Source organism: Burkholderia sp. MSMB1072, from assembly GCF_001524725.1.
Lineage (GTDB): Bacteria > Pseudomonadota > Gammaproteobacteria > Burkholderiales > Burkholderiaceae > Burkholderia.
The window spans coordinates 1-107895 of record NZ_LOYC01000018.1; the positions used below are offsets into that span (position 1 = coordinate 1).

Below are 107895 nucleotides of genomic sequence, written 5' to 3' on the forward strand. Positions count from 1 at the left end.
TTGTTCGTCGAACACGGCTCTCGGCAGGCCGATCTGGTCGGTCAGGATCGAATATAGACCATCCTCGGTCTCCAGATCCGCAACCGCCGTAAGTTGGTTACGATTCGCACCGTTCTGAAAATGACCTCAGGGCAATTTCCGCGCCGGCTTATTCGCAGGTGCTTTTTGCCAAGCGAGCAATATCCCTGCTTCTCCACAAGCGTTGTTTACTGCGGTCAAATCTGCCTCCTCGACGGCCCAGAGCCACATATTGTCTGGAATACTTCTCAAGGAACCTCGAGACGAATCAGACATAATCCATTCCCTCAATGAAATATCATCGATGCGAATCTCCAAGTGATTCTCGTTGAGTACGTTCAAAGGATAAATCATCCTGAGTTTTTCTCAAAAAATTCCGGGACATTGCAACCAAACGAAATAGTCGGAACGCCAACCTCATTAAATACCTGAAATGCGGAAACTTCCCCATTCGATATTGTTGACCTCAGATCAGGGAGAGATGTTTCTTGATCGTCAACAGTTCTCTCCCCACCTCGAACGACGAATTTAAAAAATATCGCCCTGGTTGCCTCCGAGCCCAATTGACGAAATAGATCTTCAGCCGCCTCTAGAGTGGAGACGGCCTGAGTCGGATCTATCCCGTAAATTGCAATTCCAGTACTCATACCCTCTCGATTGGACAACCACGCACTTCACGCCAAACAATGCAATAGCAATTCGTTGCAGTAAGCAGTCGTAGCGGCAACGACGCCTAATTACTGTCTTGCATATCCAGCACCACAGGCACATGACTGCCCTTGGTCACCACGCCTTTTTTCCGACGGGTCATATGGAATTTAATTTAAATAACTCTATTCCATGATCCATTTTCCGCCCTCTCAGGTTCCACGAATACCCAAATCGAATGACACTGAGAGCAACGATAGTACATTGCAGAACCTGCCGAGCCTGGGCCCTCGGAATCAAAAAGCGGCGGAACGATTTCCGTAAGAATTCCGCTTGCAACAGCAGCATCACGGCGTTGTGAATATTGCTGATACTCCATGCGCGACACGAACTGCTTGGGCAACCCGATACCACGGCAGTGCGTGCACGCGGGCAGCAACTGAGCGATCGCTCCGTTGCTCTGGGCTTCGCTTCCCCGCCGAAGCTTCAGCAACTGACCTCGTGGAATTTGTGCTTCGACGCGTGCTCCTTGGTTATCTAACCATGCGCGTAGCTGTTGCAAATCAACACCTCGATCGCGGTAGCGCCGAAACATATCTTGAATATCTTGATCCATGACGTTCACATTGATTTGTCGACTGGAATAATCCAGTCGTCAGACCACGATTTCGTTGTTCCCATGAACTGATTCTGTCCACCAGATCCTGCTGCCGGATAGAACGACGTTTCTGGTTCCCATCCAACCGAAAGTTTTCCTCCGAGCGGTCTTGGTACGGTTGCCGAAGAGAGCTCCGATGTCGGGATTTTCAACAATACGTCGGGCGGCCCCCAGTGTTGGAAAACCTGACCGCGATCCATCAGCACGCCTTGATTTGTCCCGACGTAGTCTGTCGACATGTACGTTCCTGCACCCTTATAGCCACTGATGCTGCCTTGCTTGCGGTAATTTTCAATAGCTTTCCACGTAGTTGCGCGATAGACGTAGTCCTGAGACGCAATCTTCTGATCCAAAGCGGCCTGTAGTGCATCGCCCTGATTTCGATTACGCATCAATTCGCGATATTGCTCCCGCGTCAGCGAACGCTCACCTGGCCCCGGGCGAACCCCCCGGCCGCTCAAACCCTTATCAATTTGAGAGTCGCTAGTCTCGCACGTAGCGAGGCCGAGGGGATCGAACTCGACGAAAGGATCGGCGACGTAACCTTGCGTCCGCAGCCCGCCCTCCAGTCCGATCGGATCGAAGCTGAGATACTGCCCGGAATCGGGATCGTAGTAGCGATTCAGGTTGTAGCTGAGCCCGGTCTCATCGTCTGCCCATTGACCAGGGAAGCGTAGCGTCGTGTCGATCGGCGTGTTCTGTATGTCATTAGCTGCTCGCCTAACCGGCAGCAATTTTCCCCACAACGAATACGCGGCCCTCCACACCGGCTGGCCTTGTTCGTCGAACACGGCTCTCGGCAGGCCGATCTGGTCGGTCAGGATCGGATATAGACCATCCTCGGTCTCCTGCGCGAGCGGGGAGAAACTGCCCGGCTCGATATGCCAGGTCACGACCTGACCAGTCGTACCGTCTCGCTGCTCGATCCAGCGCTCGGCCAGCGTCGGACCGTCCCATAGGAACTTCACGGTTTCGCGGCTGCCGAGTCGCTGCTTCTCGACTCGGCGGTTGAAAGCATCGTAGCGGTACAGCCACACCCCGCGTTCGGGCGTCGCAACCTTCACTAGCCGATTGAGCCCATCCCACGTGTATTGCCACGTCTTTGGCCGGAACCCGGGCTGTTCGACGGTCTTCTCGATCGTGCGGCCACGTGAGTCGTACCGATAGCGCGCATGGCCGATCCGTTCCGGCAGGCCGCCTCGGTGGTAATGGTGAGTATCCACGGGAGCCTGGCGCCCGTGCGCGGCAATGTTCATTGCCGCGTCGTAACGAAAGTGCTCCGCCGGCTGCAGCAAACTTTCTGCAGAAACGATCTGGCCGCGCGCGTCACGCCGGTACGTAAGCGTGTCGGCGTCGCTGTCGACGCGCTCTAGTTGTCCAGCGGCGTCGTAATGATAGACCTGTCGTGTCAATTGCTCGAGCGCATGGGCCGGGTCGGCTTGCAAGGCCTCGAATGCTACGGCAGGGCCCGCGATCTGTCGGCGGAGGCGGCCGAGCGCGTCGTATTGATGCTGAGTAACGAACGTCCCCGCTTGCCGACCGATTTCACGTCCCAGGCCGTCGCGATGGATCGTGAGCCCTCCGACCTGCGTCAGCGCACCCAGTGCATCGTATGCATAGGCCGTCTCCCGCCGCGGCGTCATCCGCAGACGCCGCTGCCCCTCAGCGTCGTAGACGTGCCGCAGCAGTTCGCCGTGCTGATCCTCGCCGATCAGTCGTCCGTTCCTGTCGTAAGCAAAGCGCGTCACATGAGCGTGCTCACCTTGCACTTCGGCTGACGCCAATCGTCCACTCAAGTCATAGCGATACGCAAGCTTCACATCCCCAGCATCGACCTCGACGAGACGGTCGAAACCATCGTACGTGTAACGCCACTGTCCACCATCAGGCAGTGTTTTCGTGAGGAGGCGCCCGGCAGCGTCCCGCTCGTATTGGGTCGTGCGGCCGCCCCAGTCGATTTCCGTTGCGAGCCGCCCAGCTGCATCGTAGCGGTAGGTGTAGGCTTCGCCCAGTGCGTTGACGACCTTGGTCAATCGCGTCGCGTGGTCGTACTCGAAACGCGTGGCATGGCCGGCAGCATCAATCGATGCCGTGAGCAGATCGAACGGACCATAGGTTCGCTGAGTCGTGCGACCGAGCGGATCGATCCACTCAACCGGCAAGCCCTCGCTGTTGTATTGCGCTTTCGAAACCGTACCATCGGGGCGCGTAATCGCTCTCAGATGGCCACGCGGATTGTCCGGGCCGTCGGTGTAGTCGAAGCGAGTCACATGCCCATCGGGCGACGTTTCCTCCAGTATCCGACCCAACAAGTCGACCTTGCGCCGAAAACGAGCGCCCGTCGGCAATACGATGTCGGTCAGTCGAAACCGGTCGTCGTAGTCGAGGCGAGTTTCGCGATCGCCAGCGACGATGCGCAGCAGTTCGCCGTTCGGGCCGTAGCGATAGGTCGTCTTGGTGCCATCCGGCTCGGTGCGTGCAATCAATCGGCGCAGATGATCGTACTCGAGCTTGATCCGGCCGCCGTTCGGCAAACTCGCTCCAGTGAGCAGCTGCGCGTCATCGTATTCGAAGCCAAGCGTGCGCCCCGAGCTGTCCGTAACCGAAATCAGTTGACCTTGCTCATCGTATCGATAGTCCGTCCGTCGCCCAAGCTGATCAATCCGGGCCATCATGCGGCCGAATTCCCATTCCGAGCGGATGCTATGGCCTAGCGGATCGATTTCGGCGGTGACGAAACCCTCGTCGTTATAGTCGAAAATTCGTTCACCGTCGGCGTCGAAAACGCGCGTGCGGCCAGCTTCGTAGACAAACCGCCCGGTGTGATAGCCCTGACGAGTGCCCGTCTCGATCACTCGACCAGCGGTGTCGTACCGATATCGAACATCGGTCTGATCTGTGTCCCGCCATTGGGTCATCCAGCCGTGTTCGTCGTAGGCATAGTGAAACTCCCCGAACTGGAGGCTCGCCACGCGGCTGAGCATGCCGCCCTGGAAGCCATAGTCGACAAGCGTTCGCACATACCCTTCGGCATCGTGCAAAACGATCCGCTCGGGTTCACGTTCACGTCCGTGATAGGCCACTTCCACTCGATAGCCATCGCTATGGGCCAGGTTGCTCAAGCGACCCGTGGAATCGTAGGAGAAGGCAACCGTATTGCCGTCGAGGTCCTCGATCCGTTCGAGGCGAGACGAGCGCCCGTCGACGAGCGGCGCGAAAATACGCAGTTGCCGAGTGTCACGATCGAAGATGCGCGGCTCAAGGCGACTTCCAACCAGCCGATAACGCGGCTCACGCAGGTTAATGCCGTTGAGCGCCATATCCGGCGCGTCAAAGCCGATCACCAGACCTGCGCCATCGTGGAATCGCACGAAGCGGCCACCATCGAACGCCAATCGCTGCGACCAGTTGTCCGACCAGCGGTGACCGAGCAATCCATGATCGTCCGATCGAGTCCGATAGCGTCGTTTAAACTCAAGAGGCAGGATTCCAGGAATGGCCAGATCCGTGCGGATCTCCAGCATTTCTCCGGATACCGGATCAACCGGGTCCTTGCACTTCGGTCGATTCTCGTCCTTGGTACCCCTCTGCTCTGCCGATCGGGTGGGCTCGGGCCGGAATTTTTCGCGCACCGCCCGCAGCCCCTTGCCGCCAACTTTTCCAACTCCGCCGCCTACAATCCCGCCGATCAAACCCGCCAGGAATTCCTGCGTCGCGGACAGCTCCGGGTTCTTCGGGCCATAATTTCCAGTCGTCTTGTCGATCCAGATACTGTTGCGCCCCGAATTGACTTTGCCGCTGCAGTGGGTCTCGTGGCCGATCCGCACCAGCGGCAGCCCGTTGACGAACACGGTTTTGCTGCCGTCGACGAGCGCCTGCGGTGCGCTCGAATGGTGATCACACTTCACCAGATCCGTGACACGCGCGACCTTTTTGCCCTCGAAGTACACATTGTCCGATCCAGTCTTGATCTCCCCACAGTTGCTGCCCATGCTCTGACTGGCCGACGCAAGCGCACCGCCGAGCGTCAGGCCGCCCGCCAGGCACGCCCCGACGATCAACCCGCCGACGAGTCCGCCAGTCGCCACAGTAGCCGCCACCGCAACACCGATCGCCACCCCGACGGCAATGCCGGTGAGGATTCCCATAAACCCCGACGAATGCGCGATGCGATCGCCTACACAGGCGGGATGCGGATCGCCGTGGCCGATCGTCAGGCCCAGTGCATCGCCGACCCGCGTGAATTGCCCGGAGAGCCATCCAGTGAAACCAACCTTGTCGAGTGCCCAGGCGCCACCGACTGCAATCGCGAGTGGAAGCATGACAGTGCCCGCCGCAACTGCGCCCGCACCCAGTGCCGCCCCGCCGGTCGCGCCACCAGCCAGCGCTGTACCGGCCGCACTCAGCCCGGCGGCCGTCCCCTCAACGGCGGTCAGGCCCGCATCGGCGCCAAGCATCCCGTAGTTGAGGTGCTCGTAAAACGGCTGCTCGGCCGCTTTCGCGGCTTCACCGTCCTCCAGCCCGGCGATCTGATCGAGACGTTCCTGCGCGCTGCCGCTCGGCTCGTCGTAATTCGGCGTGTCCGACATTGCAACCTCAGATCGGATCGCGCAATTGAAGACTCTGAATCACCGCCCGGATTTGTTCGCGCTGTGTGTCACTCAGCGTACCGGGCGCAGTAAAGGTGAGCATCAGGACAACCTGCCCGTATTCCACCATCGTCAGCCGCTGGTGAATGGGCGCCTGGTTGTTCGTCCAAGTAAACTCGTGCACATGCGCGGCGCGCCCGGATACGGTGGCGTCTTCATTTGCCACCTCGGCATAATCTGGAACCTGCTTCGCCACCTTCCGGATTTCGCTTGACACATATTCGGCGAACTTCATGCCCCACGGCAGTCGCTCGCGCGTGATCACGAAACTCACGCCCTCCGTGCCAGTCGCTGCCGACACAAATACGTTCATCGTTTTGTCCTGCCACTCCACGGGCAGCGCCAATGTGCCTTCCTGCATCTGGTACATGCTTTGTTATCCTTATTGGTATCAGCCGTTCTTCGGATTGATGTCGGTTCTAGCAGCCTGGATATTGATGTTGCTGTCATCCAGGTGGATCACCGACTCGCCCTTATAGATGTCGATCGAGTCAGCAGTCATGTGGATACGCGTGCCGCCGTCGCCGCCGATCTTGATCCAGAGCTCCTTGGCTTCCAGTGTGTGCACACCCTGCGGAGTCTGATGCAGCGTATTGCCCTGCATGACAACGTCCGACAGGTTGCCAACCGTGACAGCCGTCGTATGGTTGCCCTTGCCGACCTCGACGGTCCGGTCGCCTTTGAGAACTTGAGTCCATTGCGCGTCCTCGACAACGGTATGCATGTCTTTCTGCGCATGCATGTAGAACATCTGTGCGCCATTGACGTCGCTCATCAGCAACTCGTTCGACCCCTGCCCCTTGTGCGTCTGGCTCTTGATCCCCATCGTCTGGCCGGCCGCGCCATGATACGGGTTGCCCTGCTCGCCGTTGAACACGCGGCCGACGATCACCGGGTTATCCGGATCGCCCTGATTGAACGCCACCAGCACTTCCTGCTTGATCCGCGGAATCGCGGCCGCGCCCCAGCCGTCGCCCGCCCACGGTTGTGACACGCGCACCCACATCGAATCGGAGCCATCCTTCTTGCCGCGCCGGTCCCACGGGAAATGCACCTTCACCGCGCTGCCGTTCGTATAGATTTCCTCGCCCTTCGGCCCGACGACGATCGCCGACTGCGTGCCGTGAATCACCGGCTTCGGCGTCGCGCGCGGCGCGCGGTACGGGATCTTCTTCGGCAGCAGCGAGAAGCTGTTGCGGTACGGCAGCTTCGCACTGTGCTGCGTATAGTCGTTCACGGCCTCGTGACGCACGTGCAGGATCACGTACTCCTGGTTGTTTTCGAGGACGGGGTGGTTCGCGACGGTCACGGCGCCCGCCGTCGTCATGCGCCACGCATAGCCGCCGCCGGTATAACGATGGGCTTGCGCCTCCTCGGCCTCCATCGCGTAACGCGCGTAGCGGTGGCCGTCGTCGCCGTGGTCGTACAGCGACTGGTGCTCGAACCGCTCGGTCGCATCGAGCCGCGCATGCTTGAGGTTTTGCGGCCCGGCCTCCACCAGCATCAGCGGGGACGACGGATTCTGGTGATTGAAGTCGCGGAACGTGACCTTGCCGACGCCGAAGCGCCGGCCTTCGTGCAACTGGTCGATGCCGCTGCCCTCGCTGGCCTCGGTCGCGGCGAACGGCACGGTGGCGAGCCCTTCGATCGGGCGGAACAGCAGGTTCGTGTCGCCGATCACGAGAAAGTGCTTGTCCTTCTCGTAGCGGTGCGTCCACACGAGCCCCTCCTGCTCCATCAGCCGCGCGCAGAAATTGTAGTAGCTCTCCTGGTACATCACGACGTACTCGAGCGGCTTCTGGCTCGTCCGGATGTCGAACGTGAAATCGGAAAAACCGTGTTCCTGGAAGATCTCGGTGAGGATGTCCTGCGCGGTCTTGTTCTGGAAGATCCGGCAGTCGGTCGAGCGCGTCAGGAACCAGAACCACGGCACGGCCGTCAGGTGGTATTGCGTGACGTTCCCGGGGTTGCCGGCGCGGTCGAACGACGCGACGTAGCCGTCGAAATAGCGGTCGTTGTCGCCGGTGCCCGACGCCACGACGCGTTCGAGCGTGGACAGGCGCGCCTGCTGGTCGAAGCGGATCTTGACCTGCTGGCCGATCAGGTCCTCGGGCCGCAGGTCGTGGCGATGCGACAGCAGGTCGAGGTGGATTTCCGGCAAGCGGTTCACGTGCTCGTCGACGACGGCCGCGCTGACCAGCAGCACATCCGGGCCGAGCGGCGTGTCGAGCGTCACATAGCGGTTGAGCTGGGTCAGGCGTGCCGGGTTAGCTGCGCCGTTGATCGCCTCTGCAATCGCGCCGGGCGTCTTGTCCATCAGCGAGAAGCCGGTCTGCGCGAGCTGCATCGCGCGCTGGACGGTGTCGACGTGCCCGGCCAGGCCGGCGAGCGGCCCCAGGCTGCCGGCCACACTCGACGCCACCGGGCCGGCGAGGCCCCCGAGCGCGCTCAACGAGCCGAGCGCACTACCGCCCAATCCACTGGGAATACCCCCGTTCGGAGCGAAACTCATTCTTGTTCCTTGCGTGTGATCTCAGGTTCCATGAGCCGGCTCGCCGGCCCGCAGCCCCGATAATGTAGGGTAAAACCCGACCGCTTGAAAGATGTCCTGCAAACGTTTTCGTTCGGGCCCTGAAAATCCGAAAAAGAGACCACCGGCCGGGTGCCCGGAGGCGGCACGCCGCGCCGAAGCAGCGCGACGGCCTGCAATGAAAACCGTGACACTGCATCCTCAGGCGTCTGCGTGACAATGGCAGGAAACAGTTAAAACGAACTGACCGCACCAAGGCATTCCGGGCGCAGTGTTTGAGCAACCATACTAGACAGCCTACTGGTCGGCAGGCGTGCAATCGATATCGCGGCGCACCTCCCTCACCGCGGCGAAACCACGATCGCCGCCCGCCGATTCTGCGCCCGCCCTGCCGGCGTCTTGTTGTCTCCTACCGGATCGCGCTTCCCTTTCCCGACGATCGCGATCCGCTTCGCATCGAGTCCGACGTCGACCAGTTCGACAGCAACGACCTCGGCCCGCCGTCTCGACAACTCCAAATCGTAAGCAGCCTCCCCCTCGTCGTCCGAGTACCCATAAACCCGCACCCCGTTGATTCCCGCCGACTGCAACGTCCGCCCGATCCGCTCGACGATCCGCCTGACATCCGGCTTGAGGTTGTACCGATCGAAATCGAACAGAATCGGCCCGGTCGAACCGAACTCGAATCCCTGCCCGGTCTCCTGGAACCCGGCCGACTTCAGCGCCGTGACCTGCGTCTGCGTCAGCCCGCGATGAAGCGGCGGCGTCTTGCAGCCCCCCAGCAGCATGCCCAGCAGCAGCGCACTCCCGACGCACATCCGCCCCATGCTCACAGGAAACGAGTGGTTCATTTCGCATCCCCTTCTATCGCGCCCGCTCTGCAAGCGCTTCTTTTAACCGCCGCTGCGGCCTCGCCCGCAGCGCGAGTCGATCAACGTCACACCGGCCCTGCAACGCTCTCCGCCAACCGCCACGATCCCGGCCGCGCGCGCTTGGCGCGGTACATCGCGATATCCGCCGCGCGCAGCAAGCCGCTCGCGTCCGACGCGTGATCGGGATACAGCGCAATGCCGGCACTCATCATGGTGGCCACCACGCGGCCGTCGGACAGCTCGATCGACAGCGCCATGCCGGACAAAATCTCGTCGGCGATCCGGCACACGCTGCCCGCTTCGGGCACCGTCGCCAGCATCACCGCAAACTCGTCGCCGCCCAGGCGCGCGACGAGATCGGCCTCGCGCACCCGCGTGCGCAGCCGCGACGCGATGCCGATCAGCACCGCGTCCCCGGCGTCGTGGCCGAGACAATCGTTGATCTCCTTGAAGCGGTCGCAGTCGAGATAAAGAACGGCGACGCGCTGCCCCGTCAACGTCGCATCGCAAAGCGCAAGCGCGAGGCGCGACTCGAACTGCACGCGGTTGGGCAACCCGGTGAGCGCATCGTGCGTCGCCTTGTGTTCGAGCGACGCGTTCTCGTCGCGCAGCGTGTTCTGCCAGTCTTCGAATTCGTCGAGCAGCGCGTTGAAGTCGTCGCCGAGCTGGTTGAGTTCATCGATCGCCGCGGGCTCGACGCGGCGCCCGAACGCACGCTCGCGCCGCACCGCGTGCGCGACGCCCGCCAGCGCGCGCAGCGGCGAAACGATGTCGTGCAGCAGACGCTTGGAGCTGACATACGCACCGAACACGCTGAAGGCGAGACAGCCGAGAATGCCGCCGACGCCCCCGAGCAGGAAGCCGAAGAACTGATGCCCTCGGCCGCGTACGACGACGTGGCCGACGATGATGCCGTCATGCATCACCGGGGCGGTAACCGGCCCGGGTAGCGCCACGGCGGCGACGGCGCGCTCGAGCCGCGCGATCCCGTTTCCGGCCGGCAACTGCCACGTCGCGAAGAGTTGTCCCTTGCTGTCGGTGACGACTACCTGCGTGACGTCCTCGTCGCCGGCGATCATCCCGATCGCCTCGTTCGCCGCGATGCGATCGCCGAACACGAGCGCCGCCTCGACGGTATAACCGAGCGAGCGCGCCAGCAGGTTCAGGTTGTTGCCGGCATAGGCTCGCAACGCGATCACGGCGACGACGATCAACGACACGGCGGCCATCGCGACGGCGACGAACGCGAGGCGCAGGTGCGCACGACGCAACACGCTTTGCAGCGTCGGGCGCGGCAGGCGCGAAGCGGAAACGGGGGGTGCGGACCGTGTCATGGCGTCACCGGCCGTCGTGCGAGATTGAGGACGTTCGGGTGCACGCGCACGCCGCTGCGCGCCACGGCGTCGAGATTGATGTCGAACGACACGTGTTCGCCGTCGACGTTGAGACAGAACATGCCGCCTGCGGTGCAGGACGGGTCGTGCTCCGAGATCGTCAGGACCGGATGGCCGGCCACTGCTGCCCTCACCTGCGTTCTCTCGCCTTCGCTCAAGGTGCCGAGATAGACGACGTCGCACGCCATGCCGAGCGCGGGATCGTCGAAGCGCACGCGCTGCACGTCGAGCAGCGTCGAGCCGGCCTGCAGCGTGTCGGTCAGGCCGCGTGCATAGTCGGGCCGGCCCGTCACGCACAGATGCAGGCGAACGGGCGTCGTCGGCCAGCGCGTGAAGCTGATGATGCCGAGCACGACCTGACGCACGGCCGTGTCGTGTGATGAAAAGGCGGGATCGCGGGAATCGGCGGGGCTCGCGGCGGCGGCGATGCGCACGGTGTCGAGCGTATCGTCAACATCGGCGGGAACCCCGGCGAGCACGGTAGGTGCCGCACTCAGAACGCAAACGATTGCGAGAAACGCGTGGCGCAGCGAAGCGGTTCGGCCAAGACGGCCGGGGCCCGCCCGCGCGGCCATTGCCGCCGCGCCCGTTGGCGTCGCTGCAGTCGCAAAACTGGCAGCGGACGCGCGCACTTTCGCATCCATGATGGGAACATCCGCCGGCGTCGGTCCCGACGCTGCCTACTGCCTCCCTCCATGCGCGTGCAGGTACCGAATTAACGCGCACGATTCCTTCATCTTAGGTAGAAAGTCGCGTGCGCAACCAGTGGGATACACCCGGGAGAAATCGTGGGAAGTATGGGAAATTGGGGCTGTTTTTGATGCTTTGGGTGAGTGTGGCATCCATCGTTGGTTCAGTGCCAACGCCTGCGAATTAATCGGCGGATTGGATGCGCGGCTGTCTCAAACTTCATATGGTCTTACTTGGTGAGTCAGAACGTTTTCCAGTGCATGGGGCCGCCGTCTGCAACTACCTCCACGGTCGGCTCGACAAACTGCACAGTCGATTGACGAATCACGGCATCGCAATGCTGACGCTCGACTGCAGATAACCGTTGTCACACGATCTACCCACGCACCGGACGCGAATGCCTTCTCGCGTTCGGTTGCGCGAACAACCGCGATACCTCTGAGCCACCCACCGCCGACAAATCAAACGACGTCTCCCCCAACCGCTTCCCCGCCAACTTGAACACCCGCATTCGCGATCACCGGCGTCGCGACAGACCGAGCCGATCTCGTTCGCGGGGCTGCCGGTCGTCAGCGCGCCGTGCTTCGCACCGGGCGAGCTGCCGGTCGGCGTGCAGTTGATCGGTGCGCCCGGCGGCGACGCGGTGTGCTTCGACGCCGCGCGCCGGTTCTCGGCCGCGTGGCGCGACCTGCCCCGTTAGCGACGCGCCCCTTGGTGCCGCGCGCCGCCGCGAGTATGCTTGCAGCTCGAACACTGTCCAACCCGGGCGCGCGCACCGTACCGCGGGCAGGCGCCCCGCCAACCGTCATTCACCATCGATGGATTTCGACGTCATCGTTCTCGGCGCCGGCATCGTCGGCGTCTCCGCCGCGCTGCACCTGCAGGATCGCGGCCGCAAGGTTGCCCTCGTCGATCGCGGCGCGCCCGGCGAAGGCACGAGCTTCGGCAATGCGGGGCTGATCGAGCGCTCGTCGGTCGAACCGTATCCGTTCCCGCGCAGCCCGTTCACGCTGATGCGCTATGCGCTGAACCGCTCGACCGATCTCTACTGGCACAGTGCGTCGCTGCCCGCGTTCGCGCCGTGGCTCGCACGGTTCTGGTGGGAATCGGCGCCGCTGCGCCACGCGGCGGCTTCGCGCGACATGCTGCCGCTGATCGAACGCTGCATCGTCGAACACGACGCACTGATCGCGCGGGCCGGCGCCGGCGAACTGATCCGCGCGAGCGGCTGGCTGGAGGCGTTCCGCACGCCTGCTGCGTTCGAACGCGGCGTGGCCGAGGCCGGCCTCACCGCGCGCCGCCACGGGCTCGGCATCACGCCGCTCGACGCGGCGGCGCTGCTCGCGCACGAACCGAGCCTCGCGCCGGGCTTTTGCGGCGCGCTGCACTGGCTCGACCCGAAAAGCGTCATCGATCCGGCCGCGCTCGTCAAAGCGTATGCGCAACTGTTCGTGCAAGGCGGCGGCACGCTGCTGACGGGCGACGCCGCGAGCCTCGACGCGTTGTCGCCCGGCTGGCAGGTCCGGACCGACGACGGCCCGGCGGCCGCGCCGGCCGTCGTCGTCGCGCTCGGCCCGTGGTCCGATACCGTGTTCGGCAAGTTCGGCTACAAGATCCCGCTGCGCGAGAAGCGCGGCTATCACATGCACTACGCGCCGTCCGAACGTGGCGTGCCGTCGGCGCCGATCGTCGATCGCGAATACGGTTACGTGATCGCGCCGATGCGGCGCGGGCTGCGGCTGACGACGGGCGTCGAGATCGCGCGGCGCGGGCTTCCGCCGACGGGCGTGCAGCTCGAGCGCGCGGAACGCGTCGCGCGGCCGGTGTTCGGGTTCGGCGAGCGGCTCGACCCGCAGCCGTGGCTCGGCTTCCGGCCGTGCACGCCAGACATGCGCCCGGTGATCGGCCCCGCGCCCGCGCATCGCGGGCTGTGGTTCGCGTTCGGGCACAACCATCACGGGTTGACGCTCGGCCCCGTCACCGGCCGGCTGCTGGCCGAGATGATGACCGGCGAGGCGCCGTTCACCGATCCGGCGCCGTATCGCGCGGATCGCTTCTGAGCGCGATACCGGCCGGCGCGCGCGCCCGAACGGCGTCGCACCCGCCGTCAGCGAAAGCGAAGCTGATCCCGCCCGAGCTGCGAAACGGCGGCGCAGCCCATCAGCCGCATATCCCGTTCGATCTCCGCCCGCATCAGCTGCAACGCGCGCTCGACGCCGGGCTGCCCTGCGGCGGCGAGCGGGAACAGGTAGTAACGCCCCAGGCCGACCGCCTTCGCACCCAGCGCCAGCGCTTTCAGTACGTGCGAACCCCGCTGCACGCCGCCGTCCATCATCACGTCGATCCGGTCGCCCACCGCGTCGACGATCTCGGCAAGCTGATCGAACGCGGCGCGCGAACCGTCCAGTTGCCGGCCGCCGTGGTTCGACAACACGATGCCGGTGCAGCCGATGTCCACCGCCCTGCGGGCGTCGTCGACCGACATCACGCCTTTCAGGCAAAACTGCCCGTTCCACTCCCGCACCATCGCGGCGACGTCGTCCCATGACATCGACGGATCGAGCATGTCCGTGAAGTAGCGGCTGATCGACATCGCGCCGCCGCCCATATCGACGTGCCGGTCGAGTTGCGGCAAACGGAACCGCTCGTGGGTCAGATAGTTGAACGCCCAGGCCGGCTTCAACGCGAACTCGGTCAGCCCCGCGAGCGTCAGCCGGAACGGAATCGAGAAGCCGGTGCGCTTGTCGCGCTCGCGATTGCCGCCGGTGATGCTGTCCACCGTCAGCATCATCACGTTCACGCCGGCCTGCCTCGAGCGGTTCATCATCTCGCGGTTGAGGCCGCGATCCTTGTGAAAGTAGAACTGGTACACCTGCGGGCCCTGGCTGATCGCACGGGCTTCCTCCAGGCTCACGGTGCCGAGCGACGACACCCCGAACATCGTGTCGAACTTCGCGGCCGCGGCAGCGACCGCGCGCTCGCCGTCATGATGAAACAGGCGTTGCAGCGCCGTCGGCGAACAATAAACCGGCATGCCGAGCTTCTGCCCCATGACCGTCACCGACAGGTCGACATCGCGCACGCCGCGCAATACGTTCGGCACCAGATCGCAGTGCTCGAACGCGCTCGTGTTGCGTCGATACGTGGCTTCATCGTCGGCCGCGCCGTCGATGTAATTGAAGATCGGTCCCGGCAACCGCCGTCTGGCCAGCTCACGGAAGTCGTGGAAATTGTGGCAATCGTTCACGCGCATTCGTCACACTCCATTCGGCGCGCGAGCGGCGTGCCGGTGGGCCGGCGCGTGGCGCTCGCATCGCAGCGTTCGTTCGGTCCGGGCGGCCGGCGTCCTCGTGCGGAACGGAGGCCGCGTCGCCAGCCGGAAGGGGGCGCATCGCGCCCGCCGCTTCCGAATCTGCAGGGAATCGACGCGCGCACTCAATCGAGCGCGCGGCCGAAGATGCGGATCACTTCGTCGAGATGCTCGGCCATCGCGCGGCGCGCGGCGTCGGGGTCGCGCGCGCGGATCGCGTCGAGGATCGCGCGATGCTCGCGCTCCGACCGGTGCGGCATGTCGTTCGGCATGTACAGCGACTGCAGCCGCTGGAACATCGGGTCGTACTTGTGCGCGAGCAACTGCTTGATCATCAGCGCATACGCCGGATTGTCGCTCGCTTCCGCTATGCGGATATGGAACAGCCGGTCGCCCGGGTGCGTGAGCGAGCCGCTGCGGTTGTCGTCCTGATTGCGCAGGAACGCTTCGTGAATGCCTTCGATCTGCGCGTCCGAGCCGTGCTGCGCGGCCAGCGACGCCGCTTCCGGCTCGATCAGCCGGCGTGCCTGCAGCAGCGCGAACGGCGGGATTTCCGTGTCGAGATCGAGCGCGATGCCGAGCTCCGGATCGATCTCGACGATCGAGAACGGCGCAACCGTTACCGTCGCATCGGGCGCCGGCGCGGGTTCGGGCGCGGCGGCCGTTTCGGGATGGCGCACCTTCACGCCGTCGCCGACGCGCACGCTGACGAGCCCGTTCACTTCGAGCGCGATCAGCGCCTCGCGCACCGACGTGCGCGACACGCCGAACCGTTCGGCGAGTTCGCGCTCGGGCGGCAGATAGCTGCCCGGCGGGAAATCGCCGGACTCGATCATCGCACTGAGCTTGTCGGCGATCTGCTGGTAGAGGCGGCGGTTCTGAATCGGCTGGATGGACATACGTTGACGCTGGTAATCGGTTTCGTTCCGGACGGCCCGACGGATCGGCAGACCGTTCGCGCCTATTTTATATGCCGCGCTTCACGTCGCCCGGCACCGCGTAGCAACGCGCGGCCGTGCCGCCCCACAGCGCGCCGCGTTCGGCCGCCGACAGCCGCGATTCGGCCCAGCGCTCGACCAGCGACGCCACTTCGTCGTACGACGCCGCGAGCAGGCACACGGGCCAGTCCGATCCGAACATCAGCCGCTGCGGGCCGAACGCGTCGAGCGCCGCGTCGAGGCACTGCTCGATGTGCCGGATGTCCGGCCCGCGCAGGCCGCGCCGCCAGTCGGCTTCGGTCACGAGCCCCGACAGCTTGCACGCGACGTGCGGCAGCGCGCCGAGTTCGCGCAGCGACGCGCGCCAGCGTGCGAGCGCCGTGTCGTCGCGTTCGAACTCGGCAAGCGCCGGCTTGCCGACGTGGTCGAGCACGAGCCAGTGCGCGTCGTGCCGCGCGCAAAACGTACGCACGTCAGGCAACTGGCGCTCGAATACGAGCACGTCGTACACGTAGCCGTTCGCCTGCAGCCACGCGACGCCGCGATTGAAGCCGGGATCGGCGACGAACGCGCCGACGTCGGCTTCGTCCTGCACCTGATGACGAAAACCGCGCAGCTTCGGGCTGCGCCACTCGGCGACACGGTCGGCCAGCGCCGGCGCACCGAGATCCTCCCAGCCGACCACCGCCGCGATGCGCGCATCGTCGCGCGCCAGATCGAGCAGGAACGCCGTCTCGTCGCGGCCGGCGCGCGCCTGCACCGCGATCGATGCGCCGAGCGCCTGCGCATGCATCTGCGGCCACAGCGCATCGGGCAGGTAGTCGCGTGCGAGCACGCCCATGTCCGGTCCGATCCATGGATAGTCGGCCGCGCGATAACGCCAGAAGTGCTGATGCGAATCGATACGCACTGCGCCCATGATGCCCTCGTGTTCGATCGTCGCGGCGGCGGCCCGCATCGCCGCCCCGCCATTCCGCCACGTTCAGTCGTACAACACCGCCGCGATCTTCGGATCGTCGATATTGGTCTTGTCGTACCAGTAGAAGCCGGTATCGATGACCTTCGGCAGCTTCTCGCCCTTGATCGCCTTCACGGCCGCCTCGACCGTCTTGTAGCCGATCCCGATCGGGTTCTGCGTGATCGCGCCGGCCATCAGCCCGCTGCGGATCGCATCCTTCTGCTGCTTGCCGGAATCGTAGCCGACGATCACGACCTTGCGCTTCATCTCGCGCACGCCGTTGACCACGCCGATCGCCGAGCCTTCGTTGGTGCCGAACAGCCCCTTGAGCTTGGGATACGCCTGCAGGATCGACTTCGTCACTTCGGTCGATTTCAGTTGATCGCCTTCGCCGTACTGCACGGTCACGACCTGCACCTTCGGGTGCGCCGACTTCATTCGTTCGAGGAAGCCGTCGCGGCGGTCGATGCCGGTGCGGCTCGTCTGGTCGTGCGCGACCACGGCCACCTGCCCTTCGTCGCCGATCAGCGCGGCAAGCTTGTCGGCGGCGAGCGCAGCGGCCGCCTTGTTGTTGGTCGCGGCCGTCGTCACCGGAATGTCGCTGTCCACCCCCGAGTCGAACGCGATCACCGGAATCTTCTCGGCCTGCGCCTTCTTCAGCAGCGGCAGCGCGGCCTTGCTGTCGAGCGCCGCGAAGCCGAGCGCGGCCGGCTTCTTCGCGATCGCGGCGGACAGCATGTCGATCTGCTTGTCGACCATCGCCTCGGTTTCGGGCCCTTCGAACGTCACCTTCACCTTGTAGTCCTTCGCGGCCTGCGTCGCGCCCGATTTCACGGCCTGCCAGAACTGATGCTGGAAGCCCTTCGAGATCAGCGGGATATAGGTTTCCTGCGCCTGCGCGCCGGCCGTGACGCCGACGGCGAACGTCAGCCCGACGATCGCGTTCAACACCTTGCTCCTGATCACTTCGCGTCTCCTTGGTTGGTATCGACTGAAATGCCGGCCCGGCCGGCGGTGAAGCCCATGCGTGTCGGCGCGTCAGCGGCGGCGCCGGCGCAGGATGTCCACATAGACGGCGAGGATGATGATCACGCCCGTCACGACCGTCTGCCATTCCTGCGCGACCGACATGATGCGCAGGCCGTTGGTCAGCACGCTCATGATGAACGCGCCGATGATGGTGCCGACGATGCTGCCCGCGCCGCCGGACAGCGACGTGCCGCCGATCACGACGGCCGCGATCGCATCGAGCTCGTAGCCCTGCCCGAGCGCCGGCTGCGCGGAGTTCAGCCGCGACGCGATCAGCAGGCCGGCGATCCCGCACACCGCGCCGCTGAACGTGTAGACGGCGATCTTCCACGCGTCGACGTTCACGCCGGATAGCCGCAGCGCCTCCTCGTTGCTGCCGAGCGCGAACGTGTAGCGGCCGAAGATGGTGCGGTTCAGCACGATCGACGCGCCGATCGCGACGAGGAACAGGATCAGCACCGCGTTCGGGATCGGCAGCGCGGGGATCAGGTTGCCGATCAGCGAATCCTGCGCGATCGACGTGAAGCCCGGCGTGTCGTTGAAGTAGATCGGCCGCGTGCCCGAGATCACGAGCGACAGCCCCTTGAGCAGCATCATCATGCCGAGCGTCGCGATGAACGGCGGCACCTTCATCTTCGCGATCACGAAGCCCGATACGCAGCCCGACAGCGCGCCGAAGCACAATGCGGCCAGGATCCCGAGCGGCAGCGGCATCCCCCATTTCGTCAGCACGACGCCGGCCATCACCGCGCAGAACGTCATCAGCGTGCCGACCGACAGGTCGATGCCGGACGTGATGATCACGTACGTACAGGCGACGGCCAGCACGCCGTTTACGGCGGTCGCCTGCAGGATCGACACGAGATTGTCGACTTCGAGGAAGTTCGACGACGCGAAGCTGAAGAACACGATCAGCAGCACGAGGCTCGCGAACGCGAGCAGCTTCTGCCGCGCGGCCGGATTGAAGAAGCGCGATTTCAGGCGCGATGCGGCGGCCGGCGTGTCGCCGGTGGCAAGGGGCGGAACGGGGTGCGTATCGTTGGACATGATCGGGTAGGCGTCTGAATCGGGACAATCGAGGCAATCAGGGCAACACGGTCGACTCGCGCTGCGTCGCGAGCTGCATGATCCTTTCCTGCGTGGCGTCGGCCGCGCGCAATTCGCCGGTCACGCGGCCTTCGCACATCACGAGAATCCGGTGGCTCATGCGCAGCACCTCGGGCAGCTCCGACGAGATCATCACGATCGCCTTGCCGTCGGCGGCGAGCGCATCGAGCAGCTTGTAGATCTCGCTTTTCGCGCCGACGTCGATGCCGCGCGTCGGCTCGTCGAAGAACAGGATGTCGCAGTCGCGCAGCAGCCACTTCGCGATCACGATCTTCTGCTGGTTGCCGCCCGACAGCAGCCGCGCGGGCTGCGCGACCGACGGCGTGCGGATCGCGAGCTGCCGCACGTACGACTGCGCGGCCTCGCGCATCCCGCGCGCATCGAGGAACATGCCGCGGCGCACGAAGCGGCGCATGCTCGACAGCGCGATGTTGTTCTGCACGTCCATCCCGACCGCGAGCCCGAAGTGCTTGCGATCCTCGGACAGATAGCCGATGCCGGCCTTCACCGCGTCGGCGGGCGTGCGGATCGTCACGGTCCTGCCGTGCACGCGGATCTCGCCGGCATCGACCGGGTCCGCGCCGAACACCGCGCGCGCGACCTCGGTGCGGCCCGCGCCCATCAGCCCGGCGAAGCCGAGGATCTCGCCGCGCCGCAGCGTGAAGCCGACGTCGCGGATCGCGCGGCCGCGCGACAGCCCGCGCACTTCGAGCGCGATATCGTTCGCGGACGTATCGGGCGGCGTGCGGGTGTCCGTATCGAGCTGGCGGCCGACCATCATCGAAATGATCGACTCCATCGACGTCTGCGCCATCGGCACGGTCGCGACGTACTTGCCGTCGCGCATCACGGTCACGCGATCGGCGATCTGGCGCAGCTCGTCCATCTTGTGCGAGATGTAGACGATGCCGACCCCGTTCGCGCGCAGGTCGCGAATGATGCGGAACAGTTCGGCGATCTCCGCGTTGTTCAGCGCGGCGGTCGGCTCGTCCATGATCAGCGCGCGCGAGTCGAACGACAGCGCCTTCGCGATCTCGACCATCTGCTGCTTCGCGACCGTCAGCCTGCCCACGGGCGTGCGCGGATCGAGATCGAGCCGCATCCGCTGGAAAATCGCGGCCGCGTCGCGGTTCAGCCGGTCTTCGTCGACGAACACGCCGAAGCGCCCGCGCGGCTCGCGGCCGATGAAGATGTTCTGCGCGACGCTCAGGTGGTTCATCAGGTTCAGTTCCTGATGGATGATGCCGATGCCGAGCGCCTGCGCGGCACGCGGATCGGCGATCTCCACCGGGCGGCCGTCCATCCGGATTTCGCCGGCATCGCGCTGATACACGCCCGCGAGAATCTTCATCAGCGTCGACTTGCCGGCGCCGTTCTCGCCCATCAGCGCATGCACTTCGCCCGCGCGCAGGTCGAAACGGCAATCGTCGAGCGCCTGCACGCCCGGAAAGCGCTTGCCGATGCCGGTCAGCGCGATCAGCGGCGGCGCGGCGTTCGGGTTCGAGTCGGGTTGCATGAATCGCGGCCCTCAGCTGATCGCGCGATCGAGATGCGTATAGCCGCCGTCGACGAACAGCCACTGGCCCGTCGTGTGCGACGCGCGATCCGACAGCAGGAATACGACCGTGTCGGCGATCTCGTCGGCCGTCGTGAAGCGCCGGCCGAGCGGCACCTTGCCCGCGATGCCGGCGAGCTTCGCGTCCGGATCGTCGAAACCCGCCAGCCAGTTCCGGTACAGCGGCGTCATCACTTCGGCGGGGATCACCGCGTTCACGCGCACGCCGTCGTCACGCAACGCGACGGCCCATTCGCGCGTCAGCGCGAGCTGCCCACCTTTCGACGCGCAATAGCCGCTCGTGTTGCCCTGCCCGGTCACGGCCGTCTTCGACGAGATGTTGACGATCGCGCCGCGCGCCGCCCTCAGGTGCGGCACGCAGTAGTGCGCCATCACGTAGTAGTGGATCAGGTTGCGCTCGAGCGACGCGACGAACGCGTCGCGCCCGGCGTCGAGCCCGATGCTGTCGTTGATGCCCGCGTTGTTGACGAGGCCGTCGATGCGGCCGAAACGCGCGATGGTCTGCGCAACGGCGTCGCGGCACTGCGCGTCGTCCTGCAGCTCGACGCTCACGCACGCGGCGCGCGGCTGTTTCTGCTCGAGTGCGCGCCAGAACGCATCGTCGGGCGCGTGCCGCGCGAATACCACCGGGATCGCACCTTCGTCGGCCAGCCGCATCGAGATCGCGGCGCCGATGCCCGACGCGCCGCCGGTCACGATCACGACCTTGTCTTGCAGATTCAAATCCACTTCGCGTCTCCGTCGTTCATGTTGTCGCCGCGCACGACGCGCGCGGTGCGCCGTCGTGCGTTGCCATGCGTCAGCCGCGGAACCGGTACTGCTCCAGCGATTCGGGCTTCATCTCGATCGAGAAGCCGGGCGCCGTCGGCGGCATGTACGCCGCGCCGCGCACCACGCACGGTTCGACGAAATGCTCGTGCAGGTGATCGACGTACTCGGTCACGCGCCCTTCCTTCGTACCGGAAATACACACATAGTCGATCATCGACAGGTGCTGCACGTATTCGCACAGCCCGACGCCGCCCGCGTGCGGGCACACCGGCAGCCCGTACTTCGCGGCCATCAGCATCACCGCGAGAATCTCGTTCACGCCGCCGAGCCGGCACGCGTCGATCTGCACGACGTCGATCGCGCCGCGCGCGATGAACTGCTTGAACAGCACGCGGTTCTGGCACATCTCGCCGGTCGCGACCTGCACCGGCGCAATCGCCTTGCGGATCTTGCGATGCCCTTCGACGTCGTCGGGGCTCGTCGGCTCCTCGATGAACCACGGCCGCGCGAATGCGAGCTCGCGCACCCAGTCGATCGCCTCGTCGACTTCCCACACCTGGTTCGCGTCGATCATCAGCTTGCGGTCGGGGCCGATCACCTCGCGCGCGATCGTCACGCGGCGGATGTCGTCCTCGAGGTTCGCGCCGACTTTCAGTTTCACGTACTCGAACCCTTCTTCCACCGCCTCGCGGCACAGCCGGCGCAGCTTGTCGTCGCTGTAGCCGAGCCAGCCCGCCGACGTCGTGTAGCACGGGTAGCCGTCGCGCTCCAGCGCGGCGATCCGCGCGGGCTTGCCGGGCGCCTGCCGGCGCAGCAGGTCGAGCGCTTCGTCCGGGCTCAGGCAGTCGGTCAGGTAGCGGAAGTCGATCGCCCGCACCAGTTCCTCCGGGCTCATGTCGGCGACAAGCCGCCATAGCGGCTTGCCGACGGCCTTCGCCCACAAATCCCACACCGCATTGACGACGGCGCCCGTCGCCAGGTGGATCGCCCCCTTGTCGGGGCCGATCCAGCGCAACTGGCTGTCCGACGTGACGTGCCGCCAGAACCGGCCCATGTCCTCGCGGATCCAGTCGAGGTCGAGGCCGACGACGAGGTGGCGCATCGCATCGATCGCCGCGCAGCAGATTTCGTTGCCGCGCCCGATGGTGAACGTGAGCCCGTGACCTTCGAGGCCGTCGCGGTCGGTTTCGAGCACGACGTAGGCCGCCGAATAATCGGGGTCCGGATTCATCGCGTCGGAGCCGTCGAGCTGGCGCGAGGTCGGAAAGCGCACGTCGAGGACGCGCATCGATCGAATGATAGGCATGACGAACCGTCCGTTGAAGGAAATCAGGCCTGCACGGTGCGCTGGCGTTGCTCGCCGAGGCCGTCGATGCCGAGCGTGATCACCTGTCCGGCGCGCAGATAGACGGGCGGCTTCTGCCCGAGGCCGACGCCCGGCGGCGTGCCGGTCGAGATCACGTCGCCCGGCTGCAGGCTCATGAAGCGGCTCAGGTAGCTGATCAGGTGCGGCACGCGGAACACCATCGTCGCGGTCGTGCCGTTCTGGTAGCGGTGGCCGTCCACCTCCAGCCACAGCCGCAGCGCGTGCGGATCGGGCACTTCGTCGGCCGTCACGAGCCACGGGCCCAGCGGGCCGAACGTGTCGTTGCCCTTGCCCTTGTCCCACGTGCCGCCGCGCTCGAGCTGGTATTCGCGCTCCGACACGTCGTTCACGACGCAATAACCCGCGACGTGCGACAGCGCATCGGCTTCGTCGATATAGCGGCCGCCCTGGCCGATCACCACGCCGAGCTCGACTTCCCAGTCGGTCTTCTCCGAGCCGCGCGGGATCTCGACGTCGTCGTTCGGGCCCGAGATCGCGCTCGTCCACTTGCCGAACACGACGGGCTCCTTCGGTACCTCCATCCCCGATTCGGCCGCGTGATCCGAGTAGTTGAGCCCGATGCAGATGAACTTGCCGACGCGGCCGACGCACGCGCCGAGCCGCGGCGTGCCCTCGACGAGCGGCAGCGATGACGGCGGGATGTCGCGCAGCCGCGCGAGCGACGCAGGGGTCAGCACGTCGCCGGCGATGTCGTCGATCACGCCGGACAGGTCGCGAATGTGGCCCTGCGCATCCAGCAGGCCCGGCTTTTCATGGTGTTTGTCGCCAAATCTCAGCAGTTTCATAGCGTCGTATGAACAGAAACGGAAAGTGAATGGAAGGTGCGGCCGGTTCGATACGGTCGGTCAGATACGGTCAGTTCGACACGGTCAGTTCGACACGGTCAGTTCGACACGGTCAGTTCGACCAGCCGCCGTCGATCAGGTGAATCGTGCCGGTGGTGAACGACGCTTCGTCGGACGCCAAGTACAGCGCGAGCGCGGCGACCTCGTCCGCGGTGCCGATGCGGCCGATCGGCTGGCGCGCGACGAACGCCTGGCGCACCTCGTCGGTGGACACGTGGCGCGTGCGCGCCTGATCCTCGATCCGCTGCGCCAGCGACGGCGATTCGATCGTGCCCGGGCAGATCGCGTTGCAGCGGATGCCGCGCTCGACGAAATCGGCCGCCACCGCCTTGGTCAGCCCGATCACGGCCGCCTTGGTGGTGCCGTACACGAAGCGGTTCGGCACGCCCTTCACGCTCGACGCCGCCGACGCCATGTTGACGATCGACGCGCCGCCCGCTTCGAGCATCGCGGGCAACAGCGCGCGGATCAGCCGGTACATCGACGTGACGTTCAGGTTCAGCGAAAACGCCCACGCGTCTTCGTCGCACTCGAGGATCGAGCCGTGGTGCACGTAGCCCGCGCAGTTGAACAGCACGTCGAACGCGCGCTCGCCCGCGGCGAGCGCGGCGATGTCGTGCACGTCGGTGACGTCGAGCCGCCGCGTGGCCAGCCGGCCGCCCGCGCGCTCGGCGTCGGCTTCGAGCCGCACCAGCGCGGCTTCGTTGATGTCGGTCGCCAGCACGTCGGCGCCCTCGCTCGCGAAGCGCAGCGCGGTCGCGCGGCCGATGCCCTGCCCGGCCGCCGTCACCAGCGCGCGTTTGCCCTGCAATCTCATGAGCATCTCTCCGAAAAAGCCGGCCGCCCATCGGCCGATTGGCACAAAGGACTAAAGGTCCAACCAATCATAGGAACGGATCGCGCGTTTGTCACGAAATTGGGATTCAGTATTTACCCGGGGCCGAAGAATCCGTCCGGCGCACGAAATTCGGCGCGAAAGTAGCGTCGAGGCGTCGCCTCGCGATCCGCTCGAACCCAATACCGGCGGGCATTCCAGCCGCTTCTTCCGCAACGTTCGGCGCGGTGGACAGGCAAACTGACAAAAAAGTCATGTTCGCGTCAGGGTGTCAACGGGTTGTGCGCGCCATCATGGCGTTGCCGGACCGCGCTTCCGGTACATCGCCTCCCCGCCCGCGCCGGATCTCTGCGGGCACCTCCGTCCCCGGCGATGTACCCCGTGACTGGGCGAGCAGACACGGCGCGCGGGCCGATTTTCGCCCCGGACTTCCCGTCCGGGGCCTTTTGTCGTCGGTTTTTCAAGAAAATAAGCGTGGATTGTTTCTAAATCGGCAAAAGGTAATTTGAGCCAGACAGGATGTTTTTTCCGGTCACAGACGCTTACATTTAGCGCACCACTCATGGAAACCGCTACGGATTCGCCATCGGGTAGTGACATCCACTGCCACGGCCGAACCCGCACGAGCTTTAGGAAACGGCAAAATGAAGGCCTCCAAATCCCTGCCTGCGCTCGATCCCGCCGACGTCCACGTCGAAATCCTCGAACGTTCCGATACGCTGCTCGTCGTCCGCTGGGTCGAACCCGGCCGCTGCCACTACGGTGAACAGCGCTGGCGACGCCGCTTCGCGCAGCGCACCGGTACCTGTGCGCTGTCGCGCCAGGTCATCCACCGCGGCGACGAAGTATTCCGCCCGGCCGAACGCCCCGCTCCCGCGAACGCCGCCGCCATGATCTCCGCCGCCGAAGTGCTCGCGCTGGCCGGCAGCAGGTAAAACCCGCCGGCCGTGCGCCGGGCCGGCGGCGCCACGCCGTACGCCAGCCCTAGAAGCGCCGGTCTAATTCCTCCGCTTGTCTGCTACGTCCGCCCGCACTATCGTTACACCACTCAATGTAACGATTACGCGCCGCGGCCGATCGGCCGCGCCGATGGAGGCAGACATGCATGCATGGAGTGCGCGCCACGTCCCGGCGCAAGGCGGGAAGGTCGCGGTCGTGACCGGCGCCAACAGCGGTATCGGCTGGCAGCTCGCGGAAACGCTGGCCGCGAAAGGCGCGACGGTCGTGATGGGCTGCCGCGACGCCGCCCGCGGCGCGCAGGCCGCCGACGCGATCCGCCGGCTTCATCCTCATGCACGCGTCGAAGTCGATCCGCTCGACCTCGCCGATCTCGCGTCGATCGCGCGCTTCGCGGCCGACGTCGGCGAACGCCACGGCCGCGTCGACATCCTCTGCAACAACGCCGGCGTGATGTTCCTGCCGCTGCGACACACGCGCGATGGCTTCGAGATGCAGTTCGGCACCAACCATCTCGGCCATTTCGCGCTGACGGGCCATCTGCTGCCGGCGCTGCGCGCCGCACGCCGGGCGCGCGTCGTCACGATGTCGAGCGGCTTCAACCGCGGCGGCCGGATTCGTGTCGACGATCTGCGCGCCGCGCATCGCTACAACCGTTATCTCGCCTATTGCGACAGCAAGCTCGCGAACCTCGTGTTCGCACTCGAGTTGCAGCGCCGCTTCGAACGCGCGGCGTTCGCCGGCATCAGCGTCGCCGCACACCCCGGCTACGCGGCGACCAACCTGCAGTTCGCCGGCCCCGCGATGGACCGCTCGCCGGCCCGCGCCGCGCTGATGCGTGCCGCGAACCGCTATCTCGCGCAACCGGCCGACCAGGGCGCACTGCCTGCGATTCATGCGGCGACGTCGCCCGATCTGGCCGGCGGCGCATACATCGGTCCGTCCGACTGGTTCGAATCGCGCGGGCTGCCGGCACCGGCAAGCGTGCCGCGCGCGGCGCGCAGCGTGGCGTCGGCGGCATTGCTGTGGGAGGCATCGGAAGCCGCCACGGGCGTGCGCTTCCTCAGCTCCGGCGCGCCCGCCGGACGCGCGCCGGGCCGGCCGCTCGACACGACAGCCGAAGCGCGCTGAACCGCGTGCCGGCGTGCGCGATATTCTTCATACTTATTACACCAACCGAAAAGAAAGCCCGTTGAAAGACTGAAACGGCGCCGCACTGTTACCAGTCAGGAAACAATTTATCGTCAAAATCAGCGTTTACCCTGAACACGCCGGTGACTAAGATTTGATCAATCGCTCAAGACATGGTGTCGAGAGCGAACTCAATAAAACACCGGAGGTCACCATGAAATCGCTCGTTTCCGCAGTCGTTGCCGCTGCCGCCCTGTCCGCTTCGTTCGGCGCATTCGCGCAAAGCACCGTGACGCGCGCTCAAGTGCGCAACGAACTGGTCCAGCTCGAACAAGCCGGCTACAAGCCGGGCGTGTCGAGCCCGTACTACCCGAACGATATCCAGAGCGCCGAAGCGCGTGTTCATGGTGCCGACACCAGCGGCTACGGCGCACAACCGGCGCCGCTCGTCCATTCGGGCGCGCCGGCCGCATCGTCGAACGCACGCGATTCGATCTTCTTCGGCCAGTAAGCCGACGCGCCCTCGGCGGGCGCCGCGCATCGCGCGATGAAGTGACGCAGTCCGGACGAGCCCCCTTCGCGGGGCTCGTCTTTTTTGTGAAACGCATACCTCCGCCGCCCGGCAGCGGGTGGCTTTGCCCGGACGCGTGGCGTCCGGGTGCTTTTTCCCGGCAAGGTGTGCGTGAATGCGTCGTGTGCGCCGGTCAGCGCGCCACGGCCCCTGCCGGCGCCGACCGCGACAGCACGCGCCACCGCGACAGCAGTTCGTCGCGATCGACGTAACAGCCCTGCAAGTGCCGGCGGCCCGTCGACGGGTCGAACTCGGTGCGCGCATGCAGCACGCGCCGGTTGTCGAACGCCCACATGTCGCCCGCCCGCAGCCGGCGCTGCACGCGAAAACGCGGCTCGCGCGCAAGCGCGAGGAATCGCCGGTACGCGCGATAGACCGCTGCAACCGAGCCGGCCGGCGCATCGAGCGGCCCGCGCAGGAAGTTCGCGACGCGCACTTCCGTGACGTTGCCGCGCGCATCGAGCCCGATCACCGGCGCCGAACAGCGGTAGTCGCTGTTCGCGCTCTTGTTCCAGAACTCGAACGGCGTCGACGCGAGTCGTTCGAAATCGTCCGGATGTTCGCGCCGCAGTGCGTCCGCTAGCGCGAAGCCGTCGAGGAAGATGCTGTCGCCGCCCGTCGCGTCGTTCGCGAGGCAGTGCAGGAACTGCACGCCGGGCTGCAATTCGCGTGTCGGCAGGTCGGTGTGCGGCGGAAGATTCAGCGACGTATACGCATTGCTGTCCGGGCGCGGCTTCGATTCGACGTCGAACAGCACACCGAAATTGCTTTCGCGGATCAGGCCGATGCGGCGCGCGATCCCGTCGACGCGGCCGCGCTCGGCCGGCACGCCCTCGACGAGCGTCAGCCCCGTGCGCTGCAAAGCGCCGAGCCATGCCAGCAGCGCGCGGTCGTCCTCCATCACGTCGCGCCACGCGAACACGCCGATCGCCGTCGCATCGTCGCCGGTCCATACGTGGCGCCCGTGCGCGGCCAGGCGCTCCGCGCGCGACGCATCGTCGTATGCATGCGCACGCAACCAGCCGGGCGACCACGCACTGCGATGCCCGTCGTTCCATTCCACATGCAGCGCACCGTCGGTTTCGACATGCACGGTGAGCGCAGACAAATCCTCGCGCGCATCGGCGATCTCGAACACCTGTTCGCGCGTGATCGCATGCACGCACGCGGCACACGCGCAGTTGTCGCGCAGCCAGTCGAAATGGAACGGCGATCGTCGTGCGTCGCTCCACTCGATATCCACCGCGTCATCGCCGATCGTCGCCGCCGCGATGGCCGCGTCGGCCGAAAACGTCCGCCAGTCCTCGATACGGTGTTGCGCCGCTGCCTGCATCGTTGCCTCCCGGAAAACGCCCGCTACGCGTGTGGTGCGAGCAAGAACCCGCCGACCATCCGGTGCATCCGTGCGGCCTGCGGGCTCGTCCCGAGCGCGCGCCAGCAGCCGTGCACCAGCCCTTCTCCCATCCAGTGGCGCGCGACCCCGCCGGCCGCACGAATCCGTTCGACGTACACGCGCGCATCGTCGCGCAGCGGATCGTGCTCCGCGCCGATCGCGAGCACCGGCGGCAGGCCGTCGAAACGCACTGCCTCGAGCGGCACCGACGCGCGCAGCAGCGGGTTGCCGCTCCGCAGCGCGTCGGACAAGTCACTGCCCCAGTACAGCGCGCGATAACGATGCACGTCGTCGAGCGTCAGCATCGGCGCGTGCGCTTCCGTTTCGCGCGCGGGCGATTGCGGCTCGAAACCGAGCATCGGATAAACGAGCGCGATGCCGTCCACGTTACGTTCGCCCGCATCGCGCAGCGCGGTCGCCACCGCCGCCGCGAGCATCCCGCCCGCGCTGTCGCCCGCGAGGGTCAACGGGTGCGCGCACGGCCCGAACGGCCAGCGTGCATCGCGCGCGGCGCGCGTCACCGCCACGCAATCTTCGAGTGCGGCCGGCGCGCGGTGTTCGGGCGCCAGCCGGTAGTCGACTGCGATCACGTCGAGGCCCGTATCGGCGGCCAGTTGCGCGGTGATCAGCGCATGACTGTCGAGCGAGCCGACGACGAAACCGCCGCCGTGAAAAAACAGCACCGTGCCGCGCGGCGCGCCGTGCGCCGACATATAGCGCCGCAGCGCGATCGTGCGGCCGTCCGGCGCACGCCACGCGGCGTCGTGCTGCACGATGCCGGCCGGCAGCGCGGCCGGCGTCCATTCGGCCGCGAAGCGGTCGTAGAGGCGGCGCTGTTCGTCGGGCGGGCGCGCCGCCGCATCGGCCGGATACCACGCGTCGACGGCCGCGACGAACGCCGCGATTTCCGGTTCGAGCATCGTGTGCGCTCCGCGGTCGAGAGTGAGGATCGGAAGGCGAAGCGCGCCGCTAGCGGCGCGGCGGCAGCCCGATCACGCGGCCCGCATACGCAGGCGCCGCGCAATCGCGCTGCAATGCGTGCAGTTCGGCCACGCGCGCGGCCACGTCGTCGTCGAACGGCGCCGATTTCGCGCCGTCGCGCGTATCGACGTGCAGCAGCATCTGCTCGCTCGCCGATACCGCGTCGTCATGCCCGTCGGCGAACAGTTCGAGATACAGGTGCAGCCGCTTCGCGTCGTGCGCGAGCACGCGCGCATCGACGCGCACGGCCGTGCCTTCCTTGATCTCGCGCAGGTAGTTCACGTGCGCTTCGAGCGTGTAGACCGAGCGCCCCCGCTCGCGACGCGCGGCGTCGTCGAGGCCGATGCGATCCAGCAACGCATCGGTCGCGAAGCTGAAGATCAGCAGGTAGAACGCATCGCGCAGGTGGCCGTTGTAGTCGACCCATTCGGGCCGCACCACGTCGCGGTGAATCGTCAGCGGGGTATCGCCCGTCATCGCCTGTCCTTTATTCCTCGAATCGCATCCCGTGCCGCGCCTTCACCGCGGCGATCGATTTCAGCACCTCGGTGATGCACTCGTCGCGATAGCGCTCGAGTTCCTTGATGCTGCGCGTGCCCTGCTGTTCGGTCGTGCCTTCGACGACGCTGTCGATCAGCGCATCGGTCAACGTCGGCGCGACCAGTTTCGTCCACGGCAGTTCGAGCGCGGGGCCGAATTGCTGCATGAAGTGTCGCATGCCCGCATCGCCGCCGGCCAACGTGTAGGTCAGGAACGTGCCCATGAACGACCAGCGGATACCCGCGCCGAAGCGGATCGCGTCGTCGATCTCGCCGGTCGTCGCGACGCCTTCGTTGACGAGATGCAGCGCCTCCCGCCACAACGCTTCCAGCAGACGATCCGCGATGAAGCCCGGCACTTCCTTGCGCACGTGCAGCGGCCGCATGCCGAGCTTGCGATAGACCTCCATCGCGCCTTCGACCGCTTCCGGCGACGTGCGCGCACCGCCGAGCACCTCGACGAGCGGCAGCAGGTAGACGGGGTTGAACGGATGGCCGACCACGCAGCGCTCCGGATGCGTCGCCCGCGCGTAGAAATCGGTCGGCAGCAGCCCCGACGTCGACGACGCGATGATCGCATCGGGCTTCGCCGCACGGCTGATCTGCTCGTGCAGCTCGAGCTTCAGCGCCTCGCGCTCGGGCGCGCTTTCCTGGATGAAATCGGCATCGGCGACGCATTCCTCGATCGTCGACACGAACCGCAGCCGCGCGGGATCGGCGCCCGGTGCGAGGCCGACGCGTTCGAGCGCGGGCCACGCATTCGCGACGTTCGCGCGCAGCCGCGCTTCGGCGCCCGGCGCCGGGTCCCACACGACCACGTCGAGACCGTGCGCGAGCGCGCGGGAAATCCATCCGCTGCCGATCACGCCGGTGCCGATGGCGGCAAACGTCTTGATGTCGGTCTTCACTGCCATGTCGATACATCCTTCAATTCAGGGGAAATCGGTGGGCGGCCGCGCGTCGACGCATACCGCCATGCAATGTCAGTCAGTGAAAAAGCTCACGCGAATTCGGCGATCGCGCGACGCTCCAGCGCACGTTCGCCGCGCGCCGGCAGGCCGAGCTTGCGGCGGCCTTCGGCCGGCGTCAGCACGCGGCCGCCGAGGCGCTCGACGATCTCGCGAGCGCGCTCGACGAGCGTGCCGTTGGTCGCATGCACACCGCGATCGAGCCAGATGTTGTCTTCGAGGCCCACGCGTACGTGACCGCCGAGCAGCATCGCCTGCGCGACCATCGGCATCTGCATGCGGCCGATCCCGAAGCCGGCCCAGTGCGCACCCGGCGGCAGGTTGTCGACCATTGCCTTCATCGTGCCCGTATCGGCCGGTGCGCCCCACGGAATGCCCAGGCACAGCTGGAACAGCGGCGGATCGTCGAGCAGCCCTTCCTTCAGCAACTGCTTCGCGAACCACAGATGGCCTGTATCGAAGATCTCCAGTTCCGGCTTCACGCCGAGTTCCTGGATGCGCTTCGCGCCGGCGCGCAACTGCGCGGGTGTCGACACGTAGATGTAATCGCCGTCGCCGAAATTCAGCGTGCCGCAGTCGAGCGTGCAGATTTCCGGCAGCAGCTCCTCGACGTGTACGAGGCGCGTGAGACCGCCGACCAGGTCGGTCCCCTTGCCGAAGCGCATCGGATCCTCGCCGGGGCCGATCTCGAGATCGCCACCCATGCCGGCCGTCAGGTTGATGATCACGTCGACGTCGGCCGAGCGGATGCGGTCGACCACTTCGCGATACAGGTTCGGGTCGCGGCTGCCGCGCCCCGTCTGCGGATCGCGCACGTGGCAGTGGGCGACCGTCGCGCCGGCCTTCGCGGCTTCGATCGCGGCGGCCGCGATCTCCTTCGGCGTGACCGGAATCGCCGGATGCTTGCCGACCGTATCGCCCGCGCCCGTGACGGCGCAGGTGATGATGACTTCGTGGTTCATGCTGGATGCCTCGCTTGATTCGGGTTGTGTCGCATTGCGGGGAGCGCGTGGGCGCAGGCCGTTACAGGCCGAGATACGCCTTCACGGCAGGCAGGCCGTCCTTGCCGTCGAACGTCTTGACGCCTGCGAGCCAGGGATCGAGCACCTGCGGATTCTTCTTCAGGTACGCCTTCGCGGCCTCGGCCGGCTTGGTCTTGTTCATCACCGACTGCATCAGCTGGTTCTCGAGCTGGGTCGAGAAGCGCAGGTTCGTCACGAGCTTGCCCGCGTTCGGGCAGCGCGCGATGAAGTCGGGCGCGGTCAGCGTGTACACGCGCGCTTCGCCGTAGTTCGGCCCGAACGCCGCGTCGCCGCCGGACAGGTAGTTCATGCTGAGCTGGATGTTCATCGGATGCGGCTCCCAGCCGAGGAACACGACCCACTTCTTCTCGCGGATCGCGCGCTCGACCGTCACCAGCATCCCGGCCTCGCTCGATTCGACGAGCTTGAAGCCACCGAGCCCGTACTGGTTCGTGTCGATCATCTTCTGGATCGTCGCGTTCGCGCTGCTGCCCGGCTCGATCCCGTAGATCTTGCCGTCGAGTTCCGCGCGGTGTTTCGCGATGTCGTCGAAGGTCTTCAGGCCGGCCTGGTATTCGTAGCTCGGCACCGCGAGCGTCGCCTTCGCGCCGGACAGGTTCGGCGGCTCGACGACGTTGATCGACTTGCTGTCGAGGAACGGCTGCAACTGCTTCTGCTGCACGGGCCACCAGTAGCCGAGCGACACGTCGAGCTGTTTGCTCTTGAGACCGGCGAACGAGATCGGCACCGACGCGATCGTCGTGGTCGGCTTGTAGCCGAGCGCCTCGAACACGGTCGACGCGAGCGCCGTGGTCGACGTGATGTCGGTCCAGCCGATATCCGCGAAACGCACGGTGCGGCAGGTCGCGGCCTCCGTCTCGGCAAGCGCCGCGTGCGTGAACGCGCCGGTCGCCAGCACGGCCGCGGCTAGCGCGGCGATCTTCGTCGACTTCATGGTTCGATTCCTCCCGGTTGATCTCGCGGCAGCCGGTGCGCGGAGTGTGCGCCGGCCTGCATCGTGGGAGTAAAAGTAACGAGCCATATTCGCACCGAGAAGACCGGCGGCGACCTGTTCTTGCCTGTTTGCGACTATGAGTGGAAACCACTAGGTTCGGCGAGAGGCTTGACGGATGGGGGTTTGGGGTTTTTCTGGCGCGCCACGGGATTGCCCGGATGCGGCGCGCGCCTTTCGATTCCGCCACGGCCTTGCTGACGGATTTCCGACACGTCGCCGAATACCGCGGGGCGGCCCTATGCTGGGAATCGCCGGGCGATTGCGCGCCGCCGCCGGATACCGTGCCGCTCCGGGCCTGGATGTTGCGCGTCATTGGAACGGATGCCGACGGACGCGGCCGGCCGTCGCGGTGTCTGCCTCCGATCTATTCAGCCAGGAGCCATACGATGCTCGTCGCTTGCTTCGTCGTCGCCCTTTTCGTCGTCCTTTTCGCCGTCATCGCGGCCATGCACCGCGCCGTGACGCGCGACGCGGACGCGAACCTTCGCGCGCGATTCGATGCGGAAGGCCCGCGCGGCGACGCGGCGCGCCGGTTGATGCGCGACGCGGGATACGGCGTCTGAGTCTCGACGTCGGTCCGGCCGAACACGCTGGCCGTCAGGGTGGCGACGCGGCGCGTTCAGCCCGCCGTCACCGCCCGCACGAACGCCTGCGCCAGCACCGTCGGCTCCACCGGCAGCACCAGCGCGCACACCGATCGCGCGTCCTCGTCGGAAATCGGCACGAACGCGACGCCGTCGATCCCGACGCTCGCCATCCGCGCCGGCACGATCGCCACACCCCACCCGGCCGCGACGAGATTCAGCATCGACGTCTTCGGCGACACGATCCGCGCGGCCGCCGGCACGAAGCCTCGCTTCAGGCACAGATCGATCACGACGCGCGCGAGGCCGCCCCGCTCCCGAGACACGGCCGATACGAACGGCTCATGCCGCAGCCGCGCTATCGCGATGCGCTTGCGGCCCGCGAGCGGATGATCGGCCGGCACCGCCGCGCACAAGCGCTCGGCGGCCAGTTCAACGAAACGCACGCGTGCATCGCGCCGCAGCACCGGCAGCCGAACGATCCCGATATCGGCATGGCCGTTCGCAATTTCGGTTACCTGATCCTCGGACGACGCGCGGTCGAGATCGACCCGCGCGCCCGGACAATCGCGCATGAAGCGGTCCAGATCCGGCATCAGGCTGCCGACGGGAACGGTACTGGAATGCAGAAGCCGCAGCACGCCGGCTTCCCCGCGCGACAACCGTGCACCTTCGTCGGCAGCCGCCGTCAGCGCGGCCGGGATCGACGCCACGCGTTCGCGGTAGATCGCACCGGCCGGCGTGAGCCGCACGCCCCTCGGCTCGCGGTCGAACAGCGGGAACCCGAGTTCGTCCTCGAGCTGACCGATCTGCCGGCTGAGCGCCGACTGCGCGACATGGAGCGCACCCGCGGCCGGCGTGAAGCCGCCGATGTCCGCCACGGTCAGGAAATACTGGATTTGCCGGAGTGATGGCATGCCGAAACGAGATGGATGAGCGCCGGATTCGATATTTGCGTTATACCGGCGCGCTCCGCAGAATGAAAGCCTTCCGTGCCGGCATCGCCGGCGCGGCCATCCTTTCGGAGCGTTCGTCCTCGTGGCTACCTTCCTGTCGTATCTGCTGGTCGTGGCGGCCGGCATCAGCGTTGCATTGCAGCAGGTGCTCAACGCGAACCTGCGCTCGCAGCTCGGTTCGCCGTGGTGGGCCGGGTCGGTCAGCTACGTCGTCGGCCTGGCCGCGATGCTGGCGGTCGCGCTCTTGTCGCCTCACCCGCGCGTGAGCGGCACGTTCTCCGGCGCGGGGTCGTGGTTCAGCTGGACGGGTGGATTCTTCGGCGCGGTATTCGTCGGCATCGCGATCCTGATGGTGCCGCGATTGGGCGCTGCGACGACGCTCGCGCTGATCGTCGTCGGGCAGATGACCGGCGCGCTCGTATTCGACCACTTCGGCGTGCTCGGCATCCAGCAGCATTCGGCGAGCGCGATCCGCATTGCCGGCGCGGCGTGCCTCATCGTCGGGGTGGTGCTGATCCGCGCGTGACGGCAAGCGCGTGCGTTTCCGGTACGCCGGCAACGCACGCACTCGCCGCGACGCTCACGCGTAGTTCATCATCACCGACTTGCTTTCCATGTACTGGTCGATCACCGCGCGGCCGAGTTCGCGGCCGAAGCCCGACTGCTTCATTCCGCCGAACGGCAATGCGTTGTCGAGCAGCGAGTGGCAGTTGACCCACACGGTGCCCGCCGCAATCCGCTGCACCAGCTTGTGAATCGCCGCAAGATCGTTCGACCAGATGCTCGCGCCGAGGCCATACGGCGTATCGTTCGCGAGCCGCACGGCCGTATCGAGATCGTCGAACGGCATCGCGACGAGCACCGGCCCGAAGATCTCCTCGCGCACCACGCGCATCGCCTGCGTCGTATCGACCAGCACCGTCGGTTCGACGAAGAAGCCGGGGCCCTCGATCGCGCGGCCGCCGGCGGCGGCGCGCGCGCCCTCGCCGAACCCCGAGTCGATGTACCCGCACACGCGCTCGCGCTGCTTCGCCGACACGAGCGGCCCGATCTGCGTCGACGGATCCATCCCCGGGCCGATCTTCAGGCTCGCCGCGATCTTCGCGACGCGCTCGATCACGCCGTCGAACACTTTCGAATGGATATACGCGCGCGAACCGGCCGTGCACACCTGCCCCTGGTTGAAGAAGATCGCGTTCGCGACGCCCAGCGCGGCCTTGTCGAGATCGACGTCGGGCAGCACGATCACCGGCGACTTGCCGCCGAGTTCCAGCGACATCCGCGTCATGTTGTCGAGCGCCGCGTGGCCGATCGTCTTGCCCGTTAGCGTCGACCCGGTAAATGCGATCTTGTCGATGCGCGGATCGCGCGACAGCGCCGCGCCGGCCGTATGACCGTAGCCGGTGACGATATTGACGACGCCGTCCGGGAACCCGGCCGCCTGGATCAGCTCGCCGAGCCGCAACGCGCTCAGCGGCGTGTCTTCGGCAGGCTTCAGCACGACGGTGCAGCCGGTCGCGAGCGCCGGTGCGATTTTCCATGCGGCCATCAGCAGCGGGAAATTCCACGGAATGATCGCGCCGACCACGCCGACGGGTTCCTTGCGCGTATAGGCGAAGATCTCGCTGTCCGGCAGGTACGGCACGCCGGCGTCGATCACGCTGCCTTCGATCTTCGTCGCCCAGCCGGCCATGTAGCGAAAGCACTGCGCGGCCATCGCGACGTCGAGCCCTTGCGCGACCGTCACCGGCTTGCCGTTGTCGAGCGATTCGATTTCGGCGAGCTCGCGCGCGTTGGCTTCGATCAGCTCGGCGAGCACCAGCATCAGGCGCTCGCGATCGGTGGTCTTCGCGCTGCGCCACGGGCCCGCATCGAATGCACGGCGCGCGGCGGCGACGGCCTGCTGCACGTCGCGTTCGTCCGCTTCGGGCACGCGAGCGAGCACGGTACCGTCGGCCGGGTTCACGACCTCGATCCGGCGGTCCGACGCGGCGTCGCTCCACTCGGCGCCGATCAGCATCTTCTTCGGCTTCGCGAGAAACGCGCGGGTTGCGTCGAGCAGCGGAAAGGTTTGGTTCGTCTCCATGTTCACGTTTTCCTGATTCGTTGAGTCAGTCGGTCAGTAGCGATCCGCGACGCCGTCGATCCCGCGCGCCTGCAACGCGCGGACGAGGCCGGCGCGCACGGTCGCGACGTCCGACAGCGCGGGACGGCGGTGCGCGGCAACTTCGGCGGCCGTATACGGTTTGAAGTCGCGTGGCAGCGCATCGCGGTTCGTCGTCGTGAGCAGCCAGTTCAGCACGTCGGCCAGCTCCCGATCCGACAGCGCCGAGTTCGACGCGCCGGGCACGCGCATCACGTACTCGCGCCCGGCCGGCAGATGCGTGAAATAGCCGAGCGAGTTCGCGAGCGGCGGCACCTTGCCGGGAATGCCGCCGCCCGTCGCCGTGTGGCAGCCCATGCAGTTGAGCACCCAATGCTGTCGTGCCAGCGCCGCATCGGCTGTGCCGTCCGCATGCGCGGGCCCGGCAAACGCGCAAGCCGCGGCACCCGCCAGGAGCAGCCGGGACGACAGCCGACGCGACAGGCCGCCGAACCGCGACGACGGCGCGCAAGCGCCGTTCACAGGCCGAGCCCCTTGATCACCGCCGCGCGCTGCGCATGCACGGCCGCGCCGTCCATCGGCTTCGCGCGCGCCGCACGGATATCGGCCGCCGTGAACGGCTTCGCGTCGCCATGCTGCGCGTTGAGGTCGAACACGACGTAGTTGAGCACGTGCGCGATGTCGTCGTCGCTCGCGCTCGCGAACGACGGCATCTTGAAGTTGTAGCGCTTGTCGTGCACTTCGATCTCGCCGAACATCCCGTGCAGCAGCGTCGCGATCAACTGCGCACGCCCGGCTTCCGCCGCCGCGTACTTGCCCGGATACTCGGTCAGCGGCGGCGCAAGGCCGTCCTGCCCTTTCCCGCCCGCCTGGTGACATACCGCGCACTGCGTGTCGAACAAACCTTTCCCGGCCGGGTAACGCACGGTGTCCTGTGCACCGGCCGCGCCGGGCAACGCGATGGCCGCCATGGCCGTCATGCACGCAACGACGATTTTTCCCGCCTGCTTCACGCTCATTGTTTTGCCGCTCCCAGCAGAACCGAAACCGAACAGTGGTAATTCGAATTACCGTTCGCCATGCACCAGTTGATGTCGTTGTTCAGCGACAGCTTGTACAGCGGCTTCTCGCGCTCGTTGCGATTGCAGAAGCACTTGCCGCACGACGTTTTTCCGCAGCAATCGTTATACGAAACGATGTAGTCCGAACCGTCGTGCGGATTGCGGCAGGTGCCGATCCACGTGATCGGCGAAGGCGTCGTACCCGGCGGGCAACTGCTCGACGTGCCGCCGCAGCAACTGCAAAGCCAGCCGTCGATCGCGCAGTATTTCCAGTAGTCGCAGCTCGTCGGGTCGTCGCTTGCCCCCGATGCCGCAGCACCGGATGCGCCCGACGCGCCGGATGCCGCGTCGGCCGCATACGCGGTGCGGTCCACAGGCAGCAGCGGCAGCAGCGCCGACCCCACCAGCACCTTGCCGAGTTTCGCCATCGCGCTGCGCCGCGAACTGTGCTGCGCGACGCCGCGCGCCGACCGCTCGAACCATGAATCAAACACGCCCATGTCGTCGTTCTCCAATGACGTTGAAAAAGGTTCGGCCGGTCATGCGTGCTGCGCGTGCCCGTCGTGGGCATCGCGGCCGGGGTCGCCGTGCACGTACTGCTGCAGCGACGCGACGCCGCGCTCCTTCGCCTCGAACAGGCTCTCGAGATGCTCGCGCGTGTTGACGAGCCCCTTCGCGCGCACCGTGCCCGTTTCGTCGAGCAGCACCGCATACGGCAGCTTGCCGATCTGATACGCGAGGCCGAGCTCCTGCGACAGCACGTACGGGAAGCGCCCGAGGTCGTGCTTTCGCGCGAAGCGCGCGTGTTCGTCGGCATCGCCGTCGCTCGCGAGCACGATGTTCACCGGCGTCGCCTCGCTGGCCTGCAGCGACGGGAGCAGCGGCAACAGCTTCTTGCAGACCGGGCACGTCGGCGACAGGAAGAACAGCAGCGTCGCCTTGCCCGATGCGTCGATGCCGCCGACCTTCACGTGCGAGCCGCGAATGTCGGTCAGTTCGAACGTCGGCGCGATCGCGCCGACCGCCGGCCCCTTGTCGATCATCAGCGCGCCGGCCGGCATGATGCGTTCGTACAGGATGCCGATCTGGCGCACCAGTGCGAGGCAGATCGCGCCGAGCGCGAGGACGGCCACCCACAACAGGGCGGTGGAAACGGTGAGAGCGGTTTGCATCATGAATTCCTCAGGTGGGCAAGGCGCGGGACGTTGGCGAGCAGCACGTCGACGGTGAGCAGCGCGCAAACGATCAGCAGCACGGAAAAGAACAGCGTCAGGTAGTCGAGCCACACCACGGCGCGCGTGCCCGGCTCGACGAACGCGGTCGCGGCCAGCGCGACGAGCAGCAGCACGCGGCCGACATGCAGCCAGCCGATGCCGCGCGGTGCATCCGCACGGGCGGCGGTGAAACCGGAACAGCCGCAGTCGATGTCGGTGTGGCCGCGCAGCAGGTTGATCGCGAGGCCGGCCGCGAACGCCAGGAAGAGCGCGATCAGCGCGATCGCGCCGGCCGTGCGCGTATCGGGAAACAGCAGCGCCGCGGCGCCGATCGCTTCGGCCAACGGAATCGCGAACGCGACGGGCGCGCTCAGCGCATCGGGCAGTAGCCGGTAGCCGGCGAGCGCCTGGCGGAACGCGGCGGGCCGGCGCATCTTCGCGAAGGCGCCGAGCAGCACGACGGCGGCCGCGCCGGCCTGCGCGCTGGTGGCGAGTACGGGATCGAGGGTCATCGCGGCCTCACGGGTTGACGAGCAGCGACGACGTATTGCCGATCTGCTTCTCGACGTGCCGCAGCGCGCCGGTGCGCGCATCCATCACGACGAGGTCGGAGGTTGCCGTCAGCCCGTAGAACAGCGGCTTGTCGTCCTCGCTGACCTGGATCGACACGAGCGGATCGACCTTCTGCTGCGCGAGATCCCAGCGCGCGACGCGCTGCTTCGACTTCAGGTCGTACACCCACACCTGCGTGCCGGGATCCTTGTGCGAGCCGTCGGTGCCCTTGTGCATCAGCACGTAGTACCGGTTCTGCTTCGCGTGCACGGCCGTCTGCTGCATGCCGCCCGGGCGCCAGCCTTCCGCGCGCTCGGCGTCCGTCAGCAGCGGCCACGGTTTGCCGAATGCCGGCTTGTCGCCGCTGAAATCGGCGCTGCGCACGTATCCGCCGTAGGTGGTGAACAGATAGTCGCCCCCGTACCGCGACGCGTTCACGAACGCCGGATCCTTGTCGACGTCGATGAACGCGTCCGACATCGTGCGCTTCGTTTCCTTGCCGTTCGCATCGAGCGTGACGGTCAGCGCCTTGCCGCTTTCGCACAGCGCGGTGAAACGGTCGTTGCCCGACGGATACGCGAGCACGCACGCGGCCATGTCGATCTCCGACAGCACCCGCTTCGAGACGGCGTCGATCACCGTCACCGATGCGGCCGGCGTGATGTTCGCGACGTACAGCCGCTTGCCGTCGGCGCTGAACGCTGTGTTGTACGGTGACGGCACGTGCTGCGCGTGCTTCGCCGGGATCACGATTTCGCCCGCGTGATCGAGCGTCGCGTTGTCGATCATCTCGACGACGTCGGTGCGCGCGCCGTGCGAGCCGCGCGAGAAGTAGGTCGTCGCGACGAAGCTGGTCTTGCGGTCGGGCGAGATCGCGAAGCCGGGAGCGAAACCGCCGTCGATCTGGCCGAGCAGCTTCTTCGCATCGGCGTCGTATACGTAGATGCGCCCGTCGGTCATCGACGGCATCGAGATGTCGACGATGTAGAGCGTGTGCGGATGCCACGGCGGCATCTTCTGCACGACCAGTTCTTCGGGTTTTTCCGCCGCGTTCGCGCCGCCGGCCCATGCCGCCGCCAACGCCAGCGTCGCCGCGAGCGCCGCGGTTCGTCGCCTTGTCCTCATGCCGCCTCCAGTGGGGGTTCACGTGATGTGGAGCGACTGTAGTTCGACAATAAACCCGCCCAGCACCCGGACCGGCAACGCGTGCGTGCCGATTCGGGATATCGGAAATGCGCGTGAAAGCCGCGCGGCAGTGCGCCTTCCGACCCTCGGAAGCACGCGCGCGGAATAGCGCTCCCCCGTATTGCGCCGACCGCCCGGTCGGTTTAGTCTTGCGCGGTCCGAACGATCGCCGGAGGCGCCATGCGTGTGTTACATCAGAGGTTCGACGACGCAGACCGGCATGCCGAGGCGCTGCGCGGCTGGGATCAGCGTTACGACCAGATCGGGGCCGGCTCGTATCGCAGCGTGGTCAAACACGCGGTGCTCGACGGCGTGCAACTGTTCCAGGAAACGGCGAACGTGCGCATCATCCAGCGCGGATGCTTGCCGCCCGGCCATACGGTATTCGGGATGCCGCTCGCCGGCTCGGGCGCCTTCGCCTTCGGCAATGCGCGCGTCGAGCCCGGTACGATCGTGGTGGCGCGCGGCGGCGTACCGTTCGAACTCCATTCGCCCGACGACATGTCGCTGATCGGCGTGGTCGTCGAACCCGAGTTGATGCAGCAGATCGAAGATGCCGCCGGCGTCCGGCTGGACGCACGCGCGCTGCGACGCGGCGTGGTCGAGGTGCCGGTCGCCGCGCGCGAGCGCGCGAGCGTGCACCTCGCCACGCTGCTCGAACGCGTACTGGCGGCGCCCGATACGTTCGACGCTGCACGCGTGCAGCGCGCGATGCGCGCCGACGTCGGCAACGTGCTGGTCGATCTCATGACCTACCGGATACCCGAGCCGCAGCACCGGCTCACGCACGCATGCCACGCCGACATCGTGCGCCGCGTGCACGACTACGTGATCGAGCACCCGGAAGCGCCCGTCGACATCCTGAGCCTGTGCACGCAACTGCGCGTCAGCCGGCGCACGATGCAGAACAGCTTTCAGTCGGTCGTACAGACGACGCCGCTCAACTACACGCGCTCGCTGCGCCTCGCGCAGGTGCGGCGCCTGCTGCTCGACACGCGCCACGCCGACCTGCCGATCAGCGAAGCGGCTGCACGCTGGGGCTTCATTCATCTCGGGCATTTCGCGAACGCGTACAAGGCCCAGTTCGGCGAATTGCCGTCGACGACGGCGCGCCGGACGGTGCATCGTGCAAAAACGCGTTGAGCGCCGGCAAAACCCGCGATAATCCCGGCTTGAACGTTCGGCGCCCGCGAATCGGGCGCGGCCCGCGCCGGCCCGCTCGTCGCGACGCACGGCTCGTACCGACTACCTGCTTGCACCCCACACCCCGATGCCCGAGGATTTCCACTTCCTGTTGCTACCCGGCTTCTCCGCGCTCGGCTTCATGTCCGCGGTCGAGCCGCTGCGCGTCGCGAACCGCTTTCGCACCGAGCTGTATCGCTGGCACGTGATCAGCGCGGACGGCGCACCCGTGGCCGCGAGCAACGGCATTCCGGTCGCCGCCGAAGCCGCGTGCGCGGACGTCCCGCAGGTCGATACGGTGTTCGTCGTCGCGGGCTTCGATCCGCTCGTGTGCTACACGCGCACGCTCGGCGACTGGCTGCGCCGCCAGCACCGGCATGGCGCCACGCTCGGCGGCATCGATACGGGCAGCTTCGTGCTCGCGGAAGCCGGGCTGTTCGACGCGTCGCAGCCGCTCACGCTGCATTGGGAAGCGCTGGCGGCGTTCCGCGAGCGCTATCCAGGCCTGAACGCGACGCAGGAGCTGTTCGAGATCGACGAGCGGCGCATCACGTGCGCGGGCGGCACCGCGTCGATCGACATGATGCTCGACCTGATCGGCCGCCGGCACGGCGCCGACCTCGCGGCGGCGATCTCCGAGCAGTTCGTCGTCAGCCGCATCCGGCAGCGCTCGGACAGCCAGCGGCTCGAGATCGCCGCGCGCTACGGCGTGCACAACCGCAAGCTGATCCAAGTGATCGGCACGATGCAGCGACACATGGACAACCCGCTCGGCTCCGACGCGCTCGCGCAGGAAGTGTCGATCACGCGGCGCCAGCTCGAACGGCTGTTCAGCGCGATGCTGAACGACACGCCGACGCGCTTCTATCTGAACCTGCGCCTCGATCGCGCACGCGAACTGCTGCAACAGACCGACATGAGCATCACGTCGGTGTGCGTCGCGTGCGGCTTCGAATCGCCGTCGCATTTTTCGCGCACCTATCGCGCGCGATTCGGGATGAGCCCCCGCAGCGACCGGCGGCCGACGCGCTGACCGTCTCGGCTTTTGATCACAATCCGGCGCGGTATTACGCGTTCCGGCAGCGTTTCCCGCCGTTCGTTGAACAATGCCGGCGACTGGTCGACGAACCGAAGCGGTCGTCGAAAATAATCTGGAATGTCGTTGAAAATATTCTGTAACATACCAAACAAAGTTAGATAGATAGCCTAACGACCCGATCGTCGATCTCGACGGACGTCGGGTCACGCAGGCTGCCAACCGATATCCAATATCGATCCGAGGGGTATGACATGACGATGCTCGATTCGCCGTCGCCGCACCTGCCTGCCGTTCGCTTCTCGTCCGCCTCTCCTGCCCGTTTCTTTTCGACCTTACAGTTAGGGATCCTTAGTCAGTCGATACCCCCAACACCGCTTTGCCGCACCGGTTCCATCGAACCGGCGCGCGGGCCGTGTCGTGCCTGCTCGCCACGAGCGCGCGGGCGTGTCCAACCGTTGAGATGAGGATCACGTATGCAGACATCACGCAAAGCATTGCCGCTCGCCCTGGGTCTCGTGCTCGGTTTCGGCATCGTCGGCGGCACCCTGGCCGATACGAAAGCGCCGAATCCTCAGGCCGCGAGCCTGCGCGAAAGCCTGACGCGCGGCGTCGCGCCGCCGGCCGCGAAGGCCGACACGGCCGCCGGGCAATTCCGCGCGGACGGCGTCGCCGTCACGCTGTACAACCCGGCCTATCGCGTCAAGAAAGCCGCCGCGACACCCGCCGCCACCGCGCGCGACTTCGTCGCGTCGCAAGCGGCGCAGCTCGGGCTCGACGCCACCGCGCTCGCGAGCCTCGTCGTCACATCGGAACGCGACGACGCCGACTTCACCGTCGTGCGCCTGCAGCAGCAGGCGGCCGGCTTGCCCGTGTACGGCAGCGACATCGCGGTGACCGTCGCGAAGGACGGCCGCATCCTGTACGTCGCGAGCAACACGATCAACGGCGTGGTCGCGACGACGCGCAAGTCGCAGGCCGTCGACCAGCAGCAGGCATTCGACCGCGCCCGCGCGTATCTCGGCGCGAGCGGCTTCACGCATCTCGATGCGCAACTCGTCGCGTTCGTCGACAAGGCCGGCACGCACACCGCGTGGAAGGTGCGCGGCCGCCCGCAGGATGGCCCGAAAGGCGACTGGGAACTGCTGATCGATTCGGGCAGCGGCGAAGTGCTACGCGCCGAGGACAAGGCGTTCTACGCGACCGACGGCACCGGCTTCGTGTTCCGCCCCGATCCGCTGTCGCCGACGAAGAGCAGCTACGGCAGCACGGGCTACAAGGACGGCAACGACGCGGATTCGACGCAGCTCACGGCCGCGCGCGTACGCGTGACGCTGAAGGACCTCGCGCAGTCGGGCACGCGCTACACGCTGACGGGCCCGTACGCGGCGTGCGTCGATTTCGATGCGCCGCTCGACAAGGCCTGCCCGTCGCAATCCACGCCCGCGTTCGAATTCACGCGCGGCAACCTGTATTTCGAGGCCGTGAACGCGTACTACCACATCGACACGTTCCTGCGTTACGTGAACCAGACGCTCGGCATCAAGGCGCTGCCGTACCAGTACACGGGTGGCGTGCAGTACGACCCGCACGGCGAATCGGGCGACGACAACTCGTCGTACTCGTCGAGCAGCGGCCGGCTGACCTTCGGGCAAGGCGGCGTCGACGACGCGGAAGACGCGGACGTCGTGATCCACGAGCTCGGCCACGGCATCCACGACTGGGTCACCAACGGCGGCCTGTCGCAACAGGAAGGCTTGTCGGAAGGCACCGGCGACTATCTCGCCGCCGCGTACAGCCGCGACTTCAACCAATGGAGCCCGTCGGATGCGCAGTATCACTGGGTCTACAACTGGGACGGCCACAACGAGTTCTGGGGCGGCCGCGTGACCAACTGGAACGTCGGGCGCACCTATGCGCAGGCGCGCGGCGCGGAGATCCACACGGCCGGCCAGTACTGGGCGTCGTGCAACCTCGTGGCACGCGATGCGATCGGCGCGCAGGCGATGGACAAGGCGTTCCTGAAGGGGCTGTCGATGACCAACAGCTCGACCAACCAGAAGGCCGCTGCGCAAGCCGTGCTGACGGCCGCATCCGCGCTCGGCTACAGCAGCGCGCAGCTCGCCGCGATCGGCAACGCGTACAACAAGAGCTGCACGTACGGCGTGACCGTCCCGCAGAAGTCGTAACGCCCGCAGCAGGCGGGAGCGCATCGCACGATCTGCGGCGCGCTCCCTTCATCGACATCGCCATCCTCACGAGATCGAACATGCCTACTCTGAAATCGACCCGCCTGAGTGCCGCGCTGGGCGGCATGCTGTTGACCGCCGCCGCGCACGCGGCGCCCGTCTGGATCACGCTCGGCGACACCGCGTTCCGCCAGCTTCAACGTATCGACGCGACCGCAACCGCGCAATACAGCACGACCGTCGAAGCCGGCAAGGCGGCCGACGGCGCCGCGCGTCGCGAAACCGTTCACGTCGTCGAGATCGACGATTCCCGGCTTGGCGAGCTGGCCCGCGCAGTTCACCGCACGCGCGGCCACGGGCCCGGCTACGTCGTGCACGACTCGTTCGACGACGCACGGCAGGCGCTCCAGCCGTTGCCTGTGACGCTCGCGAAACAGGCCGCTGCCCCCGCGTACACGGTGTCGAACGTGCCGCAGATCGGCACATGGGTCCAGCAACTGCAGGCCAGCAACATCGTCGGCACGATCACGTCGCTGTCGGGTTTCACGAACCGCTACTACACGACGTCGCACGGCGTCGCCGCATCCGACTGGCTCGCGTTGCAGTGGAAGCAGCTGGCGGCTTCGCGCGCCGACATCGCCGTCGAACAATTCGCGCACACGGGCTTTCCGCAGAAATCCGTGATCCTGACGATCCGCGGCAGCGATCCGGCCGCAGGCACCGTCGTGCTCGGCGGCCACCTCGATTCGACCGTGGGCCGCACGACGGAAAACACGCGCTCGCCGGGCGCCGACGACGATGCGTCGGGCATCGCCAGCCTGACCGAGGCGCTACGCGTGCTGCTCGCGAACGGCTACCGGCCGAAACGGACGATCAAGTTCGTCGGATATGCGGCCGAGGAAGCCGGGTTGCTCGGCTCGAAGGCGATCGCGAAGCAGTTCCGCACGCAGAATGCGAACGTGGTCGGCGTGCTGCAGCTCGACATGACGAACTACAAGGGCGATCCGAAGGACATCTACCTGATCACCGACTACACGAACGCGGCGCAGAACACCTACTTGACGAACCTGGCTAAGACCTACCTGCCCGAGCTTGCGATCGGCACATCGCAGTGTGGGTATGCATGCTCGGATCACGCGTCGTGGAATGCGCAGGGGTATCCGGCATCGTTCCCGTTCGAGGCCGACCAGAACGACAGCCCGTACATCCACACGGCGAACGACACGCTGGAAAACTCGGATCGACAAGCGAACCATGCGCTGAAGTTCGGCAAGCTCGCGCTGGCCTATGCGGTCGACCTCGGCGGCATTGCCGGCGCGACGGTCAAGCGCTGAACGTTCCGTGTCGAGCGGCTCGCACGTTGGCGGCGAAACGGGCGTTCACCTGCATGGGCACGCCCGTTCGAATACCTTTTCGCCGTCCGGCTAGAATCGTCGTTCGACCATTCGCTACGCGCTTTCATACCATGACCGAACCCACCCGCTCCATCGACGACCTGTCGCCTGCCCGCGTCACGACCGCCTTCGACCTCCCCGGCCATACGACCGTTCGCTCGCTCGGCGTCGCACAGGGCATCGTCGTGCGCTCGCGCTCGATCGTCGGCTCGTTCGGCGCGTCGCTGCAGACGATCTTCGGCGGCAACATCACGCTCTATACGTCGCTGTGCGAAAAAGCGCGCCAGCACGCGTTCGACAAGATGCTCGACGACGCGCGCAAGCTCGGCGCGAACGCGGTCGTCGCGATGCGCTACGACTCGACCGAGATCGGGTCGGGCGTAACCGAAGTCATCTGCTACGGTACGGCCGTGCGCGTCACGCAGGATGCTTGACGTGTGATGCGCGTCACGCGTCGCGTTCGAGCGACTTCATGTTCGTGAGCTGCGGAAACAGCCGCATCCACGCGAGCGCGACGGCGATCGTCGCCGCGCCGCCGACGACGATCGCGGCCGGCGCGCCCCACCACGCGGCCGTCACGCCGGATTCGAATTCGCCAAGCTGGTTCGACGTGCCGATGAACAACGCGTTGACCGCGCTCACACGGCCGAGCATGTCGTCGGGCGTGCGCAGTTGCACGAGCGACAGGCGCACGACGACGCTGATCACGTCCGACGCGCCGAGCGCGGCCAGCGCCACGAGCGACAACGCGAAGTGCCGCGACAACCCGAACACGATCGTCGCGATGCCGAACGCGATCACGCCGCCGAACATCGCGCGGCCCGGCCGGCCCTTCAACGGGAAACGCGTGAGCCACAGCGTGCCCGCGAGCGCGCCGACCGCCGGCGCCGCGCGCAATGCGCCGAGCCCCCACGGGCCGACCTGCAGGATGTCGCGCGCGTAGATCGGCAGCAGTGCGGTCGCGCCGCCGAACAGCACGGCGAACAGATCCAGCGACAGCGCACCGAGGATCGCCGGCTCGCGCCGGATGAACGCGATGCCCGAAAACACCGAGCGCAGCGTGACCGGCTCGCGGGCGGGTGGCGCGCTGCGCAGCGGAATCGTGCCGCTCAGCATCGCCGCGATCGCGAAGGCCGCCACGCTCGTGCCGAACGCGACGGGTGCGCCGACACCATAGAGCAACCCGCCGAACGCGGGACCGAGAATCTGCGCGGCCTGGTTGGCGGACGTCGACAGCGCGGTCGCCCGCGGCAAATCGGTGCGCGGCACGACGGCCGGCAACAGCGACGACACCGACGGCGACTCGAACGCGCGGGCCGTGCCGACGATCGCCGCGAGCGCATACACGGCCGGCGCGGCCAGCCACCCTTGCGCCGCGCCGAGCAGGAACACGCCGGCGGCCAGTGCCTCGACGCTCTGACAGATCGTCGCGATGCGCCGGCGGTCGTAGCGGTCGGCCACCTGCCCGACGACCAGCGTCAGCGCGAACATTGGCACGAACTGCGCGAGGCCGACCAGGCCGAGCGCGAACGCGCTGTGCGTGAGCGCATACACGTACCAGCCGATCGCGACCGACAGGATCTGGAAGGCCAGCGACGACATCACGCGCGTGCCCCAGAAACGCCGGAACGGCGCGTGGCGGAACAGGTTGACGGGTAACGGGGATAACGGACTGGAATCGGGCACGGAGGTGGTCATCGGGGTCTCGGCGGCTGGCGGTGCGCACCGCAACCATTCGGGAAACGACGACGCACGCGGGTGCGCGCGGCAACGGTGCGGACGCGGCCAAACCGCGATGATATGCCAATCGCCGAAAACCGGCCCGACGCCGGCCACGAGCCGTCGAGCCGGCGCATCGCACAAAAAAAAAGCGCGAACCGCGGTTCGCGCCAAAGAGAGACCTCGCTGAAGACGTCACACCAACCCGCCACTCCGCTCAGAACGAATGCCGCATCCCGATCCGCACGTCGGCCTGCGTCTGCGTCGTCGACGGCGTGAAGCTGTAGCCGATCACCGCATCGACGCCCTGCGACGCGCGCAGGTAGTCGCCGGAGATGTACACGTCCGTGCGCTTCGACAACAGGTAATGCAGGCCCGCCGTGCCCTGGTTCCAGTGATGGCCCTCGAAGCGCGTGTGCTGGTAGCCCGCGATGAAGCTCAGCGCCGGCGTGAACTGGTACAGGCCGCCGCCTTCGTACACCTGCATGTGCGACGACTGGCCGAAGCCCTTGATCGTCGTGTACGAGTAGTTGGCGTCGAGCGTCAGCTTGCCGATCGTGTAGCTCGTGCCGATGCCGAACGTGCCCTGGCTGTCGACGCTCATCGGCGTGTTCGCGAACAGGTCGGTGCGCGCGCCGGTCGCCGGATCGACCGTGACGGTCTGCTGGCCGAGGAACGTATGCGTGCCGATCATCGCGTACGGGTCGAACGCATAGATGCCGTTCGGATTGTTCAGGCGCGTGTACGCGGCGCCGATCGAGAAGTCGCCCTTCGTGAAGCTCGCGCCCGCGCTCCATGCGCTGTTGCGATGGAAGTTGCCCGCGACGTTGCCGAACGAATACATCGCGCCGAACTTGAAGCCGCTCATGTCGCTCGACAGAAACTTCACCGAATTCGGCAGACGGTCGCCGTTGAAGCGGTCGAAGTCGCCCTGGTGGATCGCATAGCCGCTGCCCCACGCCGAAATGTTGTAGATCGACACGAGTTCGTTCGTGATGTCGAGCTGGTTGCCGAACGACAGCGTGCCCCAGTCGTTCTGCAGGCCCACATACGCCTGCCGGCCGAATTCGGCGCCGCCGAAGCCGAGTTGCCCGTTGCCGAGGTGGAAGCCGCTCTCGAGCGCGAACACGGCCTTCAGGCCGCCGCCCAGGTCTTCGGTGCCCTTGAGGCCGAAGCGGTTTCCGTAGGCGACGCCGTCGTCGAACTTGACCACGTGCGAACCGCCCGTGTTGTTCACGTACGTGATGCCGGCGTCGAGAATCCCGTACAGCGTCACGCTGCTCTGCGCGTGTCCGATGGCGGGAATACAGGCCGCGCATGCGAGCGCGGCGGCTACGGCGACTTTCTTTTGCTTCATTGTCGACCACCCTCCCTGAACCGTTCGATGGAAAGAACCGTGGCCTGGCGCGTGCCGCGATACGCCGGCTGATTCGAATTCGGTACGTCTGCTGGCTCCGGTATTTCGTTTTCCGCAATAACGCAGCCATTGGCGAAAAATACAAACCCATATTTCGCGTCACCCGTCTGTAGGCGACACTAAATGGTCACGATGCGACGGGTCGGGAAAACACGTAGACGAGCGGCACGGTAAAAACCGGCCGCCCGGAGAGGGAAAATCAATGACCGTCGAGGGCCGCGCGCACGGCCGGCAGGCCCGGCGCGCCGGCCGCCGTCGTCACGCCGTCGAGCCACGCGGCGACCAGCGCGGGCTCGGCCTTCAGCGCATGCTGCGCCGCGAGCGCGGGCGACGTCTTGCGGTCGAGCATGTCGGCGATCATCCGGTTCTCGACGTCGACCGAGAACGTCATCTGCCGGAACAGCCGCGCGAGGTTCGTGCACTGGCCGGCGAACCCGGCACGCGTGACCGTGTTGACCGTCGCGCCGCCGTAGTTCGGGCCGAAATACGCATCGCCGCCCGACAGATACGTCAGATGAAACTTCGTGTTCATCAGATGTGGCTCCCACGCGAGAAACACGATCCAGCGCTTGTCGCGCACCGCCCGCTCGACCTGCGTGAGCATGCCCGTCTCGCTCGATTCGACGAGCGACCAGTTCGCGGACCCGAGCGCGTGGTCGGACAGCATCCGCTTGATGTTCTGATTCGCGGGCGCGCCGGGCTCGATCCCGTAGATCTTGCCGCCGAAGCGGTCCGCGTAGCGCGCGAGATCGGCGAACGTATGCACGCCGGCGGCGGCCACGTAGTCGGGCACCGCGAGCGTGAATTTCGCGCCGCTCAGGTTCGCGTGCAGCACGTCGATCGATTTCTCGTCGACGAACGGCTTCACGAGCGGCGCCTGCGCGGGCATCCAGTTGCCGAGGAACACGTCGACCTGCCCTTTCTTCAACCCCTGGTACGTGATCGGCACCGACAGGTTCGCCACGTCCTGCCGGTAGCCGAGCGCCTTCAGCACGACCCCCGCCATCGCATTCGTCGCGTCGATGTCGGTCCAGCCGGGCGCCGCCATCTTGACTTCGCTGCACGTCTGCGGATCGGCGGCATACGCAGGCTGCGTCGCCACCCCGCACGCGGCGGCGGCAGCGAGCGCCGCGCCGATTCTTCGGATTGCTGCATTGCATTGCCGTTTCATGGTTCGCTTCCTCCGTCGTTCTTCAGTGATCGCGATGCGGTGCGTTCAGCGCCCGACGCGCGGAAAACGCGCCATCGCCTCGAGCGTGTCGAGTTCGATGTGATTGCGCATGTAGCGCTGGCTCGCGTCGGTGAACGGCTGCCAGTCCCACGCCTGAATGCGGCCCTGCGTCGTCGCCGCGTAATGGAAGCGCCGGCGCCGCTGGCTCGCGCGCACCTGCCGGTCCAGTTCGGGCAGGTTCCAGCGCTGCGCGGCCTCCGCGCGGAACGCGGCGAGCACGTCGGCGGCTTCCGGCCGCCCGGCGAGGTTCGTCAGTTCGTGCGGGTCGTCCGACAGGTTGTAAAGCTGATCGGGGTCGGCCGGGCAATGCACGTATTTCCAGTCGCCGCGGCGGATCATCACGATCGGTGCGAGCGCGCCTTCCGCGAGGTATTCGCCGAGCGCGACATCGTGCGCGGGCGTGCCGTTCAGGTGCGCCACGAGGCTCGCGCCGTCGACCGGGTCCGGCCAGCCGCTGGCGGGCGCGGCGCCGGCCAGCTCGACGAGCGTCGGCAGCAGGTCGACGTGCGACACGGGCCCGCGCACGCGCGCGGCGTCGAAGCGGCCCGGCGCGTGGACGATCAGCGGCACGCGGCAGCCGCCTTCGAAAAACGTCATCTTGTACCAGAGCCCGCGCTCGCCGAGCATGTCGCCGTGGTCGGACGTGACGATCACGATCGTGTCGTCGGCGAACCCGCATTGCTCGAGCGCGGCCAGCACGCTGCCGAACTGCGTGTCCACGTAGGACGTCGCGCCATAATACGCGCGGCGTGCGGCGCGGATCTGCGCGTCGGTCGGTGGCGTGCGATCGTTCTCGCAGACGAAACGCAGCCGCTGCGAATGCGGATCGCTTTCGGCCGCATCGAGCCGCACGGCCGGCATGTCGATCTCGTCGTCGTCGTAGCGATCCCAGTATTCGCGCGTGATCGCATACGGATCGTGCGGATGGGTCAGCGACACGACCATGCAGAACGGCCGCGCATCGCGGCCGGCCGCGCGCTCGCGCGCGACGTCGTACAGCTTCTGCTTCGCCGCGAACGTCACTTCGTCGTCGAAGTCGAGTTGATTCGTACGCACGCACGGGCCGGCGTCGAGCACCGAGCTCATGTTGTGATACCAGCTCGGCCGCTCGGCCGGTTGGTCCCAGTCCGGCACCCAGCCGAAATCGGCCGGATAGATGTCGGTCGTGAGGCGTTCCTCGAAGCCGTGCAACTGGTCGGGGCCGCAGAAATGCATCTTGCCGGACAGCATCGTCCGGTAGCCGCCCGCGCGCAGGTAGTGCGCGAACGTCAGCGTTTGCGCGGGCAATTCGGCGGCGTTATCGTAGGCGCCGATTCCCGACGGCAGCTTGCCGGTCAGCAGCGAGAAGCGCGACGGTGCGCACAGCGGGCTCGCGCAGTACGCGGCGTCGAACACCACGCCTTCGGCGGCGAGCCGGTCGAGCGTCGGCGTGCGGGCCACGCGGTTGCCGTACGCCGGCAGCGCGAACGGCGTGAGCTGGTCGGCCATCAGGATCAGGATGTTGGGTGTCGGGTTCGTCATCGGCGGTCGTGGGGAAAGCGGTGTTCGAATGGAACGGCTCGTCGCCCGGGCAGCGAGACGTCCGGCATGACGGAGGCGGTCCGCAGAAACTGCCGCGCACGGAGGCCGTGCTGGCTAGAATCGGGGAGTGCGTTGCGCGGCTGTGCGCGAAGTGCATGTGCCGTACCGTCCGCTGCACTATCGCCCGCCCGAATTCGCGCGGGTAGGCGTCCGGCCCTTATGGGGCCATTAGAGGGACTTATGTCGAAATCCGAACCGTTACCGTCGATGCAGGCGCTGCGCGCGTTCGAATCGGCCGCCCGGCTCGCGAGCTTCACGGCCGCCGCGCGCGAGCTCGGCTCGACGCAGCCGGCCGTGAGCCAGCAGGTGTATCAGCTCGAAGCCGAACTCGGCGTGCCGCTGTTCGAACGCAGCCCGCGCGGCGTCACGCTGACGACCGACGGCCAGTGCCTGTACGAAGCCGTGCGGCTCAGCCTCGACACGCTGCGCGGCGCGACCGCGACGCTGCGCGCGCGCCGCGAGCACGGCGCGCTCACGATCGTCACCGATTTCGGTTTCGCGACCTACTGGCTGATGCCGCGCCTGGCCGGGCTCAAGCGCGTGATGCCGGACGTCGACGTACGCGTCGTCACGTCACAGGACTACGACGCGCAGCGCGACCACGGCGACATCGCGATCCTGTTCGGCGACGGCCACTGGCCGTCGTGCACGGCCGCGCGGCTGTTTCCGGAATCCGTCACGCCCGTCTGCTCGCCCGCGTTCCGCGACGCGCACCCGGACGTCGCACGGCCCGAGCACCTGCTCGCGCTGCCGCTGCTGCACGTGCAGCCGACGCGCCCCGAGCGCTGGCTGTCATGGTCGGGCTGGTTCGACGCGCACGGGCTCGAGCCGCCGCCCGCCGCCCGCGGCGTGACCTTCAACAGCTATGCGCTCGTGATCCATGCGGCGCTGCTCGGTGAAGGCGTCGCGCTCGGCTGGTCGCCGCTCGTCGACGAACTCGTCGGGACCGGCCAGCTCGTGAAGCTGGTCGACGCGCCCGTCGTCACGCCGCGCGGCTACTTCCTGGTGCGCCCGCCGCAGCGGCCGGAGCCGGATGCGACCCACGTGTTCCGGCGCTGGCTGCTCGACGCGTGCGCGGCGGCCTGAGGCAGCGCGCCCGCCGCGGCCCCGCCTCCGGCCCGCTGGCGCACCGATACCAGCCACACGGCGCGTTGGTTCTATCCGCGCCGATATCGTCCTGATTTACTTGAGCCTCCCGCTACCCGCGCGGCGCGGCGCCTTCGTGCGCCGCCGCGCGGCCGTGCGCCCCTGCCATCCGAGGAGTCTCATGACCGCCGAGCACCGCCCCGATCAATTCGTCCTGACACTGTCGTGCCCGAGCGCGGCAGGCCAGGTCGCCGCCGTCGTCGGCTTTCTCGACCGCCATCGCTGCTACGTCGATGCGCTGAACGTGTTCGACGACGATCTCAGCAACCGCTTCTTCGTGCGCTGCGTCTTTCATCCGACGGATGAGACGCTGCAGATCGACGCGCTGCGTCAGGAATTCGCGCCGATCGCGGCCGGACTCGGCGGCCACGATGGCGACATCCAATGGGCGATCCATGACGTCAACGCGCGGCCGAAGGTGCTGATCATGGTGTCGAAGCTCGAGCACTGCCTCGCGGATCTGCTGTTCCGCTGGCGGATGGGAGAGCTGAAGATGGACATCGTGGGCATCGTGTCGAACCACCCCGACTTCGAGCCGCTCGCCGCCCAGCACGGGCTGCCGTTCCGGCACTTCCCGATCACGGCCGATACCAAGGCGCAGCAGGAAGCGCAATGGCTCGACTTCTTCGAATCGAGCGGCGCCGAGCTCGTGATCCTCGCGCGCTACATGCAGGTGCTGTCGCAGGAGACGAGCGCGAAGCTCGCGAACCGCGCGATCAACATCCATCACTCGTTCCTGCCCGGCTTCAAGGGCGCGAAGCCGTATCACCAGGCACATGCGCGCGGCGTGAAGCTGATCGGCGCGACCGCGCACTTCGTGACCGACGATCTCGACGAAGGCCCGATCATCGAGCAGGTCGTGGAGCGTGTCGATCATGCGCTGCGGCCCGAGCAATTGCTCGCGGTGGGACGTGACGTCGAAAGCCTCACGCTCGCGCGTGCGGTGAAGGCGTTCATCGAGCGGCGGGTGTTTTTGAACGGCGATCGGACGGTGGTGTTCCCGTAAGCCGATCGGAGCCGCGCCGGAACGCGGCGGAAACGAACGAGGCCCGACCGGCAAACCGGTCGGGCCTCTTTTGTCGTCGTGTTGTGCCGGCGCTTCGCGCGACGGCCCCGCGCATGCTCTACGAAGCCATCGCGTGCCGCGACACGCACGCATTACCGCGTCACTTCACCCACGCGAAGTAATACGACGACCAGATCGTCAGCCCCGCCCCGATCAACGCCGCATACGGCATCAGGTTCAGCCACATCGCGCGCTTCGGCACTTCGAGTTCCATGTCGCGCTGCATCTGCGCGGGAAAGCGGCCGCGATCCTGCCAGTAGTGGCGATACAGGAACACCGGCACGATCAGCAGCATGGCGATCAGCCCGTTGCGCAGCGTGCCTTCGCCCTGCAGGTTCGCGCCCGCGCCGACGTAGACGAGGTTCGCATAGCCGCAGATCGCGCCGCCGACGAGCAGCCACGTCGGGCAGCGGAACGGCCGATCCCAGTTGCCGCGATCCATCCGGTGGATCCAGCCCGACTGAAGATTCAGGAATACGAACAGCATGTAGCAGACGTTCGAGATCGACAGCACCGTCATGTAGTCCGACATCATCAGCAACACGAGGTTGAAGCCGAGGTCGGTCCACATCGCGCGGGTGGGCGAGCCGTGCTCGTTCACGTGCGACAGATACTTCGGCAGCCAGCCGTCGACCGACGCCTGGTACAGCGTGCGCGACGAGCCCATCATCGACGTCATCACGATCAGCAGGATCGACAGCATCAACATCACGACGACCGCATTCGCGACCCATGCGCCGCCGCCGACGATCTTCGCCATCGCGGCCGCGACGCCGGTGCCGTCGCCGATCGACGGATCGAGCATCGCCTGTGTGCCGAGCGCGCCCTGGAACGCCATCGGCACGAGCGTCATCACGACCAGACACAGCGCACCCGACCAGAAGATCGCCTTGGCGGTATCGCGCCGCGGATCGCGGAATTCGCGCGTATAGCAGACGGCCGTCTCGAAGCCGTACGACGCCCAGCCTGCCATGAACATCGCGCCGAGCGCCATCGTCACGCCCTGCCCGTTCCACGAACCGAAGGTCGCGGCCGTGAGGTTGCCGTGCGCGTCGTGGCCGAGCGGCAACAGCGGCAGCAGGTTCGACATCGGCACGTCGCCGGTGACGAACGGCACGATGCCGACGATCAAGAGCGGTGTGAGCGATGCAATGCCGAGAATGCGCTGCGTGCGCGCCGCCTTCGACGCGCCGCTGTGCTGCAGCTTGAACGTGATCAGAAGCAGGATCGTCGCGATGATGAACGTCGCGTTGATCCGCAATGACAGACCGGGCTTGATGAAACCGAGATCCGCAACCTTGAGCTGCCAGTGCAGCACCGCCGCATCGGCGGGAAAGAGACTCGTGAGCGCATAGCTCGCCGCGAGGCCGCAGCCGAGCGCGAGCATCGGCGACCACGCGAGCCAGTTGCACCACACGGAAACCGGGGCAATCAGTTTGCTGTAACGAACCCAACCGATCGCGCCATACACGGACGCGCCGCCCGATTTATGAGGAAATAGCCCCGATATTTCCGCATAAGTCGCGCTTTGAATCAGCCCCATCGTGATCGCGGCGATCCAGATCGCCCACGCGGGCTGGCCGATCGTCGCACATACGCCGCCGATCGTGAACAGCACGCCTGCCGGCACGCCGCTCGTCACCCAAAAAGCGTCTTTCCAGGTCAGGCCACGATGCAGCGTGTGGCCCGCCGAATCATGTGAGATGGTTGCCTCGACATCACTGGTGCGATTCGCACGCAGTCCTGCTTGACTCATCCAATTCCTCCTGAGATGACTCCGCACAAGGGCGCTAGTGTAACAACTTACGCGCTTTTTTGCAGAATCCGCAAAAGAATTCCGGGATATGGCCGCATTACATCCTGATTATTTCGGATTCCTGCATGCCATTCCCGGCGTGTTTTTTATGACGATTCTTGGATATATATCGGAATGCTTACTGCGCGCCTTCCGTCCAAGAATTCACGCGGTCGGCATGCGCCGCAATCCACGCATCCGCTGCCGCTTCCGGCTTCGAGCCGTTCTGGATCGCGAGCATCACGCTGTCGATTTCACCCGGCTTCCACTGGAATTTCTTCAGGAACGCGACGACCGGCTTCGCCTTGGTTTCGAGCCCCGGATTCACGACGCTGTCGACGTGCTCGGCGCCGCCGAACACCTTCTTCGGATCCTCGAGGAAGCGCAGCTTCCACTTCGCGAACATCCAGTGCGGCGCCCAGCCCGTCACGATGACCGGCTTGTTCGCATTGACCGAACGCGACAACTCGGCCGTCATCGCGCTGCCCGAACTCGGCATCAGCGTGTAGTTCAGCCCGTAGCTCTTGATCGCGTCGTCGGTCTTGCGCATCACGCCGGCGCCCGCATCGATGCCGACGATCCGGCCGCCGAAGCTGCCCTTCTCCGCATTGAGGTCGTCGATGCTCTTCGCCTTCACGTACGCGGGCACGATCAGGCCGATCTTCGCATCGGGGAAATTCGCGCCGAGGTCGACGACCTTGGCCTTGTACTCGTCCCAGTACGAGCCGTGCGTGACCGGCAGCCACGCGGACAGCGTCGCATCGAGATCGCCGCGCGCGACGCCCTGCCACATGATCCCGGCCGCCACCGGCACGAGCTTCACCTCGTAGCCGAGCTTCTTCTCGATGACGCGGGCCGCGACGTTCGACGTCGCGACGCTGTCGTCCCAGCCTTCGACGTAGCCGATTTTCAGCGTCGGCTTCGTATCGGCGAGCGCCGATGCGCTCAATGCCACCATCGCCGACAGGGTGCCGGCCCACAACAGTTTTCCGAACAGCTTCATGGTCGATCTCCTTGGTCTGCGCACCGTGCGCGTTGTCTCTCTAGGTTCTTCAACCACAAATCCGCGGTATCGTTGTTTTCCGACGAATGCTTGTCCGGATGCGACGCACCCGGACAGCCGATGGCGAGTTTCGACTACTTGTCGATCACGAGATCCGACAGCGGCTTGCTGCAGCACAGCAGCACCATCCCCTGATCGATCTCGCGCTGGCGGATGCCGCCGTTGTGTTTCATGTCGACCTGCCCCGACACGAGCTTCACCTTGCAGGTGCCGCACATGCCCTGCGTGCACGATGCCGGCAGCCGCACGCCCGACTGGCGCGCCGCGTCGAGCACGTGCTGCTCCGAGCCGCACGAGATCTCGCGGTTGCTCTTCGCGAAGCTGACCGTGTACTGCTTCGTGCCGGCGTCGCCGCCTTCGGCCGGCGGCGCGAGATCGGCGAGCAGCTCGTCGCTCGCGGTCTGCGCGAGCGTCTCGAACGAGAAGCTTTCCTCGTGATACTGCTTGCGATCGAAGCCGGCTTCGTCGAGCAGGTCGCGCACGGCCTTCATGTACGGCGCGGGGCCGCACGTAAAGATTTCGCGTTCCATGAAATCCGGCGCGATCAGCTTCAGCAGCGGCAGCGTCAGGAAGCCCGTGACGCCCGGCCAGTTGGTGCGCGTGCCGACGCGCTCGACGACGAACGACGTGCGGAAATTCGTGTGGTTCGACGCGATCAGGTCGAGTTCGCGCGCGAAGATGATGTCGTCCGGCGTGCGTGCGCTGTGCACGAACAGGATGTCGCGATCCTCGGCGAGATCGTGATGCGCACGGCTCATCGACATCAGCGGCGTGACGCCCGAGCCGGCCGACAGGAACAGGTACTTGCGCGCCGGATGCCGCGCGCACGTGAATTCCCCGGCCGGGCCGAGCACGCGCACGGGCGCGCCCGGCTGCAGGTTGTCGTGCAGCCAGTTCGACACCTTGCCGCCCGGCACGCGCTTCACCGTGATCGAGATCGTGTGCGGCCGCGCCGGCGACGACGAAATCGTGTAGCACCGGTTGATCGTCTCGCCGTCGATGTCGAGCTCGAGCGTGATGAATTGCCCGGGCTCGAACGAGAACGTGCGGCCCTGCGGGGAGCGGAAGAAGAAGCTCTTCACGTCGTGGGTTTCCTGCCGCACGTGGCAGCACACCAGCGTTTCCTCGACGTCGCTCGTCCAGCGCTCGGGCAGCGCGTTCCAGAAGGCCGGGTGCGTCACCCGGCTATCCGCCGGCTCGAAATTGGCCGCATCTCGCATCATGTCTTGCTCCGCTTATACGCTGGGTACTATTCGCCGGTTTTTTCGGCGAGCCGGCCGATGTACCAGGCCGAGAATTTTTCGACGAGACCTTCCGTGTACGGCGAATACGGACCCGGCTCGTACGCGCTGCTGTTCGCGCCGCGCTGCGAGAATTCGACGAGCGCGCGATCCTGGTCGTTGGTCGCGTTCCACACGGCCGTGAGGTTCTTCACGTCGTAGTCGATGCCTTCCTTCGCGTCCTTGTGCACGAGCCACTTCGTGCGCACCAGCGTCTTGCCGGCCGACAGCGGAATCACCGAGAACGTCACGATGTGATCGCTCATGAAGTGGTGCCACGAGTTCGGCTGCGTCCAGAACGACAGCCCGCCGAGATCGGCCCTGTCGAAGCCGCCGAGCAGCTTCTTCGATGCGACCTTCGCGTCAAGCGTCTGCGATTCGCCGTCGCGATCCAGCGGCAGGCGCTGCGTGCGGAAACCCGTCACGTCGAGCAGCTTTTCGATTTCTGCGGACGGCAGGCCCATCTCGGCCCATTCCTTGCCGCGGCGCACGCAGGTTTCGGCGAATGCGTCCATGCCTTCGGCATTCGCGTCGGAACGCTGGTAGCCGAAGCCGTATTCGTACAGCGAGATCGTCAGCTCCGGATGGTTCGCGACGCAGTGATAGCACTCGCGGTTGTTCTCCATCGTGAGCTTCCAGTTGCCTTCCTCGATGATGTCGATCTGCGCGGCGATCTTCGTGTTCGGCAGGTCGTGCGGCAGCAGGTACGGCTCCATCTCGGCCCGCATCTGCGCGAAATCGGCCGGCGGCTCGTCGGCGAGGCAGATGAAGATCAGGCCCGCGAGGTTCTCGACGTGCACCGACTTCAGGCTGTGCTTGCAACGGTCGAACTTCTCGCCCATGTGCTCGGCGAACATCAACTGGCCCGTCAGGTTGTAGGTCCAGCTGTGGTACGGGCACACGATGTTGCCGACCGAGCCCTTGTCTTCGTTGCACAGGCGCGCGCCGCGGTGACGGCACACGTTGTGGAACGCGCGGATCGCCATGTCGTCGTCGCGTACGATCAGGATCGAATCGCTGCCCAACTGCACGGTCACGTAGTCGCCCGGCTCGGGAATGTCCGGTTCGATCGCCACCTGGATCCAGTGCTGGCGGAAAATCGCCTCCATGTCGAGCGCGAAGATGTCCTCGCTCGTGTAGAACGGTGCGTCGAGGCTGTGCCCTTCCTTGCGCCGCTCGATCAATGCACGAATGTCTGCCGATACTTTCATCGTTTGCTCCGGATTCCTTGCATCCCTGGGTGTCTTGCCGACAGGCATCAAAATCAGTAGTCGATGAGCTGATGCTCGCGCAAATACGCGAGGATCACTTGTGCTTTTTCGACCGAACTCCCTTCATTTACGACGTTGCCGCCGCGGCTTTCGGTCGTCGTCGCGGACAGCATCCGGGCATGCCCGGAGCGCTTCTCGGCAGCGACCAGCTTTACGGGTTTACGCTCGACCGGGCCGACCGTCCACGCGGCCGCGTCGGCGTCCGCACCGGGCGCCGCGAGCGCCGGCCGGATCGTGCCGGCGCGCAGCCGCGCATACGCATAGCGCGGCTCGACACCGGCGAGCGGATGCACGGCGACGACGGCCGGCAGCGCCGCGTCGACACGCCGCCGCAGCCCTTTCGGCAAAAATTGCCGGACCGCCGCGCGACCGCCTTCGACCGTCACGTCGACGGCCGAGCCGACGAGCGGATAGCCGAGCGCCGCGGCGACGCGGTACGGCAGCATCCCGGTGTCGTACGCGCCCTCGGCGCGCGTGCCGGTCAGCACGAGGTCGTAGCCGTCGAGACGCGCGGCGAGTGCGTGCACGGCGTCGTCGCCGTCGCGGCAGGCCAGCACTTCGACCTCCCGCGCGCCGAGCGCCAGATAGTCGGCAAGCGCCGCATTCGCGGGGTCGCCTGCATGGATCACGTCGAGCGTCGCGCGATGCTTGTCCGCGAGCTGGCGGCCGGTTTCGAGCGCGGCCGCATCGTTGCGGCTGTAGCGCGCGACGCCGCTGACCGGATGCCGGCCGACGGACACGAGCACCGCGATGCGTTGCAAGGGGCGAGGGGCGTTCATGCGGCGACTCCTTCCGGTTCACGGGTGCCGACCGCGGCCGGCGATTCGCCGCGCGCGGCCCGCGCGGCCTGGACCTGTTCGATCAGCGCGGCGATCGTCGCCTGCGCGTCGCCGACCACCGTCAGGTTCGCGCGCTTCGCGATCGGCGCGCTGCCGTCGAGGTTCACGGCGATCACGTGGCGGCAGTCCTTGATCCCCTGCAGGTGCTGCACCGCGCCGGAGATGCCGAATGCGATGTACACGCTCGCCTCGACCGTCTTGCCGGTCGCGCCGACCTGCTTGTCGCGCGTGAAGTGGCCGTTGTCGACCGCGACGCGACTCGCACCGATCGCCGCGCCGAACACGCCGGCCAGCCGCTCGAACGCACCGATGTCGGACACGCCGTTGCCGGCCGACACGATGAAATCGGCTTCCTCGAGCGCGACCTGCGCCGCGTCGATTTCGTCCAGACCGAGATCGCGGTACGGCTGCGCGGCATCGCGCGGCGGCTGGATGAAATCGGCGGCGACGCGTTCGCCCGCGCCGACGAACGGCAGCTTCGCTTCAACCGCGTTCTGCGCGAGCAGGATCACGTCGGGCAGCGCACGGGTGGCGAACGCACGTCCCGCCTGGGCATACGCGCCGACATGCTTCGCGTCGATTTCGACGACGTGAGTCGCGACGCTCGCGCCGGCGGCCGCCGCGTAACGCCGGCCGAGATCGCCGTCGCCCGTCGCGTTGTCGGGCACGAACACGTGTTTCGGCGCGAGCGCGGCCACGCAGGCCTGCAATGCTTGCAATTCGCTTTCGGGATCGAACGCACGGCGTTCGAAGCCGGCCAGCTCGAGCAGCTTGTCGACGCCGAGTTCGGCCACGTCGTCCTTCAGTTCGCCGAACGCGAGCAGCGCGACTTCGGTTTGCGCATCGGCGAGCACGGCCGCGGCGGCGATCGCCTGCCGCGAATGGTCGTCGAGCGCGCCGCGTTCGCTATGCGCGACCACCAGCATCACGTGCTTCGGATCCTGCAGCGCGCGGCGCGGCTTCGCGGCCGCGGCGCCATGACCGTGCGCGGACCACTGCGCGGCGTTCGCATCGGCGCTGCCTTCCTCGCCAAGCGTGATGCGCTTCAGGCCGGCGGCCGTGATGACGAACGGCCGGCGCGGATCGATTCGTTTGATCGTATTCATCGATTCACTCCAGCGAGGCGGCGACGAGTTCGGCGACGTCGAGCACGTCGGGGCGCGGGCCCACGACGCCTTCGAGCATGGCCGTGCAGTTCGGGCACGCAACCGCGACCACGTCCGCGCCGATCGTACGCGCGTCGGCGATGCGGATGTCCGGGATGCGCTGCTTGCCCGGGATGTCGGTCAGCGGCGCACCGCCGCCACCGCCGCAGCAGCGGCCGCGCATGCCGTTGCGCTCCATCTCGACGACCTGGATGCCGATCGTCTTCAGCAACTTGCGCGGCGCTTCCGTCTCGCCGTTGTAGCGGCCGAGGTAGCACGGATCGTGATAGGTCGTGCGTTTCTCCTGCAGCGCCTCGACGGCCTTCGGCGCGATCTTGCCGCTGTCGGCCAGTTCGGCCAGATAGGTCGTGTGATGCTTGACCGTCACGCGCAGCCCGAGCGCACGGTATTCGTTGCGCAGGCTGTGCATCACGTGCGGGTCGGCCGTCACGATCTGCTTGTACGACAGCGTGCCGAGCGTGCCGATCAGGCGCTTTGCCATCTGCTGGAACGTCGCTTCGTCGCCGAGCCGGCGGGCGACGTCGCCCGTGTCGGTCTCGGCCGGGCCGAGCACGGCGTAGTCGACGCCCGCCTTGTTCAGCACCTTCACGAACGCACGCAGCGTACGCTGATAGCGCATGTCGAACGCGCCTTCGCCCGCGACGAACAGCACGTCGACCGGCTTGCCGGGTTGCGCGACGGGTGCGCTCAGGTCCACCGACCAGTCGTAACGTGCGGCCGTGTCGTAGCCGCCCATCGTGCCCGTCTCGCGCAGGTTCGCGAGCACTTCCTGGCCCTTGCCCGGTACCGTGCCGTGCACGAGCGTGCGGTTGCGGCGCATGTCGACGATCGCGTCGACGTGCTCGATCAGCATCGGGCACTCCTGCACGCAAGCGCGGCAGGTCGTGCACGACCACAGCGTCTGCTCCTCGATCAGGCCCGACACGATCGGGCCGTTCGGCTCGCCGCGATGCTGGCCGACCGGGATGCCCGGCGACGGGCTGCCCGCGTACGCCGCATCGGTGCCGCCGGCCATCCCGACCACGAGATCCTGGATCAGCTTCTTCGGATTCAGCGGCTGGCCCGACGCGAACGCGGGGCACGCGGCTTCGCACTTGCCGCACTGCACGCAGGCGTCGAAGCTCAGCAACTGGTTCCAGCGGAACTCGACCGGCTTCGCGACGCCGTACTCCTGATGCTCGATGTCCGGCAGCTTCAGCGCGGTCGGCGGCGTGGCCGTGCCGTTGCCGGTGAACGATTCGCGCGTCGCGGCGAAACGCTCCTGGCGCGGGTGGAACGCGAGGTGCAGCAGGCCGGCGATCGCATGCTTCATCGGGCCGCCCTTCGCGGCGCCGATCGTCATCGTGAACGCGCCGATGCCGATCAGCAGCGCGCAGAGCACCGCGAACGCCCCCGACATCGCACCGGTCGGCACCAGCATGAACAGCACGAGCCCGAGCGCGAACGAACCGAGCAGCCAGGGCAGCGTATTCCACGGGCCGCGCGACAGGCGCGCCGGCACGTCCTTCGCCGCGCGTCGACGCCACACGAACACCGCGCCGACCAGCATCGCGAGCGCCGCGAGGAAGATCAGCTTGTCGAGCCACGGCGAGTAGATCGCAAGGCCGTAGTTGACGAACACCAGCGCGAGCGCGCCGATCGCGCCGCCGGCGGTCGCGACGTGGGTCTTCGCGATGTACGGATCGCGGGCGACCACGTGGTGCAGGTCGACGAAATAACGCTTCGGAATCGCGAACAGGTTCGCGACGCCGAACGAGCCCGGCGCCGTGGCGCGGCCCAGACGCCAGTAAGACGAGCGCTTCGCGACCGCGAACGCGAGCCCCGCCACCGACAGCCACAACAGGGCGGTAATGAGGAAGGACGGGTTCATCTTTTAGAAATCCTTCACGAGACGCAGCGAGTCGTAGATGGCCCCGTGGACGTTGTGCATCGAAATGCAGTCGCCGACACGGAACAGCAGGAAACGGCCGTTGCCGAGTTCTTCCGACAGGCACGGCTGCGGCTCGGCCGCGAACAGCGTGTGCGGATCGATCTGGCCGCGGTTCACCGATTCCGGCTTGAGCTTCCAGTACAGTTCGTCGTTCGGCGACGAACCGTTTTCGATCACCACCTGATCGACCGCGCGCTCTTCCAGCTCTTCCGTGTATTCGTTGCGCAGTACGGCGATCATCTTGCCGTTCTCTTCATAGACGCGATCGAGCATCGTGTTCGGCGTCGGGATCACGCCGAATGCGTACAGCCGGCGATAGAAGATCGGGAACGTCGTGCCGCCGCAGTCGTCGGCCACCTTCACGTCCGGCGTGACGACCTCGACCTTCGAGCCGCGGCTCGCCATGAAGTCGGCCACGCCCGCGCCCGCATGCGTGCTCACGCCGTCGAACAGCAGCACGTTCTGCTTCGGCTCGACCTTGCCAGTCAGGATGTCCCACGAGCTGACGGCGAGGCCTTCGGCCACGCCCCACGCCGGCACCTGCCACGTGAAGCTCGAGCCGCCCGTCGCGAGCACGACGATGTCCGGCTTCTCGGCCATGATCATCTTCTCGTCGGCGGCCACGCCGAGACGCCGGTCGACGCCCAGACGCTTCGTTTCCATGTCGAACCAGCGGATGATTCCCGACATCTGCTCGCGCTGCGGCGCCTTCGCGGCGATCATCACCTGGCCGCCCACTTCCGCGTTCTTCTCGAACAACACGACGTCGTGGCCGCGCAGCTTCGCGACGCGAGCGGCCTCGAGCCCCGCGGGGCCGGCGCCGACCACCACGACCTTGCGCTTCGGGCCGCGCGACTTCTCGATGATGTGCGGCATCGTCGCTTCGCGCGACGTCGCCGCATTCTGGATGCACAGCACGTCGAGGCCGTTGTACTGGCGGTCGATACAGTAGTTCGCGCCGACGCACTGCTTGATTTCGTCCTCGCGACCGTCGCGGATCTTGATCACCATGTGCGGATCGGCGATCTGCGCGCGCGTCATGCCGACCAGGTCGATCATGCCGTTCGCGAGCAGGCGCTCGGCCTGGCCCGCATCGCGGATGCTCTGCGCGTGCATCACCGGAATCTTCACGACCGACTTGATGCCGGCCGCGAGATGCACGAACGGCTCCGGCGGCAACGCCATCGGCGGCATGCAGTTCGCGATCGTGTTGTGCGTGTCGCCGCCCGATCCGACCACGCTCAGGTAGTCGATCAGGCCCGTCTCCGACATCGCCTGCGCGATTTCCTTCAGCGCCTCGTGATCGAGGCCGTCCTCGTGGAATTCGTCGCCGCACATGCGCAGGCCGACGCAGAAGTCCTTGCCGACCGCCTCGCGCACGGCCGTCAGCACTTCGATGCCGAAGCGCAGGCGGTTTTCGAGGCTGCCGCCCCATTCGTCGGTGCGATGGTTCGAACGCTTGCTCCAGAACTGGTCGATCAGGTGCTGGTGCGCGGCGGAGATTTCGATGCCGTCCATGCCGGCCGCCTTCACGCGCTTCGCGGCCGCCGCGAAATCGCCGATGATGCGGCGGATTTCCTCGATCTCGATGATCTTCGCGTTGCCGCGGTGCACGGGCTCGCGCACGCCCGACGGCGACATCAGGTGCGGCCAGTGCTCGCCGTGGAACGACGAGCGGCGGCCCATGTGCGTCGCCTGGATCATGATCTTCGCGCCGTGCTTGTGCATCGTGTCGGCCAGGCGCGTGAGCGGATCGATGATCTTGTCGGTCGACAGGTTCACCGATTTCCACCAGCCTTGCGGGCTGTCGATCGAGACCGGGCTCGAGCCGCCGCAGATGGCCAGGCCGACGCCACCCTTCGCCTTTTCTTCGTAGTAGCGGATATAGCGGTCGCCCGGCAGGCCGCCCGGCTCGGCATACACCTCCGCGTGCGCGGTGCTGACGATCCGGTTGCGCAGCGTCAGCTGGTTCAGCTGCATGGGTTTGAACAGGTGGGGATAACGCATCGCAGGCGACCTCTGGCGTTCGAATGTCTCGTGTTGCGGGTGTTTATATGTTTCAGTGCATCAATGCATCAGTGCGCGATCGGCGACACTTCGAAGACGCAGTGGTCGTGATGCTCGGCCGCACACTGCACTTCCTTCGATTGCGCGCGCGGCGCGTTCTTGCCTTCCGGCGTCGTGTCGTTGACCCAGTCCATCGCGCCCGCGAACCAGCCCGCGAACATGTAGCAGAGCTTTCCTTCCTTGCCCGGCTGCTGGAGCACGAACGACGAGTGGCGCAGTTCGATCTTCGCGCGGGCGCTGGCCGGATCGGCCTCGATGATCGAGAACAGGCCCCAGCCGCGTTGCGACAGGCGCTTCAGGTAGTGCTCGAACACGGCCATGCCGGTCAGGCCGTGCTGCTTCGCTTCCTTGTCGCACCAGTGGTACGCGGACTTGTAGCCGGCCTTGTAGAGGATCTCGGCATACGCTTCGACGCCGAGCGCTTCCTCGACGGCGACGTGATTGTTCGTGAAGAAGTGGCGCGGCACGTACAGCATCGGCAGCGCGTCGGTGGTCCAGACGCCGGTATCGGGATCGACGTTGATCGGCAGTTGCGGTTGCATCGTGGTGACTCCGTGAGGAAATTGGCCGCGCGGCTCAGTGCGCAGGCGCGACATCGTCCGCGTGCCCGCGCGGCAAGCGCGGGCACGTCCCGATTTTTTATGTTGAAACGCGGGGGCGGTTCGGCGGACGTGGCGCTTACGCGCCCCACACGTCCTTGAACACGCGCACCCAGTTCTCGCCCATGATCTTGCGGATCCGCGATTCCTTCCAGCCGTGACGCTCCATCGCGGCGGTCAGGTTCGGGAATTCGCCGATCGTGCGGATACCTTCCGGGTTGATCACCTTGCCGAAGTTCGTCAGCTGGCGATAGCGGCCCTTGTCGTGCGTGAGCATGTCGAAGAACTCCTTCGCATAGTCCTGCGTGAAGTCCGTGCCGATGCCCACCGCATCCTCGCCGATCAGGTTCACGACGTAGTCGATCGCTTCGATGTAGTCGTCGATGTTCGCTTCGATCCCGCGCTTCAGGAACGGCGCGAACATCGTCACGCCGACGAAGCCGCCCGCATCGGCGATCTCCTTCAGTTGCGCGTCGCTCTTGTTGCGCGGATGCTCCTTCAGGCCCGACGGCAGGCAGTGCGAATAGCACACCGGCTTCTTCGAGAATGCGATCGCTTCCGACGACGTGTTGCCGCCCACATGCGACAGGTCGACCATGATGCCGACGCGGTTCATCTCGGTGATCACTTCGCGGCCGAAGTCCGACAGCCCGCCGTCGCGCTCGTAGCAGCCGGTGCCGACCAGGTTCTGCGTGTTGTAGCAAAGCTGCACGACGCGCACGCCCATGTCGGCGAACGCCTCGATGTAGCCGAGGTTGTCCTCGAACGCATGCGCGTTCTGGAAACCGAGGATGATCCCGGTCTTGCCTTCCTTCTTCGCGCGGAAGATGTCGTCCGTCGTGCGCACGAGCGTCAGCAGCTCGCCGTTGTCGCGGATCTTCTTCTTCATCACGCCGATGTTGTCGACGGTCTTGGCGAAGTTCTCCCACACCGACACCGTGCAGTTCGCGGCCGTGATGCCGCCCTTTCGCATGTCCTCGAACACCGGCTTCTCGAACTTCGAGATGTTCAGTCCGTCGATGATGATGCTGTCCTGATGCAGCGTGCTCATATCTGCTCTCGCTCGTGTGACTGTTCTGGTGGGGTCGATCAGTAGATCGGGAAGCGCTCGCAGAGCGCGAAGATCTCGCGGCGCACGCGCTGTTCGGTCGCCGGATCGCCTTCCGGATTCGCGCGCAGCGCGTCGAACACTTCGAGGATCAGGCGGCCGATCTCGCGGAACTCCGCGACGCCGAAGCCGCGCGTCGTGCCCGCCGGCGTGCCGAGACGGATGCCCGACGTGACGGTCGGCTTCTCGGTGTCGAACGGGATGCCGTTCTTGTTGCAGGTGATGCCCGCGCGTTCCAGCGCCTGCTCGACCGGCGCGCCCTTCAGGCCCTTCGGGCGCAGGTCGACCAGCAGCAGGTGATTGTCGGTGCCGCCCGTGACGAGATCGACGCCGCCGGCCTTCAGCACTTCGCCGAGCGCCTGTGCGTTCGCGAGCACGTTGTCGATGTAGGTCTTGAAGTCCGCATGCAGCACTTCGCCGAACGCTACCGCCTTGCCGGCGATCACGTGCATCAGCGGGCCGCCCTGCAGGCCGGGGAACACGGCCGAGTTGATCTTCTTCGCGATCTCCTCGTCGTTGGTCAGCACGAAGCCGCCGCGCGGGCCGCGCAGCGTCTTGTGCGTGGTCGACGTGACGACGTGCGCGTGCTCGACCGGGTTCGCGTGGCGGCCGGCGGCGATCACGCCCGCGATGTGCGCCATGTCGACCATCAGCTTCGCGCCAACGCTGTCGGCGATCGCGCGAAAGCGCGCGAAGTCGAGCGCGCGCGGGTACGCCGAGAAGCCGGCGATGATGAGGCTCGGCTTGTGCTCGTGAGCGAGCGCCTCGACCTGGTCGTAATCGATGCGCAGCGTGTCGCGATTCACGCCGTACTGGACGGCGTTGAACCACTTGCCCGACAGCGCCGGCTTTGCGCCGTGCGTCAGATGGCCGCCCGCGTCGAGCGACATGCCGAGCACGGTGTCGCCCGGCTTGGCCAGCGCGAGCATCACCGAACCGTTCGCCTGCGCGCCCGAGTGCGGCTGCACGTTCGCATAGCCGGCGTTGAAGATCTGCTTCACGCGGTCGATCGCGAGCGCCTCGACTTCATCGGCGAATTCGCAGCCGCCGTAGTAGCGCTTGCCGGGATAGCCTTCCGCATACTTGTTGGTCAATACCGAGCCCTGCGCCTCGAGCACGGCGCGCGACACGATGTTTTCCGACGCGATCAACTCGACCTGCGACTGCTGACGCTCGAGTTCCTTCAGGATGGCGCTGCGCACCGGCGCGTCGCGCTCGGCAAGGGGCTGCGAGAAGAAAGGCTGGGTATTCGACATAGTGCGTCCGTGACGAAGAATAAAGGGCTGCAACCGAAGCTCAAGGGCCGCCGTGCCTGGGATTCCCGTGCGTCCAGTGCAAGGCTGCCGACGGCTCTATTCTTGTCGTTCGGATTTTCGGCGGATTGATGAATTTAGACGCGTTCTTTGCCTTTTCCGCCATGCGCGTCCGTTTTATACAAGTGACCGGTCGTACTTTTCGGGTCGACCGCCCGAAACGGTGTGGGCGGTTCACCTATGGACACGCACACCGGCAGTGCGTTTGCCGCACGTTCGAGTGCGGCGTCTCCCGGATACGGTGCAGCGCAGCAACCGCCCGATGCCCAGACAACGTATGGAGCTAGGGTTTAGCCGTATGGCACGCTTGTTGCACTCGCTCACACAATATCGCAGCCCGATCCGTGCCCCGGGCCAAAAGCTATTAGAGATTCAAGGAACGCTCCCCATGTCGCCCGACCGCACAGCGTCGCTGTCCCACTTCGCGTTCATGCCTTTACCGAACTTCACGATGATCGCGTTCACCAATGCGATCGAGGTGCTTCGGATGGCGAACTATCTGAGCGGCCAGCCGCTCTACCGCTGGTCGGTGATCAGTCCGGACGGCGGCCCGGTCACGGCGAGCAACGGCCTCACGGTCGACACGGGGCCGGCCGAATGCGTGGGGCAGCCCGACATCGTGTTCGTGTGCGGCGGCGTCGACGTGCAGCGCGCGACCACGCCTGCCCATCTGTCGACGCTGCGCCGCTTCGCGCGCTCGGGGCTGCCGCTCGGCAGCCTGTGCACGGGCACCTATGCACTCGCGAAGTCGGGGCTGCTCGCGGGCTATGCGTGCGCGATCCACTGGGAGAACATGTCGGCGCTGAAGGAAGAGTTTCCGGACACGCGCTTCCTGAAGGAACTGTTCGTGATCGACCGTGATCGCATCACGTGCACGGGCGGCGTCGCGCCGCTCGACATGATGCTGAACCTGATCGCCGCGCGCGTCGGCACCGCACGCGTCACGCAGATCGCCGAGCAGTTCATCGTCGAACACGTGCGCGACACGAGCGCGCAGCAGCGCATGCCGCTCGTCGCCCGCCTCGGCTCGGCGAACAAGTCGCTGTTCGAAGTGATCTCGCTGATGGAGAACAACATCGAGGAGCCGCTGTCGCGCGAGGAACTCGCGCGGCTCGCGAACATGTCGCAACGGCAGTTGCAGCGCCTGTTCCGCGAGCATCTCGGGATGACGCCGACGCACTACTACCTGACGCTGCGGCTGCGCCGTGCGCGCGAGCTGCTGCTGCAGACCGACATGTCGATCATGCACATCACGATGGCGTGCGGCTTCCAGTCGGCATGCCACTTCAGCAAGAGCTATCGCGACGCGTTCGGCGTCGCGCCGACCCGCGAGCGCCGCAAACAGGTTGCGCCGCTCGCGCAGGGCGCGGCGGCGGCCGGGCCGGCGTTTCCGACGCATCTGCTGCATGCGTGAAGCGCGGACTATCTGAAGCAAAAAAAAGCGGCCTCGAAGGCCGCTTTTCCGTTTGCGTTTGCGTTTGCGCTTACGATCCCCACACCTGCATTTCATCGAGCGAGTACCCCCACTGCGTCGCCCGCTTCGTGCCGAGCATCCGCACGTAACGCCCCTGCCCGTTCAGGTTCGGCAACGTCACGTGCCCGTACGACACGCCGTTGTTCGTCGAGTAGATCGTCGTCCAGTTCGCGTTGTCGTTCGACGTCTGGATCTGGTAGACGAGCGCGCCCGCATCCCAGTACAGGTCGATGCTGCTGATCGTTTTCGTCGCACCGAGATCGACGGAGAGCCATTGCGGATCGACGCCCGTCCCCTCCGGCGAATCCCAGCGCGTGCTCGTCGTGTTGCCGTCGAACGCCTTGTCGGCCGTCAGCGACGCGTTGTAGCTCGCCGATGCGGCGGCCGGACGCCCTTGCGACAGCAGCGTCAACTGCTTGGCGGACGGGCCGCCGTAGTAGTTCGCCCCGAGCTTGGCCTTCGTCGTGTCCGCATTCACGCCGAACTGCGACAGGCTCCAGCGCTGGCCGGTCGTCACATCGCCGACGTAGAGCTGATAGCCGCCCGCCGTCGTCGACGAGAAAAACAGGTAATTCGTACCACTGACAGGCGCCGGGTCCGAGTTGTTGCTCATGCAGTCGTTGAGCGCCAGCGCACTCGGCGTCGACGCCGGGTCGGCCGTCTTCGCATAGATCTGGTCGGCTCCGCCGCTGTCCTTCCAGCGGGCGTAGTACACCATGCCGTCCGCACGCACGATCGGGTAGTACGTCTGCAACCCGGCAGGACGATCGAACACGGCGGTCGCCCCGGTCGCGATCGTGCGCTTCATCAGCCCCATGTTCGAGCCGGTGCCCGTCGCGTAGTACACGGCGCTCGCGTCCGGCGCGAGGAACGGCATCGAGTATTCGGCGCCCGCCGGCGCATTCGTCAGGCTCACGACCGACGTGAATACCGGGCCCGCGCTCGTGTACGACAGCGTCGCCTGCTTGACGTCGCCGTTCTGCTTGAACACGAGCGTCTTGCCGTCCCCGCTGAACTTCGGGTCTTCGTTGCGGGTGGCGCCCGTGCTGTTCGTCATGTTGACGGGCGGCGTGCCGGCGCCGAGCTGCAGCATGAACACGTTCCATGCGCCGTTGCGGATGCCCATGAACGCGAGCCATTTGCCGTCGGGGCTGAACACGCCGTTCATCGGATCGGTGATGCCCCACGCGCTCTTGCTGAGTTGCGTCAGCGTATGGGCCGAAAAATCGTACAGGAACAGCTGGCTCGTGCCGTCGCCGTACTTGACGTAGCTGTGATAGACGAGCTTGCCGGTCAGCGCGGCGGGAAACGTCGCGTTCGGCTGGGCGGCGGGGTTGTTGACGCAGGCTGCGGCGGCCACGCCGCTGACCAGATTGAGGGCGATGCCGGCCACGAGGCCCGTGACGAGGGTCTTCAATTTCACGCTGGATGCTTCCGGGTAAGGGTAAGGACGCCGCTGACGAGGACCCGCGCGGCACGCGCGGGCGTCACGGATCCGCCGTCGGGCAGCGTGAATTCCGTATCGGTCGGACATCGGGAACAAAACTTGCGGCAGTGTGCCGTCTGGTCAGACGAAAGAAAAGGATCAGAGCGCGCTTAAAACATACGGATCAGCGATTTAGGGCGCGCTTGCACGTGACGGCTGCCGTACTACTCTTTGTCATCTGGGTCCAACGCCGGGAGGACACGCATGAAGCGTTATGCGGTGCTGGCGCAGACGATTGCCGACGCGATCCGGCGCGGCGACCTGGCGCCCGGCGCGCGCATTCCCACCGTGCGCGCGGCATGCCGCGCGTATCGCGTCAGCCCGTCCACCGTGTTTCGCGCGTATTACGCGCTCGAAAGCGAGGGTCTGATCGTCGCGCGGGCGCGCTCCGGTTATTTCGTTGCGAACCTCTCGGACAAGCACGTGCGGTTCGCCCGCGATCCGCCGCGCAAGCCGGGCGCCGCGCAAACCGGCGACGACGATGCGCTGTTCCGCCTGCTCGACTCGCTCAAGTGCGACGACATCGTGCCGCTCGGCTCGGCATTCGCGAGCTATTCGCTGTTCCCGATGAGCAGCCTGTGGCGTTACGTGGCGTCGGCCGCCCGCAACATGGACCGCACGAAACTGCTCGCGGGCCTGCCGCCCGGTAACGAAGCGCTGCGCCGCCAGATCGCGTTGCGCTATCTGAGCGCGGGCGCGTCGTTGCCGCTGGAGGAAATCGTCATCACGACGGGGGCGACCGAAGCGCTGACGCTCAGCCTGCAGGCGCTGACGCGCCCGGGCGACATCGTCGCGATCGAACGGCCGGCCTTCCACGCGGTGCTGCAAGCCGTCCAGTGCCTGCACCTGAAGGCCATCGAGATTCCGGTCGACCCGCGCACCGGCCTCGACCTCGACGCGCTCGCCGAGGCGCTCGACACGCATCCGGTGCGCGCGTGCTGGTTCATGACGTCATTCCACAACCCGACCGGCGCGACGCTGACCGACGAGCGCAAGCGCGCGCTGATCGACCTGCTCGCGTCGCGCGGCGTGCCGCTGATCGAGGACGACGTGTATGGCGAACTGCAGTTCGGCACGGCCCCCACGCGGCCCGCGAAACTGTATGACGACAGCGGGCTCGTCCTGCATTGCGGGTCGTTCTCGAAATGTCTCGCGCCGGGATTCCGGATCGGCTGGGTCGCAGCCGGCCGCTTCGTGCGGCAAATCCGCCAGGCCAAGAGCGCGAGCGCGCCGGCCGCCGACGTACCGGCGCAGATGGCGATTTCGAGCTACCTGCGCGACGGCGCATACGACCGTTTCCTGCGCAAGCTGCGACGCAATCTCGCCGCGCACCAGGCGCAGATGCTCTCGGCCGTGCGCGCGTATTTTCCGGCCGACACCGAAGTGTTCGCACCGCGCGGCGGGTATTTTCTGTGGATCGAACTGCCGCCGCACCTGGACGCGATGCACCTGTTCGGCGATGCGATGGAAAACGGCGTCAGCATCGCGCCCGGGCCGATCTTTTCCGCCACCGGCGGCTTCCGCCGCTATCTGCGGCTCAACTACGGGCGTCCGTGGACACCGGCCGTCGAGCGTGCGCTGGAGACACTGGGCACGCTCGCGTCCCGGCAGCGGCACGGCAGCTAGCATGAGACGGGCGGCACGAAACGTGCGCCACGCGACGCGCGACATGCGCCTTGCGTTTCACGCGCGAACGACCAAAAATGAAGCGGCAGGCAGCCGCGAACGAAAGGGTTCCACGCGTCCGATGTTATGGAGAATCACTTGACGTCCTCCTCTCCCTAAAAGGAGAGGATTCCCACACCTGGCGATGCACGTCCGCATCGGAGAATGTTCAGCGCAGCGTTGGTATCTCGATCATGCTCGACACCACAGTCACTGCAGGTCCACTCTCTTATTCTCAGTCCCGCGATACCTTTCGGCCGCGCCGTGCTGTCTTTCGACCCGCACGCCGAATAGGATTGGGTAGAACCGCTTTCGTCGACTTTCTCGAACATGGCTCCGTGCGCGATCGCTTTGTAGCGGAGCTTGTTTCGGAAGGACGACCAGGACGCGTCGTAGACGCTCTTCGCCATCCTGGTTCTGTTCACCGCACGGCTCTGCTTGTTGAGCAGTCCGTTGAGCGACTTCACCCGGTAGCGGTAGACCAGAATCATGCAGATGATCCTAACCCGTGGAAGAACCTGCCTGTCAACCGCACGCCTTTCCTTCCCGCCATCAATGGCGGGGTCTCTCGGAGCAAATGATGAACATCGCATGCGAACGACCGCCTATGTGTAGCCCGACGATAGCGTCCGTCGGTCGCTGACATGCGCGTCCTGCCCAACCGAAGCGTCCGTGCGCGCGATGCCTGGCGTGCCGTGCTGAACGCGCGCGCCGAATCGCGGCACGCGACGTGCTGCCGCTGCCGCGAATGCGGTTTCGTGGCGTTCCGCGCGCTCGAGCATTGCCCCGTTTGCGGTCAGTGGAACTGGCCGTTCGAACCGATTCGCCGCACGCCGGCCGACGCACGTGCCGCGCATGCGCCGCGGTCGTTCCATACATGGTCGTCGCGCGTCGCCCGCGCGCTGCGCAACGCGGCTTCCCAGCGGCCGCGCGCATCGAGCGCACCGATCCTGAGCATTCTCACGCTCGTGCTGCTGGTCGGCGGCTACGTGACGATCGACCAGACCTGCAAGGCCGATCCCGCTTGTCGCGGATCCGCCGCGCCGGCCGCCGTCGCGACCGAAGCCGTACTTCAAGCGTCGAACGAGCCATTGATACCGGTCGTGCCGGCACCCGTCTACCCGTTTCATTCGACCGATGAAACACGGGTGGCAGTCGATCCGCCACAGGCCAATCCGCAACCGGCCGCCCCGCTCGCCAGCAAACCCGCGCGCAGGATGGCGGTTGCTCAAGCCGCGCCGTCGTTGCGCGCGCCCGACCGCATGCGCACCGGCGCAGTCCGCGTGGCCGACTGGAAAGGCGGCCGCGACGTCGCCCATCGCACGCGCGCGATCCGCCGCGTCAGCCTGCACACCGGGCGGACCCGCCGCGCCGCGGCCAGCAACGCCGAAATCGCGAAGCTCTATCGCGGCCACTGAGCGCGCTCCAGGCTCGCGCGCCCGTCGATTCAACTTTCTAAACCGCCCGTCACAAAACCTCGTTTGTGTCGCGACGGACGCATGACGTTCAATGGGGCATTCGCCCGCGCCGGCGCATATCGCACGCCGGCCGCTCGGTCCACCGGAGTCCGTCGATGAATGCACTGCAGCTCGTGACCCTGGCCGCCATCTGGGGCGCGTCCGCTCGCCGCATTGCCTCCCCCGCCTTCGCTCCCGCAACGAAAACGGGCGGCCCGTTTCCGGCACCGCCCGCTTCGTGTCGCGCGTGTCGAACGCTAGCGCATCACGCCGCCAGCAACCCGTGCGGGTCGATGACGAATTTGCGCGGCGCGCCGCCGTCGAACTTCTTGTAGCCTTCGGGCGCCTGGTCGAGCGAAATCACTTCGACGTTGACGATCTTCGCGATCGGCAGCCGGTCGAACAGGATCGCCTGCATCAGGTTGCGGTTGTACTTCAGCACCGGCGTCTGGCCCGTGAAGAACGAATGCGATTTCGCCCAGCCGAGGCCGAAGCGGATGCTCAGGCTGCCGTGCTGTGCGGCCTTGTCCTTCGCGCCCGGATCGTCCGTCACGTACAGGCCCGGGATGCCGATCGCGCCGGCCGGGCGCGTGATTTCCATCAGCGAGTTCAGCACCGTCGCGGGCGCTTCCTCCGAATGGCCCGACGAGCCGTGGCCGTGCGCCTCGAAGCCGACGCAATCGACCGCGCAGTCGATCTCCGGCACGCCGAGGATCTGTTCGATCTGCTCGCCGAGCGACGCGTCCTTCGACAGGTCGACCGTCTCGAAGCCCATCGCCCGTGCGTGCGCGAGGCGCTCCGCGTTCATGTCGCCGACGATCGTCACGGCCGCGCCGAGCAGGCGCGCCGACGCGGCCGCCGCCATCCCGACCGGGCCCGCGCCCGCGATGTAGACCGTCGAACCGGGCTTCACGCCCGCGCTCACCGCGCCGTGATAACCGGTCGGCAGAATGTCGGACAGGCAGGTCAGATCGCGGATCTTCGCCATCGCCTGGTCGCGATCCGGAAATTTCAGCAGGTTGAAATCGGCATACGGCACGAGCACGTATTCGGCCTGGCCGCCGATCCAGCCGCCCATGTCGACGTAGCCGTACGCGCCGCCGGCCCGCGACGGGTTCACGTTCAGGCATACGCCCGTATGCGTGTCCTTGCACATCGCGCAGCGGCCGCACGCGACGTTGAACGGCACCGACACGAGATCGCCGATCTTCAGCGTCTCGACGTCCGGGCCCACTTCGATCACTTCGCCGGTGATCTCGTGACCGAGCACGAGGCCGACCGGCGCGGTCGTACGGCCGCGCACCATGTGCTGGTCGGAGCCGCAGATGTTCGTGCTGACCACTTTCAGGATCACGCCGTGGCCGATCGCGCGGCCGCTGGGGTCGACCATCTTCGGATAATCGATTTTCTGGACTTCGACCTGGCCCGGCCCAAGATAGACGACACCTCGATTGCTGCTCATCGTATTGTCTCCATGTCTCGTTGGATGGCGCCGCGGCGCGCCGGCCCTTGCGGCGCACGCGCAACGTGCTGTTCGAGAGTAGTCCGGGAGGCAGGGGGGCCGATGTCTCAAACGCGACATGCGTTTGATCCGAGCCGACATCGGCGCCCCGGGATACGCCTGCACACAGATCCGGCCCGCCGCGCCTCGTTTTCGACAAAATCTGACAAGACAAATCGATAACACAGTTGGCCTAGTACTCATCCAATATCAAAACGCGGCCACGCTCCGTAGTATCCCCGACGCTCAACGCGCTATCGGCGCGCCAATCCGTCGAGGGTGAAAATTCGTCCCATCCACAGCAACTCACACCACGCCGATTCCGATACCGCTGCCGCATCGGCGATCTCGGGCCGGCCGCTCCCGTTACACGGCACGTCTCGTCCACGGCATCGCGCCGCCCGCACCGGTTGCCCGGCTCAATGGGCGGGGCTCCCGGTCTGGTGCATCGGCGCCGTGCTGTCGATGCCGGGCATTGCGCACGCGCTGCCGCCCAGTGCCGGGCAATCGATGCGTGACATCGAGGCCACACGCCCTGCCCTTCCCGCCGACTCGCCGCCCGATCTCGCCATCCCGCCGCCGCCCGACACGAAGCCGCCGCCGCCCGGCGACGACGCCGGGCCGCGCGTACGGGTGCAGGCATTCGCGATCGGCGGCAATCGTGCGTTCGGCGCCGACCGGCTGCAACCGCTTCTCGCGGATCTCGTCGGCCGCGAACTGAGCTTCGACGAACTCCGGCAAGCCGCCGACCGGATCTCCGCGTATTACCGCGAACACGGCTACGTGCTCGCGCGCGCCTACCTGCCGCAGCAGGACATCGACGGCGGCACCGTGCGGATCGACGTGAGCGAAGGCCGTTACGGCAGCGTCGAACTGAACAACCGCTCGCGCGTGCTGGACGGCGTCCTGCGCCAGCCGCTCGCCGGCCTCCGGCCCGGCGACGCCGTGCAAGGCGACGCGCTCGAGCGCAGCCTGCTGCTCCTCGACGATCTGCCAGGCGTCGCCGCGAAAGGCACGCTGCGCCCCGGTGCCGAAACCGGCACCACCGATCTCTCCGTTGACGTCGAACCCGGCCCGCTCGCGTCCGGCTCCGTCGATCTCGACAACTATGGCGACACGCTCACCGGCCGTTATCGCGCCACCGGCAGCGTCGACGTCAACGCGCCGCTGCGTATCGGCGATCAGTTCACGCTGCGCGGGCTGGTCAGCGACGCGCGCCAGCGCTATTACCGCGTGGCATACCAGTTGCCTGTCGGCCCGGCGTCGACGCGGCTCGGCGTCGCGCACTCCGACATGCGATACCGGGTCGGCGGCAGCTTCGACGATCTCGACTATCACGGCCGTGCATCGGTGCAAAGCGCGTTCGTCACGCAACCGCTGCTGCGCAGCCGCCGCGCGAACGTCAGCGCGCAGTTCCTGTTTGAAAACAAGCAGTTGCACGACGACTACAACGCATTCGACGTGCATGGCGCGAAGCGCATCCAGATCGGTTCTTTCAGCATCACCGGCAGCAATCAGGACGACTGGTTCGGCGGCGGACGCAGCAGCGCGTCCGTGACGCTCGGCATCGGCCGGATGAACGGCAACGATCCGCTCGGATCGAATCGGTTCGCGAAAACGCACGGCCGGTTCGCGAAGCTGAACGTCAGTGCGGTACGGCTTCAGGCCATCACTGCGCGCTTGCAGCTCTACGTGCAGCTCAGCGCACAACTCACATCGCGCAATCTCGACTCGACGGAAAAATTCAGCCTCGGCGGCCCGTATGGGGTACGCGGGTACGCGCTCGGCGCGGGCAGCGGCGATCAGGGCTGGCAGGCGAGCGCGGAACTGCGCTATCTCGCCGCGCCCGGCTGGCAGGTCAGCACCTTCGTCGATACCGGGCGCGTACAGGTCAACAAGCAGCCGTGGAACCGGGAGCGCAACACGCTGCAGCTGTCGTCGGCAGGGCTCGGCGTCGGCTGGTACGGCGCGAGCCGGCAGGTCAACGTCGCGTGGTCGCGACCGTTCGGCAGGTCCGACGACGCGGCCGCGAGCACGCGCTCGCCAAGTGTCTGGCTTCAGGCGACCCAGTATTTCTGAGTCGCCCGGCGCCGATCGCCGGCCCGGCGGCGCCGCGGGCCGGCAACCCGGCGGCGGGCAGCATGACCGTCCGCCGCATGAAGCGGAAGATCGATCCGCTTCGCAACCGGTCAGTTCGTTCCACTGATCGACTCCAACAACTCCGTTATCGAGGATAACAATGAACAAGACCTATGCATTGGTGTGGAATCACGCTCAGGCGTGCTGGAACGCGGTCGGGGAAACCGCGCGCCGACGCGGTAAAGCCGGCGGCAGTACGCTCGTCGCAGCCGGCGCCGTGTCGCTGCTCGGCCTCGCCGCGCTGCCCGCACACGCACTGCCCACCGGTCAGGCCGTCGTCGCCGGTCACGCCGACATCGCCACGTCCGCCGACGGCAAGACGATGTCCATCAATCAGCATTCCGACAAGCTCATCACCAACTGGCAGGACTTCGGCGTCGCCGGCGGCGAACGCGTGTCGTTCCACCAGCCCGGCAGTTCGTCCATCGCGCTGAACCGCGTGATCGGCTCGCGCGGCAGCCAGATCGACGGCCGCATCGACGCCAACGGCAAGGTGTTCCTCGTCAACCCGAACGGCGTGATGTTCGGCGCCGGCTCGCAGGTCAACGTCGGCAGCCTCGTCGCGTCCACGCAGAACCTGTCCGACGCCGACTTCCTCGCCGGCAACTATCGCTTCGCCGGCTCGTCCGCCGCGACCGTCGCCAACGCCGGCAACATCACCGCGGCCGACGGCGGCAGCGTCGCGCTGCTCGGCGCGCGCGTGTCCAACACCGGCGTGATCCAGGCGAAGATGGGCCGCGTCGCGCTCGGTGCAGGCAACGCATTCAAGGTCAACTTCGACGGCAGCGACCTGCTCAGCGTGCAGGTCGAAGGCGGCGCCGTCGACGCGCAGGCGAGCAACGGCGGCCTGCTGAAGGCCGACGGCGGCGACGTGCTGATGACCGCCCGCGCCGCGGGCGATCTGCTCGGCGCAGTGGTCAACAACACCGGCACCATCGAGGCGCGCGGGCTGAACAGCCACGGCGGGCGCATCACGCTCGACGGCGGCACCGTGCTGGCCGGCGGCACGCTCGACGCGAGCGCCACGGCCGGCAACGGCGGCGAAATTGCGACGCGCGGCACGAACGTCCGCGTTGCCAACGATGCCACGGTCGACACGCGCGGTGCGAACGGTCGCTCGGGCACGTGGAAGATCGACACGGCCAACGCGCGCGTCGCCGACGATGCGAACGCAACGATCGGCGCGGCTACGCTGTCGCGCAACCTCGGCACGACCGACGTCGCATTGACCAGCACGGCAGGCGACCTGTCGGCCGACGGCGCGGTCGACTGGAGCAGCGACCACACGCTGTCGCTCGCATCGCAGCTCGGCAACGTGAAGCTGCAACGCGCGTTGAATGCGCACGGTGACCGTGCGGGACTGGCGGTCGACGCCGCGAAGCGTATCGACATCGACGGCCCGCTCGCGCTGACCGGCGCGAACGCCGCGCTCGCGCTGAACTCGGGCAACGGCCATGTGTTGAACGACAATGCAGCCGTCACGCTGTCGGGCGCGAATGCGTCGTTCAGCGCAAACGGGCACGCCTATCGCGTGATCCACAACGTCGAACAACTGCGTGCGGTCGATGCGAACCTGAAAGGCCGCTACGTGCTCGGCAATACGATCAAGGGCAGCGGCGCGTTCCGCAGCATCGGCGGCGACACGGCGTTCGCCGGCACGTTCGACGGCCTCGGCAACACCATCTCGGGGTTCTCGGTCTACAACAACGGACCGCTCGTCGGCCTGTTCGCGTCCAACGTCGGCACGATCGCGAACCTGACGCTCGATTCGGTATCGGCACGCGGCACGGCGAACTACAGCCGAGGCCCCGCGATGGTCGGTGCGCTGGTGGGCGCGAACGTGCAGGGCACGCTATCGAACGTGCACGCGCGCAACGTGTCGGTGACGAGCGGCGGCTCCCCGACCAACGTCGCCGGCGGCCTCGTCGGCCTGAATCTGAGCGGCACGATCGATCGCGCGTCGGTGTCGGGCCGCGTGCAGGGCGACCGCTTCACGACTGCACTCGGCGGGCTCGTCGGCGAAAACATCACGTCGCCGGACAGCCGGCTCGACACAGCGACGATCTCGCGCAGCCGCGCCGACGCAAGCGTCTCCATCGGCGCCGCGGGCACGCTGCCCGACAACGGGTCCAACGGAATCGGCGGCCTTGTCGGCATCAACACCGGCGACGTTCTCGATTCGACGAGCGCCGGGCAGGTCTACGTCGCGGGCACCAGCACGGCCGTCGGCGGCCTCGTCGGGCGCAATGACGGCACGGTTCGCGGATCCGGCGCGTCCGGCCGCGTCGCTGCCGGCGCGGCAAGCACCGTCGGCGCGCTGGTCGGCATCAACGCGGGCACGATCGCCGCATCGCGCGCGAGCGGCGATGTCGCAAGCGGTGCGCGCGGCACGGCGGGCGGCCTCGTCGGCATCAACGCCGCCACCGGTACGATCGACAAATCGAACACCACGGGTACGGTCACCGTCGCGGGCAACGATGCGACGGCGGGCGGGCTCGTCGGCCGCAACAACGGTCGCGTGTCGAGGTCCAGCGCATCCGGCAGCGCTTCCGTCGGCGCGAACGGCACCGCAGGCGGCCTCGTCGGCATGAACAGCGGCCACGTCGAGTACGGCAACGCGTCCGGCAAGGTATCGGTTCTCGCCAATAGCGACGCCGGCGGCCTGATCGGCCGCAACATCGGTACGGTCGCCTCGTCGCATGCGCAAGGCGCCGTTTCCGCCGGCGCCGACAGCAATGCGGGCGGGCTCGTCGGCAACCACACGCGCGGCTCGATCGTGCTGTCCGACGCAAGCGGCAGCGTCAGCGGCGGCGCACGCGCGAAGATCGGCGGCCTGGTCGGCCTCAACGGCGGCACGATCGACCGATCGTCGTCGTCCGGCACCGTAAGCGGCGGCCTGAACGCCACGCTCGGCGGCATCGTGGGCACCGACTTCGGGACCACGCAAGCATCGTCGACCACCAGCCGGATCGCTTACACGCCGGGCTACGGCCAGCGCTACGGCGGGCTCGCGGGCTTCGCGATGACGTCGATGAAGGGCAACACGGCGTCCGGCGACGCGGCGCAGGTGCCGCTGATCGGCGGCCAGTTCGCGTTCTTCTGACCATGACCCGGCGCAGGCGGGGAATGTGACCGCCTGCGCGCGGGGGAACGACGACGCGCTCGTTCGTTCCCCCGCATCGGCGGCGATGCACGACGAGCCGTGCCGCTACCCTGCCGCTACCCTCCCCGATTCTCCCGAATGATCGCCGCAGCGGCTGCCTCGGCCTCGCTCGCCACGCCGTCGTGCACGCGCGTGCTGACCGCCGGCGTCGGCGGCTCGCTGTCGAGTGCGTGGCCGTTGCGATCGTGCGTGTCGACCGTCGCGCGCATCGACAGCCCGACCCGCAGCGGATGCGCGGCGAGATCGCGCGGATCGATCGCGATCACAACCGGCACGCGCTGCACGACCTTGATCCAGTTGCCGGCGGCATTCTGCGACGGCAGCATCGAGAACGCGCTGCCCGTGCCCGCCGAAAATCCCTGCACGCGGCCGCGATAGACGACGCGCGAGCCGTAGAGATCCGACACGACCTCGACCGGCTGCCCGATGCGCATGTGGCGGATCTGCCCTTCCTTGAAATTCGCGTCGATCCACAACCGGTTCAACTGCACGATCGACAGCAGCGGCACGCCGGGCCCGACCTGCTGGCCGACCTGCACCGAGCGCTGCCCGACCGTGCCGTCGACCGGCGCGACGATCGTCGTGCGCTTCAGGTTCCGGTACGCGAGCTTGAACTGCGCGGCCGCCTGCACGACGGCCGGGTTCTCGTCGACGGGCAGCCGAGTGCCGAGCGCACGCGCCGCATCGAGCTGCGCCTGCGCGGCCGCCAGGTTGGCCTGCGCGCCGGCTACCGCCGCGCGGGCGCGCGCCAGTTCCTCGGGCGCGACGATCTCGACCGACGCGCCCGATCGCGCGGCCAGCGCGCGTTGCGCGAGCTGCAGGTCGGCGCGCCGGGCGTTCACCGCTTCGACGTACATCGTGTTCGAGATCTTCGCGTTCGCGACCTGCCGCACGGCCTGCACGAGTTGCGCCTTCGCCTGCGCGAACGCGACCGACGCCTCGGCATCGTCGAGCCGCACGAGTGGCTGCCCGGCGCGCACCGTCTGCGTATCGGCGGCCAGCACGTCGATCACAGTGCCCGGAATCTGTGCGGCGACCTGCACGATGCTGCCCGCGACATACGCGTCGTCGGTGTCTTCGTAGTAGCGCTCGCTCAACAGCCAGAACGCGAGCCATGCGAGCGCAGCCGCGAGCACGATCGCGAAGAACACCATGAAGCGCTTGCGGCGCGTCGCACGGCGCGCGTCGAGAGTCGGATCGCCGTCGAGTGCGGCCGGCGGCGCGGCGGTATGAAGGTTGTCGTGATGCATCAGTCGCTTTGCGTAACGATCAGGCGGTCATGCTGAAACAGCGGAATGGCCGGCGTGCCGGGCTGGTTGGCCGCCGGGCTCGCGGACGCGGTACGAGTCGGATCGGGCACGCCGCGGCGCACCGGGTCGTTGCTCGCCGCGGCTGCATTCGACGGACGGGCCGCCGCGTCGCGCGATGCGACACCGTCGGTCGACGTGCTGCCGGATCCGGCAGCCTGCCGCGCGGTCCCGGCCGCCGAACGCGCATCGGGCGGCGCCGCCGTCGCGGTCGCCCGGCTCAAGGTCGCCGCCGTCGTCGCCGGTCCTCGCTTCGCCGCGCCGCCGCGCGCTTGATGAACGGCCGGCGTCGATGCCGAAGCGGGCGCCGACGCCCCGCCGCCCGCATCGAACCCGCCGCCCAGCGCGCCGATCAACCCGACCCGCAGCGTCCGCTGCTTGCCGAGCAACGCGATCATCTGCGCGCGCTCGTCGATCAGCGTGAGATCCGCGACATCGACGTCCTTCTGCATCAGCACGCCGCGCCGATGCCGATCCGCCGCGATCTGCACGATCTTCTGCGCGGCCGCGACCGCGTCCTGCTGCTGCGCGACGAGCGTCTGCGACGTCTGCAGCGACGTGACGAGTTGCGCGACCTGCCCGAGCGCATCGTCGACGGTCTTGTTGTACAACCCGATCGCGACGTCGGCCTGCGCGACGTCCGCGCCGAGCTTCGCCTTCAGCCGGCCGCGATCGAAGATCGGCAGCGAGATCGCGGGGCCGACGGAGCCCGCGAGCGAATCGCGCGAGAACAGCGACGCGGGCGTCAACGCGAACAAGCCGCCGAGCGCCACGAGATTCACGTCCGGATAGAACTGCGCGCGCGTCGAGTCGGCATTCGCGAACGCGGCTTCGACCCGCAGCCGCGCGGCGACGATGTCGGGCCGGCGGCCGAGCAGGTCGGCCGGCAACCTTGGCGGCAGCGCGCCACCGGGGAACGCGCCGACGCGCGGCCGCTGCAGCGCGAGCCCGCGCTCCGGGCCACGGCCGGACAGCACGCCGAGTTGCAGTTGCGCGAGCTTGATCTGCTCGTCGTTCAGTGCGATCTGTTCGAGCAGGCGGCTGCGCTTGATCGACGCATCGCTCGCGTCGTACGCGTTGTCGAGGCCGCGCGCGGTGCGCTCGCGCAGCACGGCCGTCACGCGCTGGCTGATCTTCAGTTTCTGCTGCAACAGGTCGCGCATCGCGTACGCCTGGTCCAGCTGGCAATACACGGTGACGATCGCGACGGCGAGCGTGAGCCGCACCTGCTCGGCCTCGACGCCGGCCGCGTCGCGCAGCGACAGCAGGCTCTTCGTCGCCGCGCGGTTCTTGCCCCACAGGTCGAGCTGATAGTTCAGCCCGACGAAGATCGACGACGGCGACACGTTCGGATCGCCGAAGATCTGCACCGGCACGCGATAGCCGCCGGCCGTGACGTCGGCGATATCGCCGGGCTTCGGCATCCGCGCGCGGCTGATCGTCGCGCCGGCCGTGCCCGTCAACCCCATCAGCGAATCGAACTGCTGAAGCTGCGCCTGCGCGATCCGCAGCCGCGCCTGCGCGACCTGTACATCGGGACTATTCTGCGATGCGTCGGCTACCAGATCGTCGAGCTGCGGATCCTGCAACTGCTTCACCCAATCGGGCGCCGGCCACGCGCCGTTCGCGCCGGCGCCGGCCGTGCGCGCAAGCGCATCGTCGGCCGGCGCGCGCAGCGACAGCGAAGGCAGGAAGCCCGACGGCACGCATCCGCCCAACGCCAGCAGCACGGCCGCCGCCGCGATCGTCGCGCGGCCCCTCATCCCCGCGGGTTTCGTCATACGCCGCATCGCGCCTCACCCCTGCCGAACGCGCTGCGCCCGCGCGGCCAGACGCGGCCGCGTGCGCTCGAGCGGGCCGAGCCGGCCGAACAGGCCGTCCGCGACGCCGAACAGAATGCCCGCTAGCTTCGCGCGCTTGTCGCGCTCGACGAGCGCGATCTGCACGACCTGCCACACGGTCAGCAGGTTCGGCACGAGCGCCACCGGAAAGCGCAGCCCGTACTGCATGCCCAACTGCACCGCATTGCGTGCGCTGTAGTAGCGCCGTTGCCACGAGTGATTCATCGACGTCATTTGGAAAGGACCGATCGCATGCCGCCGTTTCGCGCCGATCCGGTGCGGCAGCACCAGCGACGGCACGACATAGAGCGGCACGTTGCGCGACAGTGCGCGGAAACTGTATTCGGTGTCGACGTGATCGATGAACAGCGTCTCGTCGAAGCGGCCGAGCACGGCGAACGCATCGCGCGACACGACGCAGCCCGACGAGATCAGGAATGCGCAGCGCTGCATCGGCGTGCCCGCTTCGATGCGCAGGCGGCGCAAGCCGATGCCGTTCGTCGCGAGTTCGGGCAGGAAACTGCGCGCGTTCTCGTCGAAGATGCGCGGGCCGGCCATGAACGCACACCCCGCGCGCGCCGCGCAGATCTCGCGCATCGTCGGGAAATACGCGGCCGGCACCGACGAATCCTGGTCGAACAGCGCGACCGCGTCGACGCGATCGCGAAACAGCGCCGCGAGCCCCGCGTTGTACGCGCCCGCGATACCGCCGCGATTGCCGTGATGCAGCCACGCGATACCTTCGCGCGCGCACAGCGCGCGGGCCCGCATATCGGGCTGCGGCGTGTTGTCGACGACGAGCAGCGCGTCGCACGCGTGCCGCCATCCGCGCAGCGCGTCGAGCTGTGCATCGCTCGGGTGATACAGGATCACGAGTGCGCCGAGTGTCGTCATGGTCCGTTCCTCAATGCCCGAACGATGCTGCCGCGCCGCGCCTGGGTCGCGTCAGCCACATCATCGCCGCGAGCGCGAGGCACGTCATGCTCGCCATCCAGAACATGTCGTTGGTCGCCATCATGTACGCCTGCTGCATCACGACCTGATGCAGCGTCGTCAGCTCGCGCACGCCGTCCACGCCCATCGTGTTCAACGCATGCACGAAGCGTTGCGTGTTCGCCGATGCATGCGTGACCGATTGCGACACGACGTCGTAGTGATAGGTCGCGCGGTTGTCCCACAGCGTCACGCTCATCGCCGTGCCGAATGCAGCCGACAGCGTGCGCAGGAAATTCGACAGGCTCGATGCGGCGGCGAGCCGGTCGTCCGGAATGCGCGACAGCGTGGCGGCAGTGAGCGGAATGAAGAAGCACGGCAGGCCGACCCCCTGGATCAGCCCCGGCGCGGCGATCTGCGCGAACGTCATCTTCAGCGTGAAATGCGCGTCCCATGCGAGCACGGCCGCGAAGACGAGGAAGCCGAACGTCGCGAGCACGCGCGCGTCGAAGCGGTACGCATGCAGCCCGACGAGGATCGAGAACACGAGCGCGAGCACGCCGAGCGACGCGGTCGCGAGCCCCGCATGAAACGCGTTGTAGCCCATCACGGCCTGCATCCACAGCGGAAACACGACGCCGACCACGGAGAAGCTCATCATCCCGAGCGAGATGATCAGTACGCAGAACGAGAACGTGCGGTCGCGAAACAGGCTCAGATCGACGACGGGATGCGCTTCGCCCGCCTCCCAGATCAGTAGCGACACGATCGCGAGCGCCGCGACCACCGCGAGCGTGACGATCAGCGGCGAATCGAACCAGCCGCGGTCGTGGCCGAGATCGAGCATCGCCTGCAGCGAGCCGACGCCGATCACGAGCAGCACGATGCCCGGCACGTCGATCGGGCCGGCCGCGCCGCGCTGCGCGTCGGGCCGCAGCATCGCGGTGCACACCGCGAACGAGAACAGCCCGATTGGCAAATTGATCAGGAAGATCCACGGCCAAGAGAAGTTGTCGACGATCCAGCCGCCGACCACTGGCCCGAAGATCGGCGCGAGCAGCACCGTCATCGCCCACAGCGCGAGCGCGATCGTGCGTTTGTCGGGCGGGAACGTGCGCAGCAGGATCGTCTGCGACAGCGGCACCATCGGCCCCGAACACAATCCCTGCAGCGCGCGGCAGATCACGAGCACGTGCAGGTCGCGCGCCATCCCGCACAGCAGCGACGTCAGCGTAAACAACAGCACCGCGCCGACGAACAGCCGCAGCTCGCCGACGCGCCGCGCGAGCCAGCCGGTCAGCGGCACCGCGATCGCGGCCGCGACCGAATACGAACTGATCACCCACGTGCCCTGGCTGTTGGATACGCCGAGACTGCCGGAGATCGCCGGCACCGCGACGTTCGTCACGGTCGAGTCGAGCACTTCGATGAAGGTCGCGAGCGACAGCGCGAACGTCAGCAGCGCGAGCCGGATGCCGCGCACCGGCTGCGCGGCCGGCACGGGCGCCGGCACGTCGAACGCGGACGGCGCCACCGGTCCGTCGTGAAGCGGCGACGCGGTGCTCATGCGCCGGCCACCGCGACATCGGCCCGTACGGCCAGCCGCCCGCGCCTGGGCACGAACCGTTCGATGAAATCGGCGGCCGCGCCGCAGCCGTCCGGCGCGGCTGCGAGCAGCGCGCGCGTACGCTCCGCGTGTACCGCGAACGCGGGTTCTTCGAGCGCGCGCGCGAGCCCCGCGCCGAGCCGTGCGCCGTCGAGCGGGCCGTCGACCCGCACGCCGCAGCCGTTCGCGACGACGCGTTGCGCGTTGTCGAACTGGTCGTGCGCGAACGGCGTGACGACCTGTACGATGCCGGCTTCGCACGCGAGCGCCGCCGTGCCGATCCCGCCGTGATGCACGAGCGCGCGGCAACGCGGCAGCAGCGTGCGCATCGGCACGAAACGGCGCACGAGCAGCCGGTCGCCGTCCGTCGCGCGCTCGTCCGGCGTCAGCAGGATGCCGCGCGCGCCGGTCGCGCGCAACGCTTCCGTCACTGCGCGTGCATACGCGACGTGATCGACGCGCGTCGAACCGGCCGTGAACACGACCGGGGGCTCGCCCGCCGCGAGAAAGGCATCGAGTGCCGCATCGTCGTCGGGCGTCGCGATATCGTTGAACAACGGAAAACCGCTTTGCAGATGGTTCGACGGCCAGTCGGGCTGCGGCGGCGCGAACCAGCGGGGAAACAGGCACAGCACGCCGTCGGTCGAATGCAGCCAGCGGCCGAGCACGCGCCGCGCGGGCGCGAGCCCGAGCTCGCGGCGCACCGCGTCGAGCGCCGGACCGCACACGCGGTCGAGCACCTGCCGCTCGATCAGCGTCATCAGCGCCGACTTCAGCGGCAACGGCCAGCGTGCGGGAATCGTCAGGCGCGGGTGGGTCGGCGGCGCATGCGCGGACAGCAGCGTCGACGGCGACACCTGCACCGACACGTACGGCGTGCCGTGCAGTTCCTGCATGAAGCGCGCGGAAAATGCCCACAGCGTGCCGACCAGCACGGTGTCGGCATCGGTCAGCGCGCGCAGGGCGTCGTAATGCGGGCGCAGCGTCGGCGCGATCACCTGCCATAGCGTGCGGAACGACGTGCGCGGATCCCACAGCGCCGGGTTCGCCATCGCCGCGTCATAGTCGGCCGCGGTGCCGACCGGCACGAACGCGAACCCGCAGCGGCGCACGGCCGCCTCGAACGGCGCATGCGTACAGAACACGACCTCGTGACCGCGCGCCGCGAGCGTGCGCGCGATCCCGAGCATCGGATGCACGTCGCCCGCCGAGCCGATCGCGGTCACGATCATCTTCGCCATCGCGCGCCTCGCGCAGATCAGTAAAAGCCTGGGATCAGCGCCGCCACTTCGCGGCGGTACTGCACGTAGGCCGGCCCGAAATATCCGGTCAGCCAGCTCTCCTCGACGCGCACCTTGTACGCGAGCGACGCGAACACGAGCAGCACGCCGATCGCGCCGCGCCATTCGCCGCCGATCAACGCGGCGCCGACCAGCGCGACCAGGCAGCCGGTGTAGATCGGGTGACGCACGAGCGCATACGGCCCCGTGCGCACGAGCTCGTGATCTTCCTTCAGCGTGACCGATACGCTCCAGTTCGTGCCCAGATGCAGCCGCGCCCACACCGAGAACAGCAGGCCGGCCACCAGCACCGCGAGCCCGCACTGCGCCTGCAGCCCGAAGCGCTGCCAGTCGGGCGCGAGCGCCTGCCACGTCGGATCGGGCAGGATGATCGACGCGCCGCCGACGATCAGCGGAATCGACTGCAGCGTGCGCGAGCGCGACGCTTCCTTGCGCACGGTCGTCTTGACGCCCCGCGACGTGGCGATCCAGTACGCGAGCCACGCGGCCCACGGAACGACGATGGCGATGGTCTGAACGATATTCACGGCTGGCCTGCCTCGTTGGGATGGGAATTCGGATGCGCGGGACGAGCCCGATGCACGACGGACGACGTCACGACGACAGCGCAGGCATCGGCGCGGGCACGCACGCGTGCGCGGCGGCACGTGCGATGCCGGTCGCGAGGGTTGCCTCGCCACAGAAAAAATCGAGCAGCGCGGCACGGGTGCATTCGCGCTGCGCACGGCCTTCGATGTCGAGGAAATGGCCGGCGTCCGGCACCGTCGCGAACCGGGCGCGCGCCACGTGCGCGCCGAGCTGACGCACGTCGGCCGGCGTCGTGTATTCGTCGCGCTCGCCGTTCAGGAACAGCAGCTCGCAGCCGATGTTCGAGAACTCGCTGAAGTAGCGCTCGGGCTGCAACGACAGGATCTGGTCGACGTGGAAGGCGACCTGGTCCTGCTCGTCGCGCGGCAGGCGCGTGAGATACCGGTAGTTGTACAGCTTCATGATGCGCGGCAGATAGCGGCCGACGGTGTCGTTCAGCAACTGCGCGGCCTTCAGGTTCTCGCCGGCCGCGATGTGGTCGCGCGCACGCGTCACGTAGTCGACCATCGCATCGTTCAGGAACGGCGAGAACGAGCAGATCGCCGCGCGTCGCACGCTCGGGCAGCCGCGCGCGAGCGCGAACAGCGACGCGACGCCGCCCCACGACACCGACACGAGGAACACCGGTGCGAAGCGCTCGACCAGGTATTGGAGGATCGCGGCTTCGTCGTCCTTGGTCAGGATGGAGCAGCCTGGATTGTGCTGGCGCGACTGCCCCGCATACGGCAGGTCGAAGCAGATCGTGTTCATCCGCTCGCCGAGATACTGGACCGTCTGGCCGAACGACGCGGTCGTCGCGAGCGCGCCGTTGACGAGCATCGCCGTGTCGAAGGCCGGGTCGAACACGTTCCGCTCGACGTATACCTTCAGCCCATTCGGTAGCGGGACCACGTGTTTTTCGGTCGGCATCGTCGTTCTCCGGTGGATGCGGCGTCTCGACGTCGCGGCATGCTGCAAGTGCGCAATGGCTGACGCCGCCCCCGTGCGCGGTCGTTCGACGCGCTCGTTGCCGACGCACCGCAGCAATTTCCCGCGGCGCCATTCATTCCTCATGGTGCGGCGCCATACTAATACGACCGATATTACTTACTCAAGCGATTCCAAAAATCCCTCTACCCGGACCGGAAATACGCCAGATTCAAATTTATTTATCGATTTTCGTGGTATGAGGAATTCAAGAAGAGGTGACTGCAATCGTTTGCGAGCCACCCTTTCCGACGCTAAAAATCACAAATTTCTCTTTTTTATTCAATGGTTTGATCGATTTCAATCGGTCAATTGAAACGGATTTTAGAAAGCCGGCCAGCTTCACGATCCGGTTTGACGATTTCATATCGTGAACGATGTTGCAGATTTCGACATTCTTTCGTTTCGTAATGAAATCGAACATGGAAACGGTGCTTCCGATTGCGTCGAATTTCCGTGAACCGTTTTAAACAGATTCAAACTTAATTAACCTTCTTTCAACTCGTTTTTCCGCACCTGCACATGGGCTCCAGACGTGACGAATCCTCCCGTTTGGAACACGGCATTCCGTTCGCCCCCGATTTTTTGTTGATTGATCGTTCAATAAAAAACCGCTAGGATTCCGACTTCCATGGACGGCCCGTCCGGGCGAAGGGAGTCACGATGCCGAAAGTCGGAATGCGGGAGATACGCCGCGCCCAGTTGATCGATGCGACGTTGCGCTCGATCGACGAAGCGGGCCTGCCCGGCACGACGCTCGCATCGGTCGCGCAACGCGCGAACATCTCGACGGGCATCGTCAGCCATTACTTCGGCGACAAGGACGGCCTGCTCGAAGCGACGATGCGGCACGTGCTGCGCGACCTGTGGTCGGCCACCACGCGCCGCCGCGCAGCCGCGCGCAAGGATCCGCGTTCGCGGCTGCGCGCAATCGTCGCCGCGAACTTCGACGACACGCAGGTCAGCGCGCCCGTGATGAAGACGTGGCTCGCGTTCTGGTCGCAGAGCATGCACGACCCGATGCTCAAGCGCCTGCAGCACGTCAACACGCGGCGCCTCCATTCGAACCTGTGCGCCGAGTTCGCGAAGGCATTGCCGCGCGCCAAAGCGCGCGAGGCCGCCAGCGGCCTCGCCGCGCTGATCGACGGCCTGTGGCTGCGCGGCGCACTCGCCGGCGGCCCGATCGACACCCGAGCCGCTTTGAAGCTCGCCCACGATTACATCGACCTGCTGCTCGCGTCCGACTGACGCGTCACGCAGTCGCCCTCAAGGAGATCCTCATGTCCGTATACGGTTTGCAGCGCCTCTACATCGGCGGCGGTTACGTCGACGCCACGAGCGGCAAGACTTTCGACACCTTCGATCCGGCCACCGGCGAACTGCTCGCGCAGGTGCAGCAGGCGAGCGCGGCCGACGTCGATCGCGCGGTTGCGTCCGCGCAGGAAGGCCAGCGGGAATGGGCGGCGATGACCGCGATGCAGCGCTCGCGCATCCTGCGCCGCGCGGTCGACTTGCTGCGCGAGCGCAACGACGAACTCGCGGCCATCGAGACGCGCGACACCGGCAAGCCGATCGGCGAGACGCTCGCGGTCGACATCGTCACCGGCGCGGACGTGATCGAGTACTACGCGGGCCTCGCGACCGCGATCGAAGGGCTGCAGGTGCCGCTGCGCGCCGAGTCGTTCGTGTACACGCGCCGCGAGCCGCTCGGTGTGTGCGCCGGTATCGGCGCGTGGAACTACCCGATCCAGATCGCCTGCTGGAAGACCGCACCCGCGCTCGCGGCCGGCAATGCGATGGTGTTCAAGCCGAGCGAAGTCACGCCGCTCACCGCGCTGAAACTCGCGGAAATCTATACGGAAGCCGGCGTGCCGGCCGGCGTGTTCAACGTCGTGCAGGGCGACGGCTCGGTCGGCGCGCTGCTCACCGGCCACCCGGACATCGCGAAGGTGTCGTTCACCGGCGGCGTCGAAACCGGCAAGAAGGTGATGTCGCTGGCTGGCGCGTCGTCGCTGAAGGAAGTGACGATGGAGCTCGGCGGCAAGTCGCCGCTGATCGTGTTCGACGATGCGGACCTCGACCGCGCGGCCGACATCGCGGTGACCGCCAACTTCTTCAGCTCGGGCCAGGTCTGCACCAACGGGACGCGCGTGTTCGTGCACCGCTCGATCAAGGACGCGTTCACGAAGAAGGTGCTCGAACGCGTGAAGCGCATCCGCGTCGGCAAGCCGACCGATGCCGACACCAACTTCGGCCCGCTCGTGTCGGCCGCGCAACTCGACAAGGTGCTCGGCTTCATCGAAAGCGGCAAGGCCGAAGGCGCGAAGCTGCTCGCGGGCGGCACGCGCCTGACCGACGGCCACTTCGGCAGCGGCCAGTACGTCGCGCCGACCGTGTTCGGCGAATGCCGAGACGACATGAAGATCGTGCGCGAGGAAATCTTCGGGCCGGTGATGAGCATCCTCGATTTCGAATCGGAGGACGAAGTGATCGCCCGCGCGAACGACACGCACTACGGCCTCGCGGCCGGCGTCGTGACCGAGAACCTGTCGCGCGCGCACCGCACGATCCATCGCCTCGAAGCCGGCATTTGCTGGATCAATACCTGGGGCGAATCGCCGGCCGAAATGCCGGTTGGCGGATACAAGCAATCCGGTGTCGGGCGCGAGAACGGCATCACGACGCTCGAGCACTACACTCGAATCAAGTCGGTGCAGGTCGAGCTCGGCCGCTACAACCCGGTGTTCTGAGAAGGAGATCCGTCATGACGACACGCGAATACGACTACATCATCTGCGGCGCGGGTTCCGCGGGCAACGTGCTCGCCACGCGGCTGACGGAAGATCCGGACGTCACGGTGCTGCTGCTCGAAGCGGGCGGCCCCGACTACCGCTTCGACTTCCGCACGCAGATGCCGGCCGCCCTCGCCTATCCGCTGCAGGGCCGCCGTTACAACTGGGCGTACGAGACCGACCCCGAGCCGCACATGGACAACCGCCGGATGGAGTGCGGCCGCGGCAAGGGGCTCGGCGGCTCGTCGCTGATCAACGGAATGTGCTACATCCGCGGCAACGCGCTCGATTACGACAACTGGTCGACACACAAGGGCCTCGAGAACTGGACGTATCTCGACTGCCTGCCGTACTTCAAGAAAGCCGAGACGCGCGACATCGGTCCGAACGACTATCACGGCGGCAGCGGCCCCGTGTCGGTCACCACCAGCAAGCCGGGCGTGAACCCGCTGTTCGAGGCGATGGTCGATGCGGGCGTGCAGGCCGGCTATCCGCGCACCGACGACCTGAACGGGTATCAGCAGGAAGGCTTCGGCCCGATGGACCGCACCGTCACGCCGAAGGGCCGCCGCGCGAGCACCGCGCGCGGCTACCTCGATCAGGCGAAGGTGCGGCCGAATCTCGAGATCGTCACGCACGCGCTCGCCGACCGCATCCTGTTCGACGGCAAGCGCGCGTCGGGCGTCACCTATCTGCGCGGCAGCGAGCGCGCGACCGCGCACGCCCGCCGCGAAGTGCTCGTGTGCAGCGGCGCGATCGCGTCGCCGCAACTGCTGCAACGTTCGGGCGTCGGCCCCGGCGCATGGCTGAAGGAACTCGACATTCCCGTCGTGCTCGACCTGCCCGGCGTCGGCCAGAATCTTCAGGACCACCTGGAGATGTACATCCAGTACGAGTGCAAGGAGCCGGTCTCGCTGTATCCGGCGCTCAAGTGGTGGAACCAGCCGAAGATCGGCCTCGAATGGATGCTGAACGGCACGGGCCTCGGCGCGAGCAATCACTTCGAGGCGGGCGGCTTCATCCGCACGCGCGACGACGACCTGTGGCCGAACATCCAGTATCACTTCCTGCCGGTGGCGATCAACTACAACGGCTCGAACGCGATCGAGATGCATGGCTTCCAGGCGCACGTCGGCTCGATGCGCTCGCCGAGCCGCGGCCGCGTGAAGCTGCGCTCGCGCGACCCGAACGACCATCCGAGCATCCTGTTCAACTACATGGCCGAAGCGCTCGACTGGCGCGAGTTCCGCGATGCGATTCGCGCGACGCGCGAGATCATGCGGCAGCCGGCGCTCGATCGCTATCGCGGCCGCGAACTGAACCCGGGCGCCGACTGCAAGACCGACAAGGAGCTCGACGCATTCGTGCGCGCTCGCGCGGAAACCGCGTTCCATCCGTCGTGCTCGTGCAAGATGGGTTACGACGACATGGCGGTGGTCGATGAAGAAGGCCGCGTGCATGGACTCGAAGGGCTGCGCGTCGTCGATGCGTCGATCATGCCGATCATCACGACCGGCAACCTGAACGCGCCGACGATCATGATCGCCGAGAAGATCGCCGACAAGATCCGCGGCCGCACGCCGCTCGCACGTGTCGACGTGCCGTACTTCGTCGCGAACGGCGCACCGGCGCGCAATGTCGCGAAGGCCGTGCGGCAACCCGAGACGGTCTGACGCAAGCAGGTATTCTGCGCGGTCTTTGCGCTCCTCGTGTAACGCTGCTGAAGGTTGCCTTCAGCAGCGTTTTTCGTTTCCGGATTGGCGATTGTCGATATCCGACCCAAAACGCTCGGCGTTCGACTCTGAACCAGATTCGGTCCCGGTCGGAAGCGAGAATTTCCGGCTGGGTCGAGTAGCGCCCGTCGTCTGTCCCAGCCCTCCTAATTTCTTCTTCCAGTCGTCGAAAGTCGCGTCGCTAATTCCGAGCTTGCGGCAGATCTCGTCGATCGTCGTACCCAGCTCGGCTAGCGTCAGCGCGAATGCGATCTGCTCTTCCGTAGACTTGCTCCTCTTCGTGGCATGGCCTTCGTCCCGCCTGGACACATCGCGCCGAACTTCTCCACTTTTGAACCAGGCTATTTCTCCGGTCAGGGCCAGGGTATCGTCACCCCTATAAGTCGGTCCGGCGTCGATTCGCGGGGTTTGCGGAATACGGGAAGCGCCCTGATTAATATTTTTTAAATACCAATATTATCCAGTTAATCGATAAATCATAAATAACTCTGTCAATCTTTGTCACGAGAAGTATTCGCCAAAATCAGACTGGATAGAATGCTGGTGCGTTGTCACCGATCAGTCTCCCCCCCAAAAACAATCTGCTTCCGACGAAGCAAATTGAGCAGCTGACGTGACTCTGCGAGATCCGAGCCTGTTCACGCCAATAGCGATCGAACGGGACCATTGAATTCAGCCAACGTGGAATCGGCACCGAAGATTTCCTGGCCGTGTTCGTGGTCGCCCGAAATCGCCTCGTACTCGACGAGGCCACTCCACTTATCCGGCATATTCGACTCGTTATTGGCGTGGGCAGGCTCGGCATACTAATCAGAGGCGCAGTGCCTCAACCAGCGAAGGAGTTCCAGATGAGCAAAAAAATCCTTGGACCGTTATCGGTGAGTGCGATGGCATTGGCCATCGCCATGCCGGGCATTTCGCACGCCGCGGACGGCACGGTCAATTTCAACGGCGAAGTCGTCTCGCAGACCTGCACGATCAATGGCAACAACACCGGCAAAAGCGACTTCACCGTCACGCTCAAATCGGTGCCGACGTCGGCGCTCAAGAAGGATGGCGATACCGCCGAGCGTACGCCGTGGACCATTGCGCTGACCAATTGCACGCCCGCGTCGGGCAACGTGACGGTCTACTTCGAACCCGGCCCCCAGGTCGACTTCAACACCGGTCGGCTCAAGAACAATACCGGCACGGCTACCAACGGCAAGGCGTATGCCACCAACGTCGAAGTGGGCTTGCTGAACAGCGGGTTCCAGCCGATCACGTTGGGTAATGATCCTACCACTCAGGGTGCCGACGTCGTCGCGATCGGCGCGGACGGGACGGCCACGCTGAAGTTCTACGCACAGTATGTGGCAACGGGCGGCGCTGCAACGCCCGGCCCGGTGCAAGCCCAGGTCATGTACACGCTGAACTTCAGCTGATCGAAACACGTCGGCATGAACCCCGCCCCCTTGCCAGGGGGCCTTCGCATTCCTAATCATCAGAATCGGATTCTCAGACATGTTCCCATGGAAGACAGCAGCGCGTTCCGCCGTCGCGGTATTGCTGACGTGCGTTTCGACAGCGTACGGCAGTGTCGTGATCATGGGCACACGGGTGATCTATCCCGCCGGAGAGCGCGAGGTTTCCATCAAGCTCAGCAACGAAGGATCGTCGCCCGCACTGGTGCAGACGTGGCTCGATAAAGGCGATCCCAAAGCGCAACCTGGGGCCGTCCAGCTGCCGTTCACGTTGATGCCGCCGCTGTTCCGCATGGAACCCAGGAAAGGTCAGACGCTCCGCCTCATTTATACCGGAGAGCCGCTGCCGCAGGACAAGGAGTCCGTCTTCTGGCTGAACGTACTCGAAGTTCCGCCCAAGGCACAAGTGTCGACGGAAAACGAGAACCTGATGCAATTGGCATTCCGCTACCGCATCAAGATATTTTTCAGGCCGAAGGCGCTGCCGGATAACCCCGACGCAGCTGCAACCGAGCTGAAATGGACGCCCGTGCCGGAAGGCGGCGAAATGAAAGTGCAGGTGGACAATCCCTCCGCCTATCACGTAACGATCGTGAACATCGACGCCGGAATCGACGGCAAGTCGTATTCGGACAGCGTGGGCGGCATGGTCGCCCCAAGAGGGAGCACGACGTTCCTCCTGAAGAAGTCCGCCGTCACGCCCGCCGCCGGGCCGTTCGAAGTCAAGTATCGCTATATCAACGACTACGGCGCGGAGATCAACGCGACATTCCCAAAGAGCAAGTAGCGACACGCGTCGTGCCCTCCGTCGCTCGCTGCTCGAGCGACAACGCATGCGGAGCCCCAGGCCGCTCTCCCGATCATGTTCGCGGGTCACTCAAGTTCTCCCATCATCATGTATTCGTATTCGCTCGAATCCGGAAGCAAGCGCATCGTCATGAGACCGTTGGTGGCGTTGCTCACGCTATGCGCAGCCAGCGTGATGCAGCCTGTTCGTGCGAATGGCGACACGACGACGAAGGACGTCCAGTTCGACAGTCAGTTCCTGCTGGGGCCGGACGGACGGTCGATCGACGTGAGCCGGTTCGAGAAAGGCAATCCGGTGGTCCCCGGTCAATATCTGGTCGACGTGATCGTGAACGGAAACTGGGTGGGCCGTCAGGCGGTAAAGTTCGGTGCTCGCAATGGCGCGAACGCCGCACTGTGCTTCGACCGCAAGCTCGGCGAGCGCATCGGCCTGAATTTCGACGTGCTGTCGCCGGAGAACCGCGCGCGACTGGCCTCCGCGAATGTCGACGAATGCCTGGACCTGAGGTCCATGGTGGGCGACGCCAGCGTCGATTTCGACCCATCCGACCTGAGGTTGGATCTCACCGTTCCGCAAATCGCGGTGAAGCAGAACCCGCACGGCTACGTGAGTCCGGAGCTTTGGGATGCCGGCGTGCCGTCGGCGACACTTGCCTACAACTTCACGGGCTCGCGTTCGACAGGAGGCGAGTCAGCCGACTCCCAAGGCTACCTCGGACTGAACGCGGGAATCAACATCGGCAGCTGGCACGTCAGGCACAACGGCTCGATGTCGTGGTCGACCGGGCGAACGCGCGAGTATCAAAGCATCGTCACGTACCTGCAGCACGACGTGCCGTCCCTGCGGAGCCAGGTAAAGATCGGCGACACGTATACCGACGGGCAGTTCTTCGACAGTTTCGGTGTGCGCGGCATTCAATTGGCCACCGACGATCAGATGCTGCCGGAATCGATGCGCGGCTATGCACCGATCATTCGCGGCGTCGCGAACTCCAATGCCCGTGTGACCGTCACGCAGAACGGCATCAAGCTTTACGAAACGATCGTGACGCCCGGTACGTTCGAGATCAAGGATCTCTATGCGACGGGTTACGGCGGCAATCTGCTGGTGACGATCACCGAGGCGGACGGAAGCCAGCGAAGTTTCGCCGTGCCGTACGCGTCGGTCGTGCAACTGCTGCGCCCGGGAATCTATCGCGTCACGGCCTCCGCGGGCGAGTTGCGCGACCAGCAAATCACATCGAAGGTGAAGGTGCTGCAGTCGACCGTCCAGCGCGGGTTCACCAATCTGCTGACAGGATATACGGGCGCGATTCTCGCGCAGAATTATTACTCGGCGCTCGTGGGTGTGGCCGTCAACACGGATTTCGGCGCGGTCGCCTTCGACGTCACCCATGCACACGCCGAGATCGGCCCGGCAAACAACAGCAGCGGACAAAGTTTCCGCGTGAGTTTCAGCAAATCCGTGCCGGTCACTCAAACGCTCGTGAACGCCTCCGCTTCTCGATACTCGTCCAGCGGATTCTGGACGTTCCGCGACGCGATGCTGGCGCGGCAGGCGATCGAACGCGGCAACGACATACAGTGGACCGGCCGGCCTCGTTCGCGGTTGCAGGTATCGCTGTCGCAATCGTTCGGACAGCGCTGGGGGTCCGTCTTCATGTCGGGCAACCGCGTCGACTATTGGGGGCGTGGCGGCAACGACACGTTCTACAACGCCGGCTATAGCAATTCGTTCCGCAGCATCGGCTACTCCGTGTCGGTATCGCGGCAGCGCGTGGGCACGACGTCGGCCATGAGCAACCAGATTTTCGCGAGCATTTCCGTGCCACTCGGCGGTAACGGGCATACGTCGACCCTCACCACGACCTTCACGCGCGACGATGACGCGGGCTCGACGCTGCAGGCCATGTACAACGGCAGCGCAGGCGACTACAACGAGTTCAGTTACGGGCTAACCGCGACGCGCGCCCGCCCCGGATCGAGCGCTGACGCGAATGCGCAATATGCGAGCCCGTACACGACGATCGGCGGCAGCGTCAGCCGCGGCAACGGGTATAGCCGGGCAACGGCGACCCTGTCCGGCGCCGTGGTGGCGCACCCGGGCGGTGTGACGCTGGCGCCGAGCATGGGCGATACCGTAGGCGTGGTCGACGCGCCGGATGCCGCCGGCGCGCGCGTCGAGAATGCGCCCGGCGTGGCGGTCGACGGGCGCGGATACGCAATCGTGCCTTTCCTCACGCCGTACAGCCTGAATACCGTTTCGCTCGATCCACGCGGCTTGCCGCTGGACGTCCAGCTGGATACGACCGCTCAACAGATCGCGCCGAGAGCGAACTCGGTCGTGATGCTGCACTTCAAGACGGTGAGCGGCCGCACGGCGTTGGTCACGGTCCACCTTCCGAATGGGAAATCGCCGCCGTTCGGTGCGGCGGTACAGGACGAAAAAGGCAGCGACATCGGAATCATCGGCCAAGGCGGAAAGTTCTTCTTGCAAGGTGCGACCGACAACGGCCGGCTCACCGTGAAGTGGGGCAACGCGCCGGACGAGACATGCGAATTTTCCTACAGCCTGCCACCGCGAGACCGCAAGCAGTTGGTCTACACGTCGCTCGACTCGATTTGCACGGCGAAAGCATCCAAGACGGAACACGTGATCGAAGCGGCGCATATCGATGGCTCACCCGGCGCTTCCAGCAAGTAGCACGTTACGCAACGTATGCGTCCAGTCACGAAGAACACACCAGAGACCGAAATATATTTCATGAACACGGATGGCGAGGTTAGCAATGAAGCGTCTGATTAATTATTTTTGTTTGATACCTCTGGTAGCGGTACTGTGGTCGCCATCCATCGCAAACGCAGCATTCTGCTGGGGGCTGCCCGGATTTAGTACGAATGTCATAAATTTCTCGGGGAAAACGATCAACCCGGATCGTAACGCCGCTGTCGGCACCGTTCTCGACACGATCACGGTCTTTCTTCCGACGAGATGGTCTAACGTCGTTCAATGCAGTGCACCTCAAGTACCGATGACCGTCAAACACAACGGTAATCTCACGAGCCTTGGCAATTATATTTACCAGACCAATGCCCCCGGAATCGGAATCAGAATAAAAACAGTCGTCGACGGCCCGGCATGGGCCAATGGAAATTCCCGGGGGCAAACGTATTACGAGGATTTGGATAACGGCGCCACGCTAACGTCCGATCCGGCAAATTTCTGGGGTCCATTCACATGGATCGCCTACGGTGGAACATTCACCCTGGAAATTATCAAAACGGGCGAAATTCAGCCTGGAAGATTTTTCAGTGCTCAAATTGGAGAAGTTGCTGCCGGCGGGGTCGTATTTAGGCGATTCAATCTTTCCGGCAACATCGTCATTCAATATGCGTCGTGCAAAGTCATGTCATCGTCGATTCGAGTGCCGTTGGGCAGCGTGCCGCAGCGGAAATTCAAAGGCCCCGGCACGACGAGCGATCCGGTGAATTTCTCGATTCCCATCGATTGCACCGGTGTCACGCGCAATGTCTACATGACGTTTACCGACAACGCGAATCCCGCCAACACCGGAAACACCCTGCCGCTCACCCGTGATTCGACCGCGCGCGGAATCGGAATCCAGATCCTGCCCGACAGCGCAACCGGGATCTCCTCCCCGATCGCGTTCGGCCCGGAGTCCGGCGCGATCAATCAGCAACTCGTCGCGAGCCTTGGGCGCCAATCGGATATTGGACGGGTCGACGTCAAATTGCGCGCACGCTACGTTCAGACCGAAGCCAGGATCGTTCCGGGAACCGCGAACGGAATCTTGACCTATACGTTGTCCTATCAATGATCATGAACATTCGTCGCCGCCGCAGAGTCATCCGATTCCACATGGGGAAAATATCGATGCGTCGCTTGCTGTTCGTCGTGCCGCTCGCGGTCGCCATCCCCACCGCTTTCCACTTGCTGCCCGCAGCGCGCGCGGAAGATGGGCTGGTGAACTTTCAAGGGCAGATTGAAGGAGCGACTTGCAAGATCAATGGCGCGGAAGCCGAAAATTCTTCCTTCGACGTCAAGGTGGGTACGCTCCCGGTTGCATCATTTCGCTATGTCGGCGATCCGCCCACCATGACGCGCCCGTACAAGATCACGTTGAGCGATTGCACGCCGCCATCCGGACGCGTATCGGTCTATTTCGAACCGGGCCCGACCGTCGATCAGAACACGGGTCAACTCATCAACATGGGAACGGCGAAGAATGTCCAGCTGTCGATCATGAACAGCGATTTCTCGAAGATCAATCTTGCAGGCGCCCGCGGTGCGCAAAACTCGCAGTCGTTCAACATCGTGGACGGCTCCGCTACCCTCGTATACTTTGCCGGATATGTTGCTACGTCGCTTCCGGTGGTTGCGGGAACCTTCAATACCTCGGTGACATACATTCTGAATTTTGAGTAATTCCCTCCCCGCGCTGCCGGAGCAACGGTCGTCACGTTCGTCCCAGGAAGAGCAGAGACGGACGCGGCCGTCTCATCAGATCCGGATAACCGCGCCCGCCCGTAACATGAGCGTCGTGCCGCCTCGTACCGCCTCTGCGGAAATCGTCTCGATCTGGCGAGTCGTGACGCCCACCATCGCCTATACGATCGAGGCCCGCTCGGATCGGACCTGGCTACCGTACTCGATCGACTCGTACCGGCGTCATCATTCGTGGACGATGTGTCCGCTTACGCCGCAGCCGGCCGCGGACGACGTGGAAACGGCGATCCTGACGTGGGCCAATACGCTCGACGAAGCATATAAGCTGTACTGCATATGGCGCGCGAATTGACGTTTGATGAAGACGGCATTGTTCCGCTGTAGCCTGTCCATCGGCCCAGCGACGCCCCACCGGCCGACCTTCCTTCTCCGAGCCGCCAGCAGCGGAATGTTCACTCGATGCGCGGCGCCTCGTTTCGGTTCGATGTATCAGGGTTGCTCTGTTATGCGAAATATCCGACCTGCTGCGATTCCGGTAAAGCGCATCTCACAGCGGCAATGCTGACCCTGCAGTGGCGTGGCAATTCCGCTTTGACCACGCCACGGTCGTCGCCAGCTATGATAAATGGATATGAATCGCCTTCCCAACGTGCGCTACTTCGTCGTATAACCACCGTTGATCAGAATCGTCTGACCGGTAATCCACCAGCCGTCGGTCACGAGATGGCGGATGAACGGCACGACATCCTCGATGTCGGTGAGGCCCGTCCTGCTGAACGGCGACAGCGCGGCGGCAGTCTTGTGATAGGCGACCGCGTCGGTGCCTTCAGCCGGATAGAAGAACGGTGTGTCCATCGGGCCCGGTCCGACCGCCGTCACGGAGATGCCGCGCGCGCCGAACTCCTTCGCCGCCGCACGCGTGAAGTGCTCGACTGGCGCCTTGGTTCCCGCGTAGGCCGCGTAGAACGGCGTGAACGCGCCGAGCAGCGAAGTGACCAGCGTGACGATCTTGCCATTGTCGTTGACGTGTCTGCCCGCCTCGCGCAGGAAAAAGAACGCGGACTTCGAGTTCACTGCCGCCATTTCGTCGTACTCGGCCTCGCTGATCTCCGTGAACGGCTTTTTCAACACCTTGCCGACCGTATTGATCGCGACGTCCGGACGCCCGAACGTCGCGATCGTGTCCAAAAACAGCGCTTCCATCGCACCCGCGCTCGTCAGATCCGCGTGAAAAGCGGCTGCTTCGCATCCTGCCGCCTCGATAGCCGCGACCGTCGCGTCGGCCTCCGCCTTCGAACTCGCACTGTTGTAGTGAATCGCTATCGCCTTTGCGCCATGGCTCGCCAGGTCTCGCGCGATCAGACCGCCGAGATTCTTTGCGCCGCCTGCGATCAGGACGACCTTGCCCTTGATGTCGTGATTGCCCACCGCTCCTCCGATATGAATGACCTTTCCGACCATCGAACCGAGCATCGACATTAGTGCAAAAATCACCCCCGCGTGGCTGCCACAACCAAATTTAACAGTCGAAAACACGCGACCTTAATAGCTTCAATTCGGCGTTGGGAATGTGAGCGTGAAAACGGTCTCTCCGCCGGCGCTGACGACACCGACCGTGCCGCGATGCAGTTCCATGATCGATTTGACGATGGCCAGACCGAGACCGGAATTCTTCGACGAGCCGTGGCGCGACGGATCGGCTCGATAAAAGCGCTCGAACAGGCGGGCCGCATGTTCGGCCGGTATATCCTCTCCGTCGTTTCGGACACCGATCGACGTCGATCCTTCCTGCTCGGCAATGGCGATACGAACGATCGTACCGGGCCGCGCGTGCTCGACCGCATTCGACAGCAAGTTCGCGACCGCACGCTGGAACAGCATTTCATCCGCGACGACGGTACCGACGCCATCGAAAGCGATCCGGATATTCCGGTCGCTCGCGACCTCGTTGTAGTACATGACGATCTTCGCGAGCGCCTCGCCGACATCGAAGCGTTCGGGCGTGACATGCTGCGTCGCATGATCGGAGCGCGCGAGAAACAACATGTTGTCGAGCATTCTCTTGAGCCGTTTGCACTCCTCCAGATTGGATTCGATCAGCGTTTCGTATTCGGCACGTTCCCGTTCGCGTGACAGAATCACTTGCGATGCGCCGATGATGTTCGCGAGCGGCGTGCGCATGTCATGCGCGACATCCGACGAGAAACGCGACAATTGATCGAATGCAAGCTGCAGGCGATCCAGCATTCGGTTGATCGATCGGGTAATTTCGGCGAGCTCCTCCGGGGCATGGTCCATGCTCAGCCGTTCGTCGAGTCGGCTCGCCTCGATGCGCGTCGCGTGCCGGCCGATTTCACGGACCGGATGCAGCCCGCTCCGCATGATCGCATAACCGAGCGCGGCGATCGACAGCGCACCGGCCGCGGCCGCAACGACGACATGGATCAAATAGGCATGCATGAGTGAGGTCCGGTCGCCCGCGCTTCGCACGATCGCGACCGTCACGGTATTGCCATCCGCCAGCAGCACCGGGCCATGCATGCATTCGGCTGGACCGATGCCGGGCGGCGCACACGCGTACGCCCGGTGGGGTTCATGCTCGCTGGCGATGCGCGCGTCCAGCGCGACGCCCGCCGACTCCGAATGCTGGATGACCGACTCGCCGTTGACGCCGAACACGGCGACGAACAAGCCCGAATGCGACTGCAACGCTTCGTGAAACAACGGCCCAGCCTGCCGGACGCCATCGAGCGTCCGGGACTCGTGCAAGATTTGTCCGATCTGCTTCAGCTTGTCGGAAATCTCGCCGTCGTCGCGTTGTCGGAGCTGCGTGGACAGCGCCTGGTACAGAAACGTGCCGATCAGGAACAGCACGACGACGCCAGCCAGCGCGAACGCCATGGTCAGCCGACCGAGCAGCGAATAGGACTGCGAGCGCGTCATGAGGAGCGATCTTCCAGCACGTAGCCCATGCCACGCACCGTGTGCAGCAGCTTCGGGTCCTGATCGTCGATCTTCAGGCGCAACCGCCGGATCGCGACGTCGACGACGTTCGTGTCGCTGTCGAAATTCATGTCCCAGACCTGCGACGTGATGAACGCGCGCGTCAGGATCTCGCCCGCGCGTTCGGCCAGCAACTGCAGCAGCGCGAATTCCTGTGCGGTCAATTCGATGCGTGCGCCGCCACGCGTTACACGTCGCTTGACGATGTCGACCTCGAGATTCGAAATCTTCAGCACGGTACGATTGTCCTGGCGCGTCCGGCGCAATAGCGAACGAATGCGCGCGAGCAGTTCGGCGTAGTCGAAAGGCTTCGGCAGGTAATCGTCCGCGCCGAGCTCGAGTCCCTCCACCTTGTCGGTGATCGTGTCGCGCGCGGTGAGCAGCAGCACTGGCGTGTGTTTCTGTTTCCGCAATCGGCGCAACACTTCGAAACCGTCGACGATGGGCAACATCACGTCGAGGATCACCAGATCGAAATCCTCGCTCAATGCCATGAACAGCCCGTCCTCGCCGTTGCTCGCCGTGGCGACGCCGTAGCTCGCCTCCGTCAGGCCCTTGTGCAAGTACGACCGCATTTTTTCTTCGTCTTCGACAATCAGGATGCGCATGGTCTCGAGGCGGGCCCGGGTTGGGTTGACCGATATTTATGCGGCGCGGGCGCTGCACATCGAAAAGATAGCGCTAAAGATGGCAATTTTCCAGACAACGAACATGAACGGATTGTCATCTGGCAGCAATTTAGCTGATGTCGCTTCGTCGCTAATCTCGTCCCAAGCTCGACGGGCCGCGTTCTCGGGAAATCGGCCGTCGGCGATCGTGCACCAGGACAACCGGACTTCATTCAGGTCATGCATCCAGATTTCGGCAGACGCACTTCGTCACCCGCATCGGCGCCGCCTGCCTCGCAGGCGGGTTCGGCCTGTGGCGGCCAGATGTATGGGCACGCGCGCACGGCGACGACTGTGAACGGCACGCTACCGGGGCCGCTCGTGCGTGGGCGCGAAGGCCGCACCATCGCGCTGCGCGTCGCCAGCCGGACGAACGAACCGGCGTCGATCCACTGGCACGGCTTACGCGGCAACGGTCGGCCCGTGCTGACGTACGCGGATTTACGCAGTGCATTCCCGGACCCCGTTGGCCGTGCGCCGACGCGCACGATCGAATTGCACCTCACCGGCCCCATGGAGAAATTCGTGTGGTCTTTCGACGGTTTGTTCGCCGACGCGCAGCCGCCGCGCCTGCGTTTCGGAGAGCGCGTGCAGATCGTGTTCGTCGGCGTGCGCCCCGCTCGTCCTGCTCGCCGTCGCCGCGCAGGGCGTACGGAATCCTCGCCAAAGCCAATTTAATAAATTAATAAAACGGAGAATAGTCAACAATGTAAATATCAAAAACATAAGGCCAAAAAATACATCAGACCGTCGCTATACTTTCAACGTGCAGCGCAACCCAAAAGCGACAGGTTAATAGTTCAGACAAGATATACCACAAACATCGAATACAAAGTTGCCCAACCCGCCCCATCGGAAGCGCAACGATGCTCGTTACGTTAAGTTGCCGAGTGAGGTCAAAATGACTGAATTCTCCAATTTCTTGAACAGAAAGGCCTCGCTCGAGGCGCAGATCAACGAAGAGCGATTTCTCTGTCGTAAAAAAGTATTGTCGGAAATCCTGATCGCTATCGAAGAGTTTAAGTTCGTCCCGGAAGAGGTGTTCCCGCGCAGCGAAAAACGCAAGGTCCGACCGCGCTATTTCGATCCCAAGTCTGGTGCAATCTGGAGCGGCAGAGGGAAAGAGCCACACTGGATTCGCGGCAAGGATCGCCGGATGTTCGAACTGGAAAGCGATTCGCTACAAACGAAGTGAAGAATGCTCGCAAATCTCCGCATTAACTAAAAATACTTGAAGGCACCACCAGAAGTGCCCTCATAGCGCAGAGACAGCCAATACAAACCATAGCGAGATGAACGATCAAATTCGGCATACGCCGAAGTTGATTGCTTTTTGCATCGACGAGATTTATTTGTTGATTTCTTACAATTAATATTCAACGCATCGTTAACATGAACAAGATATACAAGATCATATGGTCCCACGTCTCATCCGGATGGGTGGTCGTGTCGGAAGGGGCAAAACAGCGAGGCAAGACCGCTTCGGCCAAGGAAGCACCGCCGCTGAGCAGGGAATTTCATCACGCGGTTCGGGCCGGCAGACTGGGCATTGTCCCACTACTGCTTCTTTCCGCATTCTCCCCGAGCGTATTTGCCCAAATTCCGACGGCGATTTCAGGATTAATTCAAACCAACAGCTTCAACAGCAATTCGTACATAGCGGCTTACCAGCTCATCGCCAACAGCGATAATCAACTCCAGGGCCTTCCCGAGGGCATTTTGTTAAGTGGATTCGGAGCCGGAACGACGATCCGAAACTACTTTTATGGGTATACCGACTTAAACGGACTCACCCATACAATTATCGGCGACAGTACCGGAGATACCGGCAACAATTCGCTTTTCCAGGTAAATGCGGGGCGCATTCAGGTCGGAAATAGGGCGAGCGCTGGCCCGAGTTCATCCATCGCGCTCGGCGCCAATGCCTCGGCATCGGCTAATTCCGGCGATGTTGCCCTTGGGTCGGGATCGGTTACAGGCGCGACAAATCCGACCGCTAGCGTAACAATTGGATCCACGACCTATGGCGGTTTCGCTGGCACCAATCCGACGAGCGTCGTCAGTGTCGGTAAGGGCGGATCCGAGCGCCAGATTACTAATGTCGCGGCGGGGAGAATCACAGCGACAAGTACAGACGCAATCAACGGCAGTCAACTTTACTCGCTTGCCAGCACTACAACTAGTTCAATTACTGCGCTGTCCTCCGGTCTGAGCTCCGCTAACAGTAACGTCTCGTCGTTGTCGACGGGTCTGAGCTCGACCAACAGCAATGTCTCGTCGTTGTCGACCGGCCTGAGTTCCACCGACAGCAATGTCTCGTCGCTGTCCACCGGTTTGAGCTCGACGAACAGCAATGTTTCATCGCTGTCGACTGGCCTGAGCTCCACCAACAGCAATGTCTCGTCGCTGTCGACCGGCCTGAGTTCCACCAACAGCAACGTCTCGTCGTTGTCGACCGGCCTGAGCTCGACCAACAGCAATGTCTCGTCGCTGTCGACCGGCCTGAGTTCCACCAACAGCAACGTCTCGTCGTTGTCGACCGGCCTGAGTTCCGCCAACAGCAACGTCTCGTCGTTGTCGACCGGCCTGAGCTCCACCAACAGCAATGTCTCGTCGCTGTCGACCGGCCTGAGTTCCACCGACAGCAATGTCTCGTCGCTGTCCACCGGTTTGAGCTCGACGAACAGCAATGTT

91 protein-coding genes and 3 pseudogenes are annotated in these 107895 nt (G+C 65.7%); 31 read left to right on the forward strand and 63 right to left on the reverse strand.

Translation table 11 applies throughout. The annotated features are described in order from the left end of the window. Window positions 1-126: 126 nt before the first annotated feature. The 9 genes from WS89_RS33690 to WS89_RS10325 all read right to left on the reverse strand — a co-directional run bounded on the left by WS89_RS33690 (window position 127) and on the right by WS89_RS10325 (window position 11413). A complete protein-coding gene (locus WS89_RS33690) occupies window positions 127-336 on the reverse strand; it encodes a hypothetical protein (RefSeq protein WP_156440532.1) in 210 nt (69 codons plus the stop codon). A 32-nt stretch (window positions 337-368) separates the two neighbouring features. After that, window positions 369-665: a hypothetical protein gene (locus tag WS89_RS33695; protein ID WP_156440533.1), complete on the reverse strand. Its 297-nt coding sequence runs from the start codon at window positions 663-665 to the stop codon at window positions 369-371. A 176-nt stretch (window positions 666-841) separates the two neighbouring features. After that, entirely contained in the window at window positions 842-1282 is a 441-nt protein-coding gene (locus WS89_RS32140; RefSeq protein ID WP_257127412.1) for a hypothetical protein, read from the reverse strand. A 5-nt stretch (window positions 1283-1287) separates the two neighbouring features. Beyond that, a complete protein-coding gene (locus WS89_RS10300; RefSeq protein WP_257128154.1) occupies window positions 1288-5913 on the reverse strand; it encodes a DUF6531 domain-containing protein in 4626 nt (1541 codons plus the stop codon). Between the two features lie 7 nt (window positions 5914-5920). Then, complete coding sequence (locus WS89_RS10305; protein WP_006484761.1) at window positions 5921-6343, reverse strand: DcrB-related protein; 423 nt, start codon at window positions 6341-6343, stop codon at window positions 5921-5923. 21 nt (window positions 6344-6364) lie between these two features. Then, window positions 6365-8485 (reverse strand): type VI secretion system Vgr family protein, encoded by a 2121-nt coding sequence (locus tag WS89_RS10310; RefSeq protein WP_059790798.1) that lies wholly within the window; start codon window positions 8483-8485, stop codon window positions 6365-6367. Window positions 8486-8844: 359 nt separating this feature from the next. Beyond that, on the reverse strand, window positions 8845-9354 hold the full coding sequence (locus tag WS89_RS10315; RefSeq protein ID WP_059502388.1) for an OmpA family protein: 510 nt from the start codon (window positions 9352-9354) through the stop codon (window positions 8845-8847). Window positions 9355-9440: 86 nt separating this feature from the next. Further along, window positions 9441-10709 carry a diguanylate cyclase domain-containing protein gene (locus WS89_RS10320; protein WP_059502386.1) on the reverse strand — a complete coding sequence of 423 codons (1269 nt, stop codon included), beginning with the start codon at window positions 10707-10709 and terminating at the stop codon, window positions 9441-9443. Next, complete coding sequence (locus tag WS89_RS10325) at window positions 10706-11413, reverse strand: YfiR family protein (RefSeq protein ID WP_059790799.1); 708 nt, start codon at window positions 11411-11413, stop codon at window positions 10706-10708. The genes WS89_RS10320 and WS89_RS10325 overlap by 4 nt, the downstream gene beginning before the upstream one ends. A 581-nt stretch (window positions 11414-11994) precedes the next feature. Here WS89_RS10325 and WS89_RS34585 point away from each other — a divergent pair. Together WS89_RS34585 and WS89_RS10330 are read left to right on the forward strand one after the other, a co-directional pair. Beyond that, a pseudogene (locus tag WS89_RS34585) lies at window positions 11995-12159 on the forward strand (amidase family protein); the annotation flags it as partial. A gap of 118 nt (window positions 12160-12277) precedes the next feature. Further along, a complete protein-coding gene (locus WS89_RS10330) occupies window positions 12278-13519 on the forward strand; it encodes an NAD(P)/FAD-dependent oxidoreductase (protein ID WP_059790801.1) in 1242 nt (413 codons plus the stop codon). Between the two features lie 47 nt (window positions 13520-13566). Here the strand turns inward: WS89_RS10330 and WS89_RS10335 are convergent, their stop codons facing one another. From WS89_RS10335 to WS89_RS10380, 10 genes are all read right to left on the reverse strand, one after another. Next, window positions 13567-14712 carry an alpha-hydroxy acid oxidase gene (locus tag WS89_RS10335; RefSeq protein WP_059502375.1) on the reverse strand — a complete coding sequence of 382 codons (1146 nt, stop codon included), beginning with the start codon at window positions 14710-14712 and terminating at the stop codon, window positions 13567-13569. Window positions 14713-14894: 182 nt separating this feature from the next. Then, complete coding sequence (locus tag WS89_RS10340; RefSeq protein ID WP_059502374.1) at window positions 14895-15668, reverse strand: FadR/GntR family transcriptional regulator; 774 nt, start codon at window positions 15666-15668, stop codon at window positions 14895-14897. Window positions 15669-15735: 67 nt separating this feature from the next. Then, window positions 15736-16626: an amidohydrolase family protein gene (locus WS89_RS10345; RefSeq protein ID WP_059790888.1), complete on the reverse strand. Its 891-nt coding sequence runs from the start codon at window positions 16624-16626 to the stop codon at window positions 15736-15738. A 63-nt stretch (window positions 16627-16689) separates the two neighbouring features. Continuing rightward, window positions 16690-17631, reverse strand: a complete 942-nt coding sequence (locus WS89_RS10350; RefSeq protein WP_059502372.1) for an ABC transporter substrate-binding protein — start codon at window positions 17629-17631, stop codon at window positions 16690-16692. A gap of 72 nt (window positions 17632-17703) precedes the next feature. Beyond that, complete coding sequence (locus WS89_RS10355; RefSeq protein ID WP_059790804.1) at window positions 17704-18741, reverse strand: ABC transporter permease; 1038 nt, start codon at window positions 18739-18741, stop codon at window positions 17704-17706. 37 nt (window positions 18742-18778) lie between these two features. Then, the gene (locus WS89_RS10360) at window positions 18779-20317 is read right to left on the reverse strand and encodes a sugar ABC transporter ATP-binding protein (RefSeq protein WP_059790806.1); all 1539 of its coding nucleotides are present in this window, start codon (window positions 20315-20317) and stop codon (window positions 18779-18781) included. A 12-nt stretch (window positions 20318-20329) separates the two neighbouring features. Continuing rightward, on the reverse strand, window positions 20330-21106 hold the full coding sequence (locus tag WS89_RS10365; RefSeq protein ID WP_059502366.1) for an SDR family oxidoreductase: 777 nt from the start codon (window positions 21104-21106) through the stop codon (window positions 20330-20332). Window positions 21107-21176: 70 nt separating this feature from the next. Continuing rightward, window positions 21177-22454 (reverse strand): L-fuconate dehydratase, encoded by a 1278-nt coding sequence (locus WS89_RS10370; RefSeq protein WP_059502364.1) that lies wholly within the window; start codon window positions 22452-22454, stop codon window positions 21177-21179. Window positions 22455-22477: 23 nt separating this feature from the next. Beyond that, window positions 22478-23320: an ureidoglycolate lyase gene (locus WS89_RS10375; RefSeq protein WP_059502362.1), complete on the reverse strand. Its 843-nt coding sequence runs from the start codon at window positions 23318-23320 to the stop codon at window positions 22478-22480. Between the two features lie 112 nt (window positions 23321-23432). Further along, window positions 23433-24197: an SDR family oxidoreductase gene (locus tag WS89_RS10380; RefSeq protein ID WP_059790890.1), complete on the reverse strand. Its 765-nt coding sequence runs from the start codon at window positions 24195-24197 to the stop codon at window positions 23433-23435. 662 nt (window positions 24198-24859) lie between these two features. On the opposite strand from WS89_RS10380, the gene WS89_RS10385 reads away from it, so the two are divergent. The 3 genes from WS89_RS10385 (at window position 24860) to WS89_RS10395 (ending at window position 26814) form a co-directional block, all read left to right on the forward strand. After that, a complete protein-coding gene (locus WS89_RS10385; protein WP_006484717.1) occupies window positions 24860-25150 on the forward strand; it encodes a DUF3331 domain-containing protein in 291 nt (96 codons plus the stop codon). A gap of 166 nt (window positions 25151-25316) precedes the next feature. Beyond that, window positions 25317-26303 (forward strand): oxidoreductase, encoded by a 987-nt coding sequence (locus WS89_RS10390; protein ID WP_059790808.1) that lies wholly within the window; start codon window positions 25317-25319, stop codon window positions 26301-26303. Between the two features lie 214 nt (window positions 26304-26517). Next, a complete protein-coding gene (locus WS89_RS10395; RefSeq protein WP_034204295.1) occupies window positions 26518-26814 on the forward strand; it encodes a DUF4148 domain-containing protein in 297 nt (98 codons plus the stop codon). Between the two features lie 193 nt (window positions 26815-27007). Here the strand turns inward: WS89_RS10395 and WS89_RS10400 are convergent, their stop codons facing one another. From WS89_RS10400 to WS89_RS10425, 6 genes are all read right to left on the reverse strand, one after another. Further along, the gene (locus WS89_RS10400) at window positions 27008-28207 is read right to left on the reverse strand and encodes a TauD/TfdA family dioxygenase (protein ID WP_059790809.1); all 1200 of its coding nucleotides are present in this window, start codon (window positions 28205-28207) and stop codon (window positions 27008-27010) included. A 23-nt stretch (window positions 28208-28230) separates the two neighbouring features. Beyond that, window positions 28231-29187, reverse strand: a complete 957-nt coding sequence (locus WS89_RS10405) for an alpha/beta hydrolase (protein ID WP_059790811.1) — start codon at window positions 29185-29187, stop codon at window positions 28231-28233. Window positions 29188-29236: 49 nt separating this feature from the next. Next, the gene (locus WS89_RS10410; protein WP_059790813.1) at window positions 29237-29725 is read right to left on the reverse strand and encodes a thioesterase family protein; all 489 of its coding nucleotides are present in this window, start codon (window positions 29723-29725) and stop codon (window positions 29237-29239) included. 10 nt (window positions 29726-29735) lie between these two features. Then, window positions 29736-30701, reverse strand: a complete 966-nt coding sequence (locus WS89_RS10415; protein ID WP_059790816.1) for an L-carnitine dehydrogenase — start codon at window positions 30699-30701, stop codon at window positions 29736-29738. Between the two features lie 86 nt (window positions 30702-30787). Then, window positions 30788-31717, reverse strand: coding sequence for a 3-keto-5-aminohexanoate cleavage protein (locus WS89_RS10420; protein WP_034204290.1), 930 nt, complete (start codon window positions 31715-31717; stop codon window positions 30788-30790). 61 nt (window positions 31718-31778) lie between these two features. After that, window positions 31779-32732, reverse strand: a complete 954-nt coding sequence (locus WS89_RS10425) for a choline ABC transporter substrate-binding protein (RefSeq protein WP_006498766.1) — start codon at window positions 32730-32732, stop codon at window positions 31779-31781. A gap of 140 nt (window positions 32733-32872) precedes the next feature. Here WS89_RS10425 and WS89_RS33700 point away from each other — a divergent pair, with 140 nt between their 5' ends. Then, on the forward strand, window positions 32873-33355 hold the full coding sequence (locus WS89_RS33700; RefSeq protein WP_156440534.1) for a hypothetical protein: 483 nt from the start codon (window positions 32873-32875) through the stop codon (window positions 33353-33355). Between the two features lie 56 nt (window positions 33356-33411). Here WS89_RS33700 and WS89_RS10430 read toward each other — a convergent pair whose 3' ends face one another. After that, window positions 33412-34293 (reverse strand): LysR substrate-binding domain-containing protein, encoded by an 882-nt coding sequence (locus tag WS89_RS10430; protein WP_059790818.1) that lies wholly within the window; start codon window positions 34291-34293, stop codon window positions 33412-33414. Window positions 34294-34414: 121 nt separating this feature from the next. Between WS89_RS10430 and WS89_RS10435 the strand changes: the two genes are divergently transcribed. Further along, complete coding sequence (locus WS89_RS10435; protein WP_059790820.1) at window positions 34415-34858, forward strand: DMT family transporter; 444 nt, start codon at window positions 34415-34417, stop codon at window positions 34856-34858. Between the two features lie 54 nt (window positions 34859-34912). On the opposite strand, the gene WS89_RS10440 is transcribed toward WS89_RS10435, so the two are convergent. Genes WS89_RS10440 through WS89_RS10470 form a run of 7 tightly spaced genes read right to left on the reverse strand, consistent with a single transcriptional unit; the run spans window position 34913 to window position 40388 of the window. Next, the gene (locus WS89_RS10440) at window positions 34913-36418 is read right to left on the reverse strand and encodes an aldehyde dehydrogenase family protein (RefSeq protein WP_059790822.1); all 1506 of its coding nucleotides are present in this window, start codon (window positions 36416-36418) and stop codon (window positions 34913-34915) included. Window positions 36419-36451: 33 nt separating this feature from the next. Continuing rightward, on the reverse strand, window positions 36452-36958 hold the full coding sequence (locus WS89_RS10445) for a c-type cytochrome (protein ID WP_059790824.1): 507 nt from the start codon (window positions 36956-36958) through the stop codon (window positions 36452-36454). After that, window positions 36955-37455 carry a c-type cytochrome gene (locus tag WS89_RS10450; protein ID WP_059790826.1) on the reverse strand — a complete coding sequence of 167 codons (501 nt, stop codon included), beginning with the start codon at window positions 37453-37455 and terminating at the stop codon, window positions 36955-36957. Before WS89_RS10450 ends, WS89_RS10445 begins: the two co-directional genes overlap by 4 nt. Then, entirely contained in the window at window positions 37452-37997 is a 546-nt protein-coding gene (locus WS89_RS10455) for a methylamine dehydrogenase light chain (protein ID WP_059502337.1), read from the reverse strand. The genes WS89_RS10450 and WS89_RS10455 overlap by 4 nt, the downstream gene beginning before the upstream one ends. Window positions 37998-38036: 39 nt before the next feature. Continuing rightward, complete coding sequence (gene mauD, locus WS89_RS10460) at window positions 38037-38672, reverse strand: methylamine dehydrogenase accessory protein MauD (protein ID WP_059502335.1); 636 nt, start codon at window positions 38670-38672, stop codon at window positions 38037-38039. Next, entirely contained in the window at window positions 38669-39223 is a 555-nt protein-coding gene (locus tag WS89_RS10465) for a MauE/DoxX family redox-associated membrane protein (protein ID WP_059790828.1), read from the reverse strand. Before WS89_RS10465 ends, mauD begins: the two co-directional genes overlap by 4 nt. Window positions 39224-39230: 7 nt before the next feature. Beyond that, window positions 39231-40388, reverse strand: coding sequence for an amine dehydrogenase large subunit (locus WS89_RS10470; protein ID WP_059790830.1), 1158 nt, complete (start codon window positions 40386-40388; stop codon window positions 39231-39233). Between the two features lie 240 nt (window positions 40389-40628). Between WS89_RS10470 and WS89_RS10475 the strand changes: the two genes are divergently transcribed. The 5 genes from WS89_RS10475 to WS89_RS10495 all read left to right on the forward strand — a co-directional run bounded on the left by WS89_RS10475 (window position 40629) and on the right by WS89_RS10495 (window position 46683). Further along, a complete protein-coding gene (locus WS89_RS10475; RefSeq protein ID WP_059502330.1) occupies window positions 40629-41591 on the forward strand; it encodes a helix-turn-helix domain-containing protein in 963 nt (320 codons plus the stop codon). A gap of 127 nt (window positions 41592-41718) precedes the next feature. After that, window positions 41719-42663 carry a GlxA family transcriptional regulator gene (locus WS89_RS10480; protein ID WP_059502328.1) on the forward strand — a complete coding sequence of 315 codons (945 nt, stop codon included), beginning with the start codon at window positions 41719-41721 and terminating at the stop codon, window positions 42661-42663. A gap of 479 nt (window positions 42664-43142) precedes the next feature. Next, complete coding sequence (locus WS89_RS10485) at window positions 43143-44855, forward strand: M36 family metallopeptidase (RefSeq protein ID WP_059790832.1); 1713 nt, start codon at window positions 43143-43145, stop codon at window positions 44853-44855. 80 nt (window positions 44856-44935) lie between these two features. Further along, window positions 44936-46189, forward strand: a complete 1254-nt coding sequence (locus tag WS89_RS10490) for a M20/M25/M40 family metallo-hydrolase (RefSeq protein WP_059790834.1) — start codon at window positions 44936-44938, stop codon at window positions 46187-46189. A 131-nt stretch (window positions 46190-46320) separates the two neighbouring features. Further along, window positions 46321-46683, forward strand: a complete 363-nt coding sequence (locus WS89_RS10495; protein ID WP_059502322.1) for a YbjQ family protein — start codon at window positions 46321-46323, stop codon at window positions 46681-46683. A gap of 13 nt (window positions 46684-46696) precedes the next feature. Here the strand turns inward: WS89_RS10495 and WS89_RS10500 are convergent, their stop codons facing one another. The 4 genes from WS89_RS10500 to betC all read right to left on the reverse strand — a co-directional run bounded on the left by WS89_RS10500 (window position 46697) and on the right by betC (window position 52137). Then, on the reverse strand, window positions 46697-47947 hold the full coding sequence (locus WS89_RS10500) for an MFS transporter (protein WP_059790893.1): 1251 nt from the start codon (window positions 47945-47947) through the stop codon (window positions 46697-46699). Between the two features lie 238 nt (window positions 47948-48185). Continuing rightward, window positions 48186-49325 (reverse strand): porin, encoded by a 1140-nt coding sequence (locus WS89_RS10505; protein WP_059502320.1) that lies wholly within the window; start codon window positions 49323-49325, stop codon window positions 48186-48188. 259 nt (window positions 49326-49584) lie between these two features. Then, the gene (gene choX, locus WS89_RS10510) at window positions 49585-50556 is read right to left on the reverse strand and encodes a choline ABC transporter substrate-binding protein (protein ID WP_059790835.1); all 972 of its coding nucleotides are present in this window, start codon (window positions 50554-50556) and stop codon (window positions 49585-49587) included. A gap of 45 nt (window positions 50557-50601) precedes the next feature. Next, window positions 50602-52137 carry a choline-sulfatase gene (betC, locus tag WS89_RS10515; RefSeq protein WP_059790837.1) on the reverse strand — a complete coding sequence of 512 codons (1536 nt, stop codon included), beginning with the start codon at window positions 52135-52137 and terminating at the stop codon, window positions 50602-50604. A 240-nt stretch (window positions 52138-52377) separates the two neighbouring features. On the opposite strand from betC, the gene WS89_RS10520 reads away from it, so the two are divergent. Next, window positions 52378-53283, forward strand: coding sequence for a choline sulfate utilization transcriptional regulator (locus WS89_RS10520; RefSeq protein WP_059790838.1), 906 nt, complete (start codon window positions 52378-52380; stop codon window positions 53281-53283). Window positions 53284-53464: 181 nt separating this feature from the next. Further along, window positions 53465-54349: a formyltetrahydrofolate deformylase gene (purU, locus tag WS89_RS10525; protein ID WP_059502312.1), complete on the forward strand. Its 885-nt coding sequence runs from the start codon at window positions 53465-53467 to the stop codon at window positions 54347-54349. A gap of 160 nt (window positions 54350-54509) precedes the next feature. Here purU and WS89_RS10530 read toward each other — a convergent pair whose 3' ends face one another. The 11 genes from WS89_RS10530 to WS89_RS10580 form a co-directional block, all read right to left on the reverse strand. Beyond that, window positions 54510-56165: an APC family permease gene (locus tag WS89_RS10530; RefSeq protein ID WP_059790840.1), complete on the reverse strand. Its 1656-nt coding sequence runs from the start codon at window positions 56163-56165 to the stop codon at window positions 54510-54512. 178 nt (window positions 56166-56343) lie between these two features. Further along, the gene (locus WS89_RS10535) at window positions 56344-57207 is read right to left on the reverse strand and encodes a glycine betaine ABC transporter substrate-binding protein (protein WP_059790842.1); all 864 of its coding nucleotides are present in this window, start codon (window positions 57205-57207) and stop codon (window positions 56344-56346) included. A 134-nt stretch (window positions 57208-57341) separates the two neighbouring features. After that, complete coding sequence (locus WS89_RS10540; RefSeq protein WP_059502306.1) at window positions 57342-58490, reverse strand: hybrid-cluster NAD(P)-dependent oxidoreductase; 1149 nt, start codon at window positions 58488-58490, stop codon at window positions 57342-57344. Between the two features lie 26 nt (window positions 58491-58516). Then, the gene (locus tag WS89_RS10545) at window positions 58517-59758 is read right to left on the reverse strand and encodes an aromatic ring-hydroxylating oxygenase subunit alpha (protein WP_059502304.1); all 1242 of its coding nucleotides are present in this window, start codon (window positions 59756-59758) and stop codon (window positions 58517-58519) included. A gap of 53 nt (window positions 59759-59811) precedes the next feature. After that, window positions 59812-60597 carry a drug:proton antiporter gene (locus WS89_RS10550; protein WP_059790844.1) on the reverse strand — a complete coding sequence of 262 codons (786 nt, stop codon included), beginning with the start codon at window positions 60595-60597 and terminating at the stop codon, window positions 59812-59814. After that, entirely contained in the window at window positions 60594-61763 is a 1170-nt protein-coding gene (locus WS89_RS10555) for an electron transfer flavoprotein subunit alpha/FixB family protein (protein ID WP_059790846.1), read from the reverse strand. The genes WS89_RS10550 and WS89_RS10555 overlap by 4 nt, the downstream gene beginning before the upstream one ends. A 4-nt stretch (window positions 61764-61767) precedes the next feature. Beyond that, complete coding sequence (locus WS89_RS10560) at window positions 61768-63693, reverse strand: (Fe-S)-binding protein (protein ID WP_059502298.1); 1926 nt, start codon at window positions 63691-63693, stop codon at window positions 61768-61770. A 3-nt stretch (window positions 63694-63696) separates the two neighbouring features. Beyond that, window positions 63697-65760, reverse strand: coding sequence for an NADH:flavin oxidoreductase (locus tag WS89_RS10565; RefSeq protein WP_006488987.1), 2064 nt, complete (start codon window positions 65758-65760; stop codon window positions 63697-63699). Window positions 65761-65828: 68 nt separating this feature from the next. Further along, window positions 65829-66362 carry a DUF5943 domain-containing protein gene (locus WS89_RS10570; RefSeq protein ID WP_059502297.1) on the reverse strand — a complete coding sequence of 178 codons (534 nt, stop codon included), beginning with the start codon at window positions 66360-66362 and terminating at the stop codon, window positions 65829-65831. Between the two features lie 136 nt (window positions 66363-66498). Continuing rightward, a complete protein-coding gene (locus WS89_RS10575) occupies window positions 66499-67470 on the reverse strand; it encodes a dipeptidase (RefSeq protein ID WP_034204261.1) in 972 nt (323 codons plus the stop codon). A 38-nt stretch (window positions 67471-67508) separates the two neighbouring features. After that, window positions 67509-68783, reverse strand: coding sequence for a serine hydroxymethyltransferase (locus WS89_RS10580; protein WP_059502295.1), 1275 nt, complete (start codon window positions 68781-68783; stop codon window positions 67509-67511). A 355-nt stretch (window positions 68784-69138) separates the two neighbouring features. Between WS89_RS10580 and WS89_RS10585 the strand changes: the two genes are divergently transcribed. Continuing rightward, on the forward strand, window positions 69139-70254 hold the full coding sequence (locus tag WS89_RS10585) for a GlxA family transcriptional regulator (protein WP_080747627.1): 1116 nt from the start codon (window positions 69139-69141) through the stop codon (window positions 70252-70254). Between the two features lie 70 nt (window positions 70255-70324). Here WS89_RS10585 and WS89_RS10590 read toward each other — a convergent pair whose 3' ends face one another. After that, a complete protein-coding gene (locus tag WS89_RS10590) occupies window positions 70325-71737 on the reverse strand; it encodes a discoidin domain-containing protein (protein WP_059790847.1) in 1413 nt (470 codons plus the stop codon). Window positions 71738-72004: 267 nt separating this feature from the next. Between WS89_RS10590 and WS89_RS10595 the strand changes: the two genes are divergently transcribed. Continuing rightward, entirely contained in the window at window positions 72005-73426 is a 1422-nt protein-coding gene (locus WS89_RS10595; protein ID WP_059790849.1) for an aminotransferase-like domain-containing protein, read from the forward strand. A 155-nt stretch (window positions 73427-73581) separates the two neighbouring features. Here the strand turns inward: WS89_RS10595 and WS89_RS32155 are convergent. Continuing rightward, a pseudogene (locus WS89_RS32155) lies at window positions 73582-73887 on the reverse strand (zinc ribbon domain-containing protein); the annotation flags it as partial. A gap of 222 nt (window positions 73888-74109) precedes the next feature. On the opposite strand from WS89_RS32155, the gene WS89_RS10600 reads away from it, so the two are divergent. Next, window positions 74110-74883 (forward strand): hypothetical protein, encoded by a 774-nt coding sequence (locus WS89_RS10600; RefSeq protein ID WP_059790851.1) that lies wholly within the window; start codon window positions 74110-74112, stop codon window positions 74881-74883. 304 nt (window positions 74884-75187) lie between these two features. Here WS89_RS10600 and fdhA read toward each other — a convergent pair whose 3' ends face one another. Next, a complete protein-coding gene (fdhA, locus tag WS89_RS10605; RefSeq protein ID WP_059502288.1) occupies window positions 75188-76384 on the reverse strand; it encodes a formaldehyde dehydrogenase, glutathione-independent in 1197 nt (398 codons plus the stop codon). Window positions 76385-76933: 549 nt separating this feature from the next. Between fdhA and WS89_RS10610 the strand changes: the two genes are divergently transcribed. Continuing rightward, entirely contained in the window at window positions 76934-78502 is a 1569-nt protein-coding gene (locus WS89_RS10610; RefSeq protein ID WP_082741837.1) for a ShlB/FhaC/HecB family hemolysin secretion/activation protein, read from the forward strand. Window positions 78503-78662: 160 nt separating this feature from the next. Beyond that, a complete protein-coding gene (locus WS89_RS10615) occupies window positions 78663-81665 on the forward strand; it encodes a two-partner secretion domain-containing protein (RefSeq protein WP_059790854.1) in 3003 nt (1000 codons plus the stop codon). Between the two features lie 116 nt (window positions 81666-81781). On the opposite strand, the gene WS89_RS10620 is transcribed toward WS89_RS10615, so the two are convergent. The 7 genes from WS89_RS10620 to WS89_RS10650 form a co-directional block, all read right to left on the reverse strand. Continuing rightward, a complete protein-coding gene (locus tag WS89_RS10620) occupies window positions 81782-82975 on the reverse strand; it encodes an HlyD family secretion protein (protein ID WP_059790856.1) in 1194 nt (397 codons plus the stop codon). Beyond that, complete coding sequence (locus WS89_RS10625; protein WP_059790858.1) at window positions 82975-84822, reverse strand: efflux transporter outer membrane subunit; 1848 nt, start codon at window positions 84820-84822, stop codon at window positions 82975-82977. The genes WS89_RS10620 and WS89_RS10625 overlap by 1 nt, the downstream gene beginning before the upstream one ends. Before the next feature lie 6 nt (window positions 84823-84828). Beyond that, window positions 84829-85767 (reverse strand): glycosyltransferase family 2 protein, encoded by a 939-nt coding sequence (locus WS89_RS10630; RefSeq protein ID WP_059790860.1) that lies wholly within the window; start codon window positions 85765-85767, stop codon window positions 84829-84831. A 10-nt stretch (window positions 85768-85777) separates the two neighbouring features. Beyond that, on the reverse strand, window positions 85778-87373 hold the full coding sequence (locus tag WS89_RS10635) for a DHA2 family efflux MFS transporter permease subunit (RefSeq protein WP_059790861.1): 1596 nt from the start codon (window positions 87371-87373) through the stop codon (window positions 85778-85780). Further along, window positions 87370-88653: a glycosyltransferase gene (locus WS89_RS10640; RefSeq protein WP_059790863.1), complete on the reverse strand. Its 1284-nt coding sequence runs from the start codon at window positions 88651-88653 to the stop codon at window positions 87370-87372. The genes WS89_RS10635 and WS89_RS10640 overlap by 4 nt, the downstream gene beginning before the upstream one ends. Before the next feature lie 17 nt (window positions 88654-88670). Next, entirely contained in the window at window positions 88671-89240 is a 570-nt protein-coding gene (locus WS89_RS10645; protein WP_059790865.1) for a methyltransferase family protein, read from the reverse strand. 67 nt (window positions 89241-89307) lie between these two features. Further along, window positions 89308-90210, reverse strand: a complete 903-nt coding sequence (locus WS89_RS10650; protein ID WP_059790867.1) for an alpha/beta fold hydrolase — start codon at window positions 90208-90210, stop codon at window positions 89308-89310. A gap of 720 nt (window positions 90211-90930) precedes the next feature. Between WS89_RS10650 and betI the strand changes: the two genes are divergently transcribed. The 3 genes from betI to betA are packed head-to-tail and all read left to right on the forward strand — an operon-like array spanning window position 90931 to window position 94732. Further along, a complete protein-coding gene (betI, locus tag WS89_RS10655) occupies window positions 90931-91515 on the forward strand; it encodes a transcriptional regulator BetI (RefSeq protein ID WP_059502267.1) in 585 nt (194 codons plus the stop codon). 32 nt (window positions 91516-91547) lie between these two features. Further along, a complete protein-coding gene (betB, locus tag WS89_RS10660; RefSeq protein ID WP_059502265.1) occupies window positions 91548-93017 on the forward strand; it encodes a betaine-aldehyde dehydrogenase in 1470 nt (489 codons plus the stop codon). 14 nt (window positions 93018-93031) lie between these two features. Next, complete coding sequence (gene betA, locus WS89_RS10665; RefSeq protein WP_059502263.1) at window positions 93032-94732, forward strand: choline dehydrogenase; 1701 nt, start codon at window positions 93032-93034, stop codon at window positions 94730-94732. 189 nt (window positions 94733-94921) lie between these two features. Here betA and WS89_RS34590 read toward each other — a convergent pair. Continuing rightward, window positions 94922-95101 (reverse strand): annotated as a pseudogene (locus tag WS89_RS34590) (transposase); the annotation flags it as partial. Window positions 95102-95640: 539 nt separating this feature from the next. Here WS89_RS34590 and WS89_RS10670 point away from each other — a divergent pair. From WS89_RS10670 to WS89_RS10695, 6 genes are all read left to right on the forward strand, one after another. After that, window positions 95641-96216, forward strand: coding sequence for a fimbrial protein (locus tag WS89_RS10670; protein WP_059790869.1), 576 nt, complete (start codon window positions 95641-95643; stop codon window positions 96214-96216). Window positions 96217-96295: 79 nt separating this feature from the next. Further along, window positions 96296-97042, forward strand: coding sequence for a fimbria/pilus periplasmic chaperone (locus WS89_RS10675; protein WP_257128156.1), 747 nt, complete (start codon window positions 96296-96298; stop codon window positions 97040-97042). A 108-nt stretch (window positions 97043-97150) separates the two neighbouring features. Then, the gene (locus WS89_RS10680) at window positions 97151-99766 is read left to right on the forward strand and encodes a fimbria/pilus outer membrane usher protein (RefSeq protein WP_059790871.1); all 2616 of its coding nucleotides are present in this window, start codon (window positions 97151-97153) and stop codon (window positions 99764-99766) included. A gap of 85 nt (window positions 99767-99851) precedes the next feature. After that, on the forward strand, window positions 99852-100901 hold the full coding sequence (locus WS89_RS32170) for a fimbrial protein (protein ID WP_179949857.1): 1050 nt from the start codon (window positions 99852-99854) through the stop codon (window positions 100899-100901). 56 nt (window positions 100902-100957) lie between these two features. After that, the gene (locus tag WS89_RS10690) at window positions 100958-101509 is read left to right on the forward strand and encodes a fimbrial protein (RefSeq protein ID WP_059790875.1); all 552 of its coding nucleotides are present in this window, start codon (window positions 100958-100960) and stop codon (window positions 101507-101509) included. A gap of 163 nt (window positions 101510-101672) precedes the next feature. Further along, on the forward strand, window positions 101673-101882 hold the full coding sequence (locus tag WS89_RS10695) for a hypothetical protein (protein WP_060354869.1): 210 nt from the start codon (window positions 101673-101675) through the stop codon (window positions 101880-101882). A 302-nt stretch (window positions 101883-102184) separates the two neighbouring features. Here the strand turns inward: WS89_RS10695 and WS89_RS10700 are convergent, their stop codons facing one another. From WS89_RS10700 to WS89_RS33715, 4 genes are all read right to left on the reverse strand, one after another. Beyond that, window positions 102185-102958: an SDR family oxidoreductase gene (locus WS89_RS10700; protein ID WP_059790899.1), complete on the reverse strand. Its 774-nt coding sequence runs from the start codon at window positions 102956-102958 to the stop codon at window positions 102185-102187. A gap of 123 nt (window positions 102959-103081) precedes the next feature. Beyond that, on the reverse strand, window positions 103082-104473 hold the full coding sequence (locus WS89_RS10705; protein ID WP_059790879.1) for a heavy metal sensor histidine kinase: 1392 nt from the start codon (window positions 104471-104473) through the stop codon (window positions 103082-103084). Beyond that, entirely contained in the window at window positions 104470-105141 is a 672-nt protein-coding gene (locus WS89_RS10710) for a heavy metal response regulator transcription factor (RefSeq protein ID WP_059790881.1), read from the reverse strand. The genes WS89_RS10705 and WS89_RS10710 overlap by 4 nt, the downstream gene beginning before the upstream one ends. A gap of 36 nt (window positions 105142-105177) precedes the next feature. Further along, on the reverse strand, window positions 105178-105387 hold the full coding sequence (locus tag WS89_RS33715) for a hypothetical protein (protein ID WP_156440334.1): 210 nt from the start codon (window positions 105385-105387) through the stop codon (window positions 105178-105180). Between the two features lie 78 nt (window positions 105388-105465). Here WS89_RS33715 and WS89_RS10715 point away from each other — a divergent pair, with 78 nt between their 5' ends. From WS89_RS10715 to WS89_RS34915, 3 genes are all read left to right on the forward strand, one after another. Next, entirely contained in the window at window positions 105466-105879 is a 414-nt protein-coding gene (locus WS89_RS10715; RefSeq protein WP_059790883.1) for a multicopper oxidase domain-containing protein, read from the forward strand. Between the two features lie 223 nt (window positions 105880-106102). Then, entirely contained in the window at window positions 106103-106396 is a 294-nt protein-coding gene (locus tag WS89_RS10720; protein ID WP_059790901.1) for an H-NS histone family protein, read from the forward strand. A gap of 197 nt (window positions 106397-106593) precedes the next feature. Then, window positions 106594-107895: ESPR-type extended signal peptide-containing protein (locus tag WS89_RS34915; RefSeq protein ID WP_373558385.1), on the forward strand; the 1302-nt coding region annotated here is incomplete at its 3' end.

Bases quoted from the DNA above. Each gene is read 5' to 3' on its own strand.
- WS89_RS33695 (WP_156440533.1), bottom strand. From the start codon at position 665: ATGAGTACTGGAATTGCAATTTACGGGATAGATCCGACTCAGGCCGTC.
- WS89_RS32140 (WP_257127412.1), bottom strand. From the start codon at position 1,282: ATGGATCAAGATATTCAAGATATGTTTCGGCGCTACCGCGATCGAGGT.
- WS89_RS10300 (WP_257128154.1), bottom strand. From the start codon at position 5,913: ATGTCGGACACGCCGAATTACGACGAGCCGAGCGGCAGCGCGCAGGAA.
- WS89_RS10305 (WP_006484761.1), bottom strand. From the start codon at position 6,343: ATGTACCAGATGCAGGAAGGCACATTGGCGCTGCCCGTGGAGTGGCAG.
- WS89_RS10310 (WP_059790798.1), bottom strand. From the start codon at position 8,485: ATGAGTTTCGCTCCGAACGGGGGTATTCCCAGTGGATTGGGCGGTAGT.
- WS89_RS10315 (WP_059502388.1), bottom strand. From the start codon at position 9,354: ATGAACCACTCGTTTCCTGTGAGCATGGGGCGGATGTGCGTCGGGAGT.
- WS89_RS10320 (WP_059502386.1), bottom strand. From the start codon at position 10,709: ATGACACGGTCCGCACCCCCCGTTTCCGCTTCGCGCCTGCCGCGCCCG.
- WS89_RS10325 (WP_059790799.1), bottom strand. From the start codon at position 11,413: ATGGATGCGAAAGTGCGCGCGTCCGCTGCCAGTTTTGCGACTGCAGCG.
- WS89_RS10330 (WP_059790801.1), top strand. From the start codon at position 12,278: ATGGATTTCGACGTCATCGTTCTCGGCGCCGGCATCGTCGGCGTCTCC.
- WS89_RS10335 (WP_059502375.1), bottom strand. From the start codon at position 14,712: ATGCGCGTGAACGATTGCCACAATTTCCACGACTTCCGTGAGCTGGCC.
- WS89_RS10340 (WP_059502374.1), bottom strand. From the start codon at position 15,668: ATGTCCATCCAGCCGATTCAGAACCGCCGCCTCTACCAGCAGATCGCC.
- WS89_RS10345 (WP_059790888.1), bottom strand. From the start codon at position 16,626: ATGGGCGCAGTGCGTATCGATTCGCATCAGCACTTCTGGCGTTATCGC.
- WS89_RS10355 (WP_059790804.1), bottom strand. From the start codon at position 18,741: ATGTCCAACGATACGCACCCCGTTCCGCCCCTTGCCACCGGCGACACG.
- WS89_RS10360 (WP_059790806.1), bottom strand. From the start codon at position 20,317: ATGCAACCCGACTCGAACCCGAACGCCGCGCCGCCGCTGATCGCGCTG.
- WS89_RS10370 (WP_059502364.1), bottom strand. From the start codon at position 22,454: ATGCCTATCATTCGATCGATGCGCGTCCTCGACGTGCGCTTTCCGACC.
- WS89_RS10375 (WP_059502362.1), bottom strand. From the start codon at position 23,320: ATGAAACTGCTGAGATTTGGCGACAAACACCATGAAAAGCCGGGCCTG.
- WS89_RS10380 (WP_059790890.1), bottom strand. From the start codon at position 24,197: ATGAGATTGCAGGGCAAACGCGCGCTGGTGACGGCGGCCGGGCAGGGC.
- WS89_RS10385 (WP_006484717.1), top strand. From the start codon at position 24,860: ATGAAGGCCTCCAAATCCCTGCCTGCGCTCGATCCCGCCGACGTCCAC.
- WS89_RS10390 (WP_059790808.1), top strand. From the start codon at position 25,317: ATGCATGCATGGAGTGCGCGCCACGTCCCGGCGCAAGGCGGGAAGGTC.
- WS89_RS10395 (WP_034204295.1), top strand. From the start codon at position 26,518: ATGAAATCGCTCGTTTCCGCAGTCGTTGCCGCTGCCGCCCTGTCCGCT.
- WS89_RS10400 (WP_059790809.1), bottom strand. From the start codon at position 28,207: ATGCAGGCAGCGGCGCAACACCGTATCGAGGACTGGCGGACGTTTTCG.
- WS89_RS10405 (WP_059790811.1), bottom strand. From the start codon at position 29,187: ATGCTCGAACCGGAAATCGCGGCGTTCGTCGCGGCCGTCGACGCGTGG.
- WS89_RS10410 (WP_059790813.1), bottom strand. From the start codon at position 29,725: ATGACGGGCGATACCCCGCTGACGATTCACCGCGACGTGGTGCGGCCC.
- WS89_RS10415 (WP_059790816.1), bottom strand. From the start codon at position 30,701: ATGGCAGTGAAGACCGACATCAAGACGTTTGCCGCCATCGGCACCGGC.
- WS89_RS10420 (WP_034204290.1), bottom strand. From the start codon at position 31,717: ATGAACCACGAAGTCATCATCACCTGCGCCGTCACGGGCGCGGGCGAT.
- WS89_RS10425 (WP_006498766.1), bottom strand. From the start codon at position 32,732: ATGAAGTCGACGAAGATCGCCGCGCTAGCCGCGGCCGTGCTGGCGACC.
- WS89_RS10430 (WP_059790818.1), bottom strand. From the start codon at position 34,293: ATGCCATCACTCCGGCAAATCCAGTATTTCCTGACCGTGGCGGACATC.
- WS89_RS10440 (WP_059790822.1), bottom strand. From the start codon at position 36,418: ATGGAGACGAACCAAACCTTTCCGCTGCTCGACGCAACCCGCGCGTTT.
- WS89_RS10450 (WP_059790826.1), bottom strand. From the start codon at position 37,455: ATGAGCGTGAAGCAGGCGGGAAAAATCGTCGTTGCGTGCATGACGGCC.
- WS89_RS10455 (WP_059502337.1), bottom strand. From the start codon at position 37,997: ATGGGCGTGTTTGATTCATGGTTCGAGCGGTCGGCGCGCGGCGTCGCG.
- mauD (WP_059502335.1), bottom strand. From the start codon at position 38,672: ATGATGCAAACCGCTCTCACCGTTTCCACCGCCCTGTTGTGGGTGGCC.
- WS89_RS10465 (WP_059790828.1), bottom strand. From the start codon at position 39,223: ATGACCCTCGATCCCGTACTCGCCACCAGCGCGCAGGCCGGCGCGGCC.
- WS89_RS10470 (WP_059790830.1), bottom strand. From the start codon at position 40,388: ATGAGGACAAGGCGACGAACCGCGGCGCTCGCGGCGACGCTGGCGTTG.
- WS89_RS10475 (WP_059502330.1), top strand. From the start codon at position 40,629: ATGCGTGTGTTACATCAGAGGTTCGACGACGCAGACCGGCATGCCGAG.
- WS89_RS10480 (WP_059502328.1), top strand. From the start codon at position 41,719: ATGCCCGAGGATTTCCACTTCCTGTTGCTACCCGGCTTCTCCGCGCTC.
- WS89_RS10485 (WP_059790832.1), top strand. From the start codon at position 43,143: ATGCAGACATCACGCAAAGCATTGCCGCTCGCCCTGGGTCTCGTGCTC.
- WS89_RS10490 (WP_059790834.1), top strand. From the start codon at position 44,936: ATGCCTACTCTGAAATCGACCCGCCTGAGTGCCGCGCTGGGCGGCATG.
- WS89_RS10495 (WP_059502322.1), top strand. From the start codon at position 46,321: ATGACCGAACCCACCCGCTCCATCGACGACCTGTCGCCTGCCCGCGTC.
- WS89_RS10500 (WP_059790893.1), bottom strand. From the start codon at position 47,947: ATGACCACCTCCGTGCCCGATTCCAGTCCGTTATCCCCGTTACCCGTC.
- WS89_RS10505 (WP_059502320.1), bottom strand. From the start codon at position 49,325: ATGAAGCAAAAGAAAGTCGCCGTAGCCGCCGCGCTCGCATGCGCGGCC.
- choX (WP_059790835.1), bottom strand. From the start codon at position 50,556: ATGAAACGGCAATGCAATGCAGCAATCCGAAGAATCGGCGCGGCGCTC.
- betC (WP_059790837.1), bottom strand. From the start codon at position 52,137: ATGACGAACCCGACACCCAACATCCTGATCCTGATGGCCGACCAGCTC.
- WS89_RS10520 (WP_059790838.1), top strand. From the start codon at position 52,378: ATGTCGAAATCCGAACCGTTACCGTCGATGCAGGCGCTGCGCGCGTTC.
- purU (WP_059502312.1), top strand. From the start codon at position 53,465: ATGACCGCCGAGCACCGCCCCGATCAATTCGTCCTGACACTGTCGTGC.
- WS89_RS10530 (WP_059790840.1), bottom strand. From the start codon at position 56,165: ATGAGTCAAGCAGGACTGCGTGCGAATCGCACCAGTGATGTCGAGGCA.
- WS89_RS10535 (WP_059790842.1), bottom strand. From the start codon at position 57,207: ATGAAGCTGTTCGGAAAACTGTTGTGGGCCGGCACCCTGTCGGCGATG.
- WS89_RS10540 (WP_059502306.1), bottom strand. From the start codon at position 58,490: ATGATGCGAGATGCGGCCAATTTCGAGCCGGCGGATAGCCGGGTGACG.
- WS89_RS10545 (WP_059502304.1), bottom strand. From the start codon at position 59,758: ATGAAAGTATCGGCAGACATTCGTGCATTGATCGAGCGGCGCAAGGAA.
- WS89_RS10550 (WP_059790844.1), bottom strand. From the start codon at position 60,597: ATGAACGCCCCTCGCCCCTTGCAACGCATCGCGGTGCTCGTGTCCGTC.
- WS89_RS10555 (WP_059790846.1), bottom strand. From the start codon at position 61,763: ATGAATACGATCAAACGAATCGATCCGCGCCGGCCGTTCGTCATCACG.
- WS89_RS10560 (WP_059502298.1), bottom strand. From the start codon at position 63,693: ATGAACCCGTCCTTCCTCATTACCGCCCTGTTGTGGCTGTCGGTGGCG.
- WS89_RS10565 (WP_006488987.1), bottom strand. From the start codon at position 65,760: ATGCGTTATCCCCACCTGTTCAAACCCATGCAGCTGAACCAGCTGACG.
- WS89_RS10570 (WP_059502297.1), bottom strand. From the start codon at position 66,362: ATGCAACCGCAACTGCCGATCAACGTCGATCCCGATACCGGCGTCTGG.
- WS89_RS10575 (WP_034204261.1), bottom strand. From the start codon at position 67,470: ATGAGCACGCTGCATCAGGACAGCATCATCATCGACGGACTGAACATC.
- WS89_RS10580 (WP_059502295.1), bottom strand. From the start codon at position 68,783: ATGTCGAATACCCAGCCTTTCTTCTCGCAGCCCCTTGCCGAGCGCGAC.
- WS89_RS10585 (WP_080747627.1), top strand. From the start codon at position 69,139: ATGGCACGCTTGTTGCACTCGCTCACACAATATCGCAGCCCGATCCGT.
- WS89_RS10595 (WP_059790849.1), top strand. From the start codon at position 72,005: ATGAAGCGTTATGCGGTGCTGGCGCAGACGATTGCCGACGCGATCCGG.
- WS89_RS10600 (WP_059790851.1), top strand. From the start codon at position 74,110: ATGCGCGTCCTGCCCAACCGAAGCGTCCGTGCGCGCGATGCCTGGCGT.
- fdhA (WP_059502288.1), bottom strand. From the start codon at position 76,384: ATGAGCAGCAATCGAGGTGTCGTCTATCTTGGGCCGGGCCAGGTCGAA.
- WS89_RS10610 (WP_082741837.1), top strand. From the start codon at position 76,934: ATGCGTGACATCGAGGCCACACGCCCTGCCCTTCCCGCCGACTCGCCG.
- WS89_RS10615 (WP_059790854.1), top strand. From the start codon at position 78,663: ATGAACAAGACCTATGCATTGGTGTGGAATCACGCTCAGGCGTGCTGG.
- WS89_RS10620 (WP_059790856.1), bottom strand. From the start codon at position 82,975: ATGCATCACGACAACCTTCATACCGCCGCGCCGCCGGCCGCACTCGAC.
- WS89_RS10625 (WP_059790858.1), bottom strand. From the start codon at position 84,822: ATGCGGCGTATGACGAAACCCGCGGGGATGAGGGGCCGCGCGACGATC.
- WS89_RS10630 (WP_059790860.1), bottom strand. From the start codon at position 85,767: ATGACGACACTCGGCGCACTCGTGATCCTGTATCACCCGAGCGATGCA.
- WS89_RS10635 (WP_059790861.1), bottom strand. From the start codon at position 87,373: ATGAGCACCGCGTCGCCGCTTCACGACGGACCGGTGGCGCCGTCCGCG.
- WS89_RS10640 (WP_059790863.1), bottom strand. From the start codon at position 88,653: ATGGCGAAGATGATCGTGACCGCGATCGGCTCGGCGGGCGACGTGCAT.
- WS89_RS10650 (WP_059790867.1), bottom strand. From the start codon at position 90,210: ATGCCGACCGAAAAACACGTGGTCCCGCTACCGAATGGGCTGAAGGTA.
- betI (WP_059502267.1), top strand. From the start codon at position 90,931: ATGCCGAAAGTCGGAATGCGGGAGATACGCCGCGCCCAGTTGATCGAT.
- betB (WP_059502265.1), top strand. From the start codon at position 91,548: ATGTCCGTATACGGTTTGCAGCGCCTCTACATCGGCGGCGGTTACGTC.
- betA (WP_059502263.1), top strand. From the start codon at position 93,032: ATGACGACACGCGAATACGACTACATCATCTGCGGCGCGGGTTCCGCG.
- WS89_RS10670 (WP_059790869.1), top strand. From the start codon at position 95,641: ATGAGCAAAAAAATCCTTGGACCGTTATCGGTGAGTGCGATGGCATTG.
- WS89_RS10675 (WP_257128156.1), top strand. From the start codon at position 96,296: ATGTTCCCATGGAAGACAGCAGCGCGTTCCGCCGTCGCGGTATTGCTG.
- WS89_RS10680 (WP_059790871.1), top strand. From the start codon at position 97,151: ATGTATTCGTATTCGCTCGAATCCGGAAGCAAGCGCATCGTCATGAGA.
- WS89_RS32170 (WP_179949857.1), top strand. From the start codon at position 99,852: ATGAAGCGTCTGATTAATTATTTTTGTTTGATACCTCTGGTAGCGGTA.
- WS89_RS10690 (WP_059790875.1), top strand. From the start codon at position 100,958: ATGCGTCGCTTGCTGTTCGTCGTGCCGCTCGCGGTCGCCATCCCCACC.
- WS89_RS10705 (WP_059790879.1), bottom strand. From the start codon at position 104,473: ATGACGCGCTCGCAGTCCTATTCGCTGCTCGGTCGGCTGACCATGGCG.
- WS89_RS10710 (WP_059790881.1), bottom strand. From the start codon at position 105,141: ATGCGCATCCTGATTGTCGAAGACGAAGAAAAAATGCGGTCGTACTTG.
- WS89_RS33715 (WP_156440334.1), bottom strand. From the start codon at position 105,387: ATGCATGACCTGAATGAAGTCCGGTTGTCCTGGTGCACGATCGCCGAC.
- WS89_RS10715 (WP_059790883.1), top strand. From the start codon at position 105,466: ATGTATGGGCACGCGCGCACGGCGACGACTGTGAACGGCACGCTACCG.
- WS89_RS10720 (WP_059790901.1), top strand. From the start codon at position 106,103: ATGACTGAATTCTCCAATTTCTTGAACAGAAAGGCCTCGCTCGAGGCG.